122 protein-coding genes (2 of these 122 cut by a window edge) are annotated in these 115,343 nt (G+C 42.0%); 19 read left to right on the plus strand and 103 right to left on the minus strand.

What is annotated here, in order from left to right; all coding sequences use genetic code 11:
• The 19 genes from D6853_RS09550 to D6853_RS09640 form a co-directional block, all read right to left on the minus strand.
• Window positions 1–33, minus strand: the beginning of a protein-coding gene (locus tag D6853_RS09550) for a GNAT family N-acetyltransferase (protein ID WP_120657771.1). Its footprint begins 549 nt before the window's first position; only the first 33 of its 582 coding nucleotides appear in the window; it begins with the start codon at window positions 31–33; its stop codon lies beyond the left edge, outside the window.
• Window positions 34–84: 51 nt separating this feature from the next.
• Complete coding sequence (locus D6853_RS09555) at window positions 85–579, minus strand: hypothetical protein (RefSeq protein WP_120657772.1); 495 nt, start codon at window positions 577–579, stop codon at window positions 85–87.
• A gap of 7 nt (window positions 580–586) precedes the next feature.
• The gene (locus D6853_RS09560; protein WP_158588715.1) at window positions 587–1,048 is read right to left on the minus strand and encodes a GNAT family N-acetyltransferase; all 462 of its coding nucleotides are present in this window, start codon (window positions 1,046–1,048) and stop codon (window positions 587–589) included.
• A gap of 37 nt (window positions 1,049–1,085) precedes the next feature.
• Entirely contained in the window at window positions 1,086–1,541 is a 456-nt protein-coding gene (gene tsaA / locus D6853_RS09565) for a tRNA (N6-threonylcarbamoyladenosine(37)-N6)-methyltransferase TrmO (protein WP_120657774.1), read from the minus strand.
• Between the two features lie 22 nt (window positions 1,542–1,563).
• On the minus strand, window positions 1,564–1,809 hold the full coding sequence (locus D6853_RS09570; RefSeq protein ID WP_120657775.1) for a hypothetical protein: 246 nt from the start codon (window positions 1,807–1,809) through the stop codon (window positions 1,564–1,566).
• A gap of 5 nt (window positions 1,810–1,814) precedes the next feature.
• Window positions 1,815–2,039 (minus strand): nitroreductase family protein, encoded by a 225-nt coding sequence (locus D6853_RS09575; protein WP_158588716.1) that lies wholly within the window; start codon window positions 2,037–2,039, stop codon window positions 1,815–1,817.
• Window positions 2,040–2,059: 20 nt separating this feature from the next.
• Window positions 2,060–2,920: a GNAT family N-acetyltransferase gene (locus D6853_RS09580; RefSeq protein WP_120657777.1), complete on the minus strand. Its 861-nt coding sequence runs from the start codon at window positions 2,918–2,920 to the stop codon at window positions 2,060–2,062.
• Entirely contained in the window at window positions 2,917–4,452 is a 1,536-nt protein-coding gene (locus D6853_RS09585; protein WP_120657778.1) for an ATP-binding cassette domain-containing protein, read from the minus strand. Before D6853_RS09585 ends, D6853_RS09580 begins: the two co-directional genes overlap by 4 nt.
• A 247-nt stretch (window positions 4,453–4,699) precedes the next feature.
• The gene (locus D6853_RS09590) at window positions 4,700–5,842 is read right to left on the minus strand and encodes a hypothetical protein (protein WP_120657779.1); all 1,143 of its coding nucleotides are present in this window, start codon (window positions 5,840–5,842) and stop codon (window positions 4,700–4,702) included.
• A 28-nt stretch (window positions 5,843–5,870) separates the two neighbouring features.
• On the minus strand, window positions 5,871–7,919 hold the full coding sequence (locus tag D6853_RS09595; protein WP_120657780.1) for a HelD family protein: 2,049 nt from the start codon (window positions 7,917–7,919) through the stop codon (window positions 5,871–5,873).
• A gap of 83 nt (window positions 7,920–8,002) precedes the next feature.
• Complete coding sequence (locus D6853_RS09600; protein ID WP_120657781.1) at window positions 8,003–9,088, minus strand: hypothetical protein; 1,086 nt, start codon at window positions 9,086–9,088, stop codon at window positions 8,003–8,005.
• A 26-nt stretch (window positions 9,089–9,114) separates the two neighbouring features.
• Window positions 9,115–9,825, minus strand: a complete 711-nt coding sequence (locus D6853_RS09605; protein ID WP_120657782.1) for a DUF4272 domain-containing protein — start codon at window positions 9,823–9,825, stop codon at window positions 9,115–9,117.
• Window positions 9,812–10,414, minus strand: a complete 603-nt coding sequence (locus D6853_RS09610) for a rod shape-determining protein (protein WP_120657783.1) — start codon at window positions 10,412–10,414, stop codon at window positions 9,812–9,814. The genes D6853_RS09605 and D6853_RS09610 overlap by 14 nt, the downstream gene beginning before the upstream one ends.
• Before the next feature lie 42 nt (window positions 10,415–10,456).
• Window positions 10,457–10,846 carry a hypothetical protein gene (locus D6853_RS09615; RefSeq protein WP_120657784.1) on the minus strand — a complete coding sequence of 130 codons (390 nt, stop codon included), beginning with the start codon at window positions 10,844–10,846 and terminating at the stop codon, window positions 10,457–10,459.
• A gap of 74 nt (window positions 10,847–10,920) precedes the next feature.
• A complete protein-coding gene (locus D6853_RS09620) occupies window positions 10,921–11,304 on the minus strand; it encodes a DUF2127 domain-containing protein (RefSeq protein WP_120657785.1) in 384 nt (127 codons plus the stop codon).
• Between the two features lie 23 nt (window positions 11,305–11,327).
• On the minus strand, window positions 11,328–11,747 hold the full coding sequence (locus D6853_RS09625; RefSeq protein ID WP_120657786.1) for a pyridoxamine 5'-phosphate oxidase family protein: 420 nt from the start codon (window positions 11,745–11,747) through the stop codon (window positions 11,328–11,330).
• Between the two features lie 31 nt (window positions 11,748–11,778).
• Complete coding sequence (locus D6853_RS09630) at window positions 11,779–12,471, minus strand: SGNH/GDSL hydrolase family protein (RefSeq protein WP_120657787.1); 693 nt, start codon at window positions 12,469–12,471, stop codon at window positions 11,779–11,781.
• A 90-nt stretch (window positions 12,472–12,561) separates the two neighbouring features.
• The gene (locus tag D6853_RS09635; protein ID WP_120685638.1) at window positions 12,562–13,059 is read right to left on the minus strand and encodes a rhomboid family intramembrane serine protease; all 498 of its coding nucleotides are present in this window, start codon (window positions 13,057–13,059) and stop codon (window positions 12,562–12,564) included.
• A 121-nt stretch (window positions 13,060–13,180) separates the two neighbouring features.
• Window positions 13,181–13,816, minus strand: a complete 636-nt coding sequence (locus D6853_RS09640; RefSeq protein ID WP_120657789.1) for an esterase — start codon at window positions 13,814–13,816, stop codon at window positions 13,181–13,183.
• A gap of 163 nt (window positions 13,817–13,979) precedes the next feature.
• On the opposite strand from D6853_RS09640, the gene D6853_RS09645 reads away from it, so the two are divergent.
• Window positions 13,980–14,897: a magnesium transporter CorA family protein gene (locus tag D6853_RS09645; RefSeq protein WP_092250682.1), complete on the plus strand. Its 918-nt coding sequence runs from the start codon at window positions 13,980–13,982 to the stop codon at window positions 14,895–14,897.
• Between the two features lie 8 nt (window positions 14,898–14,905).
• Here D6853_RS09645 and D6853_RS09650 read toward each other — a convergent pair whose 3' ends face one another.
• From D6853_RS09650 to D6853_RS09710, 13 genes are all read right to left on the minus strand, one after another.
• Entirely contained in the window at window positions 14,906–15,430 is a 525-nt protein-coding gene (locus tag D6853_RS09650; protein WP_120657790.1) for a hypothetical protein, read from the minus strand.
• A 1-nt stretch (window position 15,431) separates the two neighbouring features.
• Window positions 15,432–15,953 (minus strand): SF0329 family protein, encoded by a 522-nt coding sequence (locus D6853_RS09655; RefSeq protein WP_147367737.1) that lies wholly within the window; start codon window positions 15,951–15,953, stop codon window positions 15,432–15,434.
• An 8-nt stretch (window positions 15,954–15,961) separates the two neighbouring features.
• Window positions 15,962–16,516, minus strand: a complete 555-nt coding sequence (locus D6853_RS09660; RefSeq protein ID WP_120657792.1) for a hypothetical protein — start codon at window positions 16,514–16,516, stop codon at window positions 15,962–15,964.
• A 32-nt stretch (window positions 16,517–16,548) separates the two neighbouring features.
• Window positions 16,549–16,983 carry a VanZ family protein gene (locus D6853_RS09665; protein WP_243108333.1) on the minus strand — a complete coding sequence of 145 codons (435 nt, stop codon included), beginning with the start codon at window positions 16,981–16,983 and terminating at the stop codon, window positions 16,549–16,551.
• Between the two features lie 118 nt (window positions 16,984–17,101).
• The gene (locus tag D6853_RS09670; protein ID WP_120657794.1) at window positions 17,102–17,920 is read right to left on the minus strand and encodes a GNAT family N-acetyltransferase; all 819 of its coding nucleotides are present in this window, start codon (window positions 17,918–17,920) and stop codon (window positions 17,102–17,104) included.
• Between the two features lie 60 nt (window positions 17,921–17,980).
• On the minus strand, window positions 17,981–18,871 hold the full coding sequence (locus tag D6853_RS09675; RefSeq protein ID WP_120657795.1) for an AraC family transcriptional regulator: 891 nt from the start codon (window positions 18,869–18,871) through the stop codon (window positions 17,981–17,983).
• 411 nt (window positions 18,872–19,282) lie between these two features.
• Window positions 19,283–19,852 carry a flavin reductase family protein gene (locus D6853_RS09680; protein WP_158588717.1) on the minus strand — a complete coding sequence of 190 codons (570 nt, stop codon included), beginning with the start codon at window positions 19,850–19,852 and terminating at the stop codon, window positions 19,283–19,285.
• Window positions 19,853–19,991: 139 nt separating this feature from the next.
• Entirely contained in the window at window positions 19,992–20,468 is a 477-nt protein-coding gene (locus D6853_RS09685; protein WP_120657797.1) for a hypothetical protein, read from the minus strand.
• Between the two features lie 315 nt (window positions 20,469–20,783).
• Window positions 20,784–21,500 carry a sulfite exporter TauE/SafE family protein gene (locus D6853_RS09690; protein ID WP_120657798.1) on the minus strand — a complete coding sequence of 239 codons (717 nt, stop codon included), beginning with the start codon at window positions 21,498–21,500 and terminating at the stop codon, window positions 20,784–20,786.
• Window positions 21,501–21,528: 28 nt separating this feature from the next.
• Window positions 21,529–22,212 carry a GNAT family N-acetyltransferase gene (locus D6853_RS09695; protein WP_120657799.1) on the minus strand — a complete coding sequence of 228 codons (684 nt, stop codon included), beginning with the start codon at window positions 22,210–22,212 and terminating at the stop codon, window positions 21,529–21,531.
• Complete coding sequence (locus D6853_RS09700; protein WP_120657800.1) at window positions 22,209–23,372, minus strand: MFS transporter; 1,164 nt, start codon at window positions 23,370–23,372, stop codon at window positions 22,209–22,211. Before D6853_RS09700 ends, D6853_RS09695 begins: the two co-directional genes overlap by 4 nt.
• Before the next feature lie 66 nt (window positions 23,373–23,438).
• The gene (locus D6853_RS09705; RefSeq protein WP_120657801.1) at window positions 23,439–23,918 is read right to left on the minus strand and encodes a hypothetical protein; all 480 of its coding nucleotides are present in this window, start codon (window positions 23,916–23,918) and stop codon (window positions 23,439–23,441) included.
• Between the two features lie 33 nt (window positions 23,919–23,951).
• On the minus strand, window positions 23,952–24,368 hold the full coding sequence (locus tag D6853_RS09710) for a GNAT family N-acetyltransferase (RefSeq protein WP_120657802.1): 417 nt from the start codon (window positions 24,366–24,368) through the stop codon (window positions 23,952–23,954).
• A 209-nt stretch (window positions 24,369–24,577) separates the two neighbouring features.
• Here D6853_RS09710 and D6853_RS09715 point away from each other — a divergent pair, with 209 nt between their 5' ends.
• On the plus strand, window positions 24,578–25,492 hold the full coding sequence (locus D6853_RS09715) for an Rpn family recombination-promoting nuclease/putative transposase (protein ID WP_158588720.1): 915 nt from the start codon (window positions 24,578–24,580) through the stop codon (window positions 25,490–25,492).
• Between the two features lie 45 nt (window positions 25,493–25,537).
• Here the strand turns inward: D6853_RS09715 and D6853_RS09720 are convergent, their stop codons facing one another.
• The 27 genes from D6853_RS09720 to D6853_RS09850 form a co-directional block, all read right to left on the minus strand.
• Entirely contained in the window at window positions 25,538–26,341 is an 804-nt protein-coding gene (locus tag D6853_RS09720) for a MerR family transcriptional regulator (RefSeq protein ID WP_120657804.1), read from the minus strand.
• Between the two features lie 51 nt (window positions 26,342–26,392).
• Window positions 26,393–27,007, minus strand: a complete 615-nt coding sequence (locus tag D6853_RS09725) for a 5' nucleotidase, NT5C type (RefSeq protein ID WP_120657805.1) — start codon at window positions 27,005–27,007, stop codon at window positions 26,393–26,395.
• Between the two features lie 22 nt (window positions 27,008–27,029).
• Complete coding sequence (locus D6853_RS09730) at window positions 27,030–27,281, minus strand: TIGR03905 family TSCPD domain-containing protein (protein WP_120657806.1); 252 nt, start codon at window positions 27,279–27,281, stop codon at window positions 27,030–27,032.
• Between the two features lie 62 nt (window positions 27,282–27,343).
• Window positions 27,344–28,174 (minus strand): metallophosphoesterase, encoded by an 831-nt coding sequence (locus tag D6853_RS09735; RefSeq protein WP_120657807.1) that lies wholly within the window; start codon window positions 28,172–28,174, stop codon window positions 27,344–27,346.
• The gene (locus tag D6853_RS09740; protein ID WP_120657808.1) at window positions 28,164–28,844 is read right to left on the minus strand and encodes a zinc dependent phospholipase C family protein; all 681 of its coding nucleotides are present in this window, start codon (window positions 28,842–28,844) and stop codon (window positions 28,164–28,166) included. Before D6853_RS09740 ends, D6853_RS09735 begins: the two co-directional genes overlap by 11 nt.
• 40 nt (window positions 28,845–28,884) lie before the next feature.
• On the minus strand, window positions 28,885–29,973 hold the full coding sequence (locus D6853_RS09745; protein WP_120657809.1) for a hypothetical protein: 1,089 nt from the start codon (window positions 29,971–29,973) through the stop codon (window positions 28,885–28,887).
• Between the two features lie 137 nt (window positions 29,974–30,110).
• Entirely contained in the window at window positions 30,111–30,797 is a 687-nt protein-coding gene (locus D6853_RS09750) for a hypothetical protein (protein ID WP_120657810.1), read from the minus strand.
• 163 nt (window positions 30,798–30,960) lie between these two features.
• On the minus strand, window positions 30,961–31,590 hold the full coding sequence (locus D6853_RS09755; protein WP_120657811.1) for a methyltransferase type 11: 630 nt from the start codon (window positions 31,588–31,590) through the stop codon (window positions 30,961–30,963).
• A 2-nt stretch (window positions 31,591–31,592) separates the two neighbouring features.
• Window positions 31,593–32,069: a pyridoxamine 5'-phosphate oxidase family protein gene (locus D6853_RS09760; protein ID WP_092249427.1), complete on the minus strand. Its 477-nt coding sequence runs from the start codon at window positions 32,067–32,069 to the stop codon at window positions 31,593–31,595.
• 12 nt (window positions 32,070–32,081) lie between these two features.
• Entirely contained in the window at window positions 32,082–33,926 is a 1,845-nt protein-coding gene (locus tag D6853_RS09765) for a glycoside hydrolase family 36 protein (RefSeq protein WP_120657812.1), read from the minus strand.
• Window positions 33,927–34,069: 143 nt separating this feature from the next.
• Window positions 34,070–34,924: a LysR family transcriptional regulator gene (locus D6853_RS09770; RefSeq protein WP_158588721.1), complete on the minus strand. Its 855-nt coding sequence runs from the start codon at window positions 34,922–34,924 to the stop codon at window positions 34,070–34,072.
• 10 nt (window positions 34,925–34,934) lie between these two features.
• Window positions 34,935–36,929: an oxidoreductase gene (locus D6853_RS09775; RefSeq protein ID WP_120657814.1), complete on the minus strand. Its 1,995-nt coding sequence runs from the start codon at window positions 36,927–36,929 to the stop codon at window positions 34,935–34,937.
• Between the two features lie 140 nt (window positions 36,930–37,069).
• Window positions 37,070–37,993 carry an AEC family transporter gene (locus D6853_RS09780; RefSeq protein ID WP_120657815.1) on the minus strand — a complete coding sequence of 308 codons (924 nt, stop codon included), beginning with the start codon at window positions 37,991–37,993 and terminating at the stop codon, window positions 37,070–37,072.
• Window positions 37,994–38,048: 55 nt separating this feature from the next.
• A complete protein-coding gene (locus tag D6853_RS09785) occupies window positions 38,049–38,450 on the minus strand; it encodes a GNAT family N-acetyltransferase (protein ID WP_120657816.1) in 402 nt (133 codons plus the stop codon).
• A 30-nt stretch (window positions 38,451–38,480) separates the two neighbouring features.
• A complete protein-coding gene (locus tag D6853_RS09790; protein ID WP_120657817.1) occupies window positions 38,481–38,768 on the minus strand; it encodes a hypothetical protein in 288 nt (95 codons plus the stop codon).
• 24 nt (window positions 38,769–38,792) lie between these two features.
• Complete coding sequence (locus D6853_RS09795; RefSeq protein WP_120657818.1) at window positions 38,793–39,266, minus strand: MazG family protein; 474 nt, start codon at window positions 39,264–39,266, stop codon at window positions 38,793–38,795.
• A complete protein-coding gene (locus D6853_RS09800; RefSeq protein ID WP_120657819.1) occupies window positions 39,259–39,651 on the minus strand; it encodes a hypothetical protein in 393 nt (130 codons plus the stop codon). The genes D6853_RS09795 and D6853_RS09800 overlap by 8 nt, the downstream gene beginning before the upstream one ends.
• Window positions 39,651–40,031 carry a hypothetical protein gene (locus D6853_RS09805; protein ID WP_120657820.1) on the minus strand — a complete coding sequence of 127 codons (381 nt, stop codon included), beginning with the start codon at window positions 40,029–40,031 and terminating at the stop codon, window positions 39,651–39,653. The genes D6853_RS09800 and D6853_RS09805 overlap by 1 nt, the downstream gene beginning before the upstream one ends.
• 93 nt (window positions 40,032–40,124) lie before the next feature.
• Window positions 40,125–41,051: an aldo/keto reductase gene (locus D6853_RS09810; protein ID WP_120657821.1), complete on the minus strand. Its 927-nt coding sequence runs from the start codon at window positions 41,049–41,051 to the stop codon at window positions 40,125–40,127.
• A 57-nt stretch (window positions 41,052–41,108) separates the two neighbouring features.
• A complete protein-coding gene (locus tag D6853_RS09815) occupies window positions 41,109–41,972 on the minus strand; it encodes an aldo/keto reductase (protein ID WP_120657822.1) in 864 nt (287 codons plus the stop codon).
• A 267-nt stretch (window positions 41,973–42,239) separates the two neighbouring features.
• Window positions 42,240–43,736 carry an L-arabinose isomerase gene (gene araA / locus D6853_RS09820; protein ID WP_120657823.1) on the minus strand — a complete coding sequence of 499 codons (1,497 nt, stop codon included), beginning with the start codon at window positions 43,734–43,736 and terminating at the stop codon, window positions 42,240–42,242.
• Between the two features lie 502 nt (window positions 43,737–44,238).
• On the minus strand, window positions 44,239–45,333 hold the full coding sequence (locus D6853_RS09825; protein ID WP_120657824.1) for a GntR family transcriptional regulator: 1,095 nt from the start codon (window positions 45,331–45,333) through the stop codon (window positions 44,239–44,241).
• Entirely contained in the window at window positions 45,314–46,438 is a 1,125-nt protein-coding gene (locus tag D6853_RS09830; RefSeq protein WP_120657825.1) for a hypothetical protein, read from the minus strand. The genes D6853_RS09825 and D6853_RS09830 overlap by 20 nt, the downstream gene beginning before the upstream one ends.
• Window positions 46,439–46,441: 3 nt before the next feature.
• Window positions 46,442–47,557, minus strand: coding sequence for a hypothetical protein (locus tag D6853_RS09835; protein ID WP_120657826.1), 1,116 nt, complete (start codon window positions 47,555–47,557; stop codon window positions 46,442–46,444).
• A gap of 9 nt (window positions 47,558–47,566) precedes the next feature.
• Window positions 47,567–48,259 carry an ABC transporter ATP-binding protein gene (locus D6853_RS09840; RefSeq protein ID WP_120657827.1) on the minus strand — a complete coding sequence of 231 codons (693 nt, stop codon included), beginning with the start codon at window positions 48,257–48,259 and terminating at the stop codon, window positions 47,567–47,569.
• Window positions 48,250–49,005, minus strand: a complete 756-nt coding sequence (locus tag D6853_RS09845; protein WP_120657828.1) for a hypothetical protein — start codon at window positions 49,003–49,005, stop codon at window positions 48,250–48,252. The genes D6853_RS09840 and D6853_RS09845 overlap by 10 nt, the downstream gene beginning before the upstream one ends.
• Window positions 49,002–49,454: an RNA polymerase sigma factor gene (locus tag D6853_RS09850; RefSeq protein WP_120657829.1), complete on the minus strand. Its 453-nt coding sequence runs from the start codon at window positions 49,452–49,454 to the stop codon at window positions 49,002–49,004. The genes D6853_RS09845 and D6853_RS09850 overlap by 4 nt, the downstream gene beginning before the upstream one ends.
• A 267-nt stretch (window positions 49,455–49,721) precedes the next feature.
• Between D6853_RS09850 and D6853_RS09855 the strand changes: the two genes are divergently transcribed.
• Window positions 49,722–50,270 (plus strand): hypothetical protein, encoded by a 549-nt coding sequence (locus D6853_RS09855; RefSeq protein ID WP_120657830.1) that lies wholly within the window; start codon window positions 49,722–49,724, stop codon window positions 50,268–50,270.
• A gap of 12 nt (window positions 50,271–50,282) precedes the next feature.
• A complete protein-coding gene (locus D6853_RS09860; protein ID WP_120657831.1) occupies window positions 50,283–50,507 on the plus strand; it encodes a helix-turn-helix domain-containing protein in 225 nt (74 codons plus the stop codon).
• A 70-nt stretch (window positions 50,508–50,577) separates the two neighbouring features.
• Here D6853_RS09860 and D6853_RS09865 read toward each other — a convergent pair whose 3' ends face one another.
• The 5 genes from D6853_RS09865 to D6853_RS09885 all read right to left on the minus strand — a co-directional run bounded on the left by D6853_RS09865 (window position 50,578) and on the right by D6853_RS09885 (window position 53,906).
• Window positions 50,578–51,468 carry an alpha-hydroxy acid oxidase gene (locus tag D6853_RS09865; RefSeq protein ID WP_120657832.1) on the minus strand — a complete coding sequence of 297 codons (891 nt, stop codon included), beginning with the start codon at window positions 51,466–51,468 and terminating at the stop codon, window positions 50,578–50,580.
• A gap of 99 nt (window positions 51,469–51,567) precedes the next feature.
• The gene (locus tag D6853_RS09870) at window positions 51,568–52,371 is read right to left on the minus strand and encodes a hypothetical protein (protein ID WP_120657833.1); all 804 of its coding nucleotides are present in this window, start codon (window positions 52,369–52,371) and stop codon (window positions 51,568–51,570) included.
• Window positions 52,364–52,867, minus strand: a complete 504-nt coding sequence (locus D6853_RS09875) for an RNA polymerase sigma factor (RefSeq protein WP_120657834.1) — start codon at window positions 52,865–52,867, stop codon at window positions 52,364–52,366. Before D6853_RS09875 ends, D6853_RS09870 begins: the two co-directional genes overlap by 8 nt.
• A gap of 119 nt (window positions 52,868–52,986) precedes the next feature.
• Window positions 52,987–53,421, minus strand: a complete 435-nt coding sequence (locus D6853_RS09880; RefSeq protein ID WP_120657835.1) for a DUF3021 domain-containing protein — start codon at window positions 53,419–53,421, stop codon at window positions 52,987–52,989.
• A gap of 50 nt (window positions 53,422–53,471) precedes the next feature.
• The gene (locus D6853_RS09885; protein WP_120657836.1) at window positions 53,472–53,906 is read right to left on the minus strand and encodes a LytTR family DNA-binding domain-containing protein; all 435 of its coding nucleotides are present in this window, start codon (window positions 53,904–53,906) and stop codon (window positions 53,472–53,474) included.
• A 185-nt stretch (window positions 53,907–54,091) separates the two neighbouring features.
• Between D6853_RS09885 and D6853_RS09890 the strand changes: the two genes are divergently transcribed.
• The 3 genes from D6853_RS09890 to D6853_RS09900 all read left to right on the plus strand — a co-directional run bounded on the left by D6853_RS09890 (window position 54,092) and on the right by D6853_RS09900 (window position 55,479).
• Window positions 54,092–54,376 (plus strand): hypothetical protein, encoded by a 285-nt coding sequence (locus D6853_RS09890; protein ID WP_120657837.1) that lies wholly within the window; start codon window positions 54,092–54,094, stop codon window positions 54,374–54,376.
• Between the two features lie 29 nt (window positions 54,377–54,405).
• Window positions 54,406–54,672 (plus strand): hypothetical protein, encoded by a 267-nt coding sequence (locus tag D6853_RS09895; RefSeq protein ID WP_207667217.1) that lies wholly within the window; start codon window positions 54,406–54,408, stop codon window positions 54,670–54,672.
• A gap of 105 nt (window positions 54,673–54,777) precedes the next feature.
• Window positions 54,778–55,479, plus strand: a complete 702-nt coding sequence (locus D6853_RS09900) for a hypothetical protein (protein WP_120657839.1) — start codon at window positions 54,778–54,780, stop codon at window positions 55,477–55,479.
• Between the two features lie 207 nt (window positions 55,480–55,686).
• On the opposite strand, the gene D6853_RS09905 is transcribed toward D6853_RS09900, so the two are convergent.
• The 8 genes from D6853_RS09905 to D6853_RS09940 form a co-directional block, all read right to left on the minus strand.
• Window positions 55,687–56,271, minus strand: coding sequence for a cytidylate kinase-like family protein (locus D6853_RS09905; protein WP_120657840.1), 585 nt, complete (start codon window positions 56,269–56,271; stop codon window positions 55,687–55,689).
• Window positions 56,272–56,322: 51 nt separating this feature from the next.
• Window positions 56,323–57,045, minus strand: coding sequence for an amino acid ABC transporter ATP-binding protein (locus tag D6853_RS09910; RefSeq protein ID WP_120657916.1), 723 nt, complete (start codon window positions 57,043–57,045; stop codon window positions 56,323–56,325).
• A 10-nt stretch (window positions 57,046–57,055) separates the two neighbouring features.
• On the minus strand, window positions 57,056–57,730 hold the full coding sequence (locus D6853_RS09915) for an amino acid ABC transporter permease (RefSeq protein ID WP_120657841.1): 675 nt from the start codon (window positions 57,728–57,730) through the stop codon (window positions 57,056–57,058).
• A gap of 3 nt (window positions 57,731–57,733) precedes the next feature.
• Window positions 57,734–58,525 carry a transporter substrate-binding domain-containing protein gene (locus tag D6853_RS09920; RefSeq protein ID WP_120657842.1) on the minus strand — a complete coding sequence of 264 codons (792 nt, stop codon included), beginning with the start codon at window positions 58,523–58,525 and terminating at the stop codon, window positions 57,734–57,736.
• A gap of 124 nt (window positions 58,526–58,649) precedes the next feature.
• A complete protein-coding gene (locus D6853_RS09925) occupies window positions 58,650–60,209 on the minus strand; it encodes an ABC-F family ATP-binding cassette domain-containing protein (RefSeq protein WP_120657843.1) in 1,560 nt (519 codons plus the stop codon).
• Window positions 60,210–60,215: 6 nt separating this feature from the next.
• Window positions 60,216–61,052 carry a patatin-like phospholipase family protein gene (locus tag D6853_RS09930; protein WP_120657844.1) on the minus strand — a complete coding sequence of 279 codons (837 nt, stop codon included), beginning with the start codon at window positions 61,050–61,052 and terminating at the stop codon, window positions 60,216–60,218.
• Entirely contained in the window at window positions 61,049–61,891 is an 843-nt protein-coding gene (locus D6853_RS09935; protein ID WP_120657845.1) for a DUF3737 family protein, read from the minus strand. Before D6853_RS09935 ends, D6853_RS09930 begins: the two co-directional genes overlap by 4 nt.
• Before the next feature lie 236 nt (window positions 61,892–62,127).
• A complete protein-coding gene (locus D6853_RS09940; protein WP_120657846.1) occupies window positions 62,128–64,035 on the minus strand; it encodes an EAL domain-containing protein in 1,908 nt (635 codons plus the stop codon).
• Window positions 64,036–64,373: 338 nt separating this feature from the next.
• On the opposite strand from D6853_RS09940, the gene D6853_RS09945 reads away from it, so the two are divergent.
• The gene (locus D6853_RS09945; protein WP_120657847.1) at window positions 64,374–64,619 is read left to right on the plus strand and encodes a hypothetical protein; all 246 of its coding nucleotides are present in this window, start codon (window positions 64,374–64,376) and stop codon (window positions 64,617–64,619) included.
• A gap of 108 nt (window positions 64,620–64,727) precedes the next feature.
• On the opposite strand, the gene D6853_RS15425 is transcribed toward D6853_RS09945, so the two are convergent.
• The 13 genes from D6853_RS15425 to D6853_RS10005 form a co-directional block, all read right to left on the minus strand.
• A complete protein-coding gene (locus D6853_RS15425) occupies window positions 64,728–65,468 on the minus strand; it encodes a hypothetical protein (protein ID WP_120657848.1) in 741 nt (246 codons plus the stop codon).
• 43 nt (window positions 65,469–65,511) lie between these two features.
• Window positions 65,512–66,246: a hypothetical protein gene (locus D6853_RS09955; RefSeq protein ID WP_120657849.1), complete on the minus strand. Its 735-nt coding sequence runs from the start codon at window positions 66,244–66,246 to the stop codon at window positions 65,512–65,514.
• Window positions 66,247–66,255: 9 nt separating this feature from the next.
• The gene (locus tag D6853_RS09960) at window positions 66,256–67,899 is read right to left on the minus strand and encodes a sensor domain-containing phosphodiesterase (RefSeq protein ID WP_120657850.1); all 1,644 of its coding nucleotides are present in this window, start codon (window positions 67,897–67,899) and stop codon (window positions 66,256–66,258) included.
• 32 nt (window positions 67,900–67,931) lie between these two features.
• Window positions 67,932–69,305 carry a diguanylate cyclase domain-containing protein gene (locus D6853_RS09965; RefSeq protein ID WP_158588724.1) on the minus strand — a complete coding sequence of 458 codons (1,374 nt, stop codon included), beginning with the start codon at window positions 69,303–69,305 and terminating at the stop codon, window positions 67,932–67,934.
• Window positions 69,306–69,419: 114 nt separating this feature from the next.
• The gene (gene leuS, locus D6853_RS09970; RefSeq protein ID WP_120657852.1) at window positions 69,420–71,849 is read right to left on the minus strand and encodes a leucine--tRNA ligase; all 2,430 of its coding nucleotides are present in this window, start codon (window positions 71,847–71,849) and stop codon (window positions 69,420–69,422) included.
• Window positions 71,850–72,158: 309 nt separating this feature from the next.
• Entirely contained in the window at window positions 72,159–72,641 is a 483-nt protein-coding gene (locus tag D6853_RS09975; protein ID WP_120657853.1) for a flavodoxin, read from the minus strand.
• Between the two features lie 25 nt (window positions 72,642–72,666).
• Window positions 72,667–72,966 carry a hypothetical protein gene (locus D6853_RS09980; RefSeq protein ID WP_120657854.1) on the minus strand — a complete coding sequence of 100 codons (300 nt, stop codon included), beginning with the start codon at window positions 72,964–72,966 and terminating at the stop codon, window positions 72,667–72,669.
• Between the two features lie 201 nt (window positions 72,967–73,167).
• On the minus strand, window positions 73,168–73,374 hold the full coding sequence (locus D6853_RS09985) for a hypothetical protein (protein WP_120657855.1): 207 nt from the start codon (window positions 73,372–73,374) through the stop codon (window positions 73,168–73,170).
• A 229-nt stretch (window positions 73,375–73,603) separates the two neighbouring features.
• Window positions 73,604–73,768: a hypothetical protein gene (locus D6853_RS15310; protein WP_158588725.1), complete on the minus strand. Its 165-nt coding sequence runs from the start codon at window positions 73,766–73,768 to the stop codon at window positions 73,604–73,606.
• A gap of 16 nt (window positions 73,769–73,784) precedes the next feature.
• Window positions 73,785–74,288 carry a thioesterase II family protein gene (locus D6853_RS09990; protein ID WP_256372402.1) on the minus strand — a complete coding sequence of 168 codons (504 nt, stop codon included), beginning with the start codon at window positions 74,286–74,288 and terminating at the stop codon, window positions 73,785–73,787.
• On the minus strand, window positions 74,257–75,795 hold the full coding sequence (locus tag D6853_RS09995; protein ID WP_120657857.1) for a DHH family phosphoesterase: 1,539 nt from the start codon (window positions 75,793–75,795) through the stop codon (window positions 74,257–74,259). Before D6853_RS09995 ends, D6853_RS09990 begins: the two co-directional genes overlap by 32 nt.
• A 188-nt stretch (window positions 75,796–75,983) precedes the next feature.
• Window positions 75,984–79,136: a toll/interleukin-1 receptor domain-containing protein gene (locus D6853_RS10000; RefSeq protein WP_120657858.1), complete on the minus strand. Its 3,153-nt coding sequence runs from the start codon at window positions 79,134–79,136 to the stop codon at window positions 75,984–75,986.
• 69 nt (window positions 79,137–79,205) lie between these two features.
• The gene (locus D6853_RS10005) at window positions 79,206–79,847 is read right to left on the minus strand and encodes an endonuclease III domain-containing protein (protein WP_120657859.1); all 642 of its coding nucleotides are present in this window, start codon (window positions 79,845–79,847) and stop codon (window positions 79,206–79,208) included.
• 133 nt (window positions 79,848–79,980) lie between these two features.
• On the opposite strand from D6853_RS10005, the gene D6853_RS10010 reads away from it, so the two are divergent.
• Window positions 79,981–83,298, plus strand: a complete 3,318-nt coding sequence (locus D6853_RS10010) for a TIR domain-containing protein (protein ID WP_120657860.1) — start codon at window positions 79,981–79,983, stop codon at window positions 83,296–83,298.
• Window positions 83,299–83,342: 44 nt separating this feature from the next.
• On the opposite strand, the gene D6853_RS10015 is transcribed toward D6853_RS10010, so the two are convergent.
• The 11 genes from D6853_RS10015 to D6853_RS10065 all read right to left on the minus strand — a co-directional run bounded on the left by D6853_RS10015 (window position 83,343) and on the right by D6853_RS10065 (window position 101,176).
• Window positions 83,343–83,894 carry a GtrA family protein gene (locus tag D6853_RS10015; RefSeq protein WP_120657861.1) on the minus strand — a complete coding sequence of 184 codons (552 nt, stop codon included), beginning with the start codon at window positions 83,892–83,894 and terminating at the stop codon, window positions 83,343–83,345.
• Between the two features lie 36 nt (window positions 83,895–83,930).
• A complete protein-coding gene (locus D6853_RS10020) occupies window positions 83,931–86,357 on the minus strand; it encodes a glycoside hydrolase family 3 C-terminal domain-containing protein (protein ID WP_120657862.1) in 2,427 nt (808 codons plus the stop codon).
• Window positions 86,358–86,416: 59 nt separating this feature from the next.
• Window positions 86,417–89,353: a glycoside hydrolase family 3 N-terminal domain-containing protein gene (locus tag D6853_RS10025; protein WP_120657863.1), complete on the minus strand. Its 2,937-nt coding sequence runs from the start codon at window positions 89,351–89,353 to the stop codon at window positions 86,417–86,419.
• A gap of 134 nt (window positions 89,354–89,487) precedes the next feature.
• Window positions 89,488–90,786 (minus strand): GHKL domain-containing protein, encoded by a 1,299-nt coding sequence (locus tag D6853_RS10030; protein ID WP_120657864.1) that lies wholly within the window; start codon window positions 90,784–90,786, stop codon window positions 89,488–89,490.
• Window positions 90,787–90,818: 32 nt separating this feature from the next.
• The gene (locus tag D6853_RS10035; RefSeq protein WP_120657865.1) at window positions 90,819–91,526 is read right to left on the minus strand and encodes a LytR/AlgR family response regulator transcription factor; all 708 of its coding nucleotides are present in this window, start codon (window positions 91,524–91,526) and stop codon (window positions 90,819–90,821) included.
• Window positions 91,527–92,061: 535 nt separating this feature from the next.
• Entirely contained in the window at window positions 92,062–95,271 is a 3,210-nt protein-coding gene (locus tag D6853_RS10040) for a DEAD/DEAH box helicase (protein WP_158588726.1), read from the minus strand.
• 107 nt (window positions 95,272–95,378) lie between these two features.
• Complete coding sequence (locus D6853_RS10045; RefSeq protein WP_120657867.1) at window positions 95,379–96,044, minus strand: hypothetical protein; 666 nt, start codon at window positions 96,042–96,044, stop codon at window positions 95,379–95,381.
• Window positions 96,045–96,223: 179 nt separating this feature from the next.
• The gene (locus tag D6853_RS10050; RefSeq protein ID WP_120657868.1) at window positions 96,224–96,880 is read right to left on the minus strand and encodes a hypothetical protein; all 657 of its coding nucleotides are present in this window, start codon (window positions 96,878–96,880) and stop codon (window positions 96,224–96,226) included.
• A 117-nt stretch (window positions 96,881–96,997) separates the two neighbouring features.
• Complete coding sequence (locus D6853_RS10055) at window positions 96,998–99,265, minus strand: transglutaminase-like domain-containing protein (RefSeq protein WP_120657869.1); 2,268 nt, start codon at window positions 99,263–99,265, stop codon at window positions 96,998–97,000.
• On the minus strand, window positions 99,195–100,256 hold the full coding sequence (locus D6853_RS10060; RefSeq protein ID WP_120657870.1) for a DUF58 domain-containing protein: 1,062 nt from the start codon (window positions 100,254–100,256) through the stop codon (window positions 99,195–99,197). Before D6853_RS10060 ends, D6853_RS10055 begins: the two co-directional genes overlap by 71 nt.
• The gene (locus tag D6853_RS10065) at window positions 100,253–101,176 is read right to left on the minus strand and encodes an AAA family ATPase (RefSeq protein ID WP_120657871.1); all 924 of its coding nucleotides are present in this window, start codon (window positions 101,174–101,176) and stop codon (window positions 100,253–100,255) included. The genes D6853_RS10060 and D6853_RS10065 overlap by 4 nt, the downstream gene beginning before the upstream one ends.
• 164 nt (window positions 101,177–101,340) lie before the next feature.
• Here D6853_RS10065 and D6853_RS10070 point away from each other — a divergent pair, with 164 nt between their 5' ends.
• Window positions 101,341–101,724, plus strand: a complete 384-nt coding sequence (locus D6853_RS10070; protein WP_243108334.1) for a C-GCAxxG-C-C family protein — start codon at window positions 101,341–101,343, stop codon at window positions 101,722–101,724.
• A gap of 10 nt (window positions 101,725–101,734) precedes the next feature.
• Window positions 101,735–102,232 (plus strand): shikimate kinase, encoded by a 498-nt coding sequence (locus D6853_RS10075; protein WP_120657873.1) that lies wholly within the window; start codon window positions 101,735–101,737, stop codon window positions 102,230–102,232.
• A gap of 57 nt (window positions 102,233–102,289) precedes the next feature.
• Here D6853_RS10075 and D6853_RS10080 read toward each other — a convergent pair whose 3' ends face one another.
• The 7 genes from D6853_RS10080 to gap form a co-directional block, all read right to left on the minus strand.
• On the minus strand, window positions 102,290–103,492 hold the full coding sequence (locus D6853_RS10080) for a hypothetical protein (protein ID WP_120657874.1): 1,203 nt from the start codon (window positions 103,490–103,492) through the stop codon (window positions 102,290–102,292).
• Between the two features lie 27 nt (window positions 103,493–103,519).
• On the minus strand, window positions 103,520–104,206 hold the full coding sequence (locus D6853_RS10085) for a hypothetical protein (protein ID WP_120657875.1): 687 nt from the start codon (window positions 104,204–104,206) through the stop codon (window positions 103,520–103,522).
• Between the two features lie 36 nt (window positions 104,207–104,242).
• Entirely contained in the window at window positions 104,243–104,923 is a 681-nt protein-coding gene (locus D6853_RS10090) for a hypothetical protein (RefSeq protein WP_120657876.1), read from the minus strand.
• A gap of 129 nt (window positions 104,924–105,052) precedes the next feature.
• The gene (locus D6853_RS10095) at window positions 105,053–106,606 is read right to left on the minus strand and encodes a sodium/proline symporter (RefSeq protein WP_120657877.1); all 1,554 of its coding nucleotides are present in this window, start codon (window positions 106,604–106,606) and stop codon (window positions 105,053–105,055) included.
• A 150-nt stretch (window positions 106,607–106,756) separates the two neighbouring features.
• Window positions 106,757–107,503: a triose-phosphate isomerase gene (gene tpiA / locus D6853_RS10100; protein WP_120657917.1), complete on the minus strand. Its 747-nt coding sequence runs from the start codon at window positions 107,501–107,503 to the stop codon at window positions 106,757–106,759.
• Between the two features lie 16 nt (window positions 107,504–107,519).
• Window positions 107,520–108,755, minus strand: a complete 1,236-nt coding sequence (locus D6853_RS10105; RefSeq protein ID WP_120657878.1) for a phosphoglycerate kinase — start codon at window positions 108,753–108,755, stop codon at window positions 107,520–107,522.
• Between the two features lie 227 nt (window positions 108,756–108,982).
• Window positions 108,983–110,008, minus strand: a complete 1,026-nt coding sequence (gap, locus tag D6853_RS10110; protein WP_120657879.1) for a type I glyceraldehyde-3-phosphate dehydrogenase — start codon at window positions 110,006–110,008, stop codon at window positions 108,983–108,985.
• A gap of 205 nt (window positions 110,009–110,213) precedes the next feature.
• Here gap and D6853_RS10115 point away from each other — a divergent pair, with 205 nt between their 5' ends.
• The 8 genes from D6853_RS10115 to D6853_RS10150 all read left to right on the plus strand — a co-directional run.
• Window positions 110,214–111,035, plus strand: a complete 822-nt coding sequence (locus D6853_RS10115) for a histidinol-phosphatase HisJ family protein (RefSeq protein WP_158588727.1) — start codon at window positions 110,214–110,216, stop codon at window positions 111,033–111,035.
• A 100-nt stretch (window positions 111,036–111,135) separates the two neighbouring features.
• A complete protein-coding gene (locus D6853_RS10120) occupies window positions 111,136–111,861 on the plus strand; it encodes a GGDEF domain-containing protein (RefSeq protein ID WP_158588728.1) in 726 nt (241 codons plus the stop codon).
• On the plus strand, window positions 111,858–112,835 hold the full coding sequence (locus tag D6853_RS10125) for a transglutaminase domain-containing protein (RefSeq protein WP_120657882.1): 978 nt from the start codon (window positions 111,858–111,860) through the stop codon (window positions 112,833–112,835). Before D6853_RS10120 ends, D6853_RS10125 begins: the two co-directional genes overlap by 4 nt.
• 30 nt (window positions 112,836–112,865) lie before the next feature.
• The gene (locus D6853_RS10130; RefSeq protein WP_120657883.1) at window positions 112,866–113,930 is read left to right on the plus strand and encodes a type II secretion system F family protein; all 1,065 of its coding nucleotides are present in this window, start codon (window positions 112,866–112,868) and stop codon (window positions 113,928–113,930) included.
• 19 nt (window positions 113,931–113,949) lie between these two features.
• The gene (locus D6853_RS10135; RefSeq protein ID WP_120657918.1) at window positions 113,950–114,294 is read left to right on the plus strand and encodes a hypothetical protein; all 345 of its coding nucleotides are present in this window, start codon (window positions 113,950–113,952) and stop codon (window positions 114,292–114,294) included.
• Window positions 114,295–114,308: 14 nt separating this feature from the next.
• Window positions 114,309–114,800 carry a DUF4860 domain-containing protein gene (locus D6853_RS10140; RefSeq protein ID WP_120657884.1) on the plus strand — a complete coding sequence of 164 codons (492 nt, stop codon included), beginning with the start codon at window positions 114,309–114,311 and terminating at the stop codon, window positions 114,798–114,800.
• A gap of 3 nt (window positions 114,801–114,803) precedes the next feature.
• Window positions 114,804–115,337, plus strand: coding sequence for a type IV pilus modification PilV family protein (locus tag D6853_RS10145; RefSeq protein WP_120657885.1), 534 nt, complete (start codon window positions 114,804–114,806; stop codon window positions 115,335–115,337).
• On the plus strand, window positions 115,334–115,343 hold the beginning of the coding sequence (locus tag D6853_RS10150) for a hypothetical protein (protein WP_120657886.1). Its footprint extends 395 nt past the window's final position; 10 of the gene's 405 nt are visible here — the first part of the coding sequence; it begins with the start codon at window positions 115,334–115,336; the stop codon falls past the right edge of the window. The genes D6853_RS10145 and D6853_RS10150 overlap by 4 nt, the downstream gene beginning before the upstream one ends.

Raw genomic sequence — 115,343 nt, forward strand, 5'->3', positions numbered from 1 at the left:
CAGGATAAGCCTGTCAGTTGTCAGTTTGATCATTTAGTTTCCTTATATAGCTCTACCATTGGATCAATTACATCCCCAATGGATTCACATTAGCTTTTTATATAATTCCTCAATACTATCTGCTATTCTTTTTAATTCCTCACTATCTATTTCCGAAGCAAAAACAGTACAACATTTTTTTCTAAATTCTTTGTAATCAGCTTCATCTTGATACATTGGCGTAATCTGCAACCGGAATGTTTTTTCTTTACAGAAAAGCCATGTCGCGCAGTCTAAAGATATATAAGCACAATATTTCTCTATATTATTTTTGTCCTCACTATCATTCTGGTAAATATCATTCAACATGACACCCAGTGAATGATCATCAATCTCCTGCGGAAGTTCCGGAATTCCCTCATCTTTGTAACGACGCACAATGTTGTACAACTCCAACAAATTATCTTTAAATATCATTGTTTTCGTCTTCTTTTTCAAATCCACCAATTCCAGTATTATATTTGAATAATAGTCAAAATCTTCAGCAGTATAGTCAACTTCCAGCGATAAGTTTTTTGTTCTGACCAATTCAACTCTCATGATAACCTCACAGCTCTTTTGCCATACATACCGCACCTGACAAATTATCGTACGGCGGATATTTCTCTATTTTGCTGTAACCAAGCTTTGTATAAAGTCCTACAGCGTCTTCCATTATCTCTCTTGTCTGAAGAATTGTTCTTTTGTACCCAAGCTCTCGTGCCTTATCTTCGATATATTTCATAATATCCTGAGCAATGTGTCGACCTCTATATTCAGGTTCTACCCACACACGCTTGATTTCAACGTCGCTATCCGAATAACGTTTGAGCCCCGCGCACGCGACTGCCGAATCATCCGAATATGCAATAAGCACATCGGGAATAGCATCAGAATTATTGTATGGTACAAAAGCCCTTCTGTTCTCTATTCCGCCAACCATCTTGCTGTAGTATTCTTCTGTCTTTTTATAAAACTCACCAAAATCCTTGTTGCTTCCATCTGTCCAGTTAAAAACTATGTTGCTCATTAAATTCCTCTTTCCTAAAATACATTTCCTATCCTTCTTAAAAATAATGCTCCATAAGGCGGTCAACCCATTCCGGAACCGTAGCTTCTTTTTTATCATAAACCGGATAATACGGCTTTATATCAAGCACCGGAGTGCCGTCAACAGCATCAAGCCCCTTCACGACGAGCGTATCATCCGAAACCGAAACGATCTCCACGGAAGTCATACCGATCCTGTTGGGTCTGTCCTTCCCTCTCTGGGAAAAGATACCTACAAGCGGCATGTCTTCGCGGTTCTGCGGTCTTCTTTGCAAATGCTTTTCTTTTTCATATTTAGCCTTATCAAGGAAAAAGAAAATGATGGCGTGCGAAAAATCTTCAAGTCCCTTCAAGCCTGACACATACTCTTTTTCCAGAACAATACTTGAAGTATCCTCGCCCCATGAAACATCTTTTCTGTTCACAACATCATTTTGTACTTTGCCTATTGGTGTCATTACTATCTCAGTCATTTTTGCTCCTCCTATTCCTTCATCACTCTAAATCTTCCCTGGAAATCTCAATAGATGGGTAGTGCTCTAATGCGGTCAGATCAGCATCTAGCGGCACAAGGTAATCCATGTAAAATTTATCCGGATTACGCTCTTGTAATTCAACAAGTTTTGCCTTTATCCTCTGTAAATCCTTAGACACATAAACAACTGACACCACTCCGGTTTTCTCAGATGTTCCATCGGCTTCTTCAACTTCGCCACATAAAATCATTCTTATTTCTTCCATGTCTTTTACCCTCTAAACGTATTAAACCACGCGCGCTCTTCGAAGCTCTTTTTCTCGGGGCCGGCGGGCTCACTCTCAGCGACACCGACAGGGAGAATGCACACAAGCTCATAGTCATCGGGGACGTTTAGGAGCTTCGCAATCTTATCACCCAGCCTGTCGTCATCAGTGATATGTCCTTCAATCCAGCAGCTGTGGTAGCCAAGCTCCGTGATCGCAAGGAGCCGCAAGTCCCGTCCCCGGGTATACGTTACGCGTGCGTTATTTCCTGGAACATAAATGCATCTTCTGAGGTCTCGTCAAAGAATTTTCCTCTGACAAAAAAAGTTGTATCTTCTTCGAAAACCTCGCTTTTATCATACCCTGTCACATCGTGCGGAGTAAAGCAAAGAACGGCATTCTTAATATCTTTTCCGAACGAAGCGATCACATCATCCAAAGATGCGTTTCCGATAATCGCATGAAGGTTGAGCGTATCAGCGTCAATCTCAGCAATAGCATAACTGTCCGCGCCATCAATATAGAAAGTATTCTCCTGCATAAACTGAGAAAGATAAAACATATACAAGCCCGGATTATTTACCATGTAAAGCTTGGCGTTCTGCTCGGTGCTATCCAGAATCCGGACCATCTTATCGAAGTCGCTCTTTTCCGCCATAGGAACAAGCTTTGCCGTTCTGTCATTATCAATCTCTACCGCTTTGCTGTACCGATATTCCTTGCTCTTTCGAAAGCCAAACTTGGGATAAAAATCAACTACCGAATCATTGCCGTAAAGATAGATTCCGTCTACTTTTCCTTCGTATTCCTCAAGTATCTTTTCCATCAAAAGACTTGCATAGCCTCTTCCTCTGTAATCAGGATCGGTCATAACCGTTCCCAGCTGTATCAGCTTTACAATCCTGCCGTCATAGTTCATGTCACAAGTATTCACTGAAATGTTGGATACAACTTTGCCATCAACCACAACTGAATACGGAATGTAGTTGTCTTTCCAAAAGCCGTTCCTGTACCAGTTTTCAAAGTTCAATCCGCCAAAAATCTTGCCGGCAAGTTCATTAAAAGAGTTTCTTAGTACTTCGTTATCTCTGTAATTAGTCTCTATAGTCATTGCTTAAGTCCCTCCGTCGTCAACACATATGTCTTTGTACATACTTCCTCGATGTACTTCCTGTCGTGCGAAATGCTGATGACCGCACCGGGAAATGAAGCTATCATCCTGCGGATGACAGGGCCCGAAAGCGGCGAGAAATTTCGCGTAGGCTCATCCAGAACAAGCACATTTGCATCGGAAAGACTCATCTTAAGAAGCAGCACTTTCGCTTTCTGCCCGCCCGAGAGCTCCCGGATCGGATGCTCTGTCTCATCTGCGGTAAACTTAAGCGAACCAAGATATGTCCTGATGCGCGTGCGTATCTCCTTATCTCCGGTATCGTCCAAAAATTCCACCGGCGTCACGTCAAGATCAAGCTCATCCTCGTAGTTTTGCGGCATGTACTGAACCCTCAGATCACTCCTTGAAAGAAGCTCCTCCGCGATCAGCCTAAGAAGCGTAGTCTTACCGACTCCGTTTGTTCCGACAATGCAGACCTTTTCAGGGCCTCTTACCCTTAAAAAAATATCCTTTGCCAGCACCTTCGATCCGTCGGGCGCCATCAGCTTATCCAGTGAAAACTCAATAACCGTCTTACCTTCCGGCATCTTCGAATTCTCTTTTCCCAGTTTAAAAAAGATTGCTTCCTCTTGCTCCGGCATCTTGGCCATGTTCTCATCCTGCCTTGAAAAGCGCTTCTCCATGGACTTTACCGCGCGCATCTTGTCTTTTAACATCTTGCCGACTCCCGGCTCCTGCCTCGAAACACCTAAAAGCGCCCGCTCCACCTTGTCGTGAATCCTGTTGTATCTCTCATCGCGAAGCTTCTTTTCCTTGCGGTCGTTAATAGCCAGCTGCTCCTGCCTCTCAAAAGCCTCCGCCCTGTTCGCGATATAGTGCTTGTAGTTGTCCTTCACGACCACGTAGCGGCTCCTGGTCTTTCGCATGATCTGCTCGATATGGATTATCACGTTGGCAGTGTTTTCAATGAGCGTCTCATCATGGGAGATAAAAAGAACTATGTGTTTCCAGCCATTTATCAGCCTCTCCAGCAGTTCGAGCGTGCTTATATCGATGTCGTTGGACGGCTCATCAAGAAGTAGTACCGTCGGCTCGTCGATCAGTATTCTCATAAGCTGCGCCTTTACTTTTTCGCCGCCGGAAAGGCTTTTCATCTTTTGATCAGCGTAAAAGAAATCTCTCGTAACCCGAAATTCATTTGCAAGCTCCGAAAGCTCTTTTGGTGTCTTGTCAAAAAACAGTTTGGCTTCCGAAAAATATTCGTAAAGCGTTTTTTCTTTTTCATTATCAGGGAGCTCCTGCGGCAAATAGCCCAAGATCTCGCTTCCGAGTATCCTCTCACCTTCGCACTCTGCGTATTCTTCCGAAAGCTCCGGATTGTATATCCATTTAAGGAGCGTCGATTTGCCGTTGCCCTCTTCGCCTATGATCACAGCCTTGTCGCCGTCGTTTAGAGTAAGATTAAATTTATCAAGAATTACCCGCAGATCTTTGCGGTGCGTTATAGTTAAGTTTTTAATATTGAGCATGCGTCCTCCTGTCATGGCTGCCATTTACGGATAGCAAAAAAGTCTACCTTGCATACGCAAAATAGACTCACACAAATAGGCCCACATAACATATAGGCATGAAATGCATGATAATCCAAATTAAGCGTACACAAAACAGCCGCTGTAAGCAGCCTCATCATTACTGATAGTGTTCACCTAAACTGAATTATCTTCTGTACATTCTTTCACCTATGCGCTAAGCGCTCTTTCTTTTTTCTATACTATATCAATATGCTACATGATAGTCAAACCATTTTTCTTTATCATACATAACTCTACTTACTTCTCGATCATCACAGTACTCATCCGGTTCGGTAATAAAATATCCATCTTCCGTAATGGAATTTTCGTAAGGATAACCTGCAAGATAAGCGTAAATATCATCACCTTGCTTACTAAGGATCACGCGATAATCATTCGTGATGTCCTCATATTTTACATTCTGTGTTGTTATATAAAAAATGCATTCATACACACCGTCAAAATTGAGATCTGCATATGTTATATCCCGCTTTTCCTTTGGTTTATATGTATCTATCACACCTTCTTTTAAAAGTTCACTAAAATGAATCTCTCCCAACTCTTTGGCCCATCCAAGATTTATAACACCGTCTTTTTCCATGATCTCCGTATAGAAATTTGGATTGTTATCCGGATAAGTATAGTTCTTATTTTTCTGCTTAGGTACATCAGCGCTTATGACTTCATACATCTCAATCGGATATAGATTATCGCGTGAAAAAGAATCTAGCAAAATTGCACCGGGCACTACATCTTTTGCCGCTTTAAATCTAACAATATATTCTCCGGTTGTAGGGTCTTCAAACGTAGTAGTTCCGGAGTATAACTCTTCTGTTGTAAATTCATTGTTATTTAAAGAGTATCGGGTATAATCTTCACCACCTGAAAAAGTCCAACGTAATATTATGCCGTTATCATCCGGATATGTCCAAATACCGGTGTGACTCGTATATAACACATCAATAAACTTGATCTCTCCGTCAGCAAATGTGTATACCCGCTTATGCGAATCCGCCTCTCCTAAGCCGCAGCACGCCAAAAGTTCCGGCGTACCGTCCTTGTCGATATCATATATCATGTATTCTTGAATAGGAGAACCGTCTTCATCCACTTCGTTAGTCTTAAGGAAGTCGGCATAGGCTTCCTTAAAATCGCTGTATTTTTTTCCTTCTACAGATGCTGTCACTTCCGACGATGATTCTGATGATGCTTCAGAAGGCGCTTCCGAAACAGCTTCGTTACTTTCTTCGACCGCGCTTATATTATCGCCCACTGCTTTATCCCCATTAGCACAAGCACATAGCGCAAATGCAATAATAATTGTTGATAAAAAAACTCTTTTCCTCATTCTCTTTTCCTTTTATAAAATTTTATTTTTAGCGGTCCGCCAATCCCGTCCCCAACGGGCCATTGGCCAAAACAGCAAGACGCTGCGTAGCTCTGGATATAGCTGTGTACAGGCAATGCTTTCCGAGTTCGTCCGAAGGATAGGCTTTTGCATCGGCGTCAGCAAGGATCACATTGTCAAACTCAAGCCCCTTAGCAAGCGCCAGTTCAATAAGAAATGCGCCGCTCTTTGGCAGGCTGTCATTTTCAGAAATAATCTGCGGAGCTTTATCTCCGAGCGCTTCCGCAAGCTTTTCAAGGCTGTAACTGTTTCTGCATATAACCGCGGTAAGGCCGTCTTTTTTGCCGAATTCATCTATCTGCGCCTTTAGTTCCTCGTAGTATTTTTTTTCGGAATCACAGCTCTTTACAACAACTTCTTCTCCCGATCGTCTTACCGATGAAACCAGCATTTTCTTTTCATTCGGAAGGAGAGAAGCAAACATTTTAGTTATCTCGGGTGAGCTTCTGTAACTTGTCATTAGCGGAAGAAGCGCAAATTCTTTTCCCGCTGCCTCTGCCATCTCTTTTATCTGTGCAAAAGAAACTGTGCCACCCCGAATTGCCTGGAACTCATCGCCAAGCAGCATAAAACGAGCATTAGGAAAATATTTACCAAACACCATTAACTGCGAAGCTGTGTAATCCTGCACTTCGTCTATCATAACATACCGCACGTTTCTGTCACATATACCTGTAAGCTCCATCTTGGTAAAGAGCCACTCAGCAGCGGTAATATACTCGCTTCCGAGGATTCTCTGCGCAACACGCTTGACGTTGATGAAACCATAACGCCTTATAAAGCTAAGCGCTCCGCCAAAATCGTTTTCAATGCGATTATCCTCCGCGGCATCGGAGCCTGCTGTGCTTTCGGACTCATCATTAAAGATATCCTTGTTTCGAAGTATGTTTTTCGCTCTTTCTTCAATTTCCTCCGAAGTTGTTTGGATCAGACGAACTCCCATCGGGAATTTAGAAAACTTTTTTATCACGGCAAACACATCGCTCTTAGACATCACAAGCTTGCCGTTATGAGTAATATCGTAAAAATCATCCTCTTCGGGATCAAGCTTAAGCAGCTCGTCATGAATCTTCTGCAAACTTGCATCGTCCGTGCCGTCATATTCATTGTCAGCAAAAGGAACGCCCACTTTTTTCAAAAACTCATGCCATGTCAAAGTCGGCGGATTGGTCTCTCCCAGATCCGGAAGGACGTTATCAATATAATCGCGAAATACGGGATTAAGAGTCAAAAGACATACCTGCTCTGGGCGAAGTGTCTTTCTCTTTTGATAAAAAAGATATGCTATTCTCTGCAAAAGAACCGAAGTCTTGCCGCTACCTGCAATACCACTGACCAAAAGAACCTGTACATCGGGATAACGGATTACCTTGTTTTGTTCTTTCTGAATTGTGGCAGTGATCGCCTGCATCTTGTCAGAGCGAGTCTGCGAAAGAGATTTAAGAAGCATCGGATCTTCGATCGCGATCTGTGTATCAAAAAATGAAACCAGTTTGTCCTTATTTATATCAAACTGGCGACGAAGCTTAAGTTCAACGGGGATGGTCCTGTCATCAACCGTATAGCTTGTTTTACCGTTTTCCTGATTGTAGTAAACTTCCGCAATCGGAGATCTCCAGTCTACAACCATCTGATCGTAGCCGTTTTCCGAGATCGCCGCTCGTCCTATGTAGTAGCTTTCAGGCGTACTCTCTCCTTCAAACAATAGCTCTATCTTGGCAAAATAAGGTGACTCGAGCAGTTTATTAACTGTATCAAGTCTTTTGCCAAGGGAATTACTCTCGACGTTGTAGGTATCAATGTAGCGATTCCATACCTCTATCTCAGCGAGAGTTTCCATTGTAGTCTCTATATCCGCATAATCAAAACGGATGTTGTCCCTGATATCGTTTTTGTCTTCAACCGCCTTCTCATTAAGGGCAGAGATCTGCTCCTCGAGATCTTTTTTAATCTTCAACAGTTTATTATAGGTCGTCGTCAAATGGGTCTGTTCTTTTTCAAATATTTCTTTTCCCATGTTATTTCTCCGTTATTTAAAAAATTCATTTGATCACGCCTATATTGTCTCTCATTATTGATTAGTATGCAATGAAAGAGTTTTTAATAACGATCCAGATCACAGAACTTGTACGCAAATGCGCTTAACATATCGCCGGGATCGTCTTTTCTGCTTCCCGGAACACTACACTCAAATTTTTGTATAGTCCAATCATCATTCGCTATAATTATTTTCACCGTGAGATCCTTATATTCATTCTCGTATGGATCAGTCTCTGCATTATTAAGAGTTTCTATATGCTCGACTGCGTTTTTGATATCATATATATATTCTATTCTCCGTGCCAGTAAAAAAGGAGTAGATTCATCTGTTTCAGTATAGTCACCATAACTAACGCAATTAAAGTAAAGCTTATCACTTGAAAAATCCACAACAGATGTTGTCGTATAACAAGGATCTCCGTCAACCTCTACTTCAATAACAGCTAGCCTCATTGTTTTCAAAAATTCATCTGTATCCTCTTTGTTCTTCGGAAGCCTCTTGATCATATCAAGATCGTGCTCATTAAAATCCTCCATCTCATTCTTGTACCATACGCATCTGACCGAATAGATTCTGTTCCCGTAGTCACTGAGCTTGGTAAGCGAGTCTTTTAACGGATCCATGCAGATGTATTCACCGTCGCGACTTCCGACGATCAACACAAAATGATGATAGCTCAAAAGAGAATTGCGATGAACCTTCACGATCGGATATCTGCCCTTAGACAGACAATCCTCTATATACTCGGCATTGACATAACTGTAGACATCCGCATGAAATCCGGCAAGGTCATTAAGCTCGGTCCACTGCATATTTCCTTCATCATCAAATACTTTTTCATTAGACAAAAGAACTGCAAGCTGTCCCGGATCCATTGCTCCTTCCGTTTCAGAGATCGCAGAAGCGATACATGTTGTTATGCATCCGGACGATCCCATTGTATATTCGGAATCACCGAGATGAATATCCTTCCATGCCGCGTCATCCTGGCGATAGCTTACTAAGCCCTCAGAAACAGGATAGTCTTTACTGCATTTCACGTTTACACCACAACGATTTTTGTACACTTGCGTACCTACAATGATTGCTGCTAGACATAGTACGCCTATGATTATAGTGATGATCGGTTTCTTTTTATTTTTCATTTATATTCTCCGTGTCAAAGTATTCTTCAAGTATCTAGATAGATATCAAACCAGTTATCAGCATCCGAAACAAGCCATTCCAGGCCTCTTCTTCTCTCTACAACAACTTCATGATTGATCTTGTAGTGTCCTTTGTGCTTAAGACCATATTCATGAGTTGCCCAGTGGTACCTATAATATAAATCCAACATATCAAGTATCTCTTCTAAGCTATGCATATTGACCTTTGCTTTAAAGTCGTCGTAGCTCTTACATTCGCTTACGATTTTAATTGCTTTCATATAATCCAAAGGATCTTTGGGTATTTTTATCTCATCAGTATCTATTATTCCCAACGCCCATACCAATACCCAAAAAATCTCATATTCCCAAGTAATGTGGATCAGATCAAGCTTTGTATATGTGCCGTCCCATACCGCTTTTTCTTTCGCATTCAAATAATTTTCAACCCCAAACCGCTCAAATGCTTCGGTAAACATGGACTTTGATTTTTCAAATTGATCCTTTAATGCATCATGAGCAACCTGAACAATCAATAAAGTTGAGATTGCTTTTTTACATATAGCGTCAACTTCCTTAAGCTTCGCTTCCGATGCATCCTCAATTTCGGGGAAACTTTCCAGATAATCAATTTGCAACTCCTTCAGGAACTCTATACTTTCTCTTTTCCTTTGCCCGGAAGATTTGCAAACCACTGTACTTTTCTTTTTTCCTCCAAAGATATCAAATATTCCCATACAAATTCTCCGGATCTACTCCCCATCTTTTACAATTGCTCTTAAAAATCTCAAACGCGCATTCAGCATATTTCTTGGGCTCATTCTTAGTAATCTCAATCGCACAATCAAGCTTCCCGCTGGTTTCTTCGGCATGTATAATAGCTTCTTCGTGAGTTATATCGTAAAGCTTAGTTTCTGAATTTATAACTGATACTCCGCCTTTATATCCAATCTTATACACAAGATCTTCATATGCTTTCTGCTCGATTTCGCTACATGGTTCATGCAGAACCAAAAGAGCTCGAGATGACCTTCTGAAAATCCTTCTCTTACCGCCGGCGCCATCGATATATTTTTTTACCATGTACCTTATCAGACGTTCCGCGTTGGCATAATCTACAATTTTCCCAAGAGCTATCGGGGCTATCAAGGTCATATTCTGCTTATCGGATTCGGGCAGCGTTTTATATGCATCTACACATTCATCCCCCAAACAAGTCAGCGTTTCCGTATCATTCCTTATCCAGACAAGAGCCTTCTCGCAGTGCATTTCCTTAGTTTTGTAGTTGTAAATCTTAATATCCGCTGCCGAATCAATAATATTCATCTACTTCTTCTTTCCTCCAATAAAACAAATCCCCGCAACCTTTTATTTCCTATACATCGCAAGCTCTATGCTGTCCATATACTGACAGAGCGAGTGATTGAACTTCTCGTAATTGATATTTTCAAACTCATCCGTAGCCTGAGCGACGCTTACATCGACAGCCTGAAGCTGATTGTAAAACGTGATCATGATAGGAACCTTGATAATATCTGACCTTCCTCGAATAGTCAGATTCATGGTCTCGGGGATATTCATGATATCTTCTTTACTGTTGATTTTAATCGGCGAACTCGCCACAAGAATTTCAGGATCACTGTAAAAATCATAGACGGCTGAAACACCTTTTTGAATGTGCTCCCAGCCAACCTTATAAGTCAGATCCCATCTTGAGAGCACCCATCCGTTTTCTTCCTTCGCAGCTATCAATTCCATACTTTTTTCCTCCTTTATCGACCGTTAATCTCTTTAACTATCAAACAATCGAGGAGTCAAAGATGTTGCAAAGGTCATTTACTTGCACTGCTGTTGCCGAAATATTGCATCAACATCAGTACAAGCGCTCCACCAGCCAGTATTCCGTCAACGATTCCCGCGGGAAGAAGGAACATCATAAGTGCGAGTGTGATCGATGAGATTATCACTGAAAGCGCAAGTCCCCACATTCTGTTTTTCAAAAGGCCCACAGCGCCTATAACTCGCAGCACTCCGAATATGACGCCTGCTACGATCATCAGATTTAAATTCTCTCTGAAATACTCAAGATTAAATCCGACAAAAGAGCTTTCGCCCGCCCCTGACAGCATAGCCGGTATCATCATTAGTGAACACAGGATTTCCATGAATCCGCCGTGGATTATCATTAATATCGCCGCAATCTTATACTTTTTCATACTTTCCCCTTTTGTTCCCAATTTTATTCAACACTGAAATTGTCAGTCTTTAAATCGCTGTAAAATCTGCCTTTCTTGGCAGTAAATTTAAGGATGCAGTAATCACGATCGGTGACACCGCCCTTGTAATACATGGTATCGCCCTTTCTCCAGATCTCGTTCTTGATCTCTTGATCGGTCAAAACCTCCATCGTTCCGATAAGCATAACCCCTGTGTACCTGATCAGTCCTTGGTGAAAAAAGTACAGACTCGCCTTGGGATTATTAAGAAACTGCTGAACCCTCATTGACGAAGTGTTTGTGGAAAAATAAAACTCTTTTAACCCAACCTGTTTTCTTGGCTTAAGCATCGCTTTGATGTTCGGAAATCCATTCCCATCAACCGAACCGACAAGCGCAGCCCTCTGCTTTCTGACAAACTGCTCAATCTTTACCTTATCCATTTTTTACCCCCTTAGCCCCTATAAAAATGAATTATATTTCTTTCACGCAATCTCTGATTGCTTTAACCACCTCACTTGTTAATTCCATGCTCTCGTCTTCCACTTTTTCTTTTACATGATTCCACTCATCATCAGGAAGCGAGAAATCAAACGACTTTTTAAAGTTCTCGGAAGGCATAGCTCCTGTGATAACTTTGGTCAATACCATTGCGACCAGATAATCCCCGACAGCCGACGCATGCGCTCCGTCGCGATAATACAGATCCGCATTCGAAATATCTTTAAGCTCGAACTTCGCATGCTCCCACACTTCTCCGACGGGCGCCAGCAGCGATTCCTGCCTAAATGCGATCTCTCTGTATCTTCTGTTCATCTCAGCCTGGTTCTCCGGCTTCTCTTTTTCCGCCCAAGTCTCAAATATGATCGGCGTCGTATCAACCTGCCTGCAAAGTTTTATTATCCTATCAACGTTTGCTACCGTGTCCTCTTTTGGCGGCATCGGATGTGCCTGCTCCTGGATAACACAGAAGTCATAGCCTCCATGCAGAATATTAAACCTTTCAGAGAAATATTCCTCTTCCATGTGCCACTTAAGCGACCTCCCGGAATAAGCCAGCATAAAAACCTCGGCCGGCTCGCCCGTAACGTCTTCAATCATCTGCTTTACCAGCTGTGGCATGTCATTCATATATGTATGGCTGTTGCCGATAAATAAAATCTTCATTGCAAAAATTCCTTTTTTCCGATGAACATCCGGTCACTACAAAATCCACTACTCGCTTGAATAACTCCAATTTTCATGTATTCCCCTTAATTAAACTCTAATCATGCCGGTTATCAGTATTATCGCGCCTATGACCATCCCTACAGCAAAAGAGATTCCATGGATCATGATGGATGAAATATCTGCGCGCTTTGCTGAGCCATTGATCACATTTGCCAAAATGAAGTATCCCAAAGTCCAATTTCCGTACCATGTTCCCAGCATGAACGGTGCACTGTCACGGCATCTCAGCTGCATTATCACAATCAGTCCTATAATGGAATAAATAATGACCGATCCGCCCACAAAGCTCTCTGTCCATCTATAAATCAATGAAAAGATCATATTTGAAACTGTGGCGGATATGATCGCGAACACCGCTATTGCAACGCTATTTATCTTTCCGTCGAGATAGATTGTTATAAAATACAATCCCAGGCAATTTGCTGCCAAATGGAATAAGTTTTCATGTAAAAAAGATGCCGTTATATATCGGTAAAACCGGCCTGCGATCAGATCAAATCCCTTACCGCATAAATACTTGTTCATACTTATGAATCGCCCGCATATAAACAATGCAATCCACAGTCCAATAATAAAATACACCGAAATGATGCTGTTTTTCACTTTTTTACTCCTGAGCGATACCTTTTGATGACTCATCTCCGCATCAATGATTACAATCCAGCACCCACGCAAACGCCTTCGCGGTCCGTATCTCTGCTTCCTTGAAGTGATTTCCTTCATTCCACTCGAGCGTGCAATCAACGCCTTGCTGCTTAAGCAGGTCAAAAGACATTTCTATACAATCCGCGACAGTTGCCATAACCGGATTTCTTGTCTTCGCCTCACGATTTCCAAGGCTTAGATAAACCTTATCCGCATGGATGGAGCGTGATTTCATATGATCAATAAAACCCGGAAACCATATTGAAGGCGAAGCTGCTGCCACTGCAGTAAAAAGATCTGTCTCATACGCTGCCCACAGAGCAAACAAGCCTGCCAGCGAGTATCCGCCGATACAGTATTTCTTTTGCCTACCAATATCATTAAGCTGCTCCAAGACTTTTGCCAGCGTTTCGCCCGCGAAGCCGCCAAAGGCCTCATCTCCAAACACTGCCGGCGCCTTCCATGGCGAAAGCTCTTTATTCCAGTCATCAACCTTGAAGGCGATCAAAAAGAAATCTTCTCCCGCGTTCTTTCGGATATAAGCAAGCTCTTTTTCCAAGCCCAAAAGCTCATGGTCGCCGATCATCTGAATCAAAACATTCGTCGAATTTGGATTCCCGAATTCATAACGTTCCATATATTCATCCCCGCTTTTTTAATTATACAATATTTGTGCCTTTTTAATGAGCTTTTAGGGTGATATGATATATGATAAAGGTGTCAAAAGTCATGGAGCAATTCGTTTATCATATATGTCAAAAGTCTAAAAGATATAAAATAAACCATGTCGGAGGATCATCATGTACTATCTTATCAAGAACACACTTGAAGAATGCAGCGCAGAGCAGTGTCACGATGCAGGATTTCCTTATGTTGCCGTTCTCACGCCGGAGCAATGGCTTGCTCAGAGCGAGAATTTTGACATGGGCATAGATCTTGATATGGAAAACGATGAGATCCTTACAACCAAGGCCGAAGTAAACTACGACTCGTTAACCGGAACCTTCTGCATTCCCGTGCAGTCGGCGTGTACCGATGAGCCTGAAAGTTTTTCTTTTGCCCTGGATGAAACCGGAATTATATTCATAGATAAAACAGACAGCGCCCTCAAGCTCGTTAAGCAGATCCAGCGAAACAAGAAGTGGCGCAAGCCTTCACTTGAGAGATTCCTCTACGATTTTCTTGAGCAGATAATTCACAACGACCTTCTGATCATGCAGCGCTATGAGCGCGAACTTGACGGAATAGAAAAAGAGATCATGACTGATGCCGAGGAGGCTCACATCCAGCGAAACAACGAGATTCGCGGCGATATAAGAGACCTTCGTACGCACTATGAACAGCTCCAGGATCTTGGTCAGGAGCTTGAAGAAAACGAGAACGGATTCTTTGAGGAAGACAATCTCAGATATTTCCACATGTTCTCAAGCAGGGTTGACAGGCTCTACGACGCCGCAACCCACCTTAGAGATTACACCATCCAGCTTAACGACCTGTATCAGTCTCAGCTTGATGTTAAGCAGAACCGCATCATGACGGTCCTTACCGTGGTAACAACAATCTTCATGCCGCTAACACTCATCGTTGGCTGGTACGGAATGAACTTCAAGTACATGCCCGAGCTCACCTGGAAGTTCGGATACCCCGTGATCATCGGCTTAAGCCTGCTCATCGTTGTCGGCAGTCTGACTTTCTTTAAGATAAAAAAGATCCTGTGACGGAGCTTTTACTCTTCGTTTGATATTGCTTCGAAAAAAGCTCTTGAAATATTTGCAAAACGCTTATGGTATCTTCCTTTGCCATATCCCGCCAGGTAGCCTCCGGTTCTATGAGTCCCTGAGGCTGTCTCTATCTGAATCTCCATCGCTGACCCATCATAAGCCTTAACTTCGGGAAGTTCTTCAGGCATAGACATAAAATCATTTTGACCAAGATCTTCCATTAGCTTATCCCAAGCATCTTGTGATATCGAATACTCTTCTTCCAAATACTCATCCGGAGGAATCTCTCCAGAAAAGACATCAATTTTGTTGTCAGAATATGGCTGAATTTCATATCCCTTAACCTGAAGATCATCGGTAAGTATATAAAACGATACTCTATCCACGTCTCCTCCGGTAGACATATATACAACCCTGGTAACTCCGGTAAGCGGCTCCTTAGAAACTGCGCCGCAGCCTGTAAGCTGCGCTATCAGTAAAAAAGATATTGAAAGTACAGCGATAAGCATCTTTGAACTCTTGTTTATCATCTTATTTGTTCCCCTTTTCTTCTTTAGTTCTAAATTCATATACTTCCTGAAGCCACATTGGTTCCGAATCTATACTGTCAGCCATTTTTTCGAGAGTTCTTTTTCCTACTCTTCTGTCGAGAATGGCAAACATCCTGACTATCGGATCATCGGAATGAATGCACTCCATGATATCAGTATTTCTATACGTTTCCAGCGCTTTGGCAAATTCATTATCTGTGTACTCAGTCCTTGTATTCATTGGATATTTTTCCATCAAATCCCAAAAGCCATCCCAGTACTCAGATATAGACATAGGCTCGGTCTTTTCTGCATACTTCATATCCAGAAAATATGAATTTACCGTCTCCCACGAAAACCTCTTGAATACTTTATTATCAAAATAAATCTCAAATACCTGGCACCCATCCATACCGACATATGCGGTGCAATTGTATCTGACTCTTCCGCGGAGCGAATCGGCAAGCATTTCGTTCTCCAGATATTTCCGCATTCCGCTCCAGGATTTTAGTATTTTCCCCATGCTTTATCTCACTTTTTAAGCCAAAAGCCCGGCCAATAACACTCTTTGTAATGCGTTTCTGCCGGCCATTCGTATCTGAAGTAATCTCGATATGATTCGTTATCTTTAAATCGTATCAGATCATCCATTTGAATCTCACTGAACCAACCTTCGTAATATTTTGACTTAGGGCCCCCCATGCCGCAGGGGGTATGACCTTCCGTCACATGACACCACCATGTAAAACCCTTTATGGTTTTTCCAATAACATTGCAAAAATCGATAAAAGCCTCGATATCATCAGGTGCACATATCATATCAATCCAGCCGTTTCCGACAGGTTGAACCCTTAGCACTTCCAAATATTCTTCAGGTGTAATTATCCTAACGTAATTTTCATCCTTAAAAAAATCGTTTTCGATCCATTGGTATTCCTCATACAATTGATTATCAGCGTTAATTCCCCATTTATAGGCTTCTAATGGTCCAAACGAAGCCTTTGTCATCAAAACGATTTTTCCATTTTCATCTTTTTTGGGCGAATACCTGTCATAAAACCATCGCCCTACTTTCTTTTGGTCCATAGTTATATCTTTATTCTGCAAAATTCGAGTTATTATTTAAAACTCTCAAAAGCATCCTTTCTACTTCCGCGAATCGCGAAAACAATGCACGCGCCGATCGCAACACCTAATGTATTTAAAAACAAGTCATCAACATCCGTATGTCTTCCGATGCAAAACAGCTGTGTGAGTTCTATAAACAAAGTGATACCGGCGCCGGCTTTAATAGTTTTTTGGATAGTATCAAGTCTTTTAAAACATATCGGCCACACGATTCCAACAGGGATGAACATCGCGATATTTGCGATAATGTTCATAAGCCAACCATCATAGCGGTCTACTAAGAAATAAAACGGAATGATACTGATCATATCATTGATATCTTCTTCAAGACCTAGCTTTGTTGTTTGAATCCTTCCATTTTCAAGATGAAATTCAAAATATACATACCTGGCTATTACCACGATGCATACGTAAACCAGAAGCATCTGTAATTCTCGTTTAAAAGAAAAAGTGTTGGTTTTCACCGCAACTATAAAACGCGAAATAATCCATATTATTGTTATAAATAGAAACATCTGAAAATATGTAATCTCAATCATTGTGTCAATCTCTTTCCTGTTCAACTACTACTGATTCTCCCATGGAGCAATCTCCGTTAAGCCACTGCCATTTTTCGTGCAGTTCTATTTTTCCGTTATCTTTTACAGTCGGTACACTATGGCACTTACCCGCGCGAATTTCATCATAGATATTTAAATGCTCATAATAAAAATCTATCTCGCCGGCTTTATTAACCTTTCCGACCATGAATCCCGTCTTTATTTCCCCACCGGAGTATTCAGCGAAAAAGTCAAAGTTTTTTTGATTATAATGAAAAACAGTATTTCCGTCCACCTCACCATTTTCGGAATTGATCAAAGGAACGAATTTTCTTCCGTTATAATCTATGTCTGTCATATTACGAGCTAATTCTTTTTCCATTACCTCGTACACGAGGATAGCGCCATTTTCAACAGGATATTTACAATGATCAACTGTTTTATATCCTCTCTTTATATACAATCGGCAAGCCGGTAATGATGCATCCAAAACAGCATTTGAATAATTTTTTGATATATCTTTTTCCAAACAATCCATGATATATGTTCCGTATCCGTTCCCTTGATATTCAGGAGCAACATATACTCTTGTGATATGGTTGTCCTTGTAGCAACCGGTGCCTACGCAAGTTCCATCAACAAAAAGAATTCCAACCAAGCCGGCCTCGATATCTTTTTTAATATTTTCTTTGCAATGCAGGTCACTGAAAAAATCAACAACCTCTTTGGGATAATACTTGGGGTAAGTGATTTTTATTGAGGTCTGAACTATGTTTAATACTTTTTCCAGATCTTTGGTTGTAGCGGATATATATTCTTTCATATATTCTTTTGTCCTTTATTTATAATAAACAGCTACCTCTTTCGAGATAGCTGTCCTGATTTATTTCTTTTTGATCGGAATCCACAGTTCACAGAATATTTCCGGTTTGGTTCCGTCATAGTAAAGTTCGTAGTCCGTCTCTGCGGAAGCCTCGTAGCCCATCTGCGGCAGAAACTCTTTATAGAATTTCACCCAGGTTTTTGCGATACAATCGCCGTCTTCTCCAACACAGTCAAAAACCACATATGTACCGGGATTGACATCCCAGATGCGGAAGCCTTTTTTCTCAAGCTCCGCCTGATCGAACTCAGCGGTGTCCTCATCGATAATGATTCCGATACCATAATCGAAGGTATCTTTTCCTTCTGTAGTCGGACTGCAGAGACCGTAGAGGTCGCGCTTTCCGTCCTCCCTAAGCATAAAGATCGGAGAAAGCAACTCTTTGCTGTTGCACTCTCCCCAGAAGTCCGCCACATCGTGGTTGGCTTCATCGTTAATAATTCCATTACTAAATTCTCTTACCAGCGCAATAAACTTCTTTTCTTTCGTTTGAACAATTCGATAATCCATACTCTTACCACCTTTCACGGATATAGTAATCGTAAGCGGATTAAAAAGCACAAGCTTGCCGGCGTCATCTCTGACTGTTTTCGGCGCGACACCATGAAATCTTGTAAATGCTTTGGTAAAGCTTTCCGGCGTCTCGTAGCCATATTTCATTGCCAGATCAGTGATCTTCGCATCGGTCTCCACAAGCTCTTTTCCCGCCAAAGACAATCGGCGGTTCCTGATATACGCGTTGGCCGTTAAGCCGGTCACGAAACTGAAAGCTCTGTGAAACTCATAGCTCGACGTGTGCACCTGCCTTGCTACGTCTTCATAGTTGATCTCCTCGAGAAGATGCTCTTCCATATACGTGATGGCTTTTTGTAATGCTTCGATCCATTCCATGCTTTTGTTCTCCTCCTTACACGTCCATTATGGACGTGTTCCGGAAAGGGTACATTTCCTAGTTTGCGAAAAATTGTCCGTATCATCAAATCTGGAATCATGATCTAACTATATTTATTTGATGATACATTATTCAAACCTAGAAGGAAAGAGATTTTTTTGATGTAGATCTTCTTTATACCAAATTATCAGAGCCGCTACAAAAATAATTCCAAAGTATATGTACGCTACATTTGATTTTGGGTATGTGTCAAATAACGAATTCCAATCATAAATTGCGCCTATAGAGTTTATAAAAGAATGGTAAATGGCACATGCCAGGACGCTCTTTGTGGATTTATAAATCGCAGCGGCTACAAATGACCATTTGCTTTATTGTTTCTTCATCCTGAATGTACCTAAGGTACGAGGTTACCGGTCTATTTTAAAATCTCCGATCTTGCCAAGCATCTTTCCCAGGCTATGGTATCTTCCTGAATAAATGACCGGATCCAATACCGTGAGGTCCACATCAAACGTATCTTCACACACAAGGTTTTCATCCATCTGAATATTTCGGATACGGCAAAAGAAAGTAGTCGAATCGCCGGTTTCAACTGTCTTCACCACTTCACATTCATAGACCCATCGGCTCTCATTTAAAATGGGAACATCCAGAACATCTCCTCGAACAACTTCATAGGAAATATCATCTTTGGCGCCGTCTTTCGCATGCTTTGAGCCGAAATAATCCATAAGCGGCAACATATCGGTGCTGACAAGATTAGCACTAAAGATACCGGTCCTGATAACATTTTTCTTGGTCATCTTAGTTCCTGCCATACTGATGACGAAAAGATATCCGTCACCTTCTTCATGTGTTGCGCTGGCCCAAGTGATGGGCGCAAAATTGTCCGAGCCGTCCTCATTATTCGTTCCAATAATAAACGATGGCTGAACACACATAGAATATATAGGATCAACAGATCTTCTTTTTGCCATATTTCCTCCCTTTATCTCATACCCTGAATCCGAATATCTTGATTTCAGAAAGCCTCTTATTCTCATATTCTTCCAGTTTCTTTTGATAGTATTTTTCGTTAAATGATATAAATCCCATAGCTGTCCTCTCAAGCTGCAATCATACAAGACTTACCGGCGCATAATAATACCAACTTATCGGTAGCCAGAAATACTTATGTTCATATACAATACGAACGTATCTATCACTATCATCAGCTATGATTTTTTCAATCTCATAATCCGGAAGCATATCAAAATCGTACATACATGTGTCTGTCATACCGGTGAAATATTCAACATCTATATTCCGTAAAGCAAATTCAGAATTATTTTTTTCCAGGTACTCCTGCACATATTCAGGTCCACCATCACAAACTATTATTTTTTCAGCCCTCATATGAACCCAGTATATATCGGACGCTTCAGCCTTTGTTTCCCCATATACTGTAATATCATCAGGCATATCAAGACATTCAATCTTAGAAATTGCGTGTATGCAAGCCAAATAATAGCCCATATAACTTGTTAGCATAATAGTTGCTACAACAACGATTATTACTGCTGATAATATTATCTTAAACTTCTTTTTCATCATACTATTTTTTGTATTTCTCCGTATCTAGCGCCATATAAAGATCTTCGCCCATCTTACGTTCGAAATATTCTCTAAGCATTCATCCCCGATTTTGCAGCAATTACTTCAGCGCAATGTGCGGCGATTCTGCTGTGATCTCCCCATGGCCCCGGATTGCAACTTTCCGCTTCTTTCAACAGGCTTTCAGCCTCTTCTATGGTAGGATACTTTTCCTTCGCAGATTTATTAACTTGTTTTTCAAAAAACACTATATCCAATCCCTCTTTATTTTCTTTGCGATATTTCCTTTAGCTATCAATTTCATATGTCTGTCCATCATATATTATTTACAACCATCATCACACCTGAGATTATCAGCAAGACGATAACCAGAATTTTAACTGTCTTTTCATTGAGGATCTTGCTGCTTTTTATTCCCAAAAATAATCCTATAAGCATGAACGGAAATAGGATAATCGCCTGCTTTATGCCGGAAAGGGTAAATATTCCAAGTACTATGTATAGGATTATTCTGAAACTATTTTCTACAATGAAAACAGCGCTGATATTAGCTTTGAATTCTTCGCTGTTATTACTTACTCTTCCGATATATGCCGCCAAAAGCGCTCCAACTCCGAACAATCCGCAAAGCACTCCTGATAGGACACCGATCACTCCCAGGAAAATCTTAGATTCTTTTAACTGTAGTTTATTAAACTCTCTCAAAAGAATCTCCGTCCCAATCAAAACAACAATGATTCCAAACACTATTTTTATATATCCGGGATTAACTTTCTTTAATAAAACAGCTCCGATAATGCTTCCTATCAAAACCAGAATTGAAAGCGGAATAAAAATAGCTTTGTTTAGTTTATTTCTGCTTTTCCATGTAAGAATAAGATTCGTAGGATAACCAAGGATCAATTCCACCGGAGAAATATTTATATTTGTTGTTCCGAAAGCCAGTATAGAAGTAAAAACAAGAGTATTGGCAAAGCCGCATAACCCTTTAATATAAAATGCAATCAATGTTGCAATAATCCATATAGTCATTTTAAGTCCCCCAAAAACTCTGCTACATCTATTTCCACATCCAAAAAACAGTATTGTCTGACTTTGTCATCCCGATGCTTTCTTGCAGACACATAGAAGCTTCATTTGTCTTTTCAACTTGTCCGAAAGGAATAAAACCTTTTGATAAATGACGACGAATCATTTCTTTTTCAAGCTCAGCTGCGTATCCTTTTCTACGATGCTGAGGTAAGACATACAAAAGTCCGATACTGCCTTCAAGATGCTCTCCGATAAATCCCACGATTCCTTCATCCGTTCGTCCGACGACAATGCCTCGGCGACTTATCACTTCTTTTAATTCTTCATCACTGATAAGATCATATCCGGCTGAAATAAACGGAAAATCCTCTAAAGTAGCCTCTCTGAAGGAAAGACTTTCGTTGCTTACCGGTATTCCTTTTTTCAGATATGCCATCTGGAAGCATTCCATATTTCCGGTAAAACCGTACTTTTCATAGACCCGCGCTCCCAGTTCTTTGTTTGATGTAAAAAGAAGCGATATATCTTTTGCCGCATTCTTTTCCAAAACATTCATGCCGAAATCCGCATCATCACATGCTATCATGAATGCTTTACTTACTTCATCAAGCACCAGGATTGCGCTTTCATCCCTGTAAATTTCTTTTCCGCTCCCGCGCTCCAAAATTCTTTTTATGTTTAAATTTTCTAATGTATTAATATTATTGCTCATACTTTTTTGATTACTTTATACGTCAACTCCAAGAATCCTATATTCATAACTGCAAAAATCAAAAGATAAATCGGCATGATTCCTATTCCGATTTCCTGCTGCAAAAGTCCAAACACCATAGGCATAAAGGTACTTCCAACATATGCCGACGCCATTTGAAGTCCGATAACCGCGGCTGAATATCTTTTTCCGAAATTGGTAGGTGCCATGTGCTGAATTGCAGGATAGACCGGTCCCATTCCGGTTCCTATAACAACAAAGCCGATCGCGGCGATCAAGTAACCGGGCGATGGTATGAATACCAGTGCAATTCCGATCAGTTCAACAACTATTCCAATCCTGATAAGAAGTCTGTCTCCAAGCCTGTTTGAAATAAAGCCGGAGATCAATCTTCCAAGCATCAGCCCGCCAAATATCAGTGAACCAAAAGAGGCAATGAGTTGATCGCTCATTCCTGTTCTCGTTCCCGCAAAAAAACTCGGCGTCCAAAGAAAACATGTAGCTTCACCCGCACAATACGCAAAGAACGCAATAAGTGTGAGAATGACACCGGGTGCTTTAATTGTCTCTCTTATACCCGCGCTGTTCTTGATCTCATCTTCTGCGCTTTCGGACTCTTTTTTCTTCCAAAGCGGCAAAGAGAAAATGCATATCAAAAGAATCCCCATCTGAACAAACGCCGTCCATCTGTAGCCTTCGTTCCATCTTGCATACTTCAGGGCCATAGCCATGATCGAAGGGCTGATGACCGCTCCGACTCCATAAAAGCAATGCAAAAAATTCATCACGGAACCGGAATAATTATTGGCCACATAATGATTGACGGAAACATCGATCGCGCCGGCGCCAAGGCCATACGGAATTGCAAATAAGAAAAGCATCGCGTACTGTCCTGAAATCGAAAATCCAAGAAGTCCTAGGATTGTCAGAAATACGGAAAAGATAACGATCCATTTGGTGTGAAATCTTTTAATAAATTTAGGACTTAGAAGCGCAGATATGATCGTCATGAATGAGATAGTCATAGAAACATATCCGGCGTAAGATGACGGAACGCCAAACACCATCTGCATCTTGGGCCATCCCGATCCCAAAAGAGAATCCGGAAGTCCGAGACTTATAAAAATCAGATATATTACCGCCAATAACAAAGAACCCATTTCAAAAGATCTCCTATCTTTATTGTATTTCTTATCAGCTCCGAAACCGCGTGGGCATCACTGCGCTCAAATTGTCGTATTGTCATCCTGTCCGCCTAAGCCTCTCTTTCTAAATTTCCATATTGTAATACCGATAACAGTTATTATCCATGGAATATATACAACGCCCAAAACAACAATAAAAAAGCCATATCCCATATCCCAAATCGCCGGCATGAACTCACCATGCAAACGATAATACAAAACCGTATCATGATTAAAAAAAAGCATTTCCGTGCACATACCGGAAACAATAGCTACAGCTGATAATCCTGCATATAGGATTCTCGGATTTCTTACATTAAATCTTATCAATAACAGTACACCTGCCGCCGCGACCCAGATAATGTATACATAATAAATATATTCGCCAAGATAATCTTCTAAAGCCCCGAACACCCAATCTCCGAAAGCAATATATACTGTCTCAAATCCAACACCGATAATAATTGCCAAAAGAAATTGTGAGATCACCTTTTTTCTCTTGTTATCTTTTGTCTTTTCCATTCGCACTCTTCCCTATTCTTCTATATCATTCCTTCAATTAAGTTCTTTTGTATAGTAATGTCTTTTTCCTGTATACGGATAGTTCTCAAGGGTAAAGACCTCGTTGTATCCGTGTTTTTTGTAAAACTCCGGTGCCTGAAAAGAAAAGGTATCCACAAAAGCATACTTGCAGCCGCGCCTCTTGGCTTCACTCTCAGCGGCGTTTAAAAGTTCGCTGCCGACTCTCTTTCCTCTAAGCTTCTCACTGACAAAAAGATAATGCACGCAAAGCCAATTCCCGAATGTTTCACCGGTTAATCCCGCAAGCTTTCCGTTGTTTTCATCTTCATAATATATTCCGAGCGGGACATTCTCTGATTCTTCGCGACTTTTGAGATTATATTCCTTTAGCATTTCAAAAATCTCATTTATATCTCGCTCGTCTCCATCCGCAGTAATTCTGAGGTTCATGCATTATTCTCCTATCAATTTTTGTCTTATAAAACATAGTACCACATCAAACCGCTATTTCTTAAGAAAATTTAAGACTTTTCTACAGCAAATCTTAAGAATTGTCTATTATAATAAAAAAAATCGACGGTCTTTCAACGGCCATTCTCATGTCGACATATGGCGGATTCGCCATAATCTTTATATTCAGAAAGGAATTTCATTCTATTATGTCAAAGACAAATGACAATCACAAACCAGTAACTTATGAAACAGCGACGGGAGAAATCGAATTCACTCTCATGAGTGACATGATGTTCCATTACGTAATGCAGAGATCCGAGAGAGCATTAACCGGCCTTGTATGTGCATTAAAGGGCATCTCCCCATCCGATGTAAAAGAACTGCTTGTAACCAACCCCATTGACCTTAGCAGCACCGGAAAAGAGACCATCATGGATATCAAGCTGACTCTCAATGACAACGAGATCCTAAATATCGAGCTTCAGGTATATCCTGACAAATACTGGATTTCTCGCTCGATATTGTACCTATGCAGAGCGTATGACAACATCGGAAAAAGTGAGAATTATTCCTCAATCAAATCAACTACTCTCTTCTGCATCACTGATCAGGAACTTATAAAAGGTGCAGAAGAAGAATTCTATGCAAAGTACCGTCTTACAAATATCAAAAGTCACAGCCTATATACTGATAAATTCGGGATAAATGTGCTACAATTAAACCACACAGATAAAGCAACAAAAGAAGATATCGATAACAATCTTGTCTACTGGGCAGATCTTTTTAAGGCGACAACCTGGGAAGAATTTAAAGCTCTAGCCAAGAACCATCCTGATATAGAGGAGGTCGGAACATTGATCTTTGAACTTAATTATGACAATCAAGCAAAAGAAATCTTAGAAGGCCAGCGCCGTTACAGAGAGCAGATGAACTCTCAATATACTGCAGGATACACTGATGCTGAAGAGAAATACGAACCCGAACTTGCGCAGAAAGAATCTAAAATTTCTGAGCTGTGCGATGAAAACACCGAACTTCGTGATGAAAACACAGACCTTCGTGACGAAAATGCCGAATTAAAAAGAAAAATAGCCGAGCTTGAAAAGGCTCAAAAAAATTAATAACACAAATGCCGGATCTCTCGATCCGGCATTTTTCATCATTCTTTATTCAACCGGGAAACAAACCTCAGTCACATACTCATCAGGATTCTGTGTCTGAGCCGGGCTCACATGATATATATTAAACATGTGTCCGTTCATCTTGTATCCGTTTTCTTTTATCCATGACGCCACCGTAGCGTACACTTCACCCATTTGGTCATAGCTGCCTTTGAGGATACAGCTGGCGACCTTAACCGCGGGAAGTGACTTAAACTTTACATGCTCTGTGTCGGTATAAGTACCTTTTACCGTCATCCATGCAATTATCTCAACGTTCTCTTCCTTGTATTCGTCATCAAGAAATTCAGCTGCTGCAAGACAAGGATCTGAAGGATTCAAGTTATTGCACTCGCTCCTCATTGTACTCCACAGCATGCCTTCATCCTCATAACGAGGAACTATCATATGAACCGTTGCCGCATATCTTTCCGGTATAGTCTTTACAGTTACATCATAACTCATGTTTTGCTCCTTCCTCAGCCTCTTACGTGCTGAATCCAGAAGCATCAGCTTATACTGCGTTTCTTCGGAGAGCTTGGATAATTCCTTTTGTCTTTCCGAAAAAAAATTGTCCATCATTTCTTTATCATCATAGTTATCAAGCATCTTGATAATATCTGCAAGGGAAAATCCCATATCTTTTAATGCCGTGATCCTTCCGATGGTAAAAAGCTGTTCCTCATGATAATACCTATACCCCGAAAACTCATCAATTTCCGCCGGTTTTAAAAGTCCGATATCATCGTAGTGACGCAGCATCCTGATACTTACTCTGGATAATTTTGAAAAATCTCCTATTTTAAGCATTTGTACTTACCTCCATGGATGTTTTCCTGAGCTCACTACAACGATAATCCCTCACATAATGTGAGAGTCAAGCATGATTTTTTCCTTGATCTGCTCCCAGCCGGAACACCTTGTATAATTGCTGCCCGGAAGCTCGTGCTCTCTGTTCCAGGGCCTGTCGATGACCATAACCTTTAAGTCCGGCAAATGGTCAAAAAACTTAAATGCCATGGGTGAATCCTCAATGGCATAGTCAAAAGACATCTTGTAATAGTCTTCAAGTTCCAGATTAAACTCGCCTTTTTTGTAAAAAAAGTCTCTTCCGTATTTATTGAGGCAGTAGAGTGTTGCGCGCTCCAAGCCGTGTTCATCGAGCCATCTTCTGGATGCTTCAAAAGAATTGGACGGACGTCCCGTTATGATAAAAACTTCGTGCCCCTTGTCTATAAGCTCATTAAGCACCTTCGATGCTCCCGGCGTCTCCTTATAAGAAAGAAGCACCTCCGGGCGATGGCCTTCGCTCATAAGCTGTTCATATTCTTCATCCGTCAGATCAAAAGACTCCTGCAGGTTAAAAAAACGTACCTCTTCGTAAGGAACGTTTTTTCCGAAAAACCTCGTTGCAATCTCGGTAAATGCCTTCGCCGTCTCGCAAAGACAATCATCAAAATCTACATAAAACCTCATTTAAGTAACCTCTTTTTACAAGTTATGAATTAAGCGCCTCGAAGATAGCCTTTGAAAGCTGGTCAGCGCAAGATGTTCCTCTTCCGCCGCAGTCATTTCCTTTAAGTATCTCAGCCGCATTCTTAGCGTCCTGACCTTCCAAAAGCCTGCCAATAGCTTTCAGATTGCCGTTGCATCCGCCTGTAAAGCGAAGCCCTGAAATCTTGCCGTTTTCATCGAGATCAAAATTGATCTCAGTTGAACATACTCCCTTCGGAGTGTAAGTGTAGTGCATAAAAAATCCTCCTAATAACCTAATCATTATAAATGATGTTTATATTTTGCAAAATCCGTTTTTCACTTCCCTATATCTATAAGCACCACCTCAGGATGGTTGAAAAATCTGGGATACGGCATCCTCTCCCTTGCAAGTCCCCTACTTACTATCATCTCGGTTCCGTTTCCGAGCTCATACAGTCCGTCAACATATTTAGGAAAAAGACCTTGATTAGGCGCCGCGGTTCCCATATGCAAAAAAGGTATCTTCCACTGCCCGCCGTGAGCATGACCCGAAACCACCAGATCAAAATCGTACTCTCTGTACACATCCACTTTTTCAGGTCTGTGTGATAAAAGAATTCTGTAATGCTCCGGATCTGACTTTTCACTTGCTTTGGTAAGCTGCGATCTCCACTCATCGTTCTTCATGTAGGTCGGATCGTCAACTCCGCAAATATCTATCTTGTTTCCTTTTATTTCTATTGTGCTCGCATTTCCCTCAAGAACGGTAACTCCCATGGATTTAAGATACTCTTTTGTTTCGTTTTCTCTTTTGCTCCAGAACTCGTGATTGCCGGTCACATAAAAACATGGATACTTTTTCGAGATTGCTTCCATGAAAATCTTGGCATTCGTATCACTAAACTTGTCATCAAAAATATCTCCGGACAAAAGAATTCCGTCAACTTTGCCTTTGTCTATCATATCCGTAAGACGTTTCTGATCTTTTCCGTAGTAACAAGAATGAAGATCTGTAACAAGCGCAAATCTGACAGGTGTATCGATCTTCCCTTTGCCTCTTATGCTGATGATCTCTGTAACAGGTTTTTCATACCAAACAGTAAGAATAATTATTAGAAAAAGAATAACCAAAAGAATCTTCCTTTTTTTCTTTGATTTATTTTTCATTATATAAAAATCCTTTTATAAGCTCACAAATCTTATTCGGTGCCTCTTCGATAAAATACTGATGCATATCAAAAGTAAAGTATTTATTCACGGAAGCATCAACCTTTTCTTGAATATTATACTGCGTCTTAGCAAAATGTTTTTTCATGGTAACCTGGTTTTCTGCAAAAACATAGTCTTCAAAATCAAGCTCTTTTGAATCATCCAACAGGTCAAAAATCTCTTTTGTACATTCACAATTTTGATATAGCCATTCATCAAATCTACGTGCTTCCGGATAATAAACCTCTTTAAACTCATCAAAGGTCATGGGCGGGATCAGTTTCTTTTTCAGCACACTCCAGATCATAATATCAAAACAGTAATCCGTCAGATTGTGAACACAGAGCCCTATCAAAAAAGCTTTTGTTCTGCTGTCTTTTTCCTGTGTCACATACTTATTCCAAAACTCTTTTATGTTCTCTATCCATCTGACATAATCCTGCGTTTCTCCCCACGGTCCGCAGCATTCAAAGCAGTGCGAATGAATCTTTTTCTCCATATACGAATCCGAAAACCAGACAGAATCGGGAGCTATGGAACCTAAAATAAATTCCGGCGTATTCTCTTTTATCTTCAAATGCTCAGCAAGCTTATAGGCAACAACCATGTGAGTCATCTGCAAAGCCATTATTTGTCCTCTTTTTCTATTTCCTTAGATATATAACACATTACTCTTCTCCCCATATTTCTACGAATCTGTCGAAATGCGGAAGTCTAATTTTCATGTAACCTCTTTCTTCATCGTTGACAAGATGCTTGTTAAGTAATCTGCTTCTATATACCGGATAGGAAGCTTTATTTTTCATTAGATTCTTTATATCTTCAGCCTTCCCATCCTTAGTTCTGCATATACATCTGATTACCTCTTTTTCACCCTTACTAAGTGATTTCCAAACCAGATCATATGAATCTCTGAACAATATTCTTTCAAATTCAGGAATGAGATCACTTATTGTTTCGTTCTTTTGCTTACCGTAATATAGCGAGCCCAATACCTGATATGCATATGCATATCCCTTAGTTTCTTCCTCTATTTTTTTTGCTTCCAGTGTGTCTATTTTCAATAGTTTTTGATACATTGCAGTGATATCAAATTTGTTTAATCCTTTTATCTCAAGCTCATCAGCCCTTTTAAAAAACGTTAAATTTTTCTCTGATGAGAACTCTTCAATATTTTCGGCTAGACCGGTCACAACTAAATAAATACGCATTCCTTCCAATATCATCGATCCTATCATAGATAATAGTTTGACCATTTCGGGAGTCTTCGAAATATCATCAACACCAACAAGGACATTGTATTTCTTTTTATTCGCTTCAGAAACCATTTTAACGAGCGTTGCTTCATCTGAATAATAATGCTCATTTTCAGCTATCTTTTTTCCAATATTGACTTCACCTTTTCCCGAAGCCACGTAAATATCTCCACTTGCCGATACCGAAGAACTGACTTCTGTTGTCCTGCTCTTTGAATCAATAAAGCTTTCCATGCTCATTTTAGATATAAGAGTCTTAACAACGTCTCCGGCGGCAGAAAGAGGATATACCAACCACTTCTTATTATCCTTCAGTGTACGTATAACCTTTCCATACTCTACTGATTTACCGGCCCCTCTGAGCCCGGTTATTTTATAAACATATTTTGATGACTCATCGCTTGTAAAATTATCTATTATTTCATCTGCTATTTTGGTATCAATATAGGCTGCACCGGCAATTCCGGGGGTTCTGGTAAAAGGATCTACTCTTTTCTCCATAACATTTCTCCATTTTTATCATTTATTGCAGTTTTTATGTTTTGTTATTATTATACCACACATTTTATCTTTTGTTATGTTTTGTTATGTTTTGTTATCTTTTGTTATCTTTTGTTACCATTGCAGCCGTTTTGTTATCATTTAAAAATTTCATTATAATACTTGTTGTATTCTTCCTCTGTTATCTCTTCATCATTGAAGAAGTAAGTCTTATTCTTCTCTTCCTCATTTTCTGCAGTCCAATACAGATTAAATGATTCCACAATGTTTAGATCACCATCATACTTATCAAACTGATAGTATTCCCGTCCGCCGTGAGTTGTATCACTGTGAACTATCCAGGTGGCATCCTTATAAGTAACATATGAACAATAATCTGCCGTTCCATCACTGTCTGCCAATAATGTGATCTTGCCGTCTTTGCAATCATAATACCTATCTCCGTAGACCGGATTGCGAAGGATAAACTCCTTCTCACCGTCATTATCAAGATCAACAGGATCTTCTTTGGTTAGCATTTCTGTAGCATCAGCGTCTTCACTAAATGCAGAAGAATACTCTTTGGAACAGTACTCATCAAACAATTCCTCGGGAGACTTTTCCTCCGGTTTGCCAGATGAAGCAGTCGCACTTTCATCCGGTTCGTCCGATTCGACAGATGAATTATTTGTGCTTTCGTCCTGATCTTGTTTTTCAGTAGTCAGTTCTTGTACACTCTGCGATACTGTTTCATTTTTTTCAGTGCAGCCCGCCATAAGTACCGCGTTCAACATGATCACAGTTATAATTCCCCAACAAATATTGCTTTTCTTCACTTTTTTCATTTTAATTTTTCTCCTTTTATAAGTTTTTACGTAGTTTGAGCTCGAGATTATCAGGTCTTTTTCCTCTGTTTTTGCTAAAAGAAACTCCGTTTATGATCGTACATATCTGCTCAATCTCTTTTTCCTCACAATTATTGTAGTGTGCATTTTCTCATTCTTTCTGTCAACTTTTCTCAAAATCCAGCCTTACAAGTGCCTTGCCGTTTGGCAAAGATTCTTTTGTCCGGGAAATCTCAGAATAGCCGATTCGCTCCAAGAATGAAGCCAGCTCTTTTTCCTCCATCTGATGATGGACCTCGTCAAGGCCGTCAAATGCATGAATGTAGGGCGAATCGGAGACCCAGTTTTGAACATCCTCGTTGATCTGGATGGCACAGGAAACGTACCTCGGATTAACCACAGAAACGGCCTTTGCAAAAGCCTCATAACCCACGTACTCTATCAAAAGATTCGCTATCAAGAGCTCAGCGTGCGACAAGTTAGCAGCTTCGCCAATAATATCAATCTTTAAAAACTTGAGTATCCCGAAATCGACAAGCTCTTTGTGTCGCTCTGTCGCCGCCTTGAGATACTCTCCATTGATATCGACTCCATAAACAGTCTCATACTTCGAAGGATCAACATGCTCCAAGCCGTTACCGCCGGCGACGCCTAGAACCATCGCTGTCTTTACGGGATAGGCTTCAAGCTGCGCCTTCATTATTTTGTTAAGTGTCTGAAGCTGCTTAACCGAATCAAGCTTCATGTGATTCTCGTAAGTATCCAGACTGATGTCTTCCCACGGATTGCTCATAGTTACTCTTCCTTAACCCTCTTTCCGGTCATATGCTCGGGCGTAAGCTCAAAGCACTGAACTACTGGGAAAAAGAACTTGAGCTCTTTCTCGAGAAAGGCTTCGTCATCGGTAAATTTCTTGACCATGGCAATACAGATCTTCTTTGCCTTTTCTTCGTCCTCAACAAGTTTGATCCTGCCGAAAGTGACAATGCTTTTGAAATTAAGCGCCCACTCGCCTTCTTCGCGGTAGCCGTCATTAAGGACAGTGTAGCAAGCTTTGTCGCAGTTCTTTATTGCATCGTTCTTGTGTCCGGTTTTTGCCCCGTGAAAATATATCTTACCGTCCTCTTCGCAGTACCAGTGGACAAGCGGAACGCCGTAAGGGTAGCCGTCGTCACCTATAAGAGACAGCACGCCTCTTTTTGTATTCTTAAGAACTTCAATGCATTCCTCATCGGTAATCTGCTGATTGAATCTCCTCATTTTCCTAAACATATCACACCTCACTCAATCCCTCACGATCATCGCGCAAGCGGAGAAGTCTCTGTCAGCAACGCCGAACTTCGCGATGATAAGATTGCCTTCGGAAAGCTCATACGTCAAAGGCTCGGAATCCTTGAATCGATGGTATACTACAAGCTTCTCGCCCTCGAATTCCCTGACAACAAGCTGCTGCCCCGTAGGCTCGTTATATCCTATTGTATCGCATTTTATCAGCGTAGTCTTGCCATACTTGATAATATCTGAAGCTTTCCCGTAAAAAGCTATAGCTTCATCGACTATTCTTTGATGTTCATCCGAAAGATCATAGATATCGCCGCTAAGGCACATTCTTCCAAGGAGCGTAGCGCAAAGAGAATAGTAAAGGCGACTGTCATCGTCTTTTTCCCTAAGCACAGACCATATCTGGCTCTGGAACGGATTCATTACTCTGTGCACGTTTGCTGCAATGATCGGAATCGCAGTAGTCTCATGTGCATCGGAAAAGCTTGCCTGACTTGCAAGCTCAAGCATGGAATAAACAAGCCTGTGTCCGCCGCTTGAGCATATCTCTATAACTATTCCGGGAATCTCTTCTTTTATCTTTTCAATAAAGCGCTTGGAAGCCTCGATCTTACTGTAAAGCGAATCACCTAAGCTGTCATGACCGTCGCACCCCATTCCGATAGTCTCGTTATAATCAATCTTAAGATAACCAAAGCCGTTATCCTTGAGGGTTCCGATCACATCCTTTGTAAGATGCTCGGTCACCCACGGATCCTCCATATCAAGGAATCTTCTTCCGCCAACCGTAACAGGATAACCGTCTTTTTTAAGAAGATGCTCGGTCTCATTAAAGTACTTGCTGTTTGTCGCCACAACCTCAAGCTCGAACCAAAGTCCCGGTATCATGCCTTTTGACCTGATATAATCGGTAACCTCTTTAAAGCCGTTTGGAAATCTCTCTGTGTTGATCTCCCAGTTACCGACACTGTACATCCAGTCGTTGGCAAGTCCGTACCAGCCTGCGTCGATTACAAGATATTTTATTCCGCGGCCCTCAAGCTTATCGCTAAGTCTTTTTACATTATCCGCGTTAGGATTTCCCCAGCTCGTACAGTATTCATTAAATATGATCCCAAGATCCATGTCTACGGGTGAAACGTCAGGTCTCTGCGCCTTTACAAGCTTATCGCATACATCCAAAAGAGATTCTCCCTCCGCGATTATCGCATCGGGTGTGACAAAGACTTCTCCCGCAGCCACGGTTTTATTCCAGTGTCCGAACTCTCTGTCCGCAATTCCGCCGTGAACATCAAAGTTCTGCGTCTCTTTGCATGAAAATTCCATCTGCCAGGACGAAGCATTTCCCATAAGTATTCCCGTAAAATGCCCTGTTTCCGAGTCTTCAAGTACAAGGAACGGGAAGTATTTCCTTACCGGCATTGAACCGACATTACCGAATTTCTCCGCCCTTCTTCCATGTCCGCTCCAAGACCTCTCCAAGTGAAGATCTTCCACCGTTTCCGTCCTAAGCTTTCCTTCAGCGCTCCAAAAGCTCTGCATTCTGTGAAACTTATCTGCCTTAATATCGCTGAGCGCAAAAGAAGATATCAGCTCAATCACCGCTTCCTTATCACTGCAATTCTCAAACTCAGTATGCACTCTGATGGCTTCACCGGCTCTTTTTTCAACCACTCTTACCTTGTAGCCTCTTTTATCTTCCAAAAGAGTTACCTTGCCATCCCCTTGCGTAGTCTTGGAAATCCGCTTAAGATTTCTTGACGTTTCGCTGTAAGCCATTGTCATTCCACACGAAAATCCACCTTCATAGGCATCCCCGAGTAACCTGATCTCTGCTCCCAAATTCATAATAATACTCCCCTTTTTTTACAATGTTATATCCTGCTCTTACAAGTATAGCTTTATTACCGATATATTGATATTCATTTTTACGGTCTTTTTATGTAAAAAAAGTCACGCTCACTTAGTTCAAATAAGTGAGCGCGATTGTTTTACTTTACGTACTCTAAAAACCTTTTTGCCAGATCAGCGTCAGCGGAATCCGTGCGATATGCGGCATATACGTCCCAGGTATAGGCGTCTTTGATAGCGATTGCCTTAACCTCTTTGGTATCAGGAAAGAACCTTGGAGATATCCCGATTCCGATCTTGTTCTTTACAAGCTGATAGATAGATTCACCCTCTCCGACTTTGGCAATTATATTTGGCATAAAGCCATTCATGCGACATGCGTTTATGACATCATGATAAATGTGATGCTTCTCATTCATTGATATGATGGCTTCTTCTTTTATATCGCGTATATCTACTTCTTTTTTGTTCCAGAATCTGTGATCCTTGTGGACATATATGACCATGTCGACAGATCTCACAACTTCCGCATATACGTTGCTCGCGTTGGGCATTCCCACAAGAAAGGCAAAGCTTATCTCGTCGTTTAATAGTTGTTTTAAAACAGCCTTATTCTCCTGCTCGTACCAGCTTGCAAGGACCTCGGGATTGTTATCCATGAACCTGCCAACCTTGGGAATATCTATCGCTCTGATCGTTCCCGCGGCAAAGCCTACTTTAAACCTCATCTCCTTGTCGCTGATGGCTTCAATGGAGGCAAACATATCTTTAAGATCACGAGTTATGACCTTGGATTTTTCGTAAAAGAGCTTGCCGCTTTCCGTAGGGATAAAGCCTTCCTTGGCACGCACAAACAGAGGCGTTCCGCACTCTTCTTCTATACTCTTTATGATCTTACTCAGACCCTGCGGAGATAAAAAGAGCTTGCTTGCGGCCACCTGCAGATTTCTTTCTTCGTATACGGTTTGAAAGCATTTAAAGTTTCTAGTGTTCATAAGAAACATTTTAATCTATATGATTTGCAACTTCAAATGCATCCCAAATTGCGTACATGATATTTGAAACCTGTCTTGCATCGCCGAGAAGATAGATCTCGTCAACATCGTTCTTGTGAGCATTATAAAGAGTATTCTCGCTTGAATATCCAACGCAGAGAACTACGCTGTCCGCAGAGATCTCTTTTGTCTCATCACCTACGTTTGCTTTCAGAACTCCGTTCCTATACTCGGTAACCTTGGCACTTGTAACGACATCGATTCCGTTATAAGGAATGAGCTTTTCAAGCATCTCTTTATTGGCTGAGCAGAGAGGTCCGTTAACAGCCATAAGCTTATCAAGTGCTTCTACTATAGTAACTTTCTTACCCTTCATTGCAAGGTCGAGAGCAAGCTCGCAGCCTACAAGACCGCCGCCGACAACGACAACTTCTTTTCCGGGATCTTTCTGTCCAAGAAGCACCTGCTCTGCAGAGTAAACCTTGTCGTCATCGCCGAGTGAGAACATCTTGGGACGAGAGCCTGTTGCAAGGATAACAGCATCAAACTGTGAATCCAGGATCTCTTTTTCCGAAGCTTTCGTATTAAGATGTACTTCAACGTTAAGTCTCTTAAGCTCATCCTCAAACCACTTTGCAAGTGCGATGTCATCTTCCTTGAAGGAAGGTGCTCCTCCGGGGATAAGATTTCCGCCGAGACGTGATCCCGCTTCATAAAGCACGGGCTCGTGGCCACGCTCAGCAAGTACTCTTGCCGCTTCGCAGCCTGCTACACCACCGCCTACAATGAGGATCTTTTTCTTTTTAACGATAGGATTGTATTTATTAAGTCTCTCTTTTCCTGCCTGAGCATTGACCGCGCAGTTGATAAGTGAGTATGACTGGATACGTCCCATACAGCCTTCCTGGCAGCTGATACAAGGACGGATCTGCCCTAGCTCTTCTCTTCTTATCTTGTTAACGATGTCGGGATCTGCAAGAGTGGGACGACCAAGTGAGATCATGTCGCAGATTCCGCTGTCCAGGCATTCAAGCGCTGTATCGGGATTATCAACACGGCCTGCCATGATAACGGGGATGTTTACGTTCTCTTTGGTAATTCTTGCAAACTCCTTGTAAGGAGCCTTCTCCATGTACATCGGGGGATGATTCCACCACCATGCATCGTAGGTTCCGGCATCTACGTCAAGCGCATCGTATCCGTATTTTTCAAGGAGCTTGGCTGCCTCGATACCTTCTTCGATGTCACGACCTTTTTCTTCGAATTCTTCTCCGGGAAGCGCGCCCTCACGGAAGTCTTTTACCATGCTCTTAAGCGAGAATCTGAGTGCAACGGGGAAATCGGGACCGCAAGTCTTGGCGATCTCCTCACGGATCTCTTTGGCAAATCTGAGTCTGTTCTCAAGTGATCCGCCGTATTCATCTGTTCTGTGATTAAAGAAAGAAATTGCGAACTGATCTATCAGATAGCCCTCGTGAACGGCATGGATCTCAACACCGTCAAAGCCGGCACGCTTAGCGTTGTAAGCGCCCTTTCCAAAGCTTTCTACCAAGCCGTGGATCTCTTCAACCGTAAGAGGTCTGCATGTCTTATCAAGCCATCTGTGTGGAATTGCAGATGCGGAAACAGGAGGAAATTCTCCCAAGTTGGTGGGAATGGTAACACGTCCGAAACCACCGCTCATCTGCAGAAAAATCTTGGAACCGTAAGCGTGAACACGCTCAGTCATCTCGCGGCTTGTTCTTACGAACTGAACCGGATTGTAAGTAGAGTTGGGTGTGTTGGGAAAAGAGGGCTTCTCAACCTCTGTATCTGAAAAGGTTACACCCGTGATAATGAGGCCGATACCACCTTTTGCTCTTCTGGTGTAGTAGTCGATACCTCTGTCATTCCATCCGCCTTCGCAGTCTCCAAGGCCCAAAGGTCCCATGGGTGCCATTGCGTAGCGGTTCTTGATCTCGAGCTTGCCGATCTTGACGGGCTCGAAAAGTGCCTTGTACTTCATAATTAACCTCCATACCTTCTATAGTCTTAGTTAATTAATATTTTAAAGCACAAAAATCCCTGCCTCCATAAACGAAAAGTTGAAGCAGGGAAACTTTTTTGATATTCTTTTTCAATTATCTTTTTTGACAACCTATCTAATCAAAGAACAATCCATCCCACAAGCGGGATCGTCACCACTGAAAGAAGTGTTGTAAGCGCGATCGTGCGAGTAGCCGTCTCTTCATCTCCTCCGTAATACTGCGCAAGCATAGCACACATGCTGGCTACCGGAGTTGCAATCATGATATGGATAACGCCGATAAGTATGCTGTCACTGATAAACAGTTTGGCAATTGGGATTCCGATCAAAGGAATAATGATAAGCTTGATGATCGTAAAGATAAGAAGCTTATAATCCTTCAAAAGAGTCTTCCAATTAGTTCCGCCAAGTGAATATCCGATAACCATCATGCTAAGCGGCACTGTGAGGTTTCCGAGATATGTAACCGCATTGGCTATGGGCTCCGGAACAAAGACATGCGTAAGATAAAGAGTAAGTGCTACGATAACAGCCACGATTCCGGGATTTATAAGGTTTTTAAAAGAAAACTTGTATGTCTCTCCCTCTTCTTCCGAGCCGCCACGTGCCACCTGAATACCATATGTATATAACAAAATATTGAATCCGAAATTAAAAAACGCCGCGTACAAAAGTCCGACGCTTCCGTATATTGCTGATATAATGGGAAACCCCATGAATCCGATGTTTGAAAAAAGAGTCATCACGCGATAGGTTCCAAACTGTCTTTTTTCAAGTCTGAGTATGTAAGGAAGCACCATGGCGATAAGGATCATCGCCGCATATACGATTATTACAGAGATGACACAGGTTATTAGCTGCTTATTGGAAATGATCTCTCCTTTGTTCATTCCCGCGGTGATGATAAAGCACGGACTTGCAAGATTGATAACAAGTCCCGACATTCCTTTCGAGATCTTGTCATCCATAAGTCTTGTCATTCTGCAGATTGCTCCCGCGATCATAAGAATAAAAAGAACAATCATCTGCTGTAAAAGAATCATTTTAAAAAGTACTCCTTAAAAATAGAAAAATAGAAAACCGATCCACGCCTGCGGATCAGTTCGCAGCCTTGAACATTGCTCTGTCATTTACAACTTCAAAGCCGTACTGCGAATAAAGAAGCTGTGCATCTTTGGTTACAAGAATGCCTCGAAGACCTTCAAGCTCAGGCGCCGAAACAATGTGCGACACAAGCGCTTTACCCAGACCTTGATGTCTGTAATCTTCATCAATTATGACATCGCAAAGATAATAATTCGTTGCATAATCTGTTATGATCCTTGCAAATCCCACCAAATTCTCGGCCTCATCAACATAGAGTCCGTAGCACTTCGAATTATTTATCGACTTCTCGATTCTTTCAACGGGACGTTTGTCTGCCCAGTAAGTCATCCTGAGAAGTCTTACGATATCATCAAGCTTCATTTCTTTTATGTCTTCAACTATTCTGTAATTCATGTCAGCCCCCGTATAAATATCTACTTGTGCTTATCCCTCAGAATTATCGGTGTTATCTTCGGAAGTATTATCTTCGGAAGTGCTGTCTTCTAAAATGTTGCCTTCGGATGTATCATCATTTTTCTTCTGTTTATCAAGAAGCGATCCGATTGCGGGACCAAGTGCAATTCCTATGCAAAGCCAAACAGCGAAATCTCCGGTTATCAATCCGACCGCCACTCCAAAAATGAGACCAAGTCCCATTCCGGTCATGCTTTTCTTTAATCCTAAAAATCCAATATCGTCCTTATTGTTGTTATTGTTGCTATCGTTTCCCATTTTTTTCTTTCCCCTCCTCGTGTTTTATTTAAAGCCTTTTCTTTCCTGCGCTTTATCAATGAATTTGTGTGCCTCGTTAAAAGCACCGGGCAGATAATCCGCGTACCACTCCTTACCCTCTTTTTCCTGTCTTTTTATCTCAGCCCATGCGGCGTGAAGCTCCTCTTCGGAATTGAATTTCACATCCGTAAAAACATGAGGATGTCTTCTTTCCATCTTGTCGGAGATTGTCTTTACAACATCGTCGAATGTAAAATATCCCTCTTCCTCTGCCATCACCGAATGGAACATGACCTGAAGCAAAAGATCTCCGAGCTCTTCCTTGAGATTGTCGGCATCACCCGTCTCATTAAGGATATTGATGCCTCCGATAACCTCTGCTGCCTCTTCGATACATCCCGGTTTTAAGCTCATATGCGTCTGTGCCTTATCCCACGGACAGCCGTTCTCGCTTCGTAGCGTCTGTACAATTTTTTTGAGTCTGTCGATCTCACTCATGTAACTTGCTCCTAATAAAAAGTATCAGATATCCAATTCCTATCACCCAAGCAAGTAATACCAAATAAATGATATCCCATACTCCGGCAAATATTATTCCCATACCGGGGCCAAAATTCGGATCCTGCCTAAATGAATAATATAAAAGCTCATATAGCAAAGTCGATATTACCATACCTAAAATATTTAGCCCTATTACATATGGCATCATCTTGTTATAAGGCTGATACCCCTTACTCTTTATAATATCGATCAAAAGAATAACAACAGTGACACTAAACGGAATTCCAATCGGCGGAACCGATATAATAATAGGAATCAGCCAGGCTATCAATATAATAAAATGTAATCTTTTTAAAACCTTATCATCCAACTTAAATGTCATTACAGTTTAAGCTCCTCATACATCTGCGGATAGCCTTTTTTAAGTGCGGAGTTGTATTGTGTTGTTATCTTACCGAAGTTAAGCCATGCGGTAAATCCAATTACCAAAGCAAGGACGACTATTACAACCGCATAAAAGATCAGCGTCATTTCAAGATTAACGACATTGGCCTTTCTCATATTCATTACCGATAATCCGAGCATAGATAAAATCATGACAGCACTTATTATAATTACCATGCGTGCCCATTTCTTTTTGGGAATTAAGTATTCTTCAACATTCTTACGAAGCGCTTTGACATCTTGAAGATCCATCGCACCTTCTGAAAGAGCATTTCTTATTCCTTTACTCAGTGTCTTGTAATTTAGAGTAACTCTCATACTCATAACCTCTCTTATCATTCAAAAAATGAGGCTCCCATAAATACAAACGATCATGGGAACGCCTCATTTATTTTATCCTTTAACTCATGGTTATGGCAAGAATTTTCCGGATGCAAGATACAATGCATACCAATCGTGATGCGATAATTCGACCTTAGTCGCATCGCAAACATCCTTGATATGCTCGGGATTCATAGTGCCGATTATAGCCTGCATCTTGGCAGGATGGCGAAGGATCCAGGCAATTGCGATAGCTGTTTTTGATACGCCCTCGCGATCAGCCAGCTCTTCAAGTGCTTTGTTGAGCGCAGGGAACTCGGGATTGTCGATAAAGGTTCCCTTGAACATTCCAACCTGCAAAGGTGACCAAGCCTGGATCGTGATATCCTTTAATCTGCAGTAATCAAGCGCACTTCCGTCTCGCATAAAAGACATATCGGTTGTCTTGTTGTTCATGTAAAGCTCTTGGTCTATGAACTGCGACTGCTCAAGTGAAAGCTGCACCTGATTGATAACTAGCGGCTGCTTCACACATTTTTTTAACAGCTCGATCTGCATCGGCATGAGATTACTTACACCGAAGTGACGCACCTTGCCTTCACTTTCAAGCTTGTCAAAAGCCTCTGCGACTTCTTCGGGATCAAACAAAAGATCCGGTCTGTGCAAAAGAAGTGTATCAAGATATTCAACTTGTAATCTGGATAAGATTCCGTCTACGGCTGAAAGAATAGCCTCTTTTGTCCAGTCAAATTCCTGTCTGTCGGGATAGATTCCGGTCTTACTCTGAATGTAGATGTCTTCTCTCTTAAGTCCCGTCAAAGGAAAAGCCTGCGCAAAACGCACTTCCGCATCTCCCGCCCCGTAGCAGGTTGCATGGTCAAAAAAATTGATGCCGCACTCATATGCAGTTTTTATAACCTTTGCCGCTTCCTCTTTTGAAAGAGAAGGCATTCTCATGCAGCCCTGTATAATAGCGGACGCCTTCTGCGGTCCGTTTACGATGTCGATATATTTCATTTATGATCCTTTCGTTACCCCATCGGGGGATAAATTTTGGTAAAAAACGCGCTATGATCAGAACGGTCTTGTATCGGGGTCGCTCTCGTATCCTACGCAGCCCTTGAGATCTGCGATAAGCTTAACATCGCTGTCTTCAAGCTCAAAATCAAACACCTTGAGATTCTCTTCTATCCTGTCCGCATGAACTGACTTAGGTAAGGGAAGGAATCCCATCTGAAGACTGAAACGAACGCATATCTGAGCGATGCTCTTTCCGTACTTTTCAGCGAGCTTTTTCATCTCGGGAACATCAAAGATCTGACCTGTTCCGAGAGGGCTGTAAGCTTCAAGGATCATTCCATGCTCTTTGCAATATGCCACAAGCTCATCCTGCGTTGCGCCGGGGCAAAGTCTTATCTGATTGACCATGGGTTTGATCTTTGCTGTCTTAAGAAGTGCCTCTATATGGTGCTGTCTGAAGTTGGAAATACCGATGGAACGGACCTTTCCTGACTCGTACAGCTCTTCCATTGCTCTCCAAGTCTCAGCATTAGCTTCTTCCCAGTGATCTCTGAACGCTGCGGGATTGGGCCAGTGAATAAGAAGCATATCAACATAGTCAAAACCAAGCTTTTGTAATGATTCGTCAAAAGAGTTCTTGCAAAGAATATAGCTGTGCTTGTCATTCCAGATCTTGGTAGTAACAAAGATATCCTCTCTCTTAAGTCCGTTATCTATAATTCCCATTCTGATGCCTTTTCCAACACCTTCTTCATTTCCGTATACCTGAGCCGTATCAATATGGCGATAGCCGACTTTGATTGCATGCTCTACGCTGCTTACCGCAACATCTCCTTCGGGAGTCTGCCATGTTCCGAAGCCAATGCAGGGAACGCCGACACCGTTTGAAAGCTTATATACATCATTTTGGTTCTTCATATTTTTACCTCCGCAAAAATGCGATTAAAACTCGCACCGAGCGTGTTTCTAAAAAACACTTTGTATGCACGATGCACTGCCATTGTCTTTTTTATTTTACCATCTTCGGTGATAAGGCACTTATTATATTTCGCACTATGTACTGTCAAATTCCGACCTTCATCTTTCAATTCGCCCGCAAAAAAAAAGACCGCTGATATTACTCAGCGGCCCCCTAGGAAAAAATGCTTTTATGTGGATATAAAAGAGAATGTCATTAGCTGCTTTTTATCTGTAGAATACTTCTCCCAGCTTAAGGTCTTTCTTGAATGCGGGAATAGTCGTATTCTTGTCGATGATAACTGCTTCGATGTCCATCATCTCAGCCCAATCTGCCATCTGCTCAACCGTAAGGTCATATGAGAAAGCAGTGTGATGAGCTCCGCCTGCAAGGATCCAAGCCTCAGCACCGGTATAAAGATCCGGATAAGGTGTCCAGAAGTTGGTTGCTACGGGAAGATTAGGCATAGCCTTCTCTGTCTTTTTACACTCAACCTCGTTGATGATGAGACGGAATCTGTTGCCAAGATCGATAAGTGATGTGGCAACACCCTTTCCTTCCTTGGATGTGAATACAAGTCTTGCGGGATCTTCTCTGTTGCCCATTGAAAGAGGCTTAACCCTGATGCTGATAGGTCCTTCTGCGATAGTCGGGCAGATCTCAAGCATGTGAGCTTCGAGAATACCCTCTTTTCCTCTTACAAGGTTGTATGTATAATCCTCAAGCATTGAAGTACCCTTGGCGTTCTTCATGCCTGCAGTCATGATCTTCATAAGGCGAACCATGGCAGCAACCTTCCAGTCGCCCTCTGCACCGAAGCCGTAGCCTTTTTCCATAAGTCTCTGAATTGCAAGACCGGGAAGCTGGCCGAGTGCGCCGAGATCTCCGAAGTGAGTAACGATCGCCTGATAGTTCTTTTCCTCAAGAAATCTCTCAAAGCCAAGCTCGATCTGCGCCTGAACCGCAACGTGTTTCTTGAACTCTTCGGGATCTCTTCCGTCGAGAACGATCTGATATTTGTCATAGTACTCGTCGAGAAGTGCGTTCACGTCTGAAGCGCTTACTGCTGCTACGCTGTCTGCGATCTCGTTAACGGGATAAGTATCAACTTCCCAACCAAACTTGATCTGAGCCTCAACCTTATCGCCCTCTGTAACCGCAACGTTTCTCATGTTGTCGGCAACTCTCATAACTCTGATGTGGCTTGACTCCATGATACCTACGGCTGTTCTCATCCAGGAAGCGATTCTCTCTCGTACTTCGTTATCCTTCCAATATCCTGCGATGACTTTACGCTCAATTCTCATGCGGCTTACGATGTGTCCGTACTCTCTGTCGCCGTGAGCAGCCTGGTTCTCGTTCATGAAATCCATGTCGATCGTATCGTAAGGAATTTCCTCATTGTACTGCGTGTGCAGGTGCAAAAGAGGTTTTCTAAACTCCTGAAGTCCGAGTATCCAGGACTTTGCAGGTGAAAATGTGTGCATCCATGTAATGACACCCGCGCAGGCCTCATCTGCATTGGCCTCGTTAAAGGTCTGTCTTATCAGCTGATTGGTGATAAGTACAGGTTTCCATACAACTTCGTAAGGGAGAATTCCCGATTTGTTGAGCTCGTCCACAATCTCTTTAGAGTGCTCTGCAACGTGCTTTAAAACCTCATCCCCATACAGGTCCTGAGAGCCTGTACAAAACCAAAACTTGTACGCTTTTGTCTGAATCATTCTATAACCCTCCTTAAAACATTAATACCCCATGTATCGCTATTTTTCCCTTCTCTAAAAAAGCCGATACATTTACATGCTTTCATTTTCAAACTTGTACGTACGAGTGGTCAAGTTGTAGGTAATAAAGAAAAAAAGCGGTCAATACAAAGCAAGATTTCGCCTCCTCGGCATGCATATCAAGTTTTTCACTCCATATACATGCTTATTTTTCAGGTTTTTTCGATATTTCAAACACATTACAGGTATTTTTTAAGAGTTGACGACATGCCATATGGGCAAAATCCTAGATATACATGCTTTTTTGCATTTTTCCGGCATGCCTACAGACAAAAAAGCTTGATAGACATGTCTGTTGTCGATATTACGTTTATTTTTTGCAATCATCTGCCATTCCTAACACTTATGCAATCATCTGCCAGATTATCTTTTTTATTGCTTTCGTTCCACAAAAAAGCAAGCCCGGCGAGCATCTGGCTCCACCGGACTCGGTCTTTAAAAATTATCTTTTTATACATGAATTGCCGATCACGAGCTCGGGCTCGACGACAATTCTTTTTTCCACTTCTTCGCCTCGGATCATCTTAAGCAGCATCTGTGCGGCGATCTTGCCTAGCTCCTGCTGCGGATGAACGATCGTAGTAAGCGTTATGTCGGTGTTTGCAGCCGTTTGCGAGTTGTCATATCCCGTTACGGATATATCCTGCGGGACCTTTAGGCCCAGCTCGCGGATTGCCTTTATCAGATGAAACGCTATCTGGTCGTTGTACGCGACGATCGCATCAACCTTTTTTCCGCTCTTTATCATCTTCTGAAGATTTGTGTACGGATGAACCGCGCGGTCCTCAGTGTAGAACCAGATGACATTCTCGGGGTCGTAGGTAAGTCCCGCATTGGCAAGCGCCTTGGCATAGCCCTTGTGCCTGTTCTGCCCCTGCGTATCATCGCTCTTGAAAACGCCGATGATGTTCTTGTGCCCTTGGCTTATCAGATATCCCGTCAAAAGATATGCACCCTTTTCGTCATCCATGATAACGTGAGGCTTATCCTCCATTACCGAATACGCACCCTGGATAAAGATATAAGGAATGCCGTATTTATCAAGCTTGTCATAGAGATATTTGTGCTTGCAAAAGACATTGCTCTTACTTGGTTCAACTATGATACCGTCTATATTTTTCTCAATAAGCTCCTCAAGACACTTGATCTCGCGAGTCCTTGAGTTATTCGTATTCTTAAGCACAATGCTGTAGCCGTTTTCAGAAAGGACAGAATCAATTCCGCTTATAACCTTTGGAAAAATATAATCCGAAAGATAGGTCATCACAACCGCGATGTCCTTGGAATCCTTCTTAAACCTCGATGCGTCTGAGCAGTACGTTCCGCTGCCCTGAACCGCATAGACAAAGCCCTCATTTACAAGATCCGAAATAGCCTTCCTGACAGTCTGACGACTTACGCCATACTGCTTGGAAAGTACATTCTCGGAAGGCATCTTTTCCCCGGGCTTTATCTTCTCCTCAAGGATAAGTGCCTTAAGCTCTTCTTCTATCTGATTATATTTAAGTGACCCTGATCTATCTCTCTTGTCTGTCATAAATGAATCTTCCCGCCGCTATAAAGATGATGGCAAATAGGATATACATAAACGGTGCAAAATCCCAAGCTGTAAAATATCTTCCAAACAGCTTCACCAATCTGTATTCGTATACTATTCTATCATCAATCAGCGTATGTGGGAGCCATTGAATAAATTGTTGTGCTGCTCTCATTTTAAACGGAAGCGTTGATGCAAGGATCACATTAACAAACCACACTCCAAGGGATACTCCCATTACCGCCAATGCATTTTTTAATGTCTGTGACAAAAAGAGTGTAAATGCAGCTATCAGAACACTTCCCGTCATAATAAGTTTGGTCAGCATCCACAAATGCTCTTTTAACGTAAGACTGACGGATGTATATGCGTAATTATAATTTACGGGAAGATCAAGATAGTATGTGCCCCATCTGATAAAGAAATAGCCCAAAAATGAAGCTACTATCACCGCCGTTCCAACGATCGCAAAGCTCATACCCGCAAGTACTTTGGCGTAATACGTCCTCTTATCGCCGTTCTTACTAGCTCTTACAATAGGATCGGTTTTGTTTTGATGCTCTGCGGCAAATACAGCCGCAAGTCCCATGGGGATCAGGAAAAGAAATATCACGATCCTCAGATCGCAAAGCCCCAAAGTTATTCCGAATGAATAGAGCGGATCGTACCATGTACCCGGATAGTCTATATTATCCTGTTTTTTCTCCCAGTATTCACATTCTCCGGAGGTTAAAAGGCTCATTTCCTTTGCTTCCTGAATACTGTCATTTCTGTCTTTTTCCAGAGCATCCACAGTAAGATTATTAATATCCCCTTTGCTTCGAGCCCAGGAAACAAGGTTCTCATAGGTTGGATCGACCTTATCCCACTCTCCGTATTCGTTTATATTTTCTTTTATCTCTTCAAGGAGACTGTCATCGATCACTCTTCCTTCTATCTTCTTGAACTGCTCTCTTTCCTTGGCAGTAGCATTTCCCGAGATTTCTCCCTCTCCGACAACAAAGGTTGCTATCACCATGATCAGAAAGGTGATCATGGCAACTTTATTCTTAAGTATCTTTTTTAACTCAAAAAGATACAACGTTCCAAAATAGTTGTTTCTCATAATTTATCTCTCTTGCCTTCCATAAACAATTCTTCCAAGCGTTAAAAACAATATCCCCAATAAAATGTACATGACAGGTGCATAATCAAATATTGTAAAATATCTTCCGAAGATATTGACCAAACGGTATTCTTTTCCAATATCGGTAGCGACTACCATGTAGGGCAACGAGCTTATAAACTGCGATAAGGGACGGAACTTAACTACTACATTAAGAAGAGCACACAAAAACCAAAAACCAAACATCGCGCCCAGTACAGCAAATGCATTTTTAAATGTCTGAGATAAAAACATAGTCATTGTCGATAACATAACGCAGGATGCGATCATGATCATAACCATCCTTATAAGCAGTTCTTTTGCTGTCATATCGATAAGCAAAAAAGGATCCACCAATAGTGTCGATATACCAAGACAATCTGTTCCGTATCTGATAGCCATATAAGCCAACGCGATACCGATCACAAATAACATGCTTACTACTGCGTATGTTATTCCTGCGAGCATCTTGGCATAATAAGTTCTCTTATCGCCGAACTTACTTGCCCTTATCAAAGGATCGGTTTTATGCTGATACTCCATGGCAAATACAACCGCAACGCCCATTGGGAGCAGAAAAAGAATGGCGAATAAAAACAAATTGCTCGTTGCATGAATATATCCTTTGGCATCCATGTTATCGTGCCACACCCCGGGAAAATCAACGTCGCTTTTTTCTTTCCAGTATTGAAGCTCTCCTTCAGAAAGCTTTTCATCAAGCATATATTGCTCTATTACTGAATCTCTGACCTGTGAAAGTTTGTAAACGGTCAGATCTTCGGGAATAACAGTTCCCCAGATCCAAGCAACCCACCGGTTCAGATTTCTGTATGTATGCGGCGATTCATTTTCACCTTCCGGATTATCCACCATTTCCTTTATAAGAGTATCATCTATTGTTCTGCCTTCTATCTTACCCAGTTCATTCTGAGCATATATATCCGCATTATCCCCCATCTCGCTTTCGACATTGATAAAGCCCACTATGAGCAGGATAAAAAACGTGATCACTGCAACTTTGGATTTTAGTATTTTCTTTAATTCAAAAAGATACAAGGTCCCAAAACATTTATTTTTCATACCCTTCTCCTACTCCTCTATCTTCTCAAGATAAAAATCTTCGAGTTTGCCATCCATACCTTTACCGTCTCCCTGCCAGATGATCTGTCCCGACCTCATAATGAGAATCCTGTCGGCGATATCCTCCACATCTGAAACAATGTGGGTGGAAAGAAGCACAACTGTGGTCTTTCCAAGTTCCTCAATAAGCTTCCTAAAGCGCACTCTCTCTTTTGGATCAAGGCCTACTGTGGGCTCGTCCAATACAAGGAGCTCAGGTCTGTTTATAAGAGCCTGGGCAATGCCGAGACGTCTTTTCATACCGCCGGAGTACTTTCCGATCTTCTTTTTTGCATCTTCTTTGAGTCCCACGATCTCAAGGAGTTCCTCTGTTCTTGCCTTGGCAGCCTTCTTATCAAGGCCCTTAAGGGCGCAGAAATACATAAGGAACTCTCTTCCGGTGAACTCGGGATAATAACCGAATTCCTGCGGAAGATATCCAAGGATATTCCTGTATTCTTCGGTGTTAACGGAAGCGTTGTCGTAGCGCACCTCTCCGCTTGTGGGCGCTAAGATACCACATATCATCCTCATAAGCGTGGTCTTTCCTGCGCCGTTCTCACCAAGAAGCCCCGTTACGCCTTTTTCCAATTTGAAATCAAGTCTGTCCACAGCGATCTTGTTCTTAAACTGCTTAGTCAGCCTATCTACTTTTAATTCCATGCATAATCCTCCATATTGCTAAATTTCTTTAATTCAAAAGCCTGTACCGCAACAAGTGCTACAAATATGATCAAAAGAGCTCTCACACTCAGCGTCAAAAAGCTCAGATCTCCAACTTCGAAGTGCACAAGTGCTGTGACCAAAAAGACCGGTATCAAAAATGAAAATGCACTTCTTCTGGCCCATTCAAATCTCTCAATCTCCATGCAAAGGATCATGGTCAAAAGATAAGGTATAAGAATCACCAGCGCTCCTCTAACAATATCAACACCTACAGTCACTTTCATAAGCACTGCTATAAACATCATGGGCAGGAAATTTATCAGGCCCACAACTGCCAGTCTGGCAAAAAGAGCTCTTTTACCGGAAATAACCGTAACCTGCTCAAGCTCATAGACTCCGTGAAGCTGCGCCTTAAAAGCTTCGATCATACCAAGAGCAGAAATAAACGGCATGAAAAAAGAAGCAGTATTAAGTACGCTTAAAGCTCGTTCATCTGCAGTGTATCCCACATTTAACATATCTCTCATCTTCAGCATGATATCTAAAGCTACAAATGCTATCAAAATGAGCATTGCGATCCACACTCTTTTCCTGATGAATCCTGCCTGCTGCATGAGTAGCCTTGGGGCACTCACATGGGGTATTTCTTTTGATCTGTGCTCTCTTATAAAAGCATCCTTCTTTAGATAGTCCGGGGGCGTAACATTGTCTTGGAGCAGCTTTTTAAGTTCTTTATCTCTCATACAATTTCCCCTTTCTCAAGATAACTTTTTAATTTCTTCTTGGCGGTTTCAAGCTTTCTGTGTGCCGCAAACCTCGATATTCCCATGATCTTGCAGATCTCGGAATAAGGCTCCTGATTCAAAAGACGAAGCTCCACGATCTCACTCTCGTCATCGCTCAGTCTTTTCATAGCCTCTTCAAGCCTTAGCTTCTCAAGGGTCTTATTCTCGAAGTCCGAACCGTCGTCCATATCTTCATCCGGCAGCGTGGTCTCTTTTTTCTTCTTGTACTCATCAATACAGAGATTCCTTGCAATGGTATAAAGATATCTCTCCGGCTCTTTTGCCTCCTGTAAACTGCCTATGTAACGAAGGAAAGTTTCCTGGGTGAGGTCTTCCGCCAGGGTTTTGCTGTTTACTTTGTAGTAGCAATAGCGGTAAATTTTGTCGTAGTATTTTTCGATATCCATGGATAACCCCTATTTTTCTCCCTTCGTAATGATAGACGTTTAAGGCCCATAAAATGTGCGCTTATTTATATAAAAAAATTTTTTTGAAAAAAGTGTTGACACGTCTTTCGAACGTGTGATATAAAATATTTAATGACAAACATTAAATATTTAATGAAAACAAATTAAAAAGCAACGAAAAACATTTATGTGAAATCTTCATCCGGGAAAGATGAAAAAACAAATCACTAAACAACATTACATTAACACACAACGGAGGATATCGACATGAAAAAAACAAAATTACGCGAAGCAACTACAGTACTTGCCAAGATTCTTGAGCTGTTCACATTCGCCGTCGTAGGTATGACGACCAGTACACTAATCACTCTTGCTATATTGCTTGCTACGGGACATTTAAATCAGCAGATGTTTAATGATGTATTTTCCAACGCTCAGCTTAACTTCGCAGGTTCTCAGGCACTTATGAAAAACGGACAATTCTATTTCCCGGGATTCTTTCTTTACTTTGGAATAATGGTAGTACAGGCATTTTTTGCAGGATTGATTTTCCAAAACATTGGCAAGATCTTTTCGTTTAAAGCAGGATCACCTTTCTCCGCTGAGAACGTTAAGAGGATCAGAAACATCGGTTACTTTGCACTTGCTCTTCCAATTGTAAAGATTGTACTCCCTTTATTGGGATTGATCTTTGGTGCCAACGCACTCATGGGTGTCAGTGCATATGAATTCCTCTTTGCTCTTGTTGCTCTCAGCCTTTCTCAGTACTTTGCATACGGTGCAGAGCTTGAGAAAGATGTAGACGGATTACTTTAAGGAGGGGAATATATGGGAAGAATCGTACTTGAACTTGATGTAATGATGGCAAGGCGTCACGTATCTCTTAATGACCTTGCGGACAAGGTCGGAATTGCCAACGTTAATCTGTCCAAGATTAAAAATAATAAAGTAAATGCGATCCGCTTCGGAACTCTTGCAGGTATCTGCGAAGCGCTTGAATGCGAGCCGGGTGACATACTTAAATACGATCCGGAAGGAGAAAACGAAGATTGAATTTACATAAAAGATCCCTCAGCCAACGAATGGTTGAGGGATTTCTTGTTTTATAGATTTGTACAAATGATCAGAGTGTTGTGATCAGCCTGTATTTCTTGATATCCGCAATGGACTTGCACCCTGTGAATGCCATTGTCTTTTTTAGCTCTGCTTCAGCTTTTTTAAGATAATCGCATACGCCCTGTGCTCCGTTATCTTTTATCGCTGTCATAAGAGGTCTTCCGATGCAGACAGCGTCTGCTCCGAGAGCGATCGCTTTAAACGCATCCATTCCTGTTTTGATCTCGCAGTCTACGAAAATAGGGATCGTATTATCAATCTCTTTTGCAATCTCCGGAAGGATCTTAAGCGGAGGAACCGCGTACTCTATGCGGTTATTGTGATGTGATATCACAATGCCTCTTGCGCCGGCCTTAAGTGCTTCCTCTGTATCGTAGAGACTGAGCACGCCTTTTACTATAACGGGAAGATCGGTGCTGCCGCAAATATCCGTAAGCTCAGCAGTAGTCAGCGGCGCCATGGTATATCCGCTCACTTCGTCGGGACCGCCGTCCGGAGAAAAAGCGTGATCGATATCAATACCGACCGCGAGCACTCCTTTTTCTTTTGCATGCTCAAGCTTTTTATAAATGATATTCCTGTCGGCGTAAGGCTTTATCACTTCGATCAAAGATCCGCCGCACGATAGGATCATCTCTATCTCTTCTTCGTCCGCCATCCCGTACCATGTAAGAAGACCCGAATCCGCCGCGCCTTTCGCAAACTCTTTTGCCGCGCCCTCAAACATGAAATGATCAAGATGAGAAAGCGCCGCCGTCATGATCGGAGACGGAAACTCTTTTCCATATAGTTCAAAAGACGGATCGGGATAATCCGCGTTCATGAATCTAGTCTGTATGAGAAGCGAATCCAGATATTTCCTGGTTATTATGTTTGAATTTCCTGCGTTTTCTGCCATAATTATTCCCCTTTGTAATTAATTCTTTTTTATAGTATAAGGCAGGAAACATATATTTTTCATTTCATTTTTTGTTTTGGTTATTTCATTTTTTGTGGCTTATCGAGACTTTATTATTTCCTCCGCCATATCCATCAACTCGTCCGAAGTGATGACATTATCGAATGTTCCCATAACATAGATCACATTGTCCATTTCAAAAACAATATTCGAAGAAAAACTGGTCTCTCGTTCATCGGAACCATAGCTTATAAAGAAATGATCGTCCTCTTCTTCTCTTTTCATTTCCTCTTCGGTGGGGGTTGAATCTTTTGAAACCGGCAAAAACAGATATTCATCATAGCTGTAGTAAATGTTTATGCCATCAACCGTGCGCATCTCGTTTGCCCTCTTAGCATCCAAAGAATCTTCCGTCAGATGACCGTCATTTATAACCGGGTTCATCGCCACATAGATATGCGGGTCACCTTCACGCGTATAATTTATAAACAATTCTTTGTATTTATCGATTGCATTTCCCTCTTCATCCTGGGTCTGACAATTTTCTATCTCCATAATGTCAAAAGAATAACCGTTACTAAAAGTTTCAACTGCAGGCGCATTTATCCCGACTTTTTCTTCAAGCTCATCTAATTTTCCAAAATCGGATGTCCTTGAAAAATAGTCATTACCGCTGACAACCATTACCGCTTTCCCCGCAGCAAATGCGGTCCCTCCAAGAACACAGATACATGCTGCAGTCAATGCAACTATTTTTTTGATATTAAGTTTTGCTCTCATTCGGCCTCCGTTCTTTTCATTCACAGCTTCCCCAAGCTTATGAATCAAATTCTCTTTCTGATTTTCCGAAAAGCGAAGGTCTTTCATGGAGTTTTTATAAGAATCAAAGATATATTCATTCATATATTTCACCTGCCTTTTCACCATATGCAGCATCCGCGGTGAGATTTCTTTTTAGCTCTGCTCTTCCTCTCGATAAATATTTAGATACGGCAAGAGCTGATTTTCCCATGATTCCCGCGATCTCTTTTACCGAATATCCCTCGTAGTAGTGAAGGTAAATACTTATTCGATAATTGACAGGAAGTTTCTTTATCTCATCTATTATTTCAGAAGATGGCGCCGCCGGAGCTTCTTTTTCAGCGATGGTATCAAGAGCGACCGTCTTTTTGAAAAAAGCGCTTTTTCTAAGGTCGTGACACGCATTGATTGTAGTTCTTATGATCCATGCCTTTTCATGTTCCATAGTTTCAAAAGACTTTCCGCAGGATATATACTTTAGAAGCACCGTCTGGCAGATATCTTCCGAATCGTATGTATGTTGCAGGTAGCTGTAGCTTATCCGAAGTATCATATCCGAATACATCTCAACAACCCGCTTTATCTCCCTTTCTTCCATGTAAAACGCTCCCCTTTTCAAATAATGAGGAAATACCGAACCGGCCGGTATTTCCTCAGAAGGCCCTTCTATCTATAATACGATTCAAAGCTTGATAATCGGACAGATGAAATAATTATTTATTTTAATTCCTGTATTCTCTCATTCATTCTTTTGGCTTCTTGGCGGTAGTGGATCATAAATATAAACCAGATAAAAAACGTTACGAATATCTGCCCAAGTACAATGCAGATTGTCATTACGGGTGAGCTGCCATCGCCCATCCAGCCTTCGTTTGCTGCAACGATAAAGTATATGATGAGTCCGATTCCCATGTGGATAATAACTTTCATCGGCATCGGAAGCTTATCAGATGAATAGACTACGGTTGGTGCTCCAAAGCCGATTCCGATGATAAGTGCTCCGATAACCATCTTGGTAAATGTGTAACCACGAAGCACGAAATCTCCGCCGTAACCGATATCAAACGCGGCTGCGGTTAAACAGAACATTGTATATGAAATTCCTATTGCAATAAGTGTATTTTTGATCATGACTTTAATTGTTTCTTTCATGACGATTCCTCCTTACTAATATCCGGCAGATTCCGGTCTATAACATCTTCTTACAGTCCCAGATACTTCTTGAACTCAGGTAAATATTTTCTGGAAACATAATCCTTTGATCCGTTTTTAAGCTTAAGAAGTAAAGTTCCGCTAAAGCCCGGTTCAATGCTGTCCATGTATGAAAGGTTTATAAGCGTGGACTTTGAGATCTGCATGAACTTATTCCCCAGCTGGCTCGCTAGTTCATATAATCTCTTTGGTGAACGGAATGATCTCTTTTCACCGTAAATAACGGTATCTCCGTTCTCGACACGAACCATAAAGATATCTTCGGGCTTAAGTACAACAAGCTCTTCCCCTGCGCGCGCCGTCACGGGAACCGCCTCTGTACTTAGCATATCAACAATTCTGCTGATATCCTCCGTCATCTTATCTGTATGGATTTCTGCATATGCTTCATGAACTTCAGGTGATATTATTACGTTTACTTTCATACGCTTCCCCTTTCATGATTCCATCATACAACAGCATATGATTCCTGTCTTTGGATTTGCGGTAAGTGGCAAAAAAAGGTGGGTGAAATGCAGAAGTGAGTGCTTGATTAGGCACATCAAATTATGTTAGGATGCAAATAATTGTTATGTAAATGGCGACGCAATAAAGGAAACAGAGAAAACGAATGAACAAGAAAACACTGATAGCAATAGATATATTTTTATGGTCAGCAGTAATACTACCTATCATAAAGCTTTTTATGATTTGTGCAAAAGCATACTATTCAGGCGCAAAGCCCAGCTTTAATGAAGGTCCCGTATACTATGGGATGGAAGGCTTTAAGATGATGTTTTGGATGATGATGTTTTATGGCTTTTCTTATGTAATTGTATGGGTATTAGTATTCCTTGTAACCGTATTTTTTACTATCTATATGATTCTGCGTATAAAAAAGCAAAATAGATTATAAGAAGAATGAATAAGCAAAAGAAAAATATAATGATCGGAATAGCGGTTTTTTTATGGGTGTTCGTACTTTTGCCTTGTATGGTTTGGGCCTGTGATCTATTTGATGTTTATTTCAATGGCGCCTATTTGGGTTATGGTTTTTTTGATGAACGAACATTCTATATTGGATGGAGTGCCGTGAAAATGGAAGCCGAAAATATTAAGGTATGGGGCGGAGGCCTTCTGTGGTTTTATTATTCCCTATTCACTCTTTTATACACAGTATTTCTAATTATTAAAATCAAAAAGAATAAATAGTAATGGAAATATATGAGTTTATTTTTGTCCTCGAAAGGCATATAATTGGTAGTTGTTGTCGCAGGATACTGCACCGACAAAACATCTAAGGGAGGACATAATAAAATGAAAAAAAGATTATTGGCAATGGCTATAGTAGCCATTATGGTAACAGGATGTGGTGAAAACGCAAATACTGACAATGTAAACGAGCAAGCATCCGCTACAGAACAGTCATCGATAGAGGCTGCCGCTGCTGAACAGACATCGGAGGATGCTGCCGCCATTGAACAGACTTCAGAAGATGCTTCTGCTACAGAGCAGACATCGGAGGACGCAGCTGCCACTGCTCAGACATCTGAAGTAGCTTCTGCCACAGAACAGGCATCGAAAGAAACTGCCGCTACAGAGCAAGCGTCAAAAGAGGCTGCTGCAGAGCAGCCCGCTCAGGATAATGCAAAAGAAGAATCTAAACAAGCAACTGCAAATCTAAAAGACGGAACCTATACAACAAATCTTGTTTCCGAGCCATTCCCATATTCCCCGGGTTATGTAAAGAGTGTCTCAGTTACCGATAATGCGGTCATAATTGAAGGTGATGTGTACCAGTACGACGATAATTGGAATACGATAGATTTGGGAACCAATACATACACACTTCCGATCGATGCAAACACACAGTACCTTTCAAGTGGTGGTGAGGAAGCTGCCAAGCATATGAGCAAGGAAGACTTCGCAAGCAAATTCCCCCAAATTATCGGTTCCGGATTGGGACTTGGAATTAAGATTGAAAACGGCGTTGTTGTTTCATTTGATATTTTCTCATAAATAGTGCTTGGGATTGACTCAAATATGCAGTTCTCGCACGAGAAGTATGATTTTCAAATCGAATAAAACCCGGGAATGCTGACTTCCATGAGCAACGTCGAAAGGAAGCATTCCCGGGTTTTTGAGATTATGAAAATCACTGCGAGGAGAAAACAAATATTTTGGGAAAACACATAATAAGCTCCGCCGCAGTAATCGCAGGTTCTATCATTTAGCGGCTTCACAGATGATATCGATGCACTTCTCAACGCCGAGCGTCGAGCTCTTGAGGCACAGATCGTAGTAGTCAGCCTGGCCGAACTCGGTGTTGGTGTAGTACGTGCAGTACTTGCGCCTCGTTCTGTCGACCTCTTTCATCTTCTCGAGAATCTGCTCCTCTGTATAATCAGGCATCTTCTCCTTCATGTGCTGAAGTCTGAAATACTCCGTCGCAGAAATGAATACATGAAGAGTCTTGTCGTACTCCTGCAAGATCATGTTGGCGTTACGACCAACTATGACACAATTACCTTTCTCGGCGACCTTCCTGATAGCTTCTCTCTGAGCTGCAAAAAGCTTTTCATTAAGAGGCTTGTTGTAGAAATCAAAAAGACTCTGCCCGAAACCGAATTCCCTCGGAACCTTTTCATCAAATTTTCTGATCTCCTCAGGTGAAAGAGAACCCGATTCCCTGGCTGCGCTAAGGATAAGGTCTTTATCAAAATAATAAAATCCAAGTCTGTCGGCTACCGCTCTTCCGATGGTTCCGCCGCATGAACCGAACTCTCTGCTGATAGTAATAATGTTTTTCATGGCATTACCTCCTCTATAAACTCATGTTTATATCCGGATAGATCCTGCTCCTTATAAAACCTTATTAAGGAAATCAATTGTACGTGCTTCTTTTGGATTAAGAAGTACTTCCTGTGGTGTTCCCTCTTCTATTATATACCCACCGTCCATAAAAATAACTCTGTCGGCGACTTCTCTTGCAAATCCCATCTCGTGGGTAACAATAACCATTGTCATACCCTCGGCCGCAAGTTCTTTCATAACCGCAAGAACTTCACCGACCATCTCGGGGTCAAGAGCAGATGTAGGCTCGTCAAAGAGCATAATATCGGGATTCATGCAAAGAGCTCTCGCAATGGCAACTCTCTGCTTTTGTCCGCCGGAAAGCTGGCTGGGATAGCTCTTTTCCTTATCGGCAAGACCAACCTTCTTAAGCATATCCTTTGCTCTCTTCAGAGCTTCTTCCTTGCTGCATTTTCCGAGCATTACGGGTGCGAGCATAAGGTTGTCGATGATATTCATATTGTTGAAAAGATTAAAGTGCTGGAATACCATTCCGATATTCTCTCTAACCTTGTTGATATCAACCTTCTTAGATGTGATTTCTTTTTCATCGATAACAATCTTACCGTCTGTTACGGTCTCAAGCTTATTTAGGCATCTTAGGAAAGTAGATTTACCCGAGCCCGAAGGGCCGATAACTACAACAACTTCACCCTTATAAACTTCTGTAGAAATGTCTTTTAACACTTCAAGACTTCCGAAGCACTTCTTTAAGTGCTCAACATTTATCATAGTAATATCTTTATTCGCGGCCAACGTTCAATCTCCTTTCCACAACCTTCGCACTTCTTGAAAGGACAGTGATCACAATAAGATACATAATGCCGACGATTGCCCATGTCTGGAAAGACATGAAGGTATTGGCCTGCACGTTCTTGGCTGTATTAACAAGCTCCGGGAATCCGATAACAGAAAGGATCGATGTATCTTTCAAAGTGATTATGAACTGGTTGATAAAGGTAGGGATCATGGTCTTGATTGCCTGAGGAAGCACAACCTTTCTCATTGCCTGAGAATAAGAAAGACCAAGTGATCTTGCAGCCTCCATCTGACCGGGATCAACGGAAAGGATACCCGCTCTTATGATCTCAGCCATATAAGCTCCGCAGTTAAGCGCAAGGCAGATAGTTCCTGCGTGGAGCGCTGGAAGCGAAACATTAAAACCACCTATTATCGTATTGAAAAAGTAAGGCATTCCAAAGTAAACAAAGAACGCCAATACGATCATCGGAACGCCTCTTATGACGTCAACAAAGATCTGAGCGATGACATTGCACACTCTGTTCTTAATAACGCCGAGAATTCCGAAGATCAGTCCAATGATACAAGCAAAAAACAGGCCTAATAATGCCAGAAGCAGCGTTCTTCCGAGCGCTTCCAATAACATACCGCCATAAACAGTAATAATTCTAAACATAGATCAGTCTCCGAGATATTTGGCAAGAATTTCATCGTACTTGCCGTTTGCTTTGATGTTTGCAAGTCCTGCATTGAACTTGTCGATAAGTTCCTGGCTGTCCTTGGTAAATACAGCAAAGCCATACTCTGCGGGCTCATTTTCCGATCCGTCAACAAGCTTCATGGCGATGCCGGAATCCTTGATCGTAGCTGCCATGATCGGTGTATCATCAAAGCAAGCCGCAACCTGTCCGCCTGTAACTGCCTGATAAACTGTCGGTGAATCCTCAAAATATGTAACAGTAAAGTTATATTGCTTAGCAAGCTCCTCTGCATAAGTAGCTGACATTGTACCTGTCTTAACGGCTACTGATGCACCTGCAAGATCCTCAAATCCCTTGATATCCGAATCTGCTGCCACAGCCATGCTCTGAGTTGCATCAAAGTATCCGTTTGAGAATATCCAACCGGAAGCCTTACGCTCATCCGTGATTGAAGCGCCTGCGATCATTCCGTCTGCCTGTCCTGCCTGGCATGCTGCGATTGAAGCATCCCATCCAAGTGATTTAAGCTCATATTTAAAGCCCTGATCCTCAGCAACTGCTGCAAGAATATCTACGTCGATTCCAACGAAGTTACCCTTGTCATCTGTGTATTCAAAAGGCTTAAATACTGTATCTGTTGCGATAACCCACACCTTACCGTCAGCTGCCCCCGCATTGTCGCCGGTAGATGCGCTCTGTGTATTTCCGCAAGCCACAGCGAGTACTGCCATAGCCGCAGTCATGAATAATGCCAAAACCTTTTTCTTCATTCCCATTTCTCCTTTATTACACTAATGTACTAACTTACATTCCTTAATTATAAACGAAAACCAAGCGAATGCAAAACAATGTTTGCGATTTGCTTGGTTTAAAATTATGCATATATTTTAGGTGTCAAACTCTTGTTGTCCACTTGGTACAATCGATTACCTGTGCGCCCATATCCTCGTAAAAATCAGGTTCGTGGCATACCATAATGATGCTTCCTTTATATTCCATGAGAGCTCTCTTAAGTTCTTCTTTTGCATCAACATCAAGATGGTTCGTGGGCTCGTCGAGTACAAGTAAGTTTGACTCACGATTTATCAGCTTACAAAGTCTTACCTTGGCCTGCTCTCCACCTGATAAAACTTTGCACTTACTCTCGATGTGTTTGGTCGTAAGTCCGCACTTTGCAAGAGCAGATCTGACCTCATACTGAGAAAATCCGGGGAATTCCTTCCAGATCTCTTCCATACAGGTTGTCTCAATATCGGGCGACATTTCCTGTTCGAAATATCCGACCTCAACATTCTCTCCAAGCTCAGCGGATCCGCTTATCGCAGGGATAAGTCCGAGGATACTCTTTAAAAGAGTCGTCTTACCGATTCCGTTTGCTCCCGTAAGTACTATCTTGGTATTTCTCTCCATCGTGATATTAAGCGGAGATGAAAGAGGTTCATCATAGCCTATCACAAGGTCTTTTGTCTCAAATACGATCTTACCGGGCGTTCTTGCCGTCTTAAAGTTAAACTCAGGCTTTGGCTTTTCCTGAACCTTCTCGATAAGGTCCATGTTATCAAGCTTCTTTTGACGTGCCATCGCCATGTTTCTTGTCGCAACTCTAGCTTTGTTCCTTGCAACGAAGTCCTTGAGATCCGCGATTTCCTGCTGCTGCCTGTTGTACGCCGCCTCTCTCTGAGCTTTTTTCATCTCATAAACTTCCATGAACTTGTCGTAGTCTCCGACGTATCTGTCGAGCGAATGCGTCTGTCCGTCCATGTGATAGATGATATTCACGACGCTGTTAAGGAACGGAATGTCGTGAGATATCAGGATAAAAGCGTTATCGTATTCCTGCAGATATCTTGTAAGCCAAACGATGTGCTCCGCGTCGAGATAGTTTGTCGGCTCGTCAAGCAAAAGAATGTCCGGCTTCTCCAATAATAGCTTAGCAAGAAGGATCTTGGTTCTCTGTCCTCCCGAAAGCTCCGTAACGTCTCTGTCGAGGCCAAGCTCAAGAAATCCCAGCGCTCTCGAAACCTCTTCTATCTTGGAATCGATCAAATAGAAATCTCTGTTGGTCAAAAGATCCTGAATCGTGCCGAGCTCTTCCATCAGCTTTTCAAGCTCTTCTTCGCCCGCTTCTCCCATCGCGTCGCAGATTTCGTTCATCCTCTGCTCCATCGCATACAAAGGCTCGTACGCTGAAGCAAGGACATCTCTTATCGTCATGCCGCTCTTAAGGACAGCGTGCTGATCAAGATAGCCTACATTAACGTTCTTGGCCCACTCGATGTTACCCGCATCGGGCATGAGCTTTCCGATAATTATGTTCAAAAAAGTGGACTTGCCTTCGCCATTGGCTCCCACAAGTCCAATGTGTTCTCCCTTAAGAAGTCTGAATGACACATCATCAAAAATGGCTCTGTCTCCAAAGCCATGTGTCAGGTGTTCAACATTTAAAATACTCATAAAGCCTCACCACTGTCCCATACTCAAGAATTCGATCGCTTTAGCTCTTCCGTGCTGATAAACTCTCTCGAGCTCTTTTTCGTCTTTCTCAATGGGACTTACATTTAAAGGCGCATCGGGCCTTATTACCATAATCTCGCCCTTAGCCTCTTTTTCTCTTATATATTTCTTTTCATCATTGTACATGATGTGGCGATCCGCCATACACTTTATCATGTTAGGATACTTCCTAAGCATGATCTTTGCAAGCGGCATAAGCTTCTGCTCGCCCTTAACGTAGTCTTTGGGCTGCGTCTCGATAACAAGTATCTTGTCATAGCCCTGCTCTTCCATGAATTTCAGTGGGATTGAATCTGAAATGCCTCCATCGAGATACACTCCGTCGTCTATATGCACAGGCCTTGATACAAGCGGCATTGAGGCTGACGCCCTGATCCATTCGATATCCTCTTTTCCGCCGGTTGTGAGCTTATGGTAAACAGGTTTTCCTGTCAAAAGATCTGTCGCAACGCAGTAGAACTCCATCGGATTATTCTGAAAAGTCTCTATATCCCACACGTCAAGCTTGTAAGGGAGCTCATCGTAGCAGAACTTCGTGTTATAAATATCTCCGGTAAAAAGAAGTGAAGACAAGCTGTGATATCTTTTGTCCGTGCAGTATTTCTTGTTATAACGAAGTGCTCTTCCGTGTTGTTTGGATTTAATATTGCATCCGAAGGTCGCACCCGCAGACACACCAACCGCGCCGTCAAAGGTGATACCTCTTTCCATAAACACATCCAAAATGCCGCAGGTAAACATCCCGCGCATTGCTCCGCCTTCCATTACAAGTCCTGTTTTCATCTGGTTATGATCTCCCCTGTGCAGTCCATGACCGCAGCTTCTCTGATTATCTCTCCTATGCTGTCTGCGACGATCTTGCCCGACTTCGGATTCTTGACGGAATCGATATGTCCCACGATATCCGCTTCTACTTCCGAATATTCAAAAGAAAGATCGCAGTCTTCCATCGTGCAATTTATAAGTCTAAGTCCCTTGCAGTAGCAAAGCGGCTGTGTTCCTATTATCTTGCAGTTGATAAGTGTGAGATTCTCGGAATACCACGCAAGATACTCGCCCTTAACGATACTGTCTTTTACGGTAACGTTCTTGGTATGCCAGAAAGCATCCTTGGTATCAAGATTACTGTTTGTGATCTCCATATTCTCAACGTATTGGAAGGAGTATTTGCCCTTCATGTTCACGTTATCGAGCTTAATGTTCTTACTGTCGAGGAAAAGATACATCGACTCAATGCTCGAATCAAGAAGGGAAATATTGTCGCATTTCCAGCCAAACTCCTCTGATACTATATCACACTTTTGAAGCTTTATGTCTACGCATTCTCTGAGCGCCTTTATCCCGCCGAGCTTGCTGTCGTGAATAAAGCCCTTTTTGTCATACCAAAGCGCAGCTCTTGTAAGATCGTTCATGGTAGAATTCTCAATCTCAAAATCAGTCACATGCCAAAGCGGATAACGAAGAGAAAACTTACAGTCACTGACTTTAATATTACGCGCTTCCTTAAGTGCGGATTCTCCGTCGGCAGGGCCGTCAAAGACGCAGCTTTTTACTTCCGCATCCGTAAGATTATATAAAGCTCTTTCCTCATCAAGCTGTTTATTTTCCACTAAATTTTTCATAGTAAAACCTCTTCAAGGCATCTTTCATGCCTTACGTAAAACCATTTTATAACCAAATCATTATAGCAGCAAAAATTAGATTGTGCAAAATCTTTTTTGCAAGAAATAAAAGTGCACCGCCTATAAAAAGAAAAATCTCCTTAGCGGCGGTGCACATGCCAAAACTACTATAAACTGATATATTACAGGGCTTTATCCGGCCCATTTATCCTGTTATTTAATGATTATTATACATGCTACTCGGTATCCTTTTCAATACGTCCGTACTTTTCTACAAATTCATCCATAGGTATCGGCATTGAGTAATAATATCCCTGAAGATAGTCGCAGCCGATATCCACCATCGCTTCTGCCATCTTCTCATCCTCGATTCCTTCAGCAGTAACGCTAAAGCCCATCCTCTCGAAAGTATCGACAAGATTGGGAAGGATAACATCCGGCTCCTTACAATAATCCCAGACAATGCTCAGATCAAGCTTGATGTTGATGAACGGATACTTCTTGAGCCTTGAAATGTTGGAATAGCCTTTACCGAAGTCGTCAAGTACAAAAGAAAAGCCTTTTTCTTTTATGTTGCCTATCTGCTTCTCCATGAGTCCCTCTTCACCCATGGCATCTTCCGTAACCTCAAGGTGAATGATCTCCGGCGGGATATCATATTTTTTTAATATGGAAAGAAGTCTCTGATCAAGGTCCGATCTCATGAACTGCACAGGAGAAAGATTGACGTTGATCCACCTCATACCCATTTTTCTTATATCATTGTCCTTAATGAATCGGCAAGTCTTGGCAAATACCTGCTCGCCAAGCTGATTGATCTTGCCGTTCTTTTCCGCAATCGGTATAAAAAGACCCGGTGGCACAAGCTTACCGTTATTGTCACGTATCCTTGCAAGCGCCTCCGCACCTACAAGCTTACCTGTGAGCGCGTCCATAACAGGCTGCAGGAACACTTCGACTTTGTTGTTATCAACCGCGTATTCAAGCGATTTTTTTATCTCCGTTCCCTTTGCCGCCTCTTCCATGATCTTGCTATCAACATAGTTTATGCTGCCGTCTTCGTTCTTTTCCACAACCTCAAGTGTACTTATGATCATGTTCAAAACCGCGTCGCTGCTGCTGTATTTGCCCGAATCGATTACCGCGTATCCGGCCTCGAGATAAAGCTCTGTATCATTGGACTTCCAAGGGCTCATAAAACGCTTAACAAGGATGCTGTGAACCTTCTCGACATCCATGTTCTCATCGCCAAGGATAACAAATCTTCCGCTTCTGAAATAGAAGACTTTGTACTTTTTAAACGTATGATACAGATAGGTGCCCATGATCGAAATGCCGCTATCCATCTGCCTTCCGCCGTAGATTTCGCGAACCTCGCTGTAATTATGGATAATGAACGCCATGATCTTGTATTTCTTTTTGCCGTTTATCTCATCCAGATACTCCTTGAGCGCCCTGCTGTTAAAGGCATAGCTTCTGGCTTCAAGATAAAAGTCGGGATTCTCGAAAGAAAGGTAGATTATCGTGATAGCTATAAGGCTGAACGTATCCATAAGAAGGTGTCTTGGGTAAAGGATCCTAAGAACCGTACCTGCCAAAAGAACCGTATTATAGAAATACACGCCCTTGATATCTCTTCTTCTCTTAGGAACATCTCTAAGGTGATACGAGACAACATATGAGCCGAGTATCAAAAACCACTGAACAAAGTTTAGGTAAAAATAGAATGGCCCCTCATGATATCCGGTGTCATCAACATAAAAGATCGCATGAGTTATCGGACTTGAAAGCACGATAAGAAAAGATATTATTATAGGAATCTTCACGAAAAGAGATCTCTTTTGTCCATCCGTATAATCGATCTTAAAAACATTAAGAGTGAAAAAGTAGAAATGAAGCGCCCTTATGATAAAGAAAATAAAATACGCACCATTAAGCAGATACAGCAGCACTATGGGAAACGCTGTGTAATGATCGTCCGCAAGACCCGAGACAATATCAAGAGAAGTTACCGCGCACTGCAGCAAAAGAAGGCGCAAAAAGGTACGATTCATCTTGATCGGAATACGAGGAAGATAAAAATAATATAGTGCATATAAAAGAATTACCAAAAGACTAGGGATTGCAAAACTATAGTTCCACATAAAGTTTCTACCTCTTCATGCTAAAGATCCCGAAGAAACAATTGTCAATTTTTGGTATAGAAAATAACTCAATTTTATATTACAACAATTTTGTACCATTGTACGTCAATTTACATAAATTTAAGGAATTTTGCAGAAAAGAAATTTGTGTCCACTTTATGAAAATTTAATAATTTAGCGATGCAAAGTATTACAAAACTACTATGCTTTTATCGATTATTAGTATATAATGTATTCATTAAATGAAATTTTGTTGTGAAACCACAATAGGTTGAGGGGCCTTGAGTTTTACAAGCCACTTCGTTTAATAATTTCTTATGAGATGGAGGAATTGCATAATGAGAAGATCTAACAAGATCAAGACAGGCATGAGCCATGGGTGCATTGAAATTATGGCTGATGCTATTAAGGCTAAGGAACAGAACCTATCGTACGGTAAGCTTAAAGCGCTTGAGATGATGGGTAATGTAGCACTTCAAGAGGAGGAGTACAGTTCCGAGTATTCGGTTCACACTCAGGACCTCGTTCGAAGAACGGAGCACACTTCCGAAAAGAAAGCCGTTGCATTCGTTAAGATCAGATAAGAATATATAAAGAGAAGGTTTATATATAAAAACAAAATAGGGAAAAAAATCCTCGGAGTAAAACCTCCGGGGATTTTTTTGTCTCCACAACCACCGATACCGGCGGCTTTATGAATATAATCCGGCTCTGATATCTTCTTTTAAGCCGTCATAGCAGTCTGATATTTTAACTGTGCATTCTTTCTTCTGTTCGTTATAAAACTTGATCTTTAGTGCTCCGAATTTGTTTTCTGCTATCTCCGGATTGTTAAGCTTTAAAAATCCATATTCTCCCAGCTCTGTTCTGATTCTCTCAAATCCTTCATTCTCACTTTCATAAAAAAGGATTCTTTCCGATAATGTCCTTTTATTATTTGGTTTTACCTTATATGCTCTTGAATGCGTTTCCAAATATTCAAGTACACTATCCAATCCATCAATATAATTTTTGTCATCACGTCGCATAGCGTTCAATTGCTTGCGATAACTGTTCTCTCTCATAGCAACGTTTATATTATGTCCCAGTGTAAGTGCTTGCTCAGCTGAACCTGCTGGGGCATATATCGGTGGTATATCGCCTTTTTTATCCACCATTTTCCCGGTTCCAAACAGTCTTATTACATACAGCTTATTATCCCGTCCGATCAAACATGTCGACGCAGACCAATTAAACTTTTTAGCTACGATAAGCATTATCCAAGCAATGAGAATTATAAACAGAAAAACCGCAATAACAGGATTCATTCCTGTTGTAAACATTACCAAAAACATCAAGCCAATCATGATAAAAGTGAACAGCGCACAAAATAAGTTCGTATTTTCAGATACAAGTGTTTTTTTCCTTCGGGTCTTATAAATCTTCTGAGTCATATAGTCCTCTTAATATGTCATTTAATATTCAAATCAAAATTTATTACTTCTGCACCTTTATGCGCTCATCTCCGGCAAGATAATTAAGAAGCGCCTGGCGGGCGTGTTCTTTATCGGTAGCTTCGACACTGACCGTGAAGCGGTAAGTGTGGTTTTCTTCGTCTTCGGATTTGCGATTCTTTTCCGCTTCAATGATGGACTTGTCTTTGGTGTCTTCACCGGTAAGCTCCATGATATCGTTGATTGCAAAGCGCCTGAACATATCTTTGTGTTTTTCGTTCTGAAGATATGTGTTAATAAGATGAAGTGTGTCACCGAGATTAAGATATGCGCCGTGAAGGAAGGATTCCATATCGAGGATATCCTCTTTTTGCGCTTCATTACTATCATCCCAGGTAAGCTCACGGTTTACGAGTTCTTCCTCGCTCTCGGCGTTATTCTTTTGCCACTCCATGATGTACCACTTCCAGATCTGGAGGCGCTTCCTGTTGACGTCCTCATCGCTAAGCTCAGACATTTTCTGAACCGCATGCCTTGTGCCGCGGGCAACAAGTGCATCCGTAGTTTTGTTTATATCGTATGTCCTGCTGAAGACAATCTTCTTTTTCTCAAGATTTTCTATGGAAAGTCCCATAGTATCTCCCGACAGGCTGCTAAGATACAGAACATAGTCTCCGTGGCGCGCAATAACTACAGGTCTTTTGCGGATAACATCTCTAAACTCCATAAAAGACCTCAGAACATCGTCATTTTGAATGTAACGAAAGGTTCTGCTCATATTGCCTCCTTAGAGGTATTTTTTCTTAAAGTCCTCAATCCTGCAGGGATGTCCGTAAAAGAATCCCATAAGATCGGAAATAGGATATTGCCTTGCAAGTTCCGCCGTTCCGGCATCCTCAACACCTGTAAAGCACGTTCTTATACCAAGCCTGTGTGAAAAAGAGGTAACGGCTTCAACCATGTACTTGTTTGTAAGGTTATCTTCCATTCCGCCTGTAAGCGAAGGCACAAGACTTATGAAATCAATCGGCATATGGCTTACAAGGTCAAGTGACGCAAAGTCCGAAACATCGAGACCTATCTTGAGTCCGCATGATTTAAGGAATTCCACCTGGCTCTTTAAATGCTCGATAGAAAGCTGTCTGCAGCTCTGTGTAAGCTGCAAGCAAAGAGCCGTTGCGGGATAACCCGTCTTTCTCATTATCTCCAAAAGAGTCGTCCTAAACTCGGATTTTTCAAGCTGCATATAAGCAAGGTTTACGCTTAAATAAAAATCTCTTCTCTCCTGTCTTATCGGCATCGCATCGACCAGCGCCGTTTCAAGTATCCAGTTGCCGAGCGAATAGAATACCGGATCCTGTTCAAGCCATGGAACAAACTCTGATGGCGATACATCTCCGTAAGGCTCTTTTTCCCATCTGACAAAAACTTCCATTCCTACAAGATTGCCGTTTGCCGCTGAAAAAATAGGCTGATACTCAAGATGGAAACCTTCAAATCCGTTGATCACACAGTTTCTGACTTCATTAACGAGCTCTATGCTACTGTTGTTGTTCTCTGCATGATCGTTGTGAAAAATAATAAGGTTGCCGTGCTTCTGCGTCTTGGAGTAATCAAGCGCGTACTTGGCGCTTGTGTATATCGAATGCTCATCGACATCAAGATCTGTCGCAACGACTAGTCCGCCACCCATTTCAGCTTTAACTGTCTTACCGTCGATCGAAAGCCCTTCTCTGGTAAATGCCCTCATACGACCGTATAGCTTTTTGATATCATCGAGTTTCATGCTCGGAGTTATAAGAGCGATTATAGTACCCTCGCCTCTGTAGGCCTTTCCGTCGGGCCCGCCCTCGCTTTGCAGTTTCTCGGCGACAGCCTTTAGTAAGCTGTTTCCCGTCATATATCCGTAGCGTCTGTTGATCTCACCGAAATCTATAACGTTGACCATGAGTATCGAATACTCTTTTCCCTCAGTCTTAAGACTTCTCATATAGTTGAGCATCTCAAACTGGTTGGGCAAAAGAGTTATCGGATCGTTGTTGTCCACGATACCCTTATTGATAATCGAGCATGCGTAAAAAACCGGCTTGTCCGAATAGTCTTTTATCACGACTCCTCTACATGAGCAAACGACAAATTCCCCGTTCTTATTCCTTGCTCTGTATTCGAAGTTAGGATCCAGCTTATCTCCTGCATATACGCGCTGAATGTATTCGGCATACTTATCCCTGTCATCGGGATGAATCCTCATCTCCCAGACCGATTCCGCATTAAAAATATATTCCCCGGATAGTCCGAAATAGTCCACTGCATTGAGCGACCATCTCGAAATATTTTTTTCCATGTCGTGTACATAGACATAACGGCTTCTCGATGTTACCGCAAAGGTATCGAAAATCCTATTGATTAAATCGTAAGTTCCTCCCGCCATATTCTGTAATTCCTCTTATTCTGCGTGTTTTATTATCTGTCGAATTTAACCGACTTATCGCCCCTTACAAAACGCCTTGCCTTTATTAGTCTCTTGTTTGAATACATTGCATCGTCGGCTTTTTTGACAATGTCCTCTATATTGACGCCGTCGTCCGGGAATCTTGCAAATCCCGCACTTATCATCACTTTAAGCGTTATATCCCCGACTGTTACGTCTCGTGCGACGTTGGTCCTTATTCTTGCTATGACATCTTCATAGAAAAATCTGTCGTGCTTGCCGTGAATTACTACGACAAATTCATCTCCGCCTATTCTAAACGCAATGTCTTTTTCCCTGATGCTGTTAAGAAGTCTCTTGGCCACAACGTTGAGGAGCTCATCTCCAACCTCATGACCGTATGTGTCGTTGACCATTTTAAAATCATTCAGATCTATGTAGATAATACCGAACGGACTCTTTTTCTTAATGAGATCATCGGTATGTTCCTTGTAGCTTCTGGGATTATGCAGGTTGGTAAGCGCGTCGGTATACGACAACACCGCAAGCTCTCCCGCATTTTCCTTTACGGACATATATGACGAAACCGCAATCGATGTAAGTATGCTAAAGATAAGGCCGATCAGGAATGCAATAATTATCTCCTTAAGGTCCATCCAGTTCCCCACAGGCGAGATCATAAGTGTCCAGAAGCCGCCGCCAACGGTACTGATCATTGACGAGATCGGAGCCGCAAGCTCTTTTTCCGAATACTCCATAATTATGCGCTCATCGCCTGTCAGCATGTTGTTGCCGATAAGCTTGTATTCATAGCCCTCGTCCGCGAGAGCTTTAATATTTACTTCCGATAAAAAGTCGGACAGACCGAGCGTTATCGAAGCAAATCCCCAGAAATTGTCTGCATTCTTTTCGCCAAGATAAACGGGGCGCCTTATAATAACGCCGTAGCTTCCGTCTGATAACGTAACGGGCGCAAGTATCACGGAAAGGCCGGTTTTCATGCTGTTTTCCGCGTACACCCCTTCGACGGAATCCTCAAAAAGATTCTTTCTCTCGGCTATGCCGTTGTCCAAGGGATACATGTAGCTAATTACCCCGTTGGGAGCAAGTGAAACGCTTATAACATCAATATAATCATTAAAAAGAGCTTCTCCCATCGTCTGAAACTCTTGCTGAGTGAGATTTCCGTCTTCATTGGCAATCTCTATCTCAAATATCCTTGTGATATAATCTCTTGATTCAATCTCAGCCTCAATCCTTTCGCTGATTGAATCGGCTATAAACTGCGCCTTTTCTCTCCTTGAAGCGGTCGCTCTTGTCAGATAAAAGAATGATATGAAGGTTGTAATGATAAGTGTCACGATGAAAGTTATCGTACCTATCTTTTTGATCTTTCTTTTTCCCATATACATCCTCAGTTATTTAAAATTGGCAATACTTAGATTAATTATATCATAATATGAAAAAGGATATTACGGGGGTTTGCCTCGTAATATCCTTTGAATACTTTAAGCGGATTCTTATCGAATTACTATATTCACGATCCTGCCGGGAACATAGATCTCTTTTACGATAGTCTTGCCATCAAGCTTGTCAGCGATGAGCTCTTTACCCTTGGCGATAACTTCGTCTTTGGGATCTTCCTTGCCGATAGCAAGTGTGGCCTTAACCTTACCGTTGATCTGAACTGCGATCTCTACTGTGTCTTCTACGCACTTAGACTCATCAAATGTGGGCCAAGGCTCGAAGGCAATAGTATTGTCGTGTCCAAGCTTCTGCCAGATCTCTTCACCAACGTGAGGGCAGATGCATGACAACATCTTAATAAAGTTCTCGGCATACTCTCTTGGGCACTTTCCTTCCTTGTATACCGCATTAACAAAGATCATCATCTGAGCTATGGCTGTATTAAAGCCAAGTGCCTCGAAATCACCTGTGACCTTCTTAACTGTCTGATGATAAACTTTCTCAAGATTGCCGTTGTTGTCATCAGTGATGTTTGCAGGCTCTGTAAAGAAAGTAAATACGCGGTTGATAAACTTTCTTGCGCCTGTAACGGCTGCGGAGTTCCAAGGCTTAGATACTTCCAAAGGTCCCATGAACATCTCATACAGGCGAAGCGTATCAGCTCCATACTCGTTTACAATATCGCTGGGGTTAACAACAAACTCAGGGAATCTCTTACCCATCTTGATACCGTTCTCACCAAGGATCATTCCCTGATGAACAAGCTTCTTGAAAGGCTCTTTTACCGGTGAAAGGCCTTTGTTATAAAGGAAACGGTTCCAGATACGTGAGTACATAAGGTGTCCTACAGCGTGCTCGGGACCGCCGATGTAAAGATCAACCGGCATCCAGTGCTTAAGGAGTTCCTGATTGGCAAACTCTTTATCGTTATCGGGATCGATATATCTGAAATAGTACCAGGAAGAACCTGCGGAACCGGGCATGGTTGATGTCTCTCTTGTTCCCTTAAGTCCGTTCTTGTCATATGCTTTCCACTCTGTTGCGTTCTCTAAAGGCGCCTTGCCTCCGCGTCCCTTGTAATCCTCAAGCTCGGGAAGAACAACGGGAAGCTCGCTGTCATCAAGGAAAACAATGCTTCCGTCTTCTTTGTATACGCAGGGAACGGGCTCGCCCCAATAACGCTGTCTTGCGAAGATCCACTCACGGAAGTGATAGTTGACCTTCTCTCTTGCAACGCCCATATCTACGAGCTTCTTGGTGATGGCTTTCTTGGCATCTTCTACAGTCATTCCGTCGAACTCTTCGGAATTCATAAGGATGCAGCCCTTGCCGAGATAATCCTGCTTCTCAAATGCATGTCCTGAAACATCGACTGTTCCTTCTGTATTGTTGATGACCTGAATAAGCGGAAGTCCGTGAACCTCAGCATACTCAAAGTCTCTCTGATCATGTGTGGGTACGGCCATAACGGCACCTGTACCGTAGCTTGCAAGAACGAAGTCACCGATAAACAAAGGCACTTCCTTGCCGTTTACGGGGTTGATCGCATAGATTCCCTTAAGAGGGCATCCTGACTTGGTCTTGTTAAGATCTGTACGATCAAGATCGTTCTTTTTAAGTGTCTCATTTATATATGCCTGAACCTCGTCTAGATTCTCAACGCGGTCCAAAAGTCCCTTAACGATCTCTCCGTCGGGAGCAAGTACCATAAAGGTAATACCGTAGATGGTCTCGATACATGTCGTGAAGATTGAGAACTCTCCGCCGCCTACGATCTTGAAATCAACCTCAACACCGGTTGACTTACCGATCCAGTTACGCTGGATCTCCTTGGTTGACTCGGGCCAGTCAATCTCATTAAGTCCGTCAAGAAGCTCCTCAGCGAAAGCCTGCTGATCGATAACCCACTGCTTCATCATCTTTTTAACAACGGGATATCCGCCACGCTCTGATTTACCGTCGATTACCTCATCGTTGGAAAGAACCGTTCCCAGCTCCTCGCACCAGTTAACGGGCATATCGATGTGCTTGGCATAACCGTCTTCATACAATTTCTTAAAGATCCACTGTGTCCACTTGTAGAACTTGGGATCGCTTGTTGCTACCATCTTGGACCAGTCATAGTCAAATCCAAGCTCCTTGAGCTGCTTGGAAAAAGTCTCTATATTCTTCTCTGTGAATCCGGCAGGATGGTTACCTGTTGTAACCGCATACTGCTCAGCAGGAAGACCGAATGAATCGTATCCCATGGGATGCAATACGTTATATCCCTGCATTCTCTTCATACGTGACATGATATCTGTAGCCGTATATCCTTCGGGATGTCCTGCGTGAAGACCTACACCTGACGGATAAGGGAACATATCAAGGGCATAATATTTGGGCTTGGAAAAATCCCAAACGTCTGTCTTAAATGTCTGGTTCTCTTCCCAATATTTCTGCCATTTACTTTCTATTGCGTGATGATTGTATACTTCTGACATGAGATACTTTTTCTCCTCCAATTATTATGATGACAGGGTAAAAAGGTCATAATGCGTTCATGCTTGCATGATAAGCGTTATGACTTTGAGACCCGCAAAACATGAGGAAGTAGCATTTGTGCGGATTCCGAATGTTTTAGAATTGCGAGAGTTACTTGTAACGAAGCAATTCGTGTCATCAGTCAGGGGCATAATGAAATTTTGCCCCTGACCTCATTATTATTACCTCAAAATTTTACCACACGCGGGACTGTTGTCAAATAATAAGAGCTGCCGTTTTTTCGGCAGCCCTAACGCTCATCATAAAACTTACTGTATATATTTATTAGCCCAGTTTTTAAGCTCATCGCGGGAAATTCCCACATTGAACTTCCTTCCTCCGTCGAAATGGATACGTGTATATGTATTCTGGAGGTCTTTTACGCTCTTATCGATATCGGTTCCTCCGGAAGTAGCAAAAAGAACTACATGCTTACCGGAAAACTCGTATTCCTCAAGGAATGAGTTGATGATATGAGGTGCCGTGTACCACCAGATCGGAAAGCCGATAAAAACGACATCCGCGCCTTCAACGCTGGCATTGCCGTCCGCAAGTTCCGGGCGCGATGTTATATCTTTCATCTCAATGCTGCTTCTTGAAAACTCATTCTGCCAGTTAAGATCCTCAGAAGTATATCTGTTCTTGGGCGCTATCTCATAGATATCCGCACCGATCTCCGCCGCCAACTGATTGGCGATGCTGGCAGTTACTCCGCTTGCTGAAAAGTACGCAACCAATATTTTTTTGCTCATCTGAACCCCCTCGTGTTTTTATTGGTTAAACAGGTTTGATAACAAGTCTCTGCGGCTCTACGTGCCTTGACTCGCCTTTTCTTCCGCGGCAGACAATGCCCTGCTCGATATTTATGAGCTCGACACGCTCCTTCATGGCTTCCATTATCTGCTTTACGGCGTTCTCATAGTCCTTCGGATCCATGGGAACAACATAGTCGTGATTGAGATGCTCGGTTGATATTACCGCCGATCTGTATCTCGTATCATACCTGATTCCGTAGAAAGTACACACTTCCGTGTTGAGAGTTCCGTTACTGTCACTACATTGCATCGCTATATACATGATGTCACCCTCCAACTAAACAGACTAGTGAAAAACAATAAACATTTATACAATTTAATGATAATACATTTTAATAAAATATGCTACATTTTCACACAAAACAAGCTTTTTGAGCGCTTTTTAAGTCAAAAAAATCCCGGCAGTATTCCTGCCGGGTTGATCTTTTACCAATTCACCTTATTAAATCGGTGCATCATGCACTTACTTACCCATAGATGCGATAAGAGCATCTATCTCTGCCTGGGACAACATTTTTCCCGAGTCTGCCGGAGATGCTGCCGCCGGTGTCGCAGAAGCTGCAGCTGCTGCAGGATTTGCGGCCATTCCCCCGCCGCCTTGCTGAGGTGATTTACCCATTATACTTGCAAGCAAAGCTTGCTGTTCTGCATTAAGCCCGTTAGAATCCATATGGAGACCCCTCATTCATAGATTGTTACTTTTTTGACTATCATACTTACGCACATAGTTCTGAATATATGTATATTGTATTTTAGTAAAAAAAATACGTCAAATAAATAGTTTATAAACTAATATAAACTATTTATGACCGGGGTTCAGTAAAGTAGCACCGTTCTAACGTTTCTTTTTTATTCAGGCAACGTTTCTGTTTTCCTTACCGGTTATGATACCTGCTTTTTCAAAATGCTTCTTTATCAAGAAAGCCCATCTGTATTCCGGGAAAAAGATTATAATTTGTAATAACTCCTTTTCCGGGGCAACCGTAATCAATTACCATTTTTTCTTTTTTATTTTCTATTACAGTAGCCTTATTTCCATACCACTCGTGCTTATAATTATCCATGATTATCCCTTAAAGACTATTCCAATTGCCTGTTTACTTCCTCTATCACACTTTCCATACTTGTTTTTACAAAAAAATGTTTTCCTTTAAATTGCTTAATTCCAAACGAATCTGTATAAATCTTCCATTTATCCATATCCTTTCCGTCCGCTTCGGAATCATTCGCTCCGTAAAAAGCAAATATAGGACACGAAAGCTTTACTTTGTCTTGCAAAACATACTGCTCATCCATAGTGAAATCCGCTCTGAGAAGAGGCATAAAGAATTCCACAATTTCCTTGTTATTCAATATTTCCGAAGGCGTACCTTCGAAGTGACTGATCTCATCCAGAAAATCACTGTCGCTTAATCTACATATCGGTCTGAGCTCCGGAATATGAGGAGCGCGACTTCCCGAAACCATAAGCCTGATGCATGGCTTTTTTCTTTTGTCATATGGGGTATTAAATAAAAAATCCCACGAAGATATTGTTCTTCGTGGGTGTTCTTTACATTTTTGCCTCTTTATACAGCTGATCAAAAAGATCTTTCTTTATGATGTAGATATCATGCGGGTCGTCTTCTCTGAAAGCGATGTAATCGCCGATACCGCCCGAATAATATTTTTCGTCATCCCAAGCGGTAAAGAGCTTTACGCACTTATCGAGAGGACGGGCAAAGATGCTGACATTTCCCTTGCTCACAGCATGTTTAACATAAGCCATGACGGATTTCTTTTCACCTGTGACACTGTTTTTTATGCTGGGATCGTATTCAAACTTTTTGTCAAAGCTGTCATCAAGCATCTTGTAGCTCTTTTTGAATTTTTCTTTTGCTATAGGATAGATCTCGCCCGTGATTCCGACCATGAGATAATGCGATTTATCTATAGTTATGTCGATATCGCCCTCTAAGGTTCTGACGGTGATCAAAGTCCCCTTGGGGAATACGTCGGTAAGCTTCACATAACCGAACTCCTGCGGGATCTTCACGTATTTCTTCATGCCGTCCATGCCAAGTGTAGTTTCTTTTGCATAGATGACTTCGTACATGTCAAAATACTCTTTCATGCGCTTATGAAGGTAATTTGTGGCAAGCGCTTCGAGCTTTCCCGAGCCTTTATCTTTTTTATCTTTATTCTCTTTGTACTTTTGCTTTAGCTTCTCCGGTCTAAGAGAGCCCCCGGCCTTGAATATATGGCCTCCTCCGCCGCCGAGGTCGCCTGCAAGAAATGCCGCAAGTTCATTGGCGTGAACCTCTTTTACGCAGCTGCGAACGGAAAACTTCACTTCCATGGGACTTACAAAATAGGCAAGGCAAACGTTAACGCCCGCAGTCTCAAGCGAAAAGTCGCTCATTACGCCGAGAATGTTGGGGTCGCATGCTTCCGCATGTATGATGAGATACTTTTCTTTTTTGAAGTACTTATAGTTAAGGATCGCGTTGCCCGTGATCTTGAGCTCGTTCAGCGAAATGTTGGAATTACTCATCTCCACGATAATGCTCTTGTTTACGATAAGCTCGTCCTGCATATCGCGGTCTAACGGGTGCGAAACCTCGGAAAACTTGTTGGTATCTGTATAGAGTCCATAGTAAAGAGCTGTTGCTAAAAGCGGATTGTCGTTGACATCAAGACCTTCTTTTTTGATAAGGTCCCAGACAAGCGTCGATGCACTTCCAAGGTTATTCCTTACATCGGAAAACTTCGGAAGATCGGCCGATTTCTGGTGATGATCGATGACCGCAATGTGATCTGCCTTTAGCTTGGATACATTCTTTTGCCCGTACTGACAGTCAACGGTGACAAGAAGCCCCTTCACTTTATCAAGCTCGGGCTCGTACGAAACCGGAATTTCAAGCTTATCGAGCATGATCTTGAGATTACTCTTTTGAATCTTGTTCTTGCCTTTGTATATGAGCTTTGCCTTCTTACCCATCTTTTCAAAGTACCACAAAAGAGCGTATCCCGACGCGAGCGCATCGGCATCCGGATTGTCGTGACACTGAATGGTTATGTTATTAAATTTCAGCAGCTCATTTAATCTCATAATACTTATTTTATCCCTTGCATGATATGCGAATTGCTACATGACTTACGTCATTTTCGCAATTCTACAAACATTCGGAAACCGTCAATTCACTACGTAAATTGCTATTTCCTCATGTTTGTTCGGGTCATAAAGTCAAAATGCTTAACATGCAAGCATGTACGCATTTTTGACTTTTGACACCTATATCATCCTATTCCGTAAGCGTCCTTCTGCTCCTGTGGCATCTCGTGATCCTTCAGGATGTCTTTGGCTTTTTTGATAAGGTCGTCTAAGTTGTAATGACGGAAGTAGCCGAGGCTTTTTTCACCGTTCTCATTCTTCGCCAAACACGGGAAGGTATCCGTAGGTTTGTGGTATCCCATGCTTGATGTAAGATACCCCAGTTCAATATAGCTGTCCATATCGAAAATATTGGTTATTGTTGAATAATGAAAATATATGCATGAATGTTCTGTATCAAAGGTAAAGGTACTCTCATAGTCCGCTGTACTGTTTGTAGTATATTCCGTCATCCCTACAAGATTTCCCGTCATTGCATCATATCTGCATAGATTACCGTCAGTAAATGGAACAATAAGAAGATCCTTTTCACTATCTTTTTCTTTTACAAAAACAGGTCTTCGCATTTTTACATCATGAATCGGAATAGAAGCTATATCATTGTTTTTTATGTCTTTTATGATTATGTTCTTTTCGTCAGTTACAGCGAACAAGCTTCCGTCATCATTCATCGATACACATACAGTATCATTCCAATCATCGTCATAAACTACGGGATATATCTCGTTTTCATTTATATCAATGATATAGTCCGGCTTTTTAGCATCTTGCGACCCATTTAATTTATTTGTCACAGGGGCATAGATAAAGCCTTGCTTTTCAAAGTAGTAAAGGTTTTCGATCCAAATATATTCATCTATAGGAAGACGATATTTATCGGTTTTTTGCGTTGCAATATCATATACTGATATAAATTGGTTTTCAAAACCATTCATTTCGATATAAACAATCTTACCGTTTTCGTATATAGGAATGTCATTTGATGAATAAGAAAACTTATTTATCTTCTCCGATGTGTATTCTCCGGTCTTATAATCGACGAAATAAACTCTAAGTTCATCACCGGACACAGTATTTTTATAGTTCAAAAGCAGTTTTCCGTCATAAGTTCCAAGGCAAGTAAAATGGTACGCTTTCTCTTCACTTCCGGGCTCGGCCAAAACAACTCTTTTGTTATACTTCTTATCATTAGGATCATAAAGGTCCAATATCACGCTCTCTTCTTCATCAAGAAGTACAGCGGCAACATTATCATCCATATATGAATAATAGATATTATCCGTCTTGGGAGAAGCATCATACGCTTTCCATTCTTTATCATATGAATCGTAGGAATACTGAGTTATACTTTTCCCGTTATTTTGAGATAAAAACAAACATCCAGCTCCAACCGTGCCTTTTCCAAGATTATCAATAAAATATTCCATGGAACTGATAGTATCTTTATCCTCGGGATCGGAAGACGTAGATCTTGCCATGCTACCGTTAAGGGTTATATAACTCGGTGAAGACTGATCCTTGCTAATATAAGCATAAACAATGGCTGAGTTAAGAGTGAAATGATGAAGTCTCTCTCCTGTTGCCACATCCCAAATATCTGAAGTATCACCGGAATAGTAAGCTATAGAATTATTGGCTTCTATATAAATAAAATCCGATTCATAATTGACATCATTGGTTATTAATTCATTGGTCCATTTTTCAGAAAGATCATCCGGATCAAGACAGTAAATCATATCGCGATCTGTCTTACATATATAAAATGAAGATAATCTGGTATTGCTGTTCATTGGATCTTCAGGATATGCCAAAAACAGCTCGTCATTTGTAGGAAAAAGTATATCCGCCGTATATTCCCCGTCCGTCATTTTGGATATTGCTTTATCGGATGTTATATCATATACTCCGATTCCGGTTTTTTGTTCTTTATCGGTAAAACTAAAGGCAATCTTTGTATTGTCCGGAGATAAACAGGTATTTCTAACCCATCCATCTAAAGAATCTTTAAACTCTTCCGGAAGCTTATATTCATCTATTACTTTTCCATCTTCCTGTGAATATATACGAAATGATCTATCAGACAACGCAAGCAATATATTCCCGTCCTTAGTTAAATTAATGGCTTTATCCGTACAAGACTCATCAATTGCTTGCTCCCAATCAGGCTTTCCGTTTTTCACATTGATACATGTAATAAAGTAGTCACCTAACATTATCGCTCTTCCATCGGAAATAAACTTAAAACATGTAGGAACAAGTTTGTCATTCTTGGGATTGTAATTGTAGAGCTCTTTATGACTGTCCGTATCCCATATTTTTATATTTCCGAATTGATCCATTGCTTCCAAATACTTATTATCGGAATCCACATTCAGAGCTTCTATTCTTCCGGGCATCTCATAATTCCATATTGATGTGATATCGTTATAATCATTTGAAACATACGCCATTGTTGCCTGCGTAATCGCACGAAGAGCTTCCGTCGTGACAGGTCTGTCCGGCATCTCCTCACCGGGAAGAGCCGCAAGAGCCAAATGTAGCGCATCAATTCTGTTCTGATTATCAAGAAGCTTCTCCGATTCATTCGCAAGATACTTAGACTGACTGACAAGAGAAGCACGATAGCTATCATTAACCTTTTTGTTGCTGTATATCAAATTGCCGACAAAAGCAAGCATTACAGCCATTACCACAGCAAAAACAGCGGTCAGTCTTTTCATCTTGTACTGACGCTGTCTATCCATAAGTTCGTTATATCCGCAGCCTATAAGAGCTGCCGCAAGACGCGGAAGTTCAGTGTTTTTGGCTTCTCTTACAGGAAGTCTGAAATCACAGGAAAGCGGCTCAACGGGTATTGTTACCGTTTCCTCGATACCAAGTTCATTAACCCTGGTAACTTCTTTATTCTTAAGTATCTCGGGTACCACATCAACCGGCTCACCGTCTGCCAATACCGTAAGGATCTGATCCTGAGTGTGGTTCTTTAAAAAGAGCTTTATCTCTCTTTCAACCCACATGGATTTGCAAGTATTGGTGGAGCATATTACTATAAGATAGTCAGCATTCTCAAGTGCCTCTGCGATTGTTCCGCTAAGGTCACTAGTGATCGGAAGCTCGTCGGTATCCCTAAAGATCCTCTCGATCTTTTTCATGCCGGTCTTTTTTCTGATCTTGTGCGGAATGTGATAGTGTTCAAGACCACGCTCAACCATTGCTGCGATCTTATTATCGAGCTCAGCGTGTTTGTAAGATATAAAAGCATTGTAATGTGTACTCATTTACCCCAACTTCCTCTTTGTTACATCATTTATAATATTTATCACTGATTATTATACAAGAAAGGTTCTCTATGACCAAGATTTTTTTCCTGTCTTACAAACATCCTTTAGACAGCATCTTTCGCAGTCAGGCCTTCTGGCCACGCATACCGCTCTCCCATGCAGCACAAACCTGTGGCAAAGATCATTTCCCTCTTCCGGAGGAATTATCTTCCAAAGTTCTTTCTCCACTTTTCCGGGTTCCTTGATATTGTCGACCAGACCGATAAGATTACAGAGCCTGATGCAATGAGTGTCCGTAACAATCGCAGGTTTTCCGAACACATCCCCCATTAAGAGATTAGCACTCTTTCTTCCGACACCGGGAAGGGCAAGCAATTCCTCCATGGTATCGGGAACTTTACAGTCATATTTATCTCTCAGCATTTTCATGCAAGCAGAAATATCCCTGGCTTTTGAATTACCCAGACCACAAGGTCTGACTATTTTTTCTATATCCTCAACCGCAGCATCGGCAAGTGCTTGTATTGACGGAAACTTCTCATATAACAAAGGAGTGATCATATCAACCCTTGCATCGGTGCACTGAGCCGCAAGGCGAACACTCACAAGCAATTGCCATGCCTTATCATAAGCGAGCGTGCATTTTGCCTCCGGATATTCTTTTTTCAGCCTCTCGATAACCTCCGCGGCCAGTTTTTTCTTAGTCATAATCCGTATATTTTTCAATCCTTTCTTGTTTTTTCTTTCTCTATATATTATTCTATTTACAGTTTATGTAATATATCGTAAAAAAATATTTTTAATATATCATAAATCGCAAAAAGGAACGGGGTTAAATAGAATGAGTATACACTATAATGCATTTATATCATACAAACATGCGGATCTTGACAACAAGATCGCGGCATATGTCGAAAAGCATCTTGAGCACTTTCATATTCCCGGTAAAATAAGGAAAAAAACCGGCATGAAAAAGATCGAGAGAATCTTTAGGGACACCGATGAGCTTCCGATCACCAGTGATCTCAGCGCCACTATCGAAGATGCTCTTACAAATGCTGACTATCTTATAGTAGTATGCTCCACCAATACTTGCAAATCCATGTGGGTTGAGAGAGAGATTAATTTCTTTTTAAAAAATCACCCCAAAGAAAATATACTGACAGTCCTTGCCGCGGGTGAACCCGCCGATGTCGTTCCTGAAATCCTCAAGAACAAAGAAGTTACGAGAATAAACGAAAACGGTGAATCCGTTACTGTTATAGAGCCTGTTGAGCCGCTCTCCTGCGACTTTAGGCTCCCTCTTCGCGTGGCCAAAAACACTGAAATACCAAGGCTCGCCGCTGCCCTTATAGGCTGCCAATACAACGAACTCATGGACAGACAGCGCCAGTACAAGATGAAGCGCCTCACTGCTGTCTTTGCAGGTATAATGGCTCTGTCCATAGGCTTTGGTGCGTACATGTTTAACAGTAAGCAGCAGATCAATGAAAGCTATCGCGCTTCCCTTATAAGCCAGTCCAGATACCTTGCCAACGAATCAGAAAAACTCCTGGAAGATGAACAGCGAATCGACGCTCTTCATCTTGCTCTTGCTGCCCTTCCAAGCGAAGAAATGCCTGACAGACCCGTGACCGTTGAGGCTGTAAGAGCCATCACACAGGCTACAGAAGCTTATGTTCCCCAATTAACTTCAAACATCGAGGCTGAATGGACGTACGAACTTCCCAGCGAAGTAGTCGAGCTTCGCATAGATCCCGAATATGGTAATATAGCTGCTATGGATGACGAAGGCAATGTCAAAGTCTGGGATAAGGATACACGCAAAGAGATTTATTCTTATTCAGAAGGTGATCTGAATAAATGCGCTAATTATATTGCCGTCTATAATGGTAATCTGATAATCATATGCAATAGCTCTGTTATTTCAATTGATCCCCGAAGCGGTAAAACCAACTGGACTACAGGTCACTTGGAAAGCGCAATAGAATGTGAACATCCAATCGAACTGACTAATGACGATAACATCCTTATCGCCCTTCGCACCGGAAAATTTATTGTGATCTCCGAGAAAGACGGCTCTGTTATTAATACATATGATCTTTCTCAAAATGTTATAGAAGACATGAATAACATTGACATAAGCGTATTTCGTATAAATGACATGGCTCTTTCTAACGATAATACAAAGATTGCATTTTCTTATACCACAAATGATAATAATAAACTATTAGATTTAAACAGTTATACCAAACGATTGGGTATCTATGATATTTCTTCAGGTAGCACCGCTGTTTATGAGTCTGCTTTTGAAGACATTGAGGATATGTGCTTTTCAGAGGATGGCGATCTGTTCCTCTCTATATTAGATGATCCCAATTCGTTAAGTACAATTTATCGAAACGAGACAACCTTAAAAAACTCGCGTCTAACAATTTGCCGCATATCTCCTGAAGACTTTTCCGTTAAGTGGGCTGAAGACTTTTCATGCAGTGATATTATCATAGATTCCGGACTGATCTATAAAGAAAAGCACAATACCCTTTCATACTACGCCGGAGATACGGCTGTTGTATATGATGCATCAAGCGGAGAAGAGCTCCATAACTTTGATCTTAATTCATCAATAGTATATGGAATAGATCTTAACGAGGCATCATCTGTTCCCTTTTTTATAACGGCTTCCGGTTGTTATACCGAAGAAGGACCTTCCTTTACAGGGGATAAAAACGATATCTTCCTTTTCAAACACTTTTCCGATGATCTTTGTGACGCATTGGTCTGTCAAGGTATCTATACGGTAAAAAAAGATAGCAACCAGATTATTTATTACGGCGTATATGTATATGACAAAGAATGGGAAAGCTATAAAGATGCTCCTGTGACAAACGGTTATTATACTACTTATCTTGATGATAATATTGCTGCCATAGTAAATGTACAGGATAGCGATGTTATTATTGATTTTTATGATCCTTCCAATAAATCATTTATTACAAGTGCCAAGATCAAAGATGGATACAACGGTCCTGCACATACCGATCCTCAAATTCTTGGGGTCTATAATGATAAGCTGATAATGCGTCATAATAATTATGATCAAGGAGAATTCTCTCCTTCAGGTTCAACTATATACTTCATTGATTCCAAAACAGGTAATATCGAATCAAATTATTACGATTTGAATGCCATACATGATCCCAATGCTACAGCTTACAAAGACGGTAAGCTTCTATATACAAGTATAGAATCAGATAATGAGTATGTTGTTATACATGATATAGAAAGTAATACAAATAAACAGTACCTGCTCCCGCCTACGCCAGAAAAAAGAGATGGACGTATTATAAATAGACTCGCTTTAAATGAAGAACAGGGATATTTATATTGTGCAAGCATCAAAACTCATTATAATGGCCTTAACGGAAGTAACATTGACCCCTCTTCATTAAATCTTACACAGTTTACCAACGATATTTTTACCAACACTCCTGAAGACTATATCATTAACATTAATGATACCGAGCCAAAGTTAACCCCTGTGAAATTAAGTGAATCTTGGATCGAAACGGAATATGTGGAAATCAATGATTCAGGCACACGTATCGCTGCAACAGACGGACAGACTATTTCAATATGCAATACCGAAGGCGAAATTTTGTCCAATATATCAATTCAACATAAACAAATGCTTGGATTCTCTTTCTATAAAGAACCTGCCACCAAAAGAGAACTCTTAATTGTTCCGTATTCAGATGGAAATGTATGCAGATATGACGTTGATACAGGTTCTTTGGTATATAGAAATACTTTTTCCATTAGTTCTTATGATACAACGTTTAGATTTACTGAAGTTTTTTATCCAAATTTATATTCAACGTTTACTTTTGACACCGAACATTCTTGCATGTATTTAAATAATTTACTTGTGACTAATATATTTGATCTGAACACTTTTACAGAACTTGGATGTATAAAGAACTCACTTGGTTATCACGGACCCACGGATACTTTTCTCGCCGTTTCCACTGATTCTGGCACAGATTGCCACTTAGGATACTTTAAGCACTACACTCTGAAAGATCTTATCAGAAAAGCAAAAGAAATCCTGGGTGACCACGAGATGCCCCAGGAACAAAAAGACTCTTATGGAATATAAAAAACTCAGGATTTCTTTTATTTAACACGGGTGTCGCATGATGCTTATTTCTTTGCTTCTCCCTCTGGGAAGATGATCTTATTAACAAAGAAGAATATTATCATGCTGACGCCGCCGTTGAGGACTGTGGTTCCTATGTTGTATACGAAGTCGGGAACGAACCGGCCGGCTACTGCCACCCAAGCACAATTTATGGAATTAACTATGCAGGTGATCACGCAGAAAGCGATGAAATACCACATTGCCTGATACCAGATGTTTCCTTTACTTCTAAACACGAAGCTGCGCTGGATGGGAAAGTTTACGCACTCTCCGATCACCATAGCGACCATGTACGCTGCGAAGTAGGCAAGTCCGCCTTGCGCTGTGTCATAGCCGATGATGTTCCATTTAAAATCAACTCCGAAGAGATTGACGGGAATTCCCGGCCAACCGAATGCCTTGTCTCCGAGTCCCTTAAACGCGTAGGGAAGGAACTGAAGTATCAGATACTTAAAGACTGTGATGACGTTAGAGACAATAACAAACAGTCCGCCCTCTCTTATCCACTTCGCTGCTTTTGGGTGCTTGGTAGCATATTCATTCCAAAAGTTCATAATATTTCCTCCAAATCAATATACTTATGTACCAGCTTATTCAGCTCTCTTTAGCATGCTCTCATAAGCTCTGTTCTTTCTGCTGTTTCTGAAATATCCGCCGATTATCTTTCCAAGGCCCTTAAAGAAATGACCGTTTACAAGCTTAACAATACCGTCTACCATCTCCATGCTGACAGCGCCCTGAGTCATCTTCGCCATTGCCCTAAACGGCATGTTGTAGATGAACATGATGTTGAGATCGGGCTTTCCGCTCTCATCGGCTTTTTTCTTCATTGCCGTAAGGCGTCTGTAAGCAAATCTTGCAAGTCCGCTCTTAGCGTAGTACATCTGGCAAATAGCGTCGTTCTCGCCGAGAAGTCCGCTCCAGTTTCCGTCCGGAATCTTACTTCCGAGAAGCTTCTCATACTCGGAATCTTCAACAAGCTGCACGTTTCCGGAGTAATATGATGAAAGTCCGGAAGGCTCGTACGGATAATCCGCTGTCGTTCCGTTTACAAAAAGACCTGTCGAAAGCTTGATATCTGCGCTGCTTGCGCCGATCATCACGGTATAATTACCTTCTTCGATCTCCCACTTATCAGTTTTTACGTTAAAATAACGGAATGTTTTATCGTCAAAAGAGATCCTGACTTCCTTACTTTCTCCCGCCTTTAAAAAGACTTTGGTAAAGCCCTTCAGTTCTTTCTTTGGTCTGAAAACAACAGCACCCTTTAAGGAAACATAGAGCTGGCAAACCTCCGCACCGTCCCTGCTTCCGACATTTTTAAGGGTAAATGATACTCCTTCTCTGTCTGCTTTCATATTACTGTATTCAAAGCTTGTATATGAAAGTCCGAAGCCAAACGGATAGAGAACCGGAATATTTGCGGTGTCATAATATCTGTAACCGACATAAAGGCTTTCTCTGTACTCGGAAGTTCTCTCGCGGCTCGGATAGTAGCGATAGCATGAAGTATCCTCAAGTCTCCTCGGAATAGTCTCGGAAAGCTTACCCGAAGGATTGACGTCACCTGTGAGTATATCGAGCACAGCTCCTGCGCCTGCCTGTCCGTTGAGATAGCAGTGAAGAAGCGCTTTGAAATGATGATGCCAAGGCATCTCTATAGCAGAACCTGCGCTTATAATTCCAACAAGATTTGGATTAACCTGTGCAAGCTCCTGAAGGAGATTGATCTGATTCTGAGGTATTCTCATATGGTTTCTGTCCATTCCCTCGGACTCGCTGTCTTCATTAAGTCCAAAGAAGAAAAGAACCACATCAGCCTTAGCAGCAAGATCAAGAGCTTCTTTCTTGGTTGCCGCATCCTCTTCGCCGTTTCTGGAATAGCCTCTACTCTTGCCCACAACCTTAAGATTGTAATTATCTATCATCTCAACCACGGTTTCGATCTTGGTAGGATTAACAAGAGAAGAACCTGCTCCCTGATATCTTGGAACAAATGCAAAATCACCTATAACGGCAACACTTACTCCGCTCTTAAGCGGAAGGATCGCGCTTTCGTTTTTAAGAAGGATTGCACTCTCGGCTGCCGCTTTCCTTGCTATGTTATGATGAGCATTTTTGTCAAATTCATCTCTCTTTCCCTTGGCGTTCTCACTAAGAGCAAGAACAACGTCAAGGAGTTCGTCTACTCTTTTATCTACATCTTCCTGTCTTATCTTGCCGCATCTTACAGCCTCGATAAGCTCTCTTGCAGAATCAAGTCCGGGGTTGGGCATTTCAAGATTGGAGCCTGCCGCCACACCAAGCGCGTGATCGTTTGAAGCGCCCCAGTCGGTAATCACGATTCCGTCAAAGCCCCATTCTTTTCTCAATATATCATTCAAAAGATGCTTATTCTCGTTGGCATAGGTTCCGTTGATCTCATTGTATGCAGACATGATGGTCTTCGCCTTACCCTCTTTTACCGCGATCTCGAAACCTGTAAGATAAATCTCTCTCAATGTTCTTTCATCGATCACGGAATTCATTGCCATTCGTCTAAGCTCTTGAGAATTGACTGCAAAGTGCTTGGGGCACGCATATACGCCTTTTGACTGAATACCCTTTACGTATGAAGCAGCCATTTTACCCGCAAGATAAGGATCTTCGGAAAAATACTCAAAGTTTCTTCCGCAAAGAGGACTTCTCTTGATGTTAAGTCCGGGGCCAAGAAGAACGTTAACGCCTTCAGCCATAGCCTCTTCACCGAGAGTACTTCCGATCTCTTCGCCAAGCTTCTCATCCCAGCTTCCTGCAATAGTAGCTGCTGTAGGAAAACATGTGGCGGGAACGGACGCGTTGAGTCCAAGGTGGTCTCCTGCTCCTGCCTGCTTTCTCACACCGTGAGGGCCGTCTGAGCAAAAGATTGAAGGAATGCCGAGTCTTTCAAAATCTCTTGACTGCCATTCTCCCTTTCCGCTAAGGAACGCTGCCTTTTCTTCTATTGTCATCTTCTCAATGATATCCTGATGTTTCATGGGTTTCCCCTCTCTATATTTAAAGGGTAGGGGGCAAAAGCCCCCCACCGTGAAATTATTTATTCAGCAGTAACCTGCTCAGTATTTTTTTCCTTAAGATATCTCTTAATGAACTTGAACATAAGGAATGCCATAAGTGCTGCAAGGATCACATCAACAACGATCATGATAACCTGCCACTTAGCCATGCCCATCTTAAGGTTCTCGGGAGCATAAGCTCTTGAGTTAACTACAGTGTAGAGAATGTTCTTGGTTGCATCACGCATAGCTGTCTGCGCACCGGGTGTTTCTCTGAACTGTACGTTGTTTGTTGCAGTAGGATAGTTAACGAGCATGCAGTCTGTACCGTTTCTGATAGCCTGATCTGAGCTCATGTATCCGTAAACACCGAAGTAATCTGTAAGTGCAAAGCCCTTGAAGCCCCACTCATCTCTGAGTACAGTCTTCATAAGTGTGCTGCTGCCGCCTGCCCAACGGTTACCGATGTAGTTGAAGGAAGACATTACCGCACAGATATCAACATTCTTTACGCATCTCTCGAAAGGCTTAAGGTAGATCTCACGGATAGCCTGCTCATTGGACCATGTGCAGAGCATATCAAGTCTGTTCTGCTCCTGATCGTTCATGGCAAAGTGCTTGATGTAAGCATATACACCATTCTCCCATGAACCCTTACAAGCTTCAGATGCGATATATCCTGAAAGAACTCCGTCCTCTGAGTAGTACTCAAAGTTACGTCCTGCAAATGCTGTTCTGTGAATGTTCATGGCAGGTGCATACCAACCTGATACATCCATCTCATTAGCCATCTTTCCGATGTAATCACCAAAGCTGTGAGCAAGGTCTTTGTTAAATGTAGCTGCAATTGTAACTCCTACAGGGAATCCGAGTGATCCTACCTGTGTGAAGTTGTTGTTGATCGAAGCAGGACCGTCACAGTCATTTGTACGAACCTTGCCGATTGACTCAACTGAGTTGGTCTGATATCCGCCAAGTGAAATAAGTGCGTTCATATCATCAAGTGACATTGAATCAAGAAGCTCATCCCACTTAGCATCGTTTCTGTCTGCGCCGCGAAGATCTGCAAGCTTAAGAGTTGTAGTAGCTCCTGTCTTAATTGCCTGTGCAGCGGGATCTTCATCCTGTGCCGTAGCTTCGGGTGTAAGGTAGTTACTGATATTATAGAAAGTGCTCTTTGCATCGGCGCTCATCTCGTAGCTTGCGGGAGCCTTTGTAGCCTCTTCATAGTTAGCAAATCCATCGGCTCTTGAAAGGTATGTAAGTCCGCCGTTAGCATAGTCAAAAGTATTTGTTGCCGTAACAAGATCGCTATCTCTCTTGTTATCTCCGTTATATGTAACAGTCTCGCCGACATTGTATGTCTTTGAATCAATTACATTGTGTGAATCTGAGTTGATTGAGATCACATACTCGCCTGCCTCAAGAACATAGCCCTTAGCATCCTGATAATCGTAAGAAGCCATATCTTCTACAGCAAATGTGATGTGAACTGTCTCGGAAGCACCGGGCTCAAGCATTCCTGTCTTTTCAAACTGAACAAGGTTAGCGCTTGCCTTCTCAATGCCGCCGTTTGTGTAAGGAGGATTGTAATAAACTTCTACTACATCCTTACCTGCTTTGTCGCCTGTATTGGTTACAGTTACGTCAAAAGAGATATTTCCGTCAGCTTCTGTGATCTCACCCATCTCCTGCTTGAAGCTTGTGTATGAAAGTCCGTAGCCGAAAGGATACTGAACTGTCTGATCATAATCGATAAGTCCCTCAAGCGCTGCTGTCTCATAGAACTTATAACCTACATAGATACCCTCTACATAGTTGATAAATGAAACAATAGATGTTGACTCTGTGCCTGTAAATCCTACAGAAGTATAAGCAAAGTCATCCATATTTGTGTAGTTGAAGTCACCGAAGTTATTCCACCAAGGTGTCTTTTCATAGTCATAAACATAAGTGTCAATAGTTTTTCCCGAAGGATTAACCTCACCCGTTACGATCTCGCCAAGAGCTGCCATTCCTACGTGACCCATTCCTGCTGCCCAGAGAGCACTCTTGATCTGAGGGTGATCATTTATAAATCCGAGTTCAAAAGAATTTGCTCCGTTGTAAACAAGGATAACCTTATCAAAGTTATCGCATACAAGGTCGATCATCTCTTCTTCTCTGTTTGTAAGCTGAAGATAGTGATCACCTGCATCCCAGTCTTTTCCTTCGTTGAGTGTATCGTCATACACACCTGCCGTATAAGTTGTTCCGTCCTGATATGAACCGTCTACAACTGCAACCATATCAGCGGGAAGATCAGCACCCTCACCACCTGAACGGCTGATAACGATCATTGCCGTATCAGAGAAATTCTTGGCATTGTCTATAAGCTCCTGAGAATAAAGAGAAACGTTGGGTTCGGGAAGAGTCCAATCCTGTGCCCACATTCCAACCTCAGGTCTTCCTGTCTTATAATCCGTATAGAACTTAGTAAGTTCTGCGTTAGTCTCAATTCCCGCATCCTTTAAAGAATCAAGAAGTGAGATCTTTGCATAAGCATCGTTAAGTGATCCCGATCCTGCTCCACCAAGGATCGCATCTGTTGAAGCCCATCCGAATACGTTGAGCTTAGATCCCGATGCTACGGGAAGAGTGTTGTCCTTGTTCTCCAAAAGAACTATTCCCTCTTCCGCGATCTGCTTAGCGAGAACGGTTGCTTCGTCAGAAGTTTCTTTTGTGATTGTTCCGCTTCCGCTCACAAGATCAAGCATTGTACGCATAGGTCCTGTGCAGATCATATTTACGCTTACGCAGATACCAACGATCATTGCTACAAGCGCAGTGCCTCTAATGAGCCTTTTAACCGGCTTTTTCATTTTCATAACCGCAACCATGCATATAACAGCAAGTGCAATTATGATTCCGATAGCTATCAAATAAGGTCTGATAGAAGAAATGACGTTTAACACGTCGTCCATATTGATAGATAACATGATATAACCTCCCTTTTTATTCGCACTTTTATTAACCGAAAAGTGCAGGATATGTTTACTATAATTCGAGGTTATCACAATAAAAAAATCGTGCCGTTTTTGTCATAAACGGTACGATTTTTGTCGTGAACGGATTATTGCGGTATCAAAATTTTAAGCTCAAACCACTTGTCATTTACGCCAAAATTCAGCGTTCCGTGGTATTTTTCAACCGTATATCTGATACTCTTAAGTCCGAATCCGTGATTTCCTTTATCGGACTTGGTCGTCACGGGATATCCGTTCTTTATTGTCAGCCTGCTCTCGCAATAATTGTTTATTTGGATAAGGATAAAGTTCTTTTTCGGTGATATCGCGATATGGATCAGTCTCTTTTCCGGATCATCGATCAAAGATACATTCTCGATGGCATTATCCAGAGCATTTCCGAATATCGTACAGATATCCGCGACATGCATAAAATCAAGAATATTTCCGTCCGCGACACAGGTTATCTTTATGTTATTGGCGCGGCAGTTAAGCATCTTACCTGCAATAAGCGTATCGAGAACACTGTTACCCGTCTGAAGCTCCGGACTGTACGCCTCAAGCTCCTGCTCAAGCGTATCTATCCACTCTTTCCTCTCCTCTTCGCTCATCTCTGCACGAAGCCCCGCGATCTGGTGCTTAAGATCATGGTATTTCATATTTATCAGGTCAAAAGAGTTCTGATAGTTCCTGTACTTATCGTACTGGGCCTTAAGCATCGCATGAATATTTCTTAGCTCTTTTTCCGCAAGAAGCTCACAGATCCTGCTCTGATATACATAAAGGATCATGATACCCGCGATATCGACAAGCGTCCTGATGTAAAAGATATCTGCGGCAACCTCCGACGAAAACGGTGTGTTCTGCAAAATGAAACTTAGATTACTAAACGCAAATATCGCTGCGGCGATGACTATCGCGGCCCACAGTTCATGCGTATTGATCTCAAGCTGGTTAACGCCCCTTGTGATGCTGACTTCCATGTAATGAGCCCAGACAAAAACAAGCCCGTATACAGCGATAAAAATAATAACCTGTACGATCTTGGAAGGAGTCTTTGCAAGGAAATAGCATGCGAGCTGCCACTCGAGCGAAGCCGCAAACTCCGCAAGCAAAAACGCCCTCGCGCAGTAATAACCGATAACGTTCACCGTGACATCGCAGATAATGTACATATAGGCATACATAAAAACAACCGCGATAAGCATGCACGGGAGCCAGAAAACAACCGGAAGATTCTTGGTGAGCACAAGAAAAGCGCTCTGAATCACCAGCGCCAATATAGAATACAAAGTAAATCTCTTGTTATTAACTTTTCTTTTCAGAACAAAGCAATAGCTTACGCATGCAAGCCATTCCGCTATTGCCGTATATATTCTGGGAATATCCTGATAAATAGCGTCCACTTATGCGCCTCCAAATAATCCGGTATTTATGATCAAGATAATGAAGCCATATAATCCGTAAGAGCACTCATGAAATCACTCTTTCTTGCCCTGCTGATAAGGAGCTGCTTTCCTGCTATTATGCAGCTACCGTTCTCAACTCCGTCAACATATTTAAGATTAACAAGATAGCCCTTGTTACTCCTAAAGAATCCGTGCTTCGAAAGCTGCTCGTCGAAGTCTTTGAGCTTGGCTCTTATAGTGAATTCGCCTCCGCTTGTGTAGAAATTAAGATTGTGCCCCTCACTCTCTATGTAAAAGATATTGTCTATATCGAGCTTTTTTACGCCTGAAGGCATGTCTATGGAAATAATGTTATTGCTCTTTTTATTGAGTCTTCCTATCGCTCTTCCAAGCTTCTGGGAAAAAGCAAAGTAGCTAACGGGCTTAAGCACATAGTCGAGCGCATCGACCTGGTATCCCCTGATCGCATAGTTCGTCATATTGGTTATGAACATGATAACAACATCCTGATCGAGCTTACGTATCTCTTCTGCTGCCGTCATCCCGTCCATAAGCTTCATCTCGATATCCATCAGGATTATGTCAAACTGGCCTCTGTACCCGTTTGTTATCTCGTCTCCGTCGCGGAATCTGGTAATCTTGAAATAATGCCCACTCTCGCTCTGATACTTATTAACAAACTCAGTCAGCTGCTGTGCATATGCATCTTCATCTTCAACTATTGCAAGCTGGATCATGAACCCGTACTCCGTTTCTCATTTTAATTGCGCGCAATATAATAATACCTCACGCTGTCAAGTCCCCTTTTGTAGTCTAATGGTATTTTTTGACAAGTCTCGCGGTTATCAGCTCTCAGCATAATTATAACCTATATAACGTTTGCTTTATTATTAAAAAACAATAAATTGCCTCTAGCAAAATGCTCTTAAATCATGATCCGGCATGCATATTTGCTTTCTTCTCCAATATACATGCCTGGTTTTCGCAAAAAGTTGACGTAATATTGATAAACAGCATGTATATAAGCTAATACCCTTTTTTGGCATGTCGACTTTTCCCGGCGTAATCCTACAAAAGATAAAAATATGCAAAAATAAGCATGCCAAATCATCTTTGTTGATGATTTGGCATGCTTATTCCCTGTTTTTCATATTCTGTATTCTGATAATCCGGCAACCGGCCCCAATAAATCCGATCCCATGCATTATTACGCCGGCCTCTGTGGCACATCCAGCAAGCATTAACTCATTTGCCACAACGACACACATATCTCTATCCAAGCAGTTCGCGTAGCTGTTCTTTTGTAAGTGCCGCTGCTCCGAGCGTTCCTTCGTCAAGCAGCTCATCCGCAAGCTCTTTTTTCTTGTTCTGAAGATGGATGATCCTCTCCTCTATCGTATCTTGCATTATGAGCCTATATACCGTGACGACGTTCTTCTGTCCGATGCGGTGCGCTCTGTCGGTTGCCTGATTCTCGACCGCAATATTCCACCAGTGATCGAAATGAATGACGATGTCCGCCGCGGTCAGATTAAGTCCCGTTCCGCCCGCACGAAGCGAGATGCAGAACACCGGCGTATCGTCCTCCTGGAACGCATCAACAAGCCTTATTCTGTCCTCTTTCTTAGTTGCACCCGTCAAAAGATAATGCGCAATGCCCTCTTTCTTTAGAAGCTCCGTTATCCGCTCAAGCATTGTCGTAAACTGCGAGAAAAGAAGCACCTTGTGACCGCCCTCAGCTGCGCTCTTTATCATCTCTATAAGGAGATCTGCTTTGGCGCTTCCGCCCTTGTAATTATCATAAATAAGCCCCGGATCGCAGCAGATCTGGCGAAGCCTTGTAAGCTCCGACAAGATAACGATCCTGTCCTTCTTAATATCCTCTTCGCTCCTATCATCAACCATAAGCTTAACCCGCTGCAGATGCGCTTTGTAGAGCTTTTCCTGCTCATCCGTCATTGACGCGTAAATGTTCTCCTCAAGCTTATCCGGCAGGTCTTTTAACACATCCTTCTTAAGCCTCCTTAACACAAATGGCGCGATCATCTTCTTAAGTCTGTCTCTAGCCGCTTCATCTTTTTCCGAAACCAGAGGAAGCTCAATGCTATCATGGAAATGCTTATAAGTAAAAAGATATCCCGGCATGCAAAAGTCAAAAATGCTCCAAAGCTCGCTGAGCCTGTTCTCAATGGGTGTACCCGTAAGCGCAACCTTGAAAGAAGCACTTATGGATTTAACCGCCTTGGCGCCGAGCGTTCCCGGGTTCTTGATAAACTGCGCCTCGTCTATGATAATGCACTCAAAACCCTTGTATCTGTATAAGTCAATGTCTCTCCTCAGAAGATCATAGGATGTGATGACAACGTCAGTCTTCTCTTCTTCAAGCTCATCCAAGATCCTTACTCTGTCGGGCTTTATTCCGACCGCAAGCTCGCAGCTTAGCTCTCCCGTAAACCTCTCGATCTCATGCTTCCAGTTATAAACAAGAGATGCGGGGCATACGATGAGTGAGCACCTGTGCTTAGCACCTGCCTTACGATCGCTGTTTTTACCCGTCCCGGCTTCTGCTGCCGCCTCTTCTTTAAGACTTAGCAAAAGAGCCAGCACCTGCAGCGTCTTTCCAAGTCCCATATCATCTGCAAGTATTCCGCCAAAGCCGTTATGTTTAAGCGCCTGAAGCCAGAGATAACCTGTCTTTTGGTAGTCTCTGAGAACGTCTTTAAGGCTATCCGGAACCTCATAGGTCTTTTCCCCGATTCCGGAAAGAGATTCGATGAGCTTCTTGAAATCTCTGCTCTTGCCGATTCCGATGTAGCATTCCGCATCGTCGCTATCGTAAGCTTCGTCTGCGCCGTCAAAGCCTGCGCTTTCTGTGCCAGTCCTTGTCAGAGAATCTATGAACAGCGCCCTGTACGTAGGAACCTTGGCGTAGCCTTTCGCGATATCTTTTTCAGAAAGACCAAGTCCGTCTTTTAAGGTAAAAAGAGTATCGAAATTGCCGCTCTTTAAGTCTATTATCTCGCCGCTTTTAAGCTTGTAATATCTCTTTTTCCTATCGTATTTAGTAAGGATCTGCGCAAGCTCTTCGCTTGAGATCTCATCTGATACCATGGAAAGCTCAAGAAGATCCGATACTACGGACACTCCAAGCTTAACCTTCGGCGCCGCCGTGATCCTGACTTTCTTCACATTATCGGATAAATAAACTTCCCCGAATGTGCATAGCCTGGGCACATCCTCCGAAAGGAATTGATACAGCCTGTCATCGCCGTACAGCCCGCCCTCAAGAACAAAGAGCCCCTTCTCTTCATCTTTTTTGTCAAAATAAGGACTTATAAGCTTCGCCGTGTTGTTTTCCAGATAGTAATTGCGCCTGATATCGCTGTCTTCGTCATCGCGGTCGCGGCGCGCGCTACCCGATAAGATGCTAAAAGAAATCTCTCCGACACTCATACCATCTCTATCCTTGCCGTCAACGATAGCTCCTCTGTAAGTTGCCTTCACATCGCATGTTATCTTGTCCGGATCCGGCATATCGATATAGATCCCAAACTCCGGAACGTCGGGAGAATACTTCTCAGGCTCATAGCCGCTGCAGCTGACATTGAAATACTCGCTGAGTATGGGAAAAAGCCCCGTCGAAAACAGCGGCAGATCCTTGTCGGAAATAAAAAGCTCATTCTCCGTCCTTCTTGCAAGAAGAAAGCGCATGAAAGGAATGATGGCTTCGCAGTCGCTTCTTTCGATCATGTGAAGCATCTTTTTCCTCTCAAAAAAGATGTATGAATAGCCCTCAAACATAGTGAAGGCGTCTGATTCAAAGGTTATTCCCGTGTCGGTCTTACGGATTCTGAGGTCGATCGGAGGAAAAACTTTCACAACATCAAGCGGTCTTTCACTCGTATATCTCGCCCTGAAATCCGTATTGATAAAATACACACTTCCCGCAGCCTTGAAGAACTCATCAATCTCATGTCCCGTAAGTTCTATCTGCTTGGCATGTCCCTTGGCGTACGAATATGAGATCTCACCGCTTCCCGAATATGAAGTATACGGGTCGGCGAGCTGTTTTTCTCTGAAATATGCATAAAGAAATCTGATGATCCTTGCGGAATCTTCCGAAAATGCAGAAATATCGTGGGTAAACTGAAGGTGCTTACCGTAGCTTACAAAGCTTTTATCAGAAATCGCATGAAGAAGCTCGATGATATCCTTTAGGACATAGCTATGCCCCGTGCTGCCTGAGCGGATGTTAAAAGAAATAGTGAGCCTGTCCCTACTTAGAGATGCATGCGGCTCAAGTTCCACAAGAGATTCTTTCCTATAGAGCATAGGGACGTCACTCTTTGGTTCATATTCGCGAAGTAATCTCTTGGTCTCAAAAGAGGTATAGTGAAACTGCCCGGGAGCATCGGAAACAAACCGCCTCCCCGAGCCGGAAATATAGCCGTTTGTGAAGTTGTCGCGCGAATTGTTTGACATATGATTATATGATAGCATTAATGCTTATTTTTGTTCATAAGAAAAGAGAAACAGAATGGAGGCTTGGGGCTTCCATTCTGTTTCTTTTGTACACTTGATCATGATCATCAAATATAATAAATTTTAAAATCAATGCCTTTTAATCTCTTATATTCTTTTTCGAGATTTTGATACACGCTTTTTGCATCTCTTTGCTCTTTTTTGTAAGCACTATCGTTCGATTTATTCGAAGAGTTATAATATGCATAATATGAAGAACCATTTAACTGAGCATATTCCCTGTGTATCAATCTCCTTCCGTCAGAAGATACTATATACGTCTCATATGAATATGTAGATCCTTCGATATGACGAACATAGAATACCCCATCTTTATATTTTATAGAATCTTTTGTTTCAAGGGTACCTGCATATCTAACCGGTTCATTTTTTCTCTTAGTATAAAATGTATAGCTATTACTATTACCGGAACTGGTAACTATTAAAATCTCTCCGTCATAACCTACTGAATGTTTCCCTTCAGCATATGCATAACTACCATCTTTACAATTATCAAATTCACGAAAGATCTGCCAAAATTCATTGTATGATGTGGTTCCGGGATTATGGCTTCCTGATAAAGCAGACTCATTCTCCGCCATCGCAAACTCAACTGTTTCCTTGGTTTCAACAGGCATCATTCCCCTGATTGCCTGCGCTCCTACACATCCCGTAGCCGCAAGCATTCCTGCGGTCGCAAGTCCTGTTACTAAGTGTACTACTTTTTTATTCATTTCTGTCCCCTTTCCTTTTAGACAAGTGCCCCGACCAATACTTGATATTTGTAAGTCGGTCTGTTAATAAAACAAATGCGCGGAGTCTTCTAAAACTCCACGCATTTGTTATACCATGCTTCATATTTTGTTGTCAAATTTGTAATTATTTAGACGCATGATTTTTATAAGTTGTATTATTAAAAAATAGCATTTGCATTAGCATATCGATCCATGTAATCCATTAAAGACCATATGTCGGCGCTAAACTTTGTTCTTTGATTATTATCATGCGTGGATGGATTGTAGTATGCGTAAAATACATTATCTTTAAATGTTTGCCTGATATATTCCACATGTAAAAGTCTTTTACCGTCATCTGACACCGCATATGTCTCCACAGCACGATTGGCGGCGCCCTCAGTGTTAAATAACCATAAACGGTTTACATCACAACGTATAGGAGAATCTGATCTAAGCAGCCCTATACATTGTAAATAACCTTGTTCATTTCTGGTAAAGACGAATACTGAATAAAAACCATTGGTATGTTTTGCAATCCCATAAATTGCGCCATCGTAATGCAACCTTCCAAAATTACTATCTACCACGAAAGCCGAACTTTCATCACCAAAACGAGATTCCAAGACATCATATATATTTGTATACTCTGTAAGAAAGTAATAATCATTCTCACTACTGAAGGTCAAGCCTGAATCGTTATTCTCCTCCATCACATACTCAACTGTCTCTGTAATCTTCTGTCTACCTGTCGTCTGCACGCCTAAAAGGCCGGTAACCGCAAGCATTCCTGCTGATGCAAGGCATAGCGGTACCATTATTTTTTGTTTATTCATTTTTCTCTCCTTCCGCTCATAAGCGTTAAATTATGACAAGCTTATTTATAACATGATTCCCGTTACATCGTCAAACAGCACGCAAATTTATCATTGAACTTATTGCTCCTATGTATTTTACTTTTTTATTTTTCTGCTTAGCATCACATAAAGTTCCCTTGCTTTCTTAACATCTTCCTCAGTTATAGGCAAAGCACCGTCTCCGCCGTAGATAAGCCTGTAATATGCACCAAAAACTTCTTTTGCCTGCGTCTGAAATTCCGAGGGAATCCTCTTAACATATTCGAAAAGAAGGCCTCTGTCCGTATAGCTATCGCCGGATTTCTTACGCACTGCTTTCTTTATGCCCGCAATATCCATCTCAAGCTTTTTATCAAGCGAAGCCAGTCTGTATCTTATGCTTTGAACTACCTTAATACCAAACACCAGAACAAAAAGAAGTATTACCACACTTCCGATAACCGGCAGAACCACACGTATCAGCTCATACGCAAGACTCTTTTCTTTATTATCGCCATTGTCATCATCCGCTTTATCCGGCGTGATCACAGGGGCGTGACTTGGTTCATAGCCGTATTGTACCTGCTCAGTTTCTTCTGCGCGTACTCTGTTCCAGGCATTCTCTTCCTGAGTTCTGTATGCGCTTGTGGGCTCAAAGGGCACCCACCCGACGTTTTCTATATATGCCTCGGGCCAAGCGTGGGCGCATCTTCCGCTCACGTCATAAGAATCAGCTTTCTCAAACGGAAAAACATAGTGATATCCAACGCAGGCTCTCGCCGGAATTCCCGAAAGCCTAAGAAGCATCACCATAGAAGAAGTATAGTGTATGCAATATCCCTCTCCTGTCTCAAATAAAAAGCGCTCTGCAAGCGCACTTGCGCCCTTCGATGTGTTGATATCATAAGTCGTATTTCCGATGCTATCAACATCCGTTGAATACTTGTACTGCCTTAAGTATTTCTCTATGGTGCGGCACTTGTCGTAGTCGGAAGAAACGCCCTCCGTCAGCTCTTTTGCCAGGTTGGAAAGCTCTGTGCTTGCCCCGTTTGTATCAAGATACTCGAAAGCGGAATTAACCGAAAAGCCTTTTGCGCACACCGCGTCGTATTCTTCGCGGCTTACATACTTATCAAGATTCGGACCATACGTCTTCCTGAAATAATCGCACGCTTCGTCAAAAGACATCGCCTCCATGTTTTTTCCATTGTCTCTTAAAAGCTCCGAAAGGTACGGACTTCCGTAATCAATATTTAAATATGTCACGTTAAGCGCATATCCCTTTTTATGCACGGAGCTTGATCTTCCGCCTTCAACCGCCTTGCCCGCGGATTCAAGATAAAGCGCATTAAGAGGCGCGATCTCATCGTTAGTCTTAAGATAAGCATATTCAAGCTGAATCGAACCGATCTCGGAAAACAGCTTTGCCGTCTCATTATCAATGTTGTTGCTATGAAGGAAATTGACAAACGTTACTATCTGAGTCTTATCGCTTCCCTTACCGCCTGAAAGATAGATCGTCCTTCGCCTTTTTATCTTGGTCCCGCTCTCGTCCTCAAAGATAAAATACGGTCTTTCATAGGTCTTAAGCTTAAGCTGCGTAGTATCGGAAAGCGACACTCTTCCTCCCGTAACGCCAAGGTTACTGTAGCCGGACTTATACGTTCCGCCGCTGAAGATATCGGGCATGTAGTAGTTAAAAGAGCTTACGAGTCTGTCACCGAATTCAAGAGCTTTAGCCCAGTCTATTGGCTTTTCGGGCTTAGGGATAACCAAGACAAGAAACCCAAGTATCATGAAGAAATAAAAAGGAAAAGCTTCTGTTGTCTGAAACAGTTTTTTCTCGCAAAAGATCTTTTGAACCGAAGATAAGATCAGTATCAATATTGATACGAATAAAATCGTAGCCGTGATCTTGCCCGCAAATTCGGCATCTTTTTCAAAATAAAGATATAAAGACAAAGCGCCTAGCACAAAGCTTCCGATAGTGATTAACGATTTTTTCTTTGGAAGTAAAACGAAGACAATCCTTAAAACCGCGGCAAGAAGCGCCGAAGCTGCGATACTCTGAAATGCCGATTTATTTAATAAAAAGAATATGAGAATACTCGGTATAACCGAGAATACCGCGGAGACTCTTTTGCCCACGAACATCTCAAAAATATAGCCGATACCGGCATAGAACATAAAAAAGGCAATCGTCGCAAATATAAAGCTTTCGCTGTAGTACGCATCAAAAGAACTGCCAAGAAAGGTAAGGCTCTCAAGGCATATAACAAGAAGTGAAAAGACAAAAATATGAATCTGAAATTCATCAGATAACAGCGCAGTATTCTTCTCCGCTCTTTGGTCTTTCTCTGATGAGGATGATCGTTTCATCGCCATAACTGCTCCTGTCCGTAATCATCTCTTTTAGCTTGGTAACTTCCGCATCCGAACTATAGAAAATCCCGTCCGCGACGGTGTTGTAAAACTCAAGAAAACTCTCGTAGGAATTAACTGTTTTTTCTCTGATCGTACCCGACGGATAGATGAGCTTAATGGGAACGCCCTGCCCCGCAAAGTTAAATGCGCACGATACTATGAGTTCAAGGAAACGATCCCTGTCTTTCAGAAACTGTGTATCCCACTTGATCTCGGGAACGTCCGCCGCCTCGAGGATCATGGTGAGCGTTCGTTTTTCTTTTTTATCGGGAAGTCTTACTACGAGTTCTCCCAGCTTTGCCGAAATCTTCCAGTTGATCGACGAGATCGAATCGCCTTTTTCATACGCTCTCATATCGCTGCCCGGAATATCTTCATTCTGAACGGTGCTCTTAAGGCCTGTGCTGTTAACTATGTTCTCGATATCTACAATGCCATCGCCGACGTCCGTGATCCTCGGACTTACTATAGCCCTGAAGTTATACGGCACCTTAAATCTCACCGTAAAGATCCTAAAAGGATCGGTAAAAGAAACATTTCCCGCGCCGACATCGTAGGCCCCTGCGTATCTGCAGCTAAGGCCCGACTTAAGTTCTTTTCTCTTAAAAGAATCGAGACTAACCTCAGTTCCGTCCTCGATATCTTTGAGCACGCACCTGTCCACGTACGTCGTAAGCTTCATCCTGTGGATAGGAAGAACGCCGTCGTTTTCAAGCGCGAGCGTAAATTCATGCTCGTCGCCCTTTAGTACCTTGTGCACATCCATCGTCTGATAGATTGAAAGGAACTTGTAATTTATAAATATGTAGGCAAACGAAACGGGAATCAGAAGGAGCATGGCATAGAGCCACACAAAAGAGACCGCTCCTCCGAAAAAGCTTGAAAAGACCAGACTGGCGATAAGAAAAACAAGATATAGGCAAACGCCTTTTTTATGAAAAGTGATCCTCATGATACACTTACTTTCTCTAAAATCTGTTTTACCAGGAACTCCTTTTCAACTCTTCCCATCTTGGCCTGAGTCGTCAGGATGATCCTGTGCGGAAGCGTCATTGCTGCTGAGCTCGCGATATCCTCAGGAATACAATAGTCTCTTTCATCTACGTAAGCAAGCGCCTGCGCATATCTTAGCAATGACAAAAGAGCTCTCGAAGAAGCCCCGACAGCCACTTCGGCATTACTTCTCGTAGCCTCTACTATTTTTACGGCATATGACAAAAGGTCATCGTGAATGCTAACTTTCTCAGCCTCCGCGCGCATATCCAAAATATCTTTTCCCGAAAGAACAGGCTCTGTCTTGGCATGAAGCGTTCCTTCAAGGAAGCTCTTAGCCATGTTTACGGAAGCACTTGTCTCCGGGTATCCTACGGAAATCTTGATCATAAATCTGTCAAGCTGCGACTCGGGAAGCGGATAGGTTCCAGCCTGTTCTGAAGGATTCTGCGTTCCGATCACCATAAACGGCTGCGGAACCGGAATATCTTTTCCGTCTATAGTAACCTTGTGCTCTTCCATAACCTCCAGAAGAGCCGCCTGTGTCTTGGGCGATGTCCTGTTGAGCTCATCGGCAAGCACAATGCTGTTTACTATAGGTCCTTCCATGACCTTAAATTCGTTTTTGTTGGAATCGTACATTGAAAATCCCGTGATATCTGACGGTGTCGTATCCGGTGTACATTGAATTCTTGCAAAAGAAATAGAGAGCGCATCGGAAAGTGCCTTGGCAAGCGTCGTTTTTCCGACACCTGGAACATCTTCAAGCAGAACATGTCCGCCTGCGATGAGCGTCGCTATGACCTTGTCGATCACGTCGCCCTTTCCCACAATCCTCTCTTCCATGCATCTTTTAAGCCCCAAAACTTTTTCTCTCATACCTTCACCCCATACGTATTATTGATATTAATTATACCTTACAGTCGTATACTCAACCACTCATTTAAAGCTATATTATAATCAAACTTGCAATTATCACAATTAAGTTGTATAAAGATATGTGCTGCAAAACTAGATTATTATTTTGAGTGGGAGAAATGATTATGGCAGATAGAAAAGAACTTGCGGTAGAACTTAAGCACAACGGCCACAACTGCTGTCAGGCGGTGCTCGTTGCTTTTGCGGATAAGGTTGATTATTCCGAGGATGAACTTCGTAAAATGGGTGCTTCCTTTGGCATAGGAATGGGCTGCATGGAGGCTACATGCGGCGCACTTATCGGTGCTCAGATCCTCCTTGGGCTTATTAAATTCGACGGAAAGCCCGTCATCCGTGAGGCAGGCGAATTATATAAAGAGTTTGAAGCCACATGCGGTGCAGGCACATGCAAGATCCTCAAAGGGATCGAAACCGGTAAAGTGCTGTGTGAATGCGACGACTGCGTACGTAATGCCGTAGAGATACTTGAAAAACATATTGGAGAATAATAGGTAAAAAATGAAAAAGAACAATTTAATCCTGGTTGGTATGCCCGCATCGGGTAAAAGCACCGTCGGTGTCATACTTGCCAAAATCCTGGGTTACAATTTCGTTGACGCGGATATTGTTATCCAGAAAAAAGACGGACGTAAGCTGTCCGAGATAATTGAAGCCGAAGGAATCGAAGGCTTTATTGAGATTGAAAACAAAGTAAATTCTGAGATTGAAACAGAGAAGACCGTCATCGCAACAGGCGGAAGCGTTGTCTACGGAAAAGAAGCCATGGAGCACTACAAGAACATCGGTCAGGTAATCTACCTTAAGGTAGATATGGATATTCTTTCCAAGCGTCTTAGAAACGCCAAGCAGCGCGGAGTCGTTATGAGAAAAGATCAGTCTCTTATCTCTCTGTACAACGAAAGAAGTCCTTTATACGAAAAATACGCAGACATCACCATTGATGAAAAAGATCATTCGATGGAGGAAGTCATCGCGGACATACTAGCAAAGATCTAAATAAAAACAGAGCATGGAAATCTAAGTTCCATGCTCTGTCTTCATTTTAAACTATTTTTACTTCCAAGCTGTCAGATTAAAACTGATCTCAGATGCGCTGTTGTAAGCATCCCAAAGCTTTGAATCATTGAATTTACCTGTATAATCAACTCTCTTGCTCTGATCGGATGAATCATTTGTATATCCCCAATTTGATTTATTGACGTAGTCTTTATGAACAAGCTCTTTTCCGTCGGGAGTGATCAAATATGTCTCAAAAGAGTTTTCGTTGCAAGCATAGATAACTCCGTCCTTGATCTTTACGGGGTGAGTTCCGTCCGTGTAAAGGAATCCGGCAACTCTTACGTTCTCACCGTCTTTTTTAGTAAAGAAATAAACGCATCTTGGCTCGTTCTTTGGCTGAACGGCCAATACATCACCGTCATAATTTCCTACTTTTACTTTTGCATAATTGCAGCGCTGAGAATCTAAGTTATCGATACAATTTTGGAAATCAGTATAAAATGACAGAGTTCCAATGCTTTTCCAATTACCGCATAGAGAAAGGCTGGAATCATTTGCTTCTCTGGGCATTTCTTTCATTGTCAGGTCGATTTCCGAAGCTCTGTAATAATTATCCCTAAGCTCGTGATATTCCTTTTGTCCGCCTGTAAATTCTATTCTGTTTTCCTCTTTATTTGTATCATTGGTGTATCCCCAAAGATCATCATTTACATAATCCTTATGAACAAGTTCTTTTCCGTCTGAAGATAAAATATATGTCTCATAAGAATCATAATTACAAGCATAGATGACTCCATCCTTTATCCTGAGAGGATGGTTTCCATCTGTTTTTAAGTAACCTGCAAGTGTAACACCATCTTTGCCTTGAGTATAAAAATGCGCCTCGTATATGTCATTTCCGGCTTCTTTTAATTCGAGTGTGTTAGGGAAGGTAATTCCATTGATGGTCGATCCGTTACTTCCATCCTGTGTAATCATCAACACTAATCCATCGTAGCCTTTAAGATAAATATAAGCATATCTGTCACCAAAGCAACTACGTGCGATTTCTTCATCAAAGGTTTTACACCCTGAAGCAATTCCTATTCTTCCACTGTCTCCACATTCAGATAAACTGGACGCGTTCTCTTTTACCTTGTACTCTACAGTTTCAGTTGTCTCTGTATTTGCCGGCGCCTGCGCTCCCACAATTCCTGTAAGCGCGAGCACTCCTGCTGATGCAAGGCCTGCAAATAACGTTAATCCTCTTCTTTTCACTGTTTTCCCTCTTTCCTTGATTGTTTTTTATTTGTTATATTTGAATTCTATATCTGATGCACTTTCATATTTTTTGCTTAACTCATATCCCCCTTTCATTCCTCCATTAAAAGAATGTCTATTATTTTCGTCACTTGTATCATTGGTATATCCCGTATTATCTACAAAATCAATATAATCTTTATGAACAAGTTCTTTTCCATCAGGAGTTAATATATACGTCTCATATGTCATTTCATTACATGCATATATTACTCCGTCTTTAATTTTGATAGGCTTTTCTGCATCCAGATATCCGGCTAATATAATATGTCCATTTCGATCTTTAGTATAAAAGCTCACAGAATATGCTGTGTTTCCTGCTCTATGAGATGCTTCATAATCAGTCGCATTATGCCAGTTTTTTACAATATTATCCTTGGATATTGCCAGAACATCTCCTTTATATCCTTTAACATAAACCATAGCATATCTTGAACATGGCTCTTGCGCCTCTCCCCTAATACATTGCTCAAAGCTATTATATCTTGTATACGTTCCAATCAATTTTTTGTTTCCACATTCAGATAAACTGGACGCGTTCTCTTTTACCTTGTACTCTACAGTTTCAGTTGTCTCTGTATTTGCCGGTGCCTGCGCTCCCACAAGTCCTGTAAGTGCCAGTGCACCTGCAGATGCAAGGCCTGCAAATAACGTTAATCCTCTTCTTTTCACTGTTTTCCCTCTTTCCTTTTTATTATCATATTTCCTTTATTTTCCTGTATAAGACCCAATCTTAACTACATCTGCATTGTAGTAGTTTTCCCAAAGAGCCACATAATCATCATAATCGCCTTCGAAAGCAACCTGGTTACTTTCAATATTTGAATCGTTGGTGAATCCCCAGAGATCATCATTTACATAATCCTTATGTATAAGTCTCTTTCCGTCAGGTGATATCAAATATGTCTCATAGGATTCTTCTATATGATAGTCGTTGTCTTCTGCATTGCAGGCATAGATAATACCGTCCTTATATCTTAGATCAAGGTCTGTTGAAAGAAATCCGGCACATCTGACCTTTTTCTCTCCGTTCTTTCTTGTAAAGAACCAATACTGACCACCGTCCTTCTTGTCAGCATCGTCATCATGCTGCTTGGAAACAAGGACCGCTCCGTCAAAGCCCTTTACATAAATCAAAGCAAATCCGTCTGAATTATTAGCATGTGGAGCCCACTCAGTCACTTCCCAAATTTCAGAAAAATCTGTCTCACCACGAGTTGTACCTGCCTTTTCTTCACAACTTGTCAAGCTTGAATAATTGCTCTCGATCTTGCACTCTACAGTTTCGATGCCCTGTACCTGCGCCTTTGTTACCGCGCCGGCAAGTCCTGTCACTGCAAGCATGCCTGCGGCAATACCCGCAAATATCTTTAATCCTCTTCTTCTCATAGTTTTCCCTCTTTCCTTTAATATTTTTAATAATAATAGCATGGATATTTGTATACCCATGCTATTTGTTATACCATTATTCACATTTGATTGTCAAGTTTGTAACCTTTTAGTTTATCAATATATCGTTTATGACATTTTGGCCACGTGATCAAATTCGTCTGTAATCTCCTGCTCAGGCGCTTTTGTAAGAAGACTTACTATCACAATAACGATGATTGCAACTAGAAACGCAGGTGCAAGCTCATACAGATCCCATGCGCCACCCATGGGCCTTACGGCGTATTTCCAAATAAATACCATGACTCCTCCTGCTAACATACCCGCAATCGCTCCGTAACGATTTGTCCTCTTCCAGTACAGTGAAAGAAGCATTATAGGTCCGAACACAGCTCCGAATCCTGCCCAGGCGAAAGATACAATTCCAAATACAGAGCTTTCGGGATCCCAAGCAATTATAACTCCGAGCACGGCAACTGCGATAAGTGTTGCTCTTGCAGTGATCATAGCAGCGGTCTCGGAAAGATTTATCCCGAAGGTCTCCTGAATGATATTTTCAGAAACAGAAGATGAAGCAGCAATAAGCTGTGAATCCGCTGTAGACATTGTTGATGCAAGGATACCTGCAAGAACAAGGCCTGCAAGAAGAGCAAATATAAATCCGTTTTCACTTATCTTTTGTGCTAGTACAATAATAAGCTTCTCTGCTTCCGATGAACTTGAAGGATCATCTGCCTTAATCAGGCTTGAAAGCTCTCCTCCGACTGTGAGTGCTCTTCCGACAACACCGATAAATACTGCAATTGCAAGTGAGAACACTACCCAAACGGAAGCAATTCTTCTCGAAAGCTTAAGCTCTGAGGACTTTCTGATAGCCATAAATCTAAGTAAGATATGCGGCATTCCAAAATATCCAAGTCCCCAGCAGAACATTGTTATCTTGTTGAAGATTCCGTAAGGAGCCGCTGTACTGTCTGCATTTACATGCGTAGCATTCATGCTAAGATATCCTGCAAGCGAAGCCGCATTTTCTTTTACCGCGCCGAATCCTCCTGCGGTCACAACACCGTATCCAAGAATGAAGAAAAGAGCCGCTGTCATAACAATGGACTGAATGAAGTCAGTCTTGGAAGCCGCAAGAAATCCACCTGTTGTTGTATATCCGACTATGATAACAGCCGATGCCATCATGGCAAGCTGATAATTAACTCCGAAGAATGATGAAAAGAGCTTTCCGCAAGCCGCAAATCCTGATGCTGTGTAAGGCACGAAGAATACAAGAATGAAAAATGCGCCTATGCACAAAATGATATTGCTGTTATCTTTAAATCTCTTTTTGAAATAATCAGGGATTGTGATGGCATCGAGCTTCTCCGTATAGTTACGAAGCCGTCTTGCCGTGAAAAGCCAGTTAAGATAAGTTCCGGCGATAAGTCCGAGGCACGTCCAACCTGCATCTGCAATTCCCGAAAGATATGCAAGTCCGGGTACGCCCATCAATAGATAAGCACTCATATCCGATGCTTCCGCGCTCATAGCGGTAACGAATGGTCCGAGCTTTCTTCCCCCCAAATAGAAATCCTTGACGTCATTGGTCTCTCTTGAGCTTACAAAGCCTACAAGAAGCATCCCCGCAAGGTAGACAAAAATGGAAATAATAATGCCGATCTGAGATAGTGTCATTTTATTTTTCCCCTTTCTATAACCCAATACTTTATTAGTTTATCAAATTAAAATGTGTGAGTAAATATTCACCTTTCGTAAATCTTTAGATTCTGAACAAAAAAATAACCCCATGCGGTATAAACCGCATGGGGTTTGTTATGCATATGATCATGCGTTAACGATCTTGCCGAAGTCGGGCTTAAGGCTTGCGCCACCGATAAGTCCGCCGTCGATGTTGGGCTTTGAAAGAAGCTCAGCAGCGTTGCCGGCATTCATTGATCCGCCGTACTGAATACGAACTTCATCAGCTGTAGCCTGATCATAGAGCTTAGCGATAAGCTCACGGATAAGCTTACATACTTCTTCAGCCTGATCTGCTGTAGCTGTCTCACCTGTTCCGATAGCCCAGATAGGCTCGTAAGCGATAACAAGCTTCTTAACCTGATCAGCTGTTACACCGTCAAGATCCCAAGTGATCTGTCTCTCGATCCACTCTTTGTAAGTATCAGCCTTACGAAGAGCAAGAGACTCACCACAGCAAAGGATAGGTGTAAGGCCTGAAGCAAATGCCTTCTTAACCTTCTGGTTGATAAGGATATCGTTCTCTCCGAAGATATCTCTTCTCTCTGAATGTCCGATGATGATGTACTCAACACCTGCATCCTTGAGCATAGGAGCTGAAATCTCTCCTGTGTATGCACCGCTGTCTACGATGTAGAAGTTCTCAGCACCAACGTGTACGTTTGTGCCCTTAACAGCCTCTACAACGGGTACGATGTCGATTGCGGGTACGCAATATACAACATCTACAGCGTCATTCTTAACAAGATCTTTAAGCTCATTACAAAGAGCAACAGCCTCACTGGGAGTCTTGTTCATCTTCCAGTTTCCTGCAATAATTCTTCTACGTGCCATTATGTTCACCTCATTCTCATCTATTGTCTGCAGCATATACGCCGGGAAGCTTCTTACCTTCAAGGAACTCAAGTGAAGCTCCACCACCTGTTGAAATGTGGCTCATCTTATCAGCATATCCAAGCTGGTTAACAGCTGCTGCACTATCACCACCACCGATGATCGTTGTAGCAGATGTCTCTGAAAGTGCCTTAGCAACTTCCTTGGTACCTGTAGCAAGAACAGGGTTCTCGAATACACCCATAGGTCCGTTCCATACTACTGTCTTAGCAGACTTAACTGCATCAGCGTAAAGAGCGATTGTCTTAGGTCCGATATCTGCACCCTCTTTGTCAGCAGGGATCTTATCAGCATCAACGATTGTTGTAGCGATTGAAGGATCGTCGATAGGATTCGGGAAATCATCGATGCAAACTGTATCGATAGGAAGAAGGAGCTTCTTGCCTGACTTCTCAGCCTTCTCCATCATTTCCTTACAATAATCAATCTTAGTCTCATCAAGGAGTGACTTACCGATCTCATATCCCTTAGCCTTAAGGAATGTGTAAGCCATACCACCACCGATGATAAGTGTATCGCACTTCTCAAGAAGTGTGTTGATAACGTTAAGCTTGTCTGCTACCTTAGCACCGCCGAGGATAGCTACGAAAGGTCTTACAGGATTCTCAACCGCATTTCCGAGGAAATCGATCTCTTTCTGCATAAGGTATCCAACTACGTTGTTACCACCCTTTTCAGTGATGAACTTTGTAACGCCTGCAACTGAAGCGTGTGCTCTGTGAGCTGAACCGAAAGCATCGCATACATAGTCGTCAGCAAGATCAGCAAGCTCTTTTGCAAAAGCATCTCCAGCCTCTTCAGGCTTAGTCTCTTCTTTGCCTCTGAAACGAGTATTCTGAAGAAGTACAACATCTCCCTCGTTCATAGCTTCTACAGCTGCTGTAGCGTCAGCACCTGTTACGTTGTAATCGGCAATGAACTTAACGTCCTTGCCAAGCTTCTCTGAAAGTCTCTTTGCAACGGCTGCAAGTGACTCGCCCTCGTTGGGGCCGTTCTTAACCTTTCCAAGGTGTGAGCAAAGGATAACCTTTCCTCCGTCAGCGATAAGCTTCTTGATTGTAGGAAGAGCTGCAACGATTCTTGTCTCGTCAGTGATCTCGCCGTTCTTAAGAGGTACGTTGAAATCGCAACGAACAAGTACGCGTCTGCCCTTTACGTTGATGTCATCTACGGATTTCTTATTTAATCCCATATTTGTTCTCCTTTGTAATTGAAAAAAGATCCCGGTCCGCTAGGACCAGGACCCTTTAATGGTTTTTATATAGTGGTTGTACTTAGGCTTGTGAAGGACCAGCAAGGGGCTTTCACAAGGAGGTTCCGCTCTCGCGCTTCCTCACTTCACAAGGAAGTTCGACTCTCACACTTCGTGTTCGATCGAACTAAGTAGTACACTAGGTTCGAAAAGACCGAACCAAGTGATTACTTAACGAACTTCTCGAAGTACTTGATTGTACGAACCATCTGTGATGTGTATGAGTTCTCGTTGTCATACCATGAAACAACCTGAACCTCATAGAGGTCATCACCGATCTTGTTAACCATTGTCTGTGTAGCATCGAAGAGTGAACCATATGTCATTCCAACGATATCAGATGAAACAATCTCATCCTCGTTGTATCCGAATGTCTCAGGATCAGAAGCCTTCTTCATAGCCTCGTTGATAGACTCCTTAGTTACCTCTGTGCTTGACTTAACAACTGCGAAGAGAAGTGTTGTTGAACCTGTAGGAACAGGAACTCTCTGAGCAGCTCCGATGAGCTTGCCGTTAAGTTCAGGGATAACAAGGCCGATAGCCTTAGCAGCACCTGTTGAGTTAGGAACGATGTTAACAGCGCCTGCACGTGCTCTTCTAAGGTCACCCTTTCTCTGAGGTCCGTCAAGGATCATCTGATCACCTGTGTAAGCGTGGATTGTTGCCATGATACCAGACTGGATAGGTGCATAATCGTTAAGAGCCTTAGCCATAGGTGCAAGGCAGTTTGTTGTGCAAGATGCAGCTGAGATGATGTTGTCCTCTGCTGTAAGTGTGTTGTGGTTAACGTTATATACGATTGTAGGAAGATCATTTCCTGCAGGAGCAGAAATAACAACCTTCTTAGCACCGGCATCGATATGAGCCTGTGCCTTAGCCTTGGATGTATAGAAACCTGTGCACTCAAGAACTACGTCTACACCGATCTGTCCCCAAGGAAGGTTCTTAGCGTCTGCCTCTTTGTAAATTGTGATCTCTTTGCCGTTAACTGTGATTGAGTTCTCGCTGTAAGATACCTTATCAGCGTACTTGTACTTGCCCTGTGATGAATCATACTTAAGAAGATGAGCAAGCATCTTAGGATCTGTAAGATCGTTGATTGCTACGATCTCTGTTCCCTCATGCTCAAACATCTGTCTGAAAGCAAGACGTCCGATACGACCAAAACCATTGATTGCTACTTTAACTGCCATTTTAAGTTCCTCCTAAAATGAATTTAATTAATATAATTGCTGTTACATTAAATATCATAAGAATTGATAATTTTTTATCAGCAACTCTAATTCTAATAAAAAATGTGGCATAAATCAAGTAAGAATATTAAAATAATCCTGAGGAAATTCGACCGACAAAATTATGTTTTTCCTAACTCATTTTTATAAAGAACGGAGTGATACAATGATCCCAACATCAGATTACCATCTACACACACATAACTCCACAGACAGCACGGCTTCAATGGAATCTATGATAGAGAGCGCTCTGTCAAAGGGACTTACCGATATTTGTTTTACGGATCACCTTGATCTGGATTATCCTCACTACGACGAACTTCCCAAAGATGCATTTAAGCTTGATGCCAAAGCTTATCATAAAGAAATCTCTTTTTACCGTGAAAAATACAAGGACAAGATCCACATAGGATACGGTGTCGAGGTCGGTATGCAGACACATATCGCCAAAGAAAACTCTGATTTCATCAAGGCAGAACCTTTCGATTTCGTCATCGCATCGATCCATCTGATAAACAGAAAAGACCCTTACTATCCCGACTTCTGGGATGGCGTCGACCCGGCGAAGATCCTAAAAGACTACTTCGAGCTCACGCTTGAAAACCTCAAAGCTTTCGAAGACTACGACGTCCTGGGACACCTCGATTATCTTACACGCTATGTTCCTGACGGTGATAATTCCTATTATTCATACCAAAGATACCATGAGGAGATTGATGCAATTCTCCTTCATATTATTAAGAACGGCAAGGGCCTTGACCTTAATTCAAAGCCTATATTCAAAGGGGCAACGGATCCCAATCCGCACCGCGACGTGCTTAAGAGATATAAAGAACTCGGCGGAAGGATCATCACCCTTGGCTCCGACGCCCACAAACCGGAAGGCGTGGCAGGTTCTTTTGACGTGTTAAAAGAAATTGCTATATCCTGCGGGTTTGACGAATATTGCACCTTCGAAAAAAGAACCCCCATATTCCACAAGCTCTAAAACGCAAGGAAAGAAGTTACTAATAAACGGAAAATAGTGTAAAATCTTAAGTGAAGCAGCATTACCTTATTCTTATATTTTTATGAGCGGGAGAACAAATATGAAAGCTGATTTTTATTCAAAAAGTCAAAGAGCCAACATTTACAATTCCGTCTTTACTTATAAGGTGGTATCTCTTTTTATCTTGTTTGTTATAACGGTGATCCTAGCCTACAACTATAACAAGGACAAGAATCTTCTTTCCGGAGCCGGCGGAATAATAGGGCTTGTCACAGCTTCGATCATTCTTTTCGGTATCTCTATAATCCTTGATTTTTATATCCTGAAAAGAACGGCAGCTATAGGGATAAGGCTCAACAAAATGGCCTATCTCGACAGGCTCACCGGACTTCCTAACAGATACAGCTGCGACCTTTTGTTCGAAACCTTCAATGATTCCTACAAGCTTGAAAATGCAGGCTTTATTCTGATGAAGATAAACGATCTGTATAATGTAAATTCCAAAAAAGGTCACGCCCAGGGCAATGACCTCATTGCGGAGTTTTGCTATATCCTTGAAGACGTCGGCGAAAAGTACGGTTATGTCGGCAGAAACGGCGGAAACGAATTCATACTCCTTATGGAGGATTGCAATCCCAACAACGCCGATATGTTCCTTTTGGATCTCACCAAAAGACTTCACGGCTACAACGAGCTTGGCGTCGGCTCACCGATAGAGATCGCATACGCAAGAGTTCTCAACTCGGATGAAAAGGTTTCTAAAATATCCGAGCTTATTTCCAAAGCCTACAAGAAATTAAAGGAAGCTCCTCAGGTACTTTCATGAAACATAAACACCTTTGTTCATACCAAAACAGAATACTGCCTTTGATACTTATAACGACGGGCACCGTGATCATAAGCCTTACGGCATGCGTATCCTTTCATAAATCGACAGTTCCCGAGGGCTACGGAAATCTCGGAACCGAACAGGGCTCAAGAAGCAGCTCTCCTGTCTGCCTTGTCCCGACATGTCCCGGAACGGATACAAAAGAAAATGAATTCGCTCACGTAGATTATTCCAATTCTTCTGAGGGCTACATCGCAATACGCTATCTTGGCTCGTCTCCTAAAGTTAAACTGCAGGTAACCGGTCCGGATGAAGTTACTTACACCTACAATCTTAGCAATGATGTGCCCAAAGATGAGATATTCCCTCTTCAGTCCGGAGACGGAAATTATATAGTAAATGTTTTTGAGAATATCACTTCAAACAGATATTCTCTTGTCTTTTCCACAGAGCTTTCCGTTACACTAAAAAACGAGTTTACACCTTTTCTTTATCCCAATCAGTTCGTTGATTTCACGAAAGATTCTCTTGGGGTAAAAGAGGCTGAGACTCTGGCATATCCTTGTGACAACGACCTTGAAGTAATATCGCAGATCTACAATTATGTCATAGAAAACATCAGCTACGACCATGATAAAGCAAGCAACGTCGAATCCGGATATCTTCCCGATATCGATCAAGTTTTTACCGACAAAAAAGGCATCTGCCTCGACTACGCTTCACTTATGACAGCTATGCTCAGAAGTCAGAACATCCCCACCAAAATGGAGGTCGGATACGCCGGAACGGTTTATCACGCATGGCTCAGTGCCTACGTGGATGATATCGGATGGATCAACGGCATGATAGAATTCGACGGAGTCGACTGGTCCCTCATGGATCCCACATTTGCGTCAACGACCAAAAAGAGCAAGCTACGCTCCTTCCTAAATGACGAAGACACCAATTATTCGGTTAAATACATATATTGATAATTCCACAAAACTTTTTAGGAGAACCGCATGAACTCTACCGTTAAAAGTAAAAAGCCCAAAAAACTTAACAGCTATGAGATCTCGAGCTTTTGCAGACAGATGGCGCTACTTATAAAAGCAGGCATCGCTCCCGTGGACGGAATTCAGATCCTCATCGAAGATTCCAAGGACAAAGCCTCAAAAGAGATACTAAACAAGCTGAGCCACATATTAAAAAGCGGTGAGAAATTTCACGTTGCGCTAAAGATGAGCGAAGTATTTCCCGACTATGTGGTCCACATGGTGACCATAGGTGAAGAATCCGGAAACATGGACGTTGTTATGGAATCGCTCTCCGATTATTACGATCGACAGGAGTCGATCCGGGAGAACATCAAAAACGCCGTAAGCTATCCGCTTATCATGGTGTTTATGATGATGATCGTCATAACTGTCCTCATCGTCAAAGTTCTCCCTATTTTTGAACAGGTTTTCGCTCAGCTCGGAACCGGCATGAACGGCTTCTCGCAGTCGCTTCTGAATATGGGACTTGCGCTCAACAGATACTCTTTTGTCCTGATCGCACTCCTTGTGATACTCGCGGTGGCCTTCCTTTATTTCTCGCTTACAGAGCACGGCAAAAGAAATTTCAAAAAGTTTATCAAGGGCTTCGGGCCCACAAAACGCCTTGCAAGCGAACTTGAGAGCGAGCGCTTTGCAAGCGGAATGGTACTTACTCTTTCAAGCGGGATCGATACCTATGAGGGACTTAATCTCGTAAAAAAGCTTGTTGAGAGCAATGATATGAAAGAAAAAATAGACAAGTGCAGAACCCTTCTTCTTGACGGCGACAGCTTCCCTGAAGCCATTGAAAAGACCGGCATATTCACATCTTTTTACTCACAGATGGTCGCTGTCGGCTTTAAATCCGGTTCACTTGATAAAGCAATGCAGCAGATCGCGGATAGATTTGAAAAAGACACGCAAAGACGCATCTACTCTCTTATCTCCGTCCTTGAACCGACTCTTGTCATCGTGCTTTCGATAATTGTCGGAATGATCCTTATGTCGGTAATCTTGCCGCTTATGGGAATCATGTCAACGATTGGATAATACTGTTTGGGTAAAAGAAATGTCGAAAAGATTCAGATTCAAAGAAAGCTTAATATACGGCATCACAGGGGATTTCTACAGATGGTTTTCCGTAGTTATCTTTGTTCTTGTTGCCGTTTTTGTCTTCCTTGCGATTGATTCCTCAGGAAAAAACACCATCGAAAAACAGCAGGAATCCTTGGAAAACGCCCTCGCAAGGGACATTGTTCAGTGCTACGCGATAGAAGGTCGCTACCCTCCCAGTCTTTCATACATCAAGGAACACTACGGTCTTGTGTATGACGACAATACCTTTTTCGTTGATTATAGGCCGATCGCAGCCAATCTCTATCCGGACGTCACTGTAATCCGCGCCAATAAATAAAAGGAAATTATCTGATGGAACTTGAAGGAAAAAGATCTCACGTAATAGATACATTATTTGTGCTCTGTCTTCTTTTTCTTTTTATAATCTCCGCCGTCACCGTAATACTGATAGGTGCCGGAGTTTACAAAAAGAATGTGGAGGCCATGTCCGAAAACCACTCGCACAGGATTGCCTGCGCATATATCTCGGAAAAGATAAGGCAGTCCGACGTCAAAGGACGTGTGTTTACCGAGGAGGTTTTCGGTCAGAACACGCTTGTTTTGCAGGACGAAGTGGACGGAGTTCTTTATAACACCTATATCTACAACTACGACGGCTGTCTCATGGAGCTTTATGCAAGAAGCGACCTTGACGAGATCTATCCTCAGTCGGGTCAGAAAATTCTTAAGATAAGTTCTTTTGACATAAAAGAAATTGAGGATGCGTTCTTTAAAGTCTCGGTGACTTTAGATGACGGCACCGTTGAAAACTTTCTAATAACACGAAGGAGTGAAGACGCCTGAGCAATGAATTCTAAAAACAACGCCAGATCAAGTCTGTTCCTAATGGAACTTATAATAGCGGTATTTTTCTTTTCCCTGGCTGCGGCAGTTTGTATCAGGCTGTTTGTGAGCGCACATTTGACCGCGCAAAAAACGACAAACTTAAGCCATGCGACCGTATGGAGTCAGAATTTTTCAGAAGCCTTTTATGCCGGAAAAGGCGATATCGCTAGTATCGCGCAGGTATACCCTGAAGCCTATACAACCCAGGACAGTGTAATGCTCTTTTTCGACGATAACTGGAATATCTCGAAAAATGCAGGCTCCGAAGTCTCCTATGAGGCAATAATCACGACAAGTGAAAAAATAGCGAGCGAAGTGTACGGTGATGTCAGTGATTACGGCACGGAATACAAAGGAGAAGCAACAGTCGGAGACATTGCGATCATCGATATAAGAAACTATTCGGAAGTCCTATCTTCCATCCCGGATAATACCAAAGACATTATTTTTTCGTGCTCCGTTGATTATTACGAGCCGGGAAAGGGGGCAGAATGAGAAGTG

The sequence above is a fragment of the Butyrivibrio sp. X503 genome (assembly GCF_003625475.1).
In the GTDB taxonomy this organism is placed as follows: domain Bacteria; phylum Bacillota; class Clostridia; order Lachnospirales; family Lachnospiraceae; genus Butyrivibrio.

What these genes read in the sequence shown, in the direction of transcription:
- tsaA (WP_120657774.1), bottom strand. Translation starts at nt 1,541, where the DNA reads ATGACTGAGATAGTAATGACACCAATAGGCAAAGTACAAAATGATGTT.
- D6853_RS09620 (WP_120657785.1), bottom strand. Translation starts at nt 11,304, where the DNA reads ATGAAAAAGTATAAGATTGCGGCGATATTAATGATAATCCACGGCGGA.
- D6853_RS09845 (WP_120657828.1), bottom strand. Translation starts at nt 49,005, where the DNA reads ATGAGAGATAAAGAACTTAAAAAGCTGCTCCAAGACAATGTTACGCCC.
- D6853_RS09925 (WP_120657843.1), bottom strand. Translation starts at nt 60,209, where the DNA reads ATGAGTATTTTAAATGTTGAACACCTGACACATGGCTTTGGAGACAGA.
- D6853_RS09865 (WP_120657832.1), bottom strand. Translation starts at nt 51,468, where the DNA reads ATGGCAGAAAACGCAGGAAATTCAAACATAATAACCAGGAAATATCTG.
- D6853_RS10095 (WP_120657877.1), bottom strand. Translation starts at nt 106,606, where the DNA reads ATGACACTATCTCAGATCGGCATTATTATTTCCATTTTTGTCTACCTT.
- D6853_RS09605 (WP_120657782.1), bottom strand. Translation starts at nt 9,825, where the DNA reads ATGGGAATATTTGATATCTTTGGAGGAAAAAAGAAAAGTACAGTGGTT.
- D6853_RS10060 (WP_120657870.1), bottom strand. Translation starts at nt 100,256, where the DNA reads ATGAGGATCACTTTTCATAAAAAAGGCGTTTGCCTATATCTTGTTTTT.
- D6853_RS09580 (WP_120657777.1), bottom strand. Translation starts at nt 2,920, where the DNA reads ATGACTATAGAGACTAATTACAGAGATAACGAAGTACTAAGAAACTCT.
- D6853_RS09600 (WP_120657781.1), bottom strand. Translation starts at nt 9,088, where the DNA reads ATGAAAAATAAAAAGAAACCGATCATCACTATAATCATAGGCGTACTA.
- D6853_RS09700 (WP_120657800.1), bottom strand. Translation starts at nt 23,372, where the DNA reads ATGGGTTCTTTGTTATTGGCGGTAATATATCTGATTTTTATAAGTCTC.
- D6853_RS09935 (WP_120657845.1), bottom strand. Translation starts at nt 61,891, where the DNA reads ATGAAAAATTTAGTGGAAAATAAACAGCTTGATGAGGAAAGAGCTTTA.
- D6853_RS09770 (WP_158588721.1), bottom strand. Translation starts at nt 34,924, where the DNA reads ATGAACACTAGAAACTTTAAATGCTTTCAAACCGTATACGAAGAAAGA.
- D6853_RS09555 (WP_120657772.1), bottom strand. Translation starts at nt 579, where the DNA reads ATGAGAGTTGAATTGGTCAGAACAAAAAACTTATCGCTGGAAGTTGAC.
- D6853_RS09640 (WP_120657789.1), bottom strand. Translation starts at nt 13,816, where the DNA reads ATGGAACGTTATGAATTCGGGAATCCAAATTCGACGAATGTTTTGATT.
- D6853_RS09690 (WP_120657798.1), bottom strand. Translation starts at nt 21,500, where the DNA reads ATGACTATATGGATTATTGCAACATTGATTGCATTTTATATTAAAGGG.
- D6853_RS10010 (WP_120657860.1), top strand. Translation starts at nt 79,981, where the DNA reads ATGAGTATACACTATAATGCATTTATATCATACAAACATGCGGATCTT.
- D6853_RS09790 (WP_120657817.1), bottom strand. Translation starts at nt 38,768, where the DNA reads ATGGGAAACGATAGCAACAATAACAACAATAAGGACGATATTGGATTT.
- D6853_RS09570 (WP_120657775.1), bottom strand. Translation starts at nt 1,809, where the DNA reads ATGGAAGAAATAAGAATGATTTTATGTGGCGAAGTTGAAGAAGCCGAT.
- D6853_RS10050 (WP_120657868.1), bottom strand. Translation starts at nt 96,880, where the DNA reads ATGAATAAACAAAAAATAATGGTACCGCTATGCCTTGCATCAGCAGGA.
- D6853_RS09840 (WP_120657827.1), bottom strand. Translation starts at nt 48,259, where the DNA reads ATGGAATTAAAAGTAGATAGGCTGACTAAGCAGTTTAAGAACAAGATC.
- D6853_RS09660 (WP_120657792.1), bottom strand. Translation starts at nt 16,516, where the DNA reads ATGGACCAAAAGAAAGTAGGGCGATGGTTTTATGACAGGTATTCGCCC.
- D6853_RS10045 (WP_120657867.1), bottom strand. Translation starts at nt 96,044, where the DNA reads ATGAATAAAAAAGTAGTACACTTAGTAACAGGACTTGCGACCGCAGGA.
- D6853_RS09985 (WP_120657855.1), bottom strand. Translation starts at nt 73,374, where the DNA reads ATGGATTCTAACGGGCTTAATGCAGAACAGCAAGCTTTGCTTGCAAGT.
- D6853_RS09670 (WP_120657794.1), bottom strand. Translation starts at nt 17,920, where the DNA reads ATGAAAGAATATATATCCGCTACAACCAAAGATCTGGAAAAAGTATTA.
- D6853_RS09880 (WP_120657835.1), bottom strand. Translation starts at nt 53,421, where the DNA reads ATGAAAGAAACAATTAAAGTCATGATCAAAAATACACTTATTGCAATA.
- D6853_RS10035 (WP_120657865.1), bottom strand. Translation starts at nt 91,526, where the DNA reads ATGATCCAGCTTGCAATAGTTGAAGATGAAGATGCATATGCACAGCAG.
- D6853_RS09750 (WP_120657810.1), bottom strand. Translation starts at nt 30,797, where the DNA reads ATGAAAAAAGTGAAGAAAAGCAATATTTGTTGGGGAATTATAACTGTG.
- D6853_RS09595 (WP_120657780.1), bottom strand. Translation starts at nt 7,919, where the DNA reads ATGGGAAAAGAAATATTTGAAAAAGAACAGACCCATTTGACGACGACC.
- D6853_RS09915 (WP_120657841.1), bottom strand. Translation starts at nt 57,730, where the DNA reads ATGTTTAGAATTATTACTGTTTATGGCGGTATGTTATTGGAAGCGCTC.
- D6853_RS09775 (WP_120657814.1), bottom strand. Translation starts at nt 36,929, where the DNA reads ATGAAGTACAAGGCACTTTTCGAGCCCGTCAAGATCGGCAAGCTCGAG.
- D6853_RS09655 (WP_147367737.1), bottom strand. Translation starts at nt 15,953, where the DNA reads ATGGGGAAAATACTAAAATCCTGGAGCGGAATGCGGAAATATCTGGAG.
- D6853_RS09705 (WP_120657801.1), bottom strand. Translation starts at nt 23,918, where the DNA reads ATGGAAAAGACAAAAGATAACAAGAGAAAAAAGGTGATCTCACAATTT.
- D6853_RS09665 (WP_243108333.1), bottom strand. Translation starts at nt 16,983, where the DNA reads ATGCTTCTGGTTTACGTATGCATCGTGGTAATAGCCAGGTATGTATAT.
- D6853_RS10040 (WP_158588726.1), bottom strand. Translation starts at nt 95,271, where the DNA reads ATGTCAAACAATTCGCGCGACAACTTCACAAACGGCTATATTTCCGGC.
- D6853_RS10005 (WP_120657859.1), bottom strand. Translation starts at nt 79,847, where the DNA reads ATGACTAAGAAAAAACTGGCCGCGGAGGTTATCGAGAGGCTGAAAAAA.
- D6853_RS09725 (WP_120657805.1), bottom strand. Translation starts at nt 27,007, where the DNA reads ATGAGGTTTTATGTAGATTTTGATGATTGTCTTTGCGAGACGGCGAAG.
- D6853_RS10115 (WP_158588727.1), top strand. Translation starts at nt 110,214, where the DNA reads ATGATCCCAACATCAGATTACCATCTACACACACATAACTCCACAGAC.
- D6853_RS09650 (WP_120657790.1), bottom strand. Translation starts at nt 15,430, where the DNA reads ATGATAAACAAGAGTTCAAAGATGCTTATCGCTGTACTTTCAATATCT.
- D6853_RS15425 (WP_120657848.1), bottom strand. Translation starts at nt 65,468, where the DNA reads ATGACTCAGAAGATTTATAAGACCCGAAGGAAAAAAACACTTGTATCT.
- D6853_RS10020 (WP_120657862.1), bottom strand. Translation starts at nt 86,357, where the DNA reads ATGAAACATCAGGATATCATTGAGAAGATGACAATAGAAGAAAAGGCA.
- D6853_RS09975 (WP_120657853.1), bottom strand. Translation starts at nt 72,641, where the DNA reads ATGAGCAAAAAAATATTGGTTGCGTACTTTTCAGCAAGCGGAGTAACT.
- D6853_RS09965 (WP_158588724.1), bottom strand. Translation starts at nt 69,305, where the DNA reads ATGGGAAAAAGAAAGATCAAAAAGATAGGTACGATAACTTTCATCGTG.
- D6853_RS09730 (WP_120657806.1), bottom strand. Translation starts at nt 27,281, where the DNA reads ATGCACTACACTTACACTCCGAAGGGAGTATGTTCAACTGAGATCAAT.
- D6853_RS09900 (WP_120657839.1), top strand. Translation starts at nt 54,778, where the DNA reads ATGAAAAAAAGATTATTGGCAATGGCTATAGTAGCCATTATGGTAACA.
- tpiA (WP_120657917.1), bottom strand. Translation starts at nt 107,503, where the DNA reads ATGGCACGTAGAAGAATTATTGCAGGAAACTGGAAGATGAACAAGACT.
- D6853_RS15310 (WP_158588725.1), bottom strand. Translation starts at nt 73,768, where the DNA reads ATGGATAATTATAAGCACGAGTGGTATGGAAATAAGGCTACTGTAATA.
- D6853_RS09745 (WP_120657809.1), bottom strand. Translation starts at nt 29,973, where the DNA reads ATGGAGAAAAGAGTAGATCCTTTTACCAGAACCCCCGGAATTGCCGGT.
- D6853_RS09885 (WP_120657836.1), bottom strand. Translation starts at nt 53,906, where the DNA reads ATGAAAGTAAACGTAATAATATCACCTGAAGTTCATGAAGCATATGCA.
- araA (WP_120657823.1), bottom strand. Translation starts at nt 43,736, where the DNA reads ATGATTCAGACAAAAGCGTACAAGTTTTGGTTTTGTACAGGCTCTCAG.
- D6853_RS10075 (WP_120657873.1), top strand. Translation starts at nt 101,735, where the DNA reads ATGAAAAAGAACAATTTAATCCTGGTTGGTATGCCCGCATCGGGTAAA.
- D6853_RS09870 (WP_120657833.1), bottom strand. Translation starts at nt 52,371, where the DNA reads ATGAATGAATATATCTTTGATTCTTATAAAAACTCCATGAAAGACCTT.
- D6853_RS10145 (WP_120657885.1), top strand. Translation starts at nt 114,804, where the DNA reads ATGAATTCTAAAAACAACGCCAGATCAAGTCTGTTCCTAATGGAACTT.
- D6853_RS09830 (WP_120657825.1), bottom strand. Translation starts at nt 46,438, where the DNA reads ATGAGAAACAACTATTTTGGAACGTTGTATCTTTTTGAGTTAAAAAAG.
- D6853_RS09715 (WP_158588720.1), top strand. Translation starts at nt 24,578, where the DNA reads ATGTCAAAGACAAATGACAATCACAAACCAGTAACTTATGAAACAGCG.
- D6853_RS09590 (WP_120657779.1), bottom strand. Translation starts at nt 5,842, where the DNA reads ATGAGGAAAAGAGTTTTTTTATCAACAATTATTATTGCATTTGCGCTA.
- D6853_RS09760 (WP_092249427.1), bottom strand. Translation starts at nt 32,069, where the DNA reads ATGTTTAGGAAAATGAGGAGATTCAATCAGCAGATTACCGATGAGGAA.
- D6853_RS10120 (WP_158588728.1), top strand. Translation starts at nt 111,136, where the DNA reads ATGAAAGCTGATTTTTATTCAAAAAGTCAAAGAGCCAACATTTACAAT.
- D6853_RS09945 (WP_120657847.1), top strand. Translation starts at nt 64,374, where the DNA reads ATGAGAAGATCTAACAAGATCAAGACAGGCATGAGCCATGGGTGCATT.
- D6853_RS09940 (WP_120657846.1), bottom strand. Translation starts at nt 64,035, where the DNA reads ATGTGGAACTATAGTTTTGCAATCCCTAGTCTTTTGGTAATTCTTTTA.
- D6853_RS09860 (WP_120657831.1), top strand. Translation starts at nt 50,283, where the DNA reads ATGGGAAGAATCGTACTTGAACTTGATGTAATGATGGCAAGGCGTCAC.
- D6853_RS09680 (WP_158588717.1), bottom strand. Translation starts at nt 19,852, where the DNA reads ATGGCAAAAAGAAGATCTGTTGATCCTATATATTCTATGTGTGTTCAG.
- D6853_RS09710 (WP_120657802.1), bottom strand. Translation starts at nt 24,368, where the DNA reads ATGAACCTCAGAATTACTGCGGATGGAGACGAGCGAGATATAAATGAG.
- D6853_RS09635 (WP_120685638.1), bottom strand. Translation starts at nt 13,059, where the DNA reads ATGAACAAGTATTTATGCGGTAAGGGATTTGATCTGATCGCAGGCCGG.
- D6853_RS09720 (WP_120657804.1), bottom strand. Translation starts at nt 26,341, where the DNA reads ATGCTTAAAATAGGAGATTTTTCAAAATTATCCAGAGTAAGTATCAGG.
- leuS (WP_120657852.1), bottom strand. Translation starts at nt 71,849, where the DNA reads ATGTCAGAAGTATACAATCATCACGCAATAGAAAGTAAATGGCAGAAA.
- D6853_RS09835 (WP_120657826.1), bottom strand. Translation starts at nt 47,557, where the DNA reads ATGAAAAATAAATGTTTTGGGACCTTGTATCTTTTTGAATTAAAGAAA.
- D6853_RS09630 (WP_120657787.1), bottom strand. Translation starts at nt 12,471, where the DNA reads ATGAAGATTTTATTTATCGGCAACAGCCATACATATATGAATGACATG.
- D6853_RS09980 (WP_120657854.1), bottom strand. Translation starts at nt 72,966, where the DNA reads ATGTATATAGCGATGCAATGTAGTGACAGTAACGGAACTCTCAACACG.
- D6853_RS09785 (WP_120657816.1), bottom strand. Translation starts at nt 38,450, where the DNA reads ATGAATTACAGAATAGTTGAAGACATAAAAGAAATGAAGCTTGATGAT.
- D6853_RS09585 (WP_120657778.1), bottom strand. Translation starts at nt 4,452, where the DNA reads ATGCTCAATATTAAAAACTTAACTATAACGCACCGCAAAGATCTGCGG.
- D6853_RS09930 (WP_120657844.1), bottom strand. Translation starts at nt 61,052, where the DNA reads ATGAAAACAGGACTTGTAATGGAAGGCGGAGCAATGCGCGGGATGTTT.
- D6853_RS09960 (WP_120657850.1), bottom strand. Translation starts at nt 67,899, where the DNA reads ATGGCGGGAGGAACTTACGATTTAATCAATAGGATTTTCGATACCTTT.
- D6853_RS09645 (WP_092250682.1), top strand. Translation starts at nt 13,980, where the DNA reads ATGTACTATCTTATCAAGAACACACTTGAAGAATGCAGCGCAGAGCAG.
- D6853_RS09815 (WP_120657822.1), bottom strand. Translation starts at nt 41,972, where the DNA reads ATGAAGAACCAAAATGATGTATATAAGCTTTCAAACGGTGTCGGCGTT.
- D6853_RS09920 (WP_120657842.1), bottom strand. Translation starts at nt 58,525, where the DNA reads ATGAAGAAAAAGGTTTTGGCATTATTCATGACTGCGGCTATGGCAGTA.
- D6853_RS10105 (WP_120657878.1), bottom strand. Translation starts at nt 108,755, where the DNA reads ATGGGATTAAATAAGAAATCCGTAGATGACATCAACGTAAAGGGCAGA.
- D6853_RS09890 (WP_120657837.1), top strand. Translation starts at nt 54,092, where the DNA reads ATGAACAAGAAAACACTGATAGCAATAGATATATTTTTATGGTCAGCA.
- D6853_RS10140 (WP_120657884.1), top strand. Translation starts at nt 114,309, where the DNA reads ATGGAACTTGAAGGAAAAAGATCTCACGTAATAGATACATTATTTGTG.
- D6853_RS09755 (WP_120657811.1), bottom strand. Translation starts at nt 31,590, where the DNA reads ATGAGCAATCCGTGGGAAGACATCAGTCTGGATACTTACGAGAATCAC.
- D6853_RS09735 (WP_120657807.1), bottom strand. Translation starts at nt 28,174, where the DNA reads ATGAAAAATAAATCAAAGAAAAAAAGGAAGATTCTTTTGGTTATTCTT.
- D6853_RS09795 (WP_120657818.1), bottom strand. Translation starts at nt 39,266, where the DNA reads ATGAGTGAGATCGACAGACTCAAAAAAATTGTACAGACGCTACGAAGC.
- D6853_RS09765 (WP_120657812.1), bottom strand. Translation starts at nt 33,926, where the DNA reads ATGAATTTGGGAGCAGAGATCAGGTTACTCGGGGATGCCTATGAAGGT.
- D6853_RS09905 (WP_120657840.1), bottom strand. Translation starts at nt 56,271, where the DNA reads ATGAAAAACATTATTACTATCAGCAGAGAGTTCGGTTCATGCGGCGGA.
- D6853_RS09800 (WP_120657819.1), bottom strand. Translation starts at nt 39,651, where the DNA reads ATGACATTTAAGTTGGATGATAAGGTTTTAAAAAGATTACATTTTATT.
- D6853_RS09740 (WP_120657808.1), bottom strand. Translation starts at nt 28,844, where the DNA reads ATGGCTTTGCAGATGACTCACATGGTTGTTGCCTATAAGCTTGCTGAG.
- D6853_RS09875 (WP_120657834.1), bottom strand. Translation starts at nt 52,867, where the DNA reads ATGGAAGAAAGGGAGATAAAGCGGGTTGTTGAGATGTATTCGGATATG.
- D6853_RS10055 (WP_120657869.1), bottom strand. Translation starts at nt 99,265, where the DNA reads ATGGCGATGAAACGATCATCCTCATCAGAGAAAGACCAAAGAGCGGAG.
- D6853_RS09995 (WP_120657857.1), bottom strand. Translation starts at nt 75,795, where the DNA reads ATGAGATTAAATGAGCTGCTGAAATTTAATAACATAACCATTCAGTGT.
- D6853_RS09825 (WP_120657824.1), bottom strand. Translation starts at nt 45,333, where the DNA reads ATGACAGACAAGAGAGATAGATCAGGGTCACTTAAATATAATCAGATA.
- D6853_RS10025 (WP_120657863.1), bottom strand. Translation starts at nt 89,353, where the DNA reads ATGTTATCTATCAATATGGACGACGTGTTAAACGTCATTTCTTCTATC.
- D6853_RS09610 (WP_120657783.1), bottom strand. Translation starts at nt 10,414, where the DNA reads ATGAATATTATTGATTCGGCAGCGGATATTAAGATTTACAACTACAAA.
- D6853_RS10070 (WP_243108334.1), top strand. Translation starts at nt 101,341, where the DNA reads ATGGCAGATAGAAAAGAACTTGCGGTAGAACTTAAGCACAACGGCCAC.
- D6853_RS10135 (WP_120657918.1), top strand. Translation starts at nt 113,950, where the DNA reads ATGTCGAAAAGATTCAGATTCAAAGAAAGCTTAATATACGGCATCACA.
- D6853_RS09805 (WP_120657820.1), bottom strand. Translation starts at nt 40,031, where the DNA reads ATGAGAGTTACTCTAAATTACAAGACACTGAGTAAAGGAATAAGAAAT.
- D6853_RS10065 (WP_120657871.1), bottom strand. Translation starts at nt 101,176, where the DNA reads ATGAGAGAAAAAGTTTTGGGGCTTAAAAGATGCATGGAAGAGAGGATT.
- D6853_RS10090 (WP_120657876.1), bottom strand. Translation starts at nt 104,923, where the DNA reads ATGAGAAGAAGAGGATTAAAGATATTTGCGGGTATTGCCGCAGGCATG.
- D6853_RS09955 (WP_120657849.1), bottom strand. Translation starts at nt 66,246, where the DNA reads ATGAGCAGAACCTTTCGTTACATTCAAAATGACGATGTTCTGAGGTCT.
- D6853_RS09695 (WP_120657799.1), bottom strand. Translation starts at nt 22,212, where the DNA reads ATGAGCAATAATATTAATACATTAGAAAATTTAAACATAAAAAGAATT.
- D6853_RS09560 (WP_158588715.1), bottom strand. Translation starts at nt 1,048, where the DNA reads ATGAGCAACATAGTTTTTAACTGGACAGATGGAAGCAACAAGGATTTT.
- D6853_RS09850 (WP_120657829.1), bottom strand. Translation starts at nt 49,454, where the DNA reads ATGGATATCGAAAAATACTACGACAAAATTTACCGCTATTGCTACTAC.
- D6853_RS09625 (WP_120657786.1), bottom strand. Translation starts at nt 11,747, where the DNA reads ATGGATAAGGTAAAGATTGAGCAGTTTGTCAGAAAGCAGAGGGCTGCG.
- D6853_RS09895 (WP_207667217.1), top strand. Translation starts at nt 54,406, where the DNA reads ATGATCGGAATAGCGGTTTTTTTATGGGTGTTCGTACTTTTGCCTTGT.
- D6853_RS09675 (WP_120657795.1), bottom strand. Translation starts at nt 18,871, where the DNA reads ATGGAATGGATCGAAGCATTACAAAAAGCCATCACGTATATGGAAGAG.
- D6853_RS09780 (WP_120657815.1), bottom strand. Translation starts at nt 37,993, where the DNA reads ATGATTCTTTTACAGCAGATGATTGTTCTTTTTATTCTTATGATCGCG.
- D6853_RS10000 (WP_120657858.1), bottom strand. Translation starts at nt 79,136, where the DNA reads ATGAGTACACATTACAATGCTTTTATATCTTACAAACACGCTGAGCTC.
- D6853_RS10130 (WP_120657883.1), top strand. Translation starts at nt 112,866, where the DNA reads ATGAACTCTACCGTTAAAAGTAAAAAGCCCAAAAAACTTAACAGCTAT.
- D6853_RS09685 (WP_120657797.1), bottom strand. Translation starts at nt 20,468, where the DNA reads ATGATGAAAAAGAAGTTTAAGATAATATTATCAGCAGTAATAATCGTT.
- D6853_RS10125 (WP_120657882.1), top strand. Translation starts at nt 111,858, where the DNA reads ATGAAACATAAACACCTTTGTTCATACCAAAACAGAATACTGCCTTTG.
- D6853_RS10015 (WP_120657861.1), bottom strand. Translation starts at nt 83,894, where the DNA reads ATGAACTTTTGGAATGAATATGCTACCAAGCACCCAAAAGCAGCGAAG.
- D6853_RS09615 (WP_120657784.1), bottom strand. Translation starts at nt 10,846, where the DNA reads ATGGAATTGATAGCTGCGAAGGAAGAAAACGGATGGGTGCTCTCAAGA.
- D6853_RS09910 (WP_120657916.1), bottom strand. Translation starts at nt 57,045, where the DNA reads ATGATAAATGTTGAGCACTTAAAGAAGTGCTTCGGAAGTCTTGAAGTG.
- D6853_RS09810 (WP_120657821.1), bottom strand. Translation starts at nt 41,051, where the DNA reads ATGAAATATATCGACATCGTAAACGGACCGCAGAAGGCGTCCGCTATT.
- D6853_RS09855 (WP_120657830.1), top strand. Translation starts at nt 49,722, where the DNA reads ATGAAAAAAACAAAATTACGCGAAGCAACTACAGTACTTGCCAAGATT.
- gap (WP_120657879.1), bottom strand. Translation starts at nt 110,008, where the DNA reads ATGGCAGTTAAAGTAGCAATCAATGGTTTTGGTCGTATCGGACGTCTT.